The sequence below is a fragment of the Microcoleus sp. B3-D7 genome (genome assembly GCF_036705305.1).
Lineage (GTDB): Bacteria > Cyanobacteriota > Cyanobacteriia > Cyanobacteriales > Microcoleaceae > Microcoleus.
This window is the reverse complement of sequence record NZ_JAUBUE010000033.1, coordinates 1-88033: the sequence shown is the minus strand read 5'-3', so window position 1 is coordinate 88033 and position 88033 is coordinate 1. Positions and strand designations below refer to the sequence as shown.

The window sequence follows — 88033 nt, the reverse complement described above, 5'->3', positions numbered from 1 at the left end:
GCTCTACCATAGGACTGGCAATGCTTTTGGGGTGTGTCACTCCTTATACTACCACGAGAGTGACAAAAGAGGGTTAAGCTGATACCAATATCTTTGCACCTTCCCGCAAACGAAGCTTGCGGACAGTCCTCTATTGTGTTTGTGTATTCTTGATTACTCTAGAAGATAGTTACAGATGAGGATTCAGATGATGACTCACGAGTTGAAGCGTCGAACCGTTTACTCTGCCGGCATTGCGAGTTTAATGCTGAGTATTTCGTTCTGGGTCGCTCCTGTAGCGCTGGCCAAATACACTCCTCCTCAAAACCCTTCTAAACCGAAAGAAACGGGGACGAATACCACTCGCAGCAGCAGTTGTGAAGGTAATTCATCGGCGAGATTGACTGCCTTAGTGCCGTTTAGCCATGTGGGAGTGACGATTTCTGGGCATCCGACCTTTACCTGGTTTGTACCCGATAGCCCTCCTCGTCCGCTGCAATTCCGGCTGTTTACTCGCACGGGACAACTGCTCTACAGAACCGAGATGCAGAGTCAGCCAGGAATAATGTCGGTTGCTTTGCCCTCAAATCTGCCCCAACTGTCGATCGGGCAATCCTATCAGTGGCAAGTGGTGTTGGTCTGCGATCCGGATGATCCTCCGAGCAATGTGGTGGCGGCGGCAGAAATCCAAGTAGTCCAGCCTGCTGCGTCGTTGCAGTCTCAACTTGCAGCAGCCCAAACTCCCCAACGGCGGATCGACTTGTATGCGGAGGCGGGGCTGTGGTATGACGCGATCGCAGAAGCGCGTAAAGCCTCTGAGACTTCTCAAAGCCAAGCGGCGGTGCTGGAACTGCTAGATTCTCTCGCTAGTTCGGAAGCTGAACCTTTGAAAGATTGGAGCGATCGATTGCGACAAATTAGGGCGATCGAACAACAGCGCCAAGGACAGCGCTAACCTTCGCAATCCAAAGACTAAATCCTATGAAATCTTTCTCGCTAAAACTGCTTAAATCCAGTAATTGTAAAGTGCGATCGGGCTTCCTTTTTCCCCTCGCCTTTTGCCTTTTGTCTGTTGCCTTTTACATTCCTCGGCACTCTCAACTCCCGGTTGTTGCTCAGGCGATCGATGCCCGTCAAGCAGAGGGCGATCGGCTGTTTCAACAGGGTAAGCAACAGTATCAAACTGGCCAATTAAGAGGAGCGCTAAATTCTTGGCAACAAGCACTGCAAATTTATCGCGCCCTCAAAAACCGTCCAGGAGAGGGTGGGGCACTGCACAGTTTGGGACTCGCTTACCTGTCTTTGGGCAACTATGCCAAAGCCATTGAGTATTGGGAGCAAAGTTTAGTCATCGCCCGCGAAATTAAAAATCGCCAATTGGAAGGGGCAGCACTGGGCAATTTGGGAGCCGTTTACGTCGATCTGGGCAACTCTGCCAAAGGCATTGAGTATACACAGCAACATTTAGCCATCGCCCGCGAAATTAAAAACCGCCCCTCGGAAGGGGCAGCACTGGGCAATTTGGGAGCCGCTTACAGTTATCTGGGCAACTATGCCAAAGCCATTGAGTATACACAGCAAAAGTTAGCCATCGCCCGCGAAATTAAAGACCGCCGAGGGGAGGGTGTAGCACTGGCAAATTTGGGACTAGCTTACAGCTATCTGGGCAACTCGGCCAAAGCCATTGAGTATACACAGCAGGGTTTAGCCATCGCCCGCGAAATTAAAGACCGCCGAGGGGAGGGTGTAGCACTGGGCAATTTGGGAGTAGCTTACAGCTATCTGGGCAACTGGGCCAAAGCCATTGAGTATTCACAGCAAAAGTTAGCCATCGCCCGCTCCATTAAAGACCGCAAAGGGCAGGGTGCGGCGCTCAACAACCTCGGATTGGCGTTCTTGAAAGCTGGCAACCCAACAGAAGCTGAGAAAATGCTGATTGATGGGATTCAAGTTTGGGAATCGATGCGTCAAATGCTCGGCTCCAACGACGCGAATAAAGTCTCCATCTTTGAAGGACAAGCTCGCACCTATCGGACTTTACAACAAGTTCGGGTGACTCAGAATGACCCCAATGCAGCCTTAGAAATTGCCGAACGGGGACGTGCTCGTGCCTTTGTCGATCTACTCACACAACGCTTATCAACTGGTGATGCCAATCCGGTCATCGCCTCTGCTCCCAACCAGGATCAAATCCGCCAAATCGCCAAAGCACAGAACGCCACTTTGGTGCAGTATTCCATCATCTACGACGGCTTCCAGATTCAGGGCAAACAAGTATGGCGAGAATCCGCGCTTTACATTTGGGTGATTCAACCCACGGGCGAGATCGCGTTTCGCGAGGTAGACCTCAAACCCCTGTGGCAGAATCACACCGCCTCTCTAGACAGCTTAATCGTTGGCAATCAAGAATTCCTGGCTGTCCGCAGTCGCAGCAGCACGGGTTTTACCCAACCCCAACCCGACTTACCGACACTACATCAACTGCTGATCGATCCCATTGCCAGCCTCCTACCCAAAGACCCTAATGCCCACGTCATTTTCATTCCCCAAGACTCCCTGTTCCAGGTGCCTTTTCCCGCCCTGCAAGATGCCAACGGCACTTACTTAATAGAAAAACACACGATTCTCACCGCCCCTTCGATTCAAGTATTGGATTTGACTCGACAACAGAAGTTAGCACAGAAGCAACCTAACAGCGGCAGGGCTCTAGTCTTGGGCAATCCCACGATGCCAAGTGTGTCTCTTTCTCTGGGAGAACCCAAACGCCAATTATCTCCTCTACCTGGAGCCGAAGCCGAAGCTAGAGCGATCGCCCCTCTGCTCAATACCCAAGCCATCACAGGCGCACAAGGGACAAAAGCCCATATCGTCCAAAAAATGCCCCAAGCATCAATTATTCACCTGGCAACCCACGGATTGCTCGACGATCTGCGAGGATTGGGAAGTGCGATCGCCCTGGCTCCTTCTGGTAGCGATGACGGCTTATTAACCGCAGAAGAGATTTTCGGTATGAAACTGCAAGCAAATTTAGTCGTTTTGAGTGCTTGCAACACTGGAGAAGGCAGAATTACCGGGGATGGGGTGATTGGTTTGTCGCGCGCTTTGATTTCGGCAGGAGTGCCGAGTGTGATTGTTTCTTTATGGGCGGTTCCCGATGCGCCGACATCGGAATTGATGCAGGCATTTTATCAAAACTTGCAAAATAATCCCGACAAAGCACAGGCATTGCGGCAAGCAATGTTAACCACGATGAAAACTCATCCCCAGCCGCGAAATTGGGCGGCATTTACTTTGATTGGGGAGGCAGAGTAAGTTTTTAGGAATAGTGAATTGGCTCAATGTTTTTTTCCTAAATTTTATCCTAAATTATATCAATTCCGGTTGTACCGGAATCATAGAGCAGACGGCAGTGCGGTTTCCCTACCCAAAATAACATTCTAGGGAAACCGCACTGCCGTCTCCTTTTCGGATACTAATAATTCCCCTGCAATCGGAAACGAGCTTTATTCTTTAGTCGGCGCAGGCCGACTTTGTTTGTGTAGACGGGGTTTCAACCGCCGAGTTATCTCAATCTCAAAACTGATGGAAGTGAACCATCTACTCTACATATTCACCTACATTGCACTTTCCCGCAATCTCTTTTGCACCCCGTACTTCATCAAGTCTGTGGGTAGAACGAATGATTTCCCCATCTGGGTTGCTTAAGATTTAAGTCAAGTGTTAAGAGGATTTTTTTATGGCTTTACAACCCGCTCCGTCAGAATCTCGACTATTAATTGGCGACAATACATCCGAAGTTGTTACTTTGTCGATCGCAGATGCAACTAATTTTCCTTTGGGAGTTTGGATGCTTGCAGGTGACGATGTAGTCACTGGGTCAACAGCTAATGATTTGGTTTATGGCAACGATGGAGAAGATTTTATCAGCGGGGATTTGGGCAACGATTCTTTATTCGGAGGCAAAAGTAAAGACTTCCTGACTGGAGAAGAGGGAAATGACTCTCTCAGTGGCGGTCAAGATGCAGATTTTCTAATAGGTGATCCAGGAAACGATATTCTCTTGGGCGGCAGAGGCAATGATTTGTTAATCAGCGGTAGCGGAAATGACACTCTGGTGGGAGGTTTGGGTCAGGATATTTTAGCAGGTTTGGATGATAATTATTCACTCAAAATCGGGGGCAGTAACTTGTACGTCATCCAAGCAGAACCCGGAGTTACAGATGTCAATAATGCCGATTTTATTCTAGGTTTCAGAGTTGGCGTCGATCGAATTGGATTGGCAGGTGGTTTGAATGCTACTGATGTAGACTTGCAATACGTGACAAACATCACAGTTTTATTGGACTTTGATGCACCAGAAATTTTCAACCTATTGACCCCGCTCGGTACATTAGATGCTCAACCGGTACAGACTCAAGGCACTCTAATTAAAGTTAGGAATTCCGGCGAGATAGTAGGCTTTGTGGAAAATGCAAGAGTGGCAGATCTTCAAGGTAGTATTATCTCTGCTCCGGGATTTTGATCGCTTTTTACAGCTTCGTAGCGAGGAATAAATTCCTCATCAATGGCTATTGAAAACTTCAGTGCCTAAAAGCGACATTTATATCTAAAAGAGGACTATTGAGTTATATTCTTCAGTCCTCTTTTAGAGGACTTGCGCTATGAGACAGGGAATTAATTCCCTGGCGGACTGGGGAATTAATCTTTGTTCGCGATCGCGTCTCAATAATCTTAACACTGATGGAAGTGAACCATCTACTCTACATATTCACCTACATTGCACTTTCCCGCAATCTATTTTGCACCCCGTACTCGATCAAGTCTGTGGGTAGAACGGATGATTTTTCGATCTGTGCTGCGTAAGATTTAAATCAAGAATGAATCTAAATATCTGAGGTTTTAAATTATGTTAGACATCACAACTAATTCTAACGAGCGCCTTTATTTCAATCAACAGTCAAACGATCTCGCCCAATCAACATTTCCGGCTAACAGCGACTTGCTCAACCCAGCGATCAATCCATTGAATATTCCTGGTTATAGTCCTGAATCTAGCTTGACTAATTCCACAGCATCCAGCTTCGACCCACAGACACAGATAGCAGATTTTATTGTAGCTAATGCAGGCGCTGACTTCAGTTACTCTGCGAGCGATCGAGTTAGTGGCGATGTCCCCGATTCTCAACTCAAACCGCAGTCACAATCAACGATCGCCAACGCAGATCCGCTAACAGGAACGATATCTGCTTCCCAGTTGAATTTCGCCGATCCAGGGAACTCTCTGTCGATAGCTCGTAATATTGTTGGTGTTGAAAATGGTAGCATCAACTTAACTGATTTTGTCGGAGTTGGAACTTCCAACCATTTCTATCGATTCGATATCAACACTAAGAGCAATTTTAGCCTGCGTCTAGACGGTTTGAGAGCGGATGCTGACGTAAAGCTAATTCAAGATAGAAACCGCAACGGTGTAGTTGATTTTGGGGAAACTATTGACTACTCTCTTGAGAGTGGCATCGTCCCCGATGTCATTAATGTATCGAATCTGGCTCCAGGAACATACTATGTCCAAGTCTCTAGCTTCTTAGGCAACTCTACTAATTACAACCTGAATCTTTCTGCCACCTCTATTCCTGAACTAAATATTCCCACACCTAGCGGCACTTTTAATAGTAATTACGGCTACGGTTTGGTGAATGCAAATGCCGCAGTTTCCAGCACCTTAAACCGCTCAAATCCTTTCCCTGATATTCCCGATTTGGGCGGGAATAATTGGGCGCTAGATGTCATAAATACACCGGAAGTCTGGAATCAGAACATTACAGGAAATGGGATTGTTGTAGCTGTGGTGGATAGTGGTGTTGACTACACCCATCCTGACTTGGATGACAATATTTGGCAGAACCCTGGTGAAATTGCTGCAAACGGCATTGATGACGATCGCAACGGATACATTGATGATATTCGGGGTTGGGATTTTGTGGCTAGCGACGACAACCCAATGGATCTGGATTTATACGGTCACGGGACTCACATAGCAGGTGCGATCGCGGCGGAAGGAAATGATTTTGGCATCACAGGAGTTGCGCCCAATGCTAAGATTATGCCTGTCAGAGTGTTGGACGCCTCCCTTTACGGCGAGTTGAATAATATTGCTGCTGGAATCCGCTATGCTGCTGATAATGGAGCAAATGTAATTAACCTCAGCTTGGGAAATGAGTTTTCCCCGTCCACCCAGGTGCATGACGCAATTGAGTATGCAAATAACAAAGGCTCTGTTGTGGTTATGGCAGCCGGAAATTTGGGTCACATCCAACCAGCTTATCCAGCTCGTAATGCCGATCGCTTGGGAATTGCAGTGGGCAGCATTGATATAAACGGCAGGATGGCTGACACCTCGAACCGTGCGGGTTCCACACCTTTAGATTACCTAGTTGCTCCCGGAGTAGACATTTATTCTACAACTCCCTATAGCACCTATGACACCCTAACTGGCACATCTATGGCAACGCCACAGGTAGCGGGTGTAGCGGCTTTAGTTTTGAATGCTAATCCGACTTTAACTCCAGCTCAAGTTGAGTACATTTTGACGACAACAGCTAATCGGAATGGGTTGATAGGATAGCATTGCAAATTTCCACTTAAGTCCTGCGGATATTAATCGAGCATTAGAGCAGACGGCTCTGGATATGGACGATCTAAACACGCCAGGTTTTGATTTTGGATTTGACTAGGCCAGTGGGTAATGGTTTGATTCAAACCGATCGGGCGATCGCTAAAATTGTCGTCTAATTCAGATTAGAGTTCTCATCCCTGCCGCGAGATCGGGGAGGCAGAGTAAGCTTCTATGAAGGTCGATCGCCTGTGGCAGATGGAGGCGATCACACCACGACGGCAGAAAGAGCGATCAACCTAATTCTCTAAATTCCAACTCAAGAATCCTATGCTGTATTCCCCATTTAAGCGACTCAAATCAACCCACTCTAGGCTCACTAAAGTTTTCCTAGCTTCCATTTCCCTATTCCTGGTTGCCACTATGTCTCCATTAACTAATTCTGACTCTCAATTTCCAGCGATCGCTCAAACTACCTATGATCGTGAAGCAGAGGCCGATCGGCTCTTGCAGCAGGGCAACCAACAGTATCAGACCGGGCAATTAAGAGCAGCGCTGAATTCCTGGCAACAGGCACTGCAAATTTATCGCGCCCTCAAAAACCGCCAAGGGGAGAGTGGGGCACTGGCCTTTTTAGGATTCACTTACTACTCTCTGGGCAACTATGCCAAAGCCATTGAGTATTTACAGCAGAGTTTACCCATCGCCCGCGAAATTAAAGACCGCAATAGGGAGGGTGTAGAATTGCGCATTTTGGGAAATGCTTACTACTATCTGGGCGACTATGCCAAAGCTATTGAGTATGGGCAGCAGAGTTTAGCCATCGCCCGCGAAACTAAATACCGCCAAGGAGAAGGGAATGCACTGACCCTTTTGGGAGTCGTTTACCGCTCTGGGGGCAACTATGCCGAAGCTATCGAGTATTTACAGCAGAGTTTACCCATCGCCCGCGAAATTAAAGACCGCGAAGGGGAAGGTAGGGTACTAGTCAATTTGGGAAATGCTTACAACTCTCTGGGCGACTCGGCCAAAGCTATTGAGTATGGGCAGCAGAGTTTAGCCATCGCCCGCGACCTTAAAGACCGCGAAGGGGAGGGTGTAGCATTGGGCATTTTGGGAAATGCTTACTACTCTCTGGGCAACTATGGTAAAGCCATTGAGTATTCACAGCAACTGTTAGCCATCGCCCGCTCCATTCAAGACCGCGAAGGGGAGCGAGCAGCACTAGGCACTTTGGTATTCGCTTACCGCTCTGTGGGCAACTATGGTAAAGCCATTGAGTATGCACAGCAATTTTTAGTTATCGCCCGCGACCTTAAAGACCGCAAAGGAGAGGGAGCAGCACTGGGCAATTTGGCAGCCGCTTACGAGGATATGGGCGACTATACCAAAGCTATTGAGTATGGGCAGCAGAGTTTAGTCATCGCCCGCGAAACTAAAAACCGCCTTGGGGAAGGTAGGGCACTGGGCAATTTGGGATCTGCTTACCACTCTCTGGAGAACTATGGCAAAGCCATTGAGTATGCACAGCAACAGTTAGTCATCGCCCGCGAAATTAAAGACCACAAAAGTGAAGGTGCAGCACTGGGGAATTTGGGAAATGCTTACAACTCTCTGGACAACTATGGCAAAGCCATTGAGTATGCACAGCAACACTTAGTCATCGCCCGCTCCATTAAAGACCGCCAAGGAGAAGGTTATGCACTGAGCACTTTGGGAATTGCTTACATCAATCTGGGCAACTATGCCAAAGCCATTGAGTATGCACAGCAGAGTTTAGCCATCGCCCGCGAAACTAAAAACCGCAAAAGTGAAGGTAGGGAACTGGGCAGTTTGGGAACTGCTTACACCTGGGTGGGTAACTATGCCAAAGCCATTGAGTATGCACAGCAACAGTTAGTCATCGCCCGCGAAACTAAAAACCGCAAAAGTGAAGCTTCAGCACTGGGGGGTTTGGAAGCTGCTTACATCTATCTGGGCAACTATGCCAAAGCCATTGAGTATGCACAGCAACACTTAGTCATCGCACGCGAAATTAAAAACCGTCGCAGTGAGGGTAATGCACTGAACAATTTGGGAACTGCTTACACCCATATGGGCAACTATGCCAAAGCCATTGAGTATATACAGCAGAGTTTAGTCATCGCACGCGAAACTAAAAACCGCTCAAGTGAAGGTTTGGCGTTCAACAACCTCGGAACAGCATTCTTGGAGGCTGGCAATCTAACAGAAGCTGAGAAAATGCTCGTGAACGGGATTCAAGTTTGGGAATCGATGCGTCAAATGCTCGGCTCCAACGACGCGAATAAAGTCTCCATCTTTGAAGAACAAGATCGCACCTATCGGACTTTACAACGAGTCCGGGTGGCTCAGAATAACCCGATCGCAGCGTTAGAAATTGCCGAACGGGGACGCGCTCGTGCCTTTGTCGAGCTCCTGACAGAGCGCTTATCATCTGATTCTGCCAATCCGATTATCGCCTCTGCTCCCAACCAGGAGCAAATTCGCCAAATCGCGAAAGCACAGAATGCGACTTTGGTGCAGTATTCGATCGTCTACAAGGACTTTCAGATTGAGGGAAAAAGCAAACCGCGAGAATCCGCGCTCTACATCTGGGTGATTAAACCCACGGGCGAAATCACCTTCCGCCAAGTTGACCTCAAACCCCTTTGGCAAAAACACAGCGCCTCTCTAGCCAGCTTAATCGTTGGCAACCAAGAATTCCTCGCTGTCCGCAGTCGCAGCAGTTTTGGCTCCACCCAACCTCAACCCGACTTACCGACACTGCATCAACTGCTGATTGATCCCATTGCCAGCCTCCTACCCAAAGACCCCAATGCCCACGTCATCTTCATTCCCCAAGGTTCCCTGTTCCAGGTGCCCTTTCCCGCCCTGCAAGATGCCAGCGGCACTTACTTAATCGAAAAACACACGATTCTCACCGCCCCTTCGATTCAAGTATTGGATTTGACTCGACAACAACGACAGAAGCAATCCCACAGCGGCAGGGCTCTAGTATTGGGCAATCCCACGATGCCGAGTGTGTCTCTCTCTCCCGGAGAACCCAAACAGCAATTGTCTCCTCTACCTGGGGCCGAAGCCGAAGCGATCGCGATCGCGCCTCTGCTCAATACCCAAGCCATCATAGGCGCTCAAGGGACAAAAGCCCAGATCGTCCAAAAAATGCCCCAAGCATCGATTATTCACTTAGCAACGCATGGATTGCTGGATGATGTGCGCGGATTGGGAAGTGCGATCGCCCTGGCTCCCTCGGGCACCGATGACGGCTTATTGACCGCAGAAGAGATTTTTGACATGAAACTGCAAGCAAATTTAGTCGTTTTGAGTGCCTGCAACACTGGATTCGGCAGAATTACCGGGGATGGGGTGATTGGCTTGTCGCGCGCTTTGATTTCGGCAGGAGTGCCGAGTGTAATTGTTTCTTTATGGGCGGTTCCCGATGCGCCGACATCGGAATTGATGCAGGAATTTTATCAAAACTTGCAAAATAATCCCGACAAAGCACAGGCATTGCGGCAAGCAATGTTAACCACGATGAAAACTCATTCCCAGCCGCGAAATTGGGCGGCGTTCACCTTAATTGGGGAGGCAGAGTAAGGACGATCGCGACAAGCAGATTACAGAGTACGATCGAGGATACTGCTCCTACCGCGAAACAGGCGGCTGCAAAACTTTAGCATCCTTTGCTATTTCCGCTGACTCCAAAACCGGCTCTAACATCGGAGAAGGAATCGGCACTTCTTCAACTACCTGATGCTTTTCCAAAGTCAAGCGAGACTGCGACGAACCAGACAATCTTTTCAACAATTTCGGTGTCGGATCGTACAGCAAATAAATAATTCGATCGCCTGCTTGCCAAATCTGAGTCGCCGACACTACTTGCAAGTATCCTTGCCTTTCCAGCAGCAGCGGCACCAACTCCCCGGCTTTAACCAAAGCTTGTAAGTGAGCAATCTGAAACTGCAATCCCTCACTTTTTAACTCAGTTTCCCCCAATTTCACTTCGCTGTCATTCAAATATTCGTTCCAATCCTTCAGCGACAAATCCGAGACAAAAGCTTGATTGATTTTAGTCTGATTTGCAGGCGTATTTGCTTGCGGATCTTTGGGGAATATTGCCAAAACCCTCGGCGGTGCAAACTCTTCGGCCGCTCGCTGAGCTAACACTAAGTTTACCTCGCCGTTGTTAGTCATTGCCAGAAAAGTTCCCATCGATTCTAGTCCGGCTTCTTCTAACACGCTGTGGTCGAGCGCACTGCTCAAAAACACCCGCAAACCCTCTCGTTCTGCTTGTGCACAAGCTTCCGGGTTCGTGTCGATAATTGCCACAGATTCTCCGCGTTCTTGAAACAAGCGAGCAATTAATCTGCTTAAAGGATTTGACCCGACAATTGCTGCACCGGTTGCCGATTTTGAGGTGATGCCCAAAAGTTGAGCCATCCGTCCGGCCGTTAGTCCCTGGACGAAAACTGTCATAATAATTGTTAGGAAAACTAAGGCTTTAATCGAGTCGCCGCCGTTGATTCCCCGCTGGGTGAGCAAAATTGCAAATAAAGATGCGATCGACGCTGAGACAATTCCCCTCGGTGCTACCCAACAAACAAATAATTTCTGCCGCCAATTCAGTCCGCTGTTCCAAGTACACAGCCAAACGTTGATCGGCCGCACTACCCACATTAAAGCTAAAACTGTAAACAAACTTCCCCAACCGAGGGCGACCACACTAGCGAGGGATAAATCGGCCGCCAGCAGCACGAACAGCATGGAAATAGCCAGGACTGTGAGCTGACCTTTAAACCTCCTCAGCAGCCTTTCTTCCGGTACAGCAGCGGCTCTGAGGACGATGCCGGAGAGGACTGTTGCCATCAGTCCCGATTCGCTGCGGATTTCTTCTGCTAAGCCGAAAAATCCCCACAAACCGGCTAAAACTACTAAGTTTTTGAGGTCTTCTGAGAGAAATTGCGATCGCTTGAGAATGAATCCCAGCAGCCAACCTCCCGCAACCCCGATGACTGCACCAACGAAAAGTCGGACAATTAAATCTCGGAACACAATCAGCAAATCAGCATTGCCATTCAAAATAATATTCAGCACCAATACTGCCAGAATTGCCCCGACAGGATCGATTAAAACGCCTTCTGCTTCTAGCAAGGCGGCAACTTGTTTGTCAACGGATACTTGTTTGAGCAAAGGGCCGATTACCGTCGGGCCTGTGACGACTACTAGAGAAGCATACAGAAATGCGATCGGCCAGGGAAATTCCCCCAACCAGTGTGCGGCCATTCCGCCGCCAATTAGCGTAATTAAAGTGCCTACAGTAACTAAATTGCGGATGCTGCCGGAAACTTTGCCCAAATCTCGCAATTCCAAATTCAAGCCGCCTTCAAACAGAATTAACGCTACGCAAAGCGATACCATAACTTCCAAACCGCTGCCCAGCAGATTGGGGTGCAGCACTCCGAAGCAGTCTGGGCCGGCTAAAATGCCAAACAACAGCAAAAAGACGATCGCCGGAACTTTCAGATAAGCGGCGAGAACTTGAGCGCTGATGCCACAGATGACGGTCATGACCATCAACTGGGTGATGTTAAAGGGAATTTCCATAGATACAATTGTTACAGGCTGCCCGCTTAGTTTTAAAGGTTGGATCGCGGGTAATTGGAGTGCAGGCGCTATTTTCGGCGCAGCTTACAAACTCGGCACGTCCCTGGATTTTTGCGAATAAGATTAAAAAACCTTGATATTGGCTCTAACTTTATCAGATAATTCTGTTGGCGTCAAAGATGGGAGTAAGCTGTAGCTAAGCGAGAGATTGTCTGTTATGTTCGAGAGTCCGATGGGCTGCGGGCACAGAGGGAGAGGATTTGACTAATTTTGATGGGGAGTCAATTTCAAATCTCAAATAGCAAGATTTGCCAGCTTTTCTATTATAGAGCCTTTCAACTTCGAGATTGATCTGTGGAGTCAATCTCCAATCAAAAAGCTCACCTCTCAAATCGATCGCCCTCAGACTCATCTTTAGAGTAGAGTTCTCATCTAAAATCTCAAATCGCAAGATTCATCTGTAGAGTCAATCTAACATTTAAGATCTATAATCTATAATCGACTGGCATTCTGCCACCTGCGCAAAAACTCCGATAGAATGGTCGGCGAAATTCGCCCTTCCAGCCAATCTAAAGACTGGTTTTGGTTTGGTGCAGCCCGATAAAATTTGCACGCATCTATCAGCCGAATCGGAGAATTAGTGACAATAGATTGAGAGCGCCATTTTTGTGCAAACTCGGCAATAATAGCCGGAGAAATTTGTTTTTGCAGCCAATCTAAAGCTTGGTCTTGTTCTGCTAAACCGCGATAAAATTTGCCCACATCTATCAATCGCAAATTACTGTCTGGAGGTAAGGTAGTTGCCCGCCATTTTTGAGCAAATTCCCCTAAAACAGAGGTAGAAACTTGACTTTGCAGCCAAATTAAGGCAGTATCTTGGCTAGCCTTAGCTTGATAAGACGAGAATACCTGAGTCAGCCGCACGTCTGATATGGGAGTGGGAGTCGGAGCAGGAGTCGGCTGCGGGACGGGTGTCGGGGCTGGAGGGGGAACAATTACTTTGGGAGATTTTCGCATCAAAGCGGCCCAGGTTTTGAGGCTGGCAATGCCGTCTGGATTGAGACCCTGAGATTTCTGAAACGAGATGAGCGCCGCTGTGGTGGTAGCTCCAAATTTACCGTCCATTGCGCCTTGATAGAAACCTTTAATTCTTAATTCCCTCTGGATGTCTGCAACTTTATAACTTACGGCGCCTTCTCGGACGCTTTCAAAAATATTGGTGTCTACATTGCCCGAGACGCCTGACACAGTGCCTGTGTCGCTGTATTGCCAAAAAGTCCAAGTTTTCCAGCCGCCGGGAACCCAAGGTTCCTCAGCAGTGGTATAGTGAGCAATCCACAGTGGGTAATCGGCAAACCGTTTTGTCCCCAGGTTGTCCCAGAAACCGGGGTAAGTGTAGATAATCGGCCGCATCAACGTGGCTTTTTCGACTGCTTCTAACCAAATTGCGGCTCGATCGCACAATTGATCCGCACTCAAACCGCCTGTAGTTTCCACATCCAAGACTGGCGGCAAATCCCCCGCTTCGAGTTTGACAGTTTTCAAGAACAAATCTATTTGTCCTTGAATGCTGCTTGCAGGTTGAAAAAAGTGGTAAGCACCGCGTTGAATCCCCGCCGCTTTCATCGCCGCCCAATTGCGAGCGAAACTTTGGGCAACGAACGTTGCACCCTCCGTCGATTTGACAAAACTGAAGGTAATACCATCCCGGGCAACTGCTTGCCAATTGACATTGGGCTGGTAGTCGGAAACATCTATACCGCGAATACTCATATTACCAAGAGTGGAGAAAAGCTGGTTTGCTCTGAAGCAGCGACTCGATTAAGGGTACATTAAATTGTAATGCTAAGTCGCTAAGTGTTTTTTTTGCAGGAGAGATGGTGCAAATGAACTTCGATCGAATAGATCCCGGCCCTGGTCAAGAGTCTGTTTGGGATTACCCGCGTCCCCCTCGGCTTGAGGCATCGACCAAACACGTACAGATAATTTTTAATGGAGTGACGATCGCCGACACGCGCCGTCCTCAGCGGGTATTGGAGACAAGTCACCCTCCTGCCTACTATATCTGCCCCGATGACATCAAAATGGAATATTTGCACAAAACTTTACGGGGTTCTTGGTGCGAGTGGAAGGGACAAGCCGGTTATTACACTGTGACGGTGGGAGAAAAGGAAGTAGTAAATGCTGCTTGGTTTTATCCCAATCCCACCCAAGTCTTTGAGGCTATTAAAGATTATGTAGCTTTTTATCCGAGCAAGATGGATGCCTGTTATGTGGACGGGGAATTAGTGCAATCTCAACCAGGGGATTTTTACGGCGGCTGGATTACCAAAGATATTGTCGGCCCGTTTAAGGGAGGGCCAGGAACTTGGGGGTGGTGAGGGAATGTTGAGTGTTGAGTTTTGAGTTGAAAACAGCGGCAGAGACTACGTTTTTTTTATGCAAAACCTCGTTACAGCCTCGACCCCGGTTTAAAAACCAGGTTTTTTGAGTTTTTGTGCGCCGCGAATGAGTTGAGGACTGGTGCAGAAACTGGTTTTTTTTACGGCGCAAAAAACCAAGAGTCAAAAATTGAGTAATAATTCAATAAATCTATAATTGAGTGAGGATGAATCAATGCAATGCAGGCACGGCAGAAACTAACGCAGCAGCTTATCCCCTTAAATAAATAGTGTAGTAAAGAATACAGCCACTGGTAATAAATACATAATTATATAATTTAATAGCTGACACTAGCTTTGTTGCTGGTTTATTGTTTATTCGGATCTGCGCTGTGTCTGTTGAATTTATTGAGCCGTCTAACTCGCCAGAAAACTCACCCCAAAATTTATCTTTAGAGTCTACTCTTAAGGATCTGGCTCTCTTCAATTTTCAGGTTGACTCCTCATATCTCGCCAAAGAAGTAGCTCGGTTGTTTCAATCTCACCCGCTGCTTCCGGGAGTTATCTTGACTGTAAATGGCGAATTTTTAGGGATGATATCGCGTCGGCGATTTATGGAACGCATGAGCCGCCCTTACGGAGTAGATATATTTGCTTGCAGGCCGATTATAGCCTTGTATCAAATAGCTCAAACCGATATTTTGATTTTACCAGGAGTAGCCTTAATTGTAATGGCAGCTCAGCGCTCCGTGCAGCGACCACCTGAACTGCTTTACGAGCCGATTGTTGTGCAGTTAGAGCCTCAAGTTTACCGATTGTTAGACGTGCATCAACTGTGGGTAGCTTTATCCCAAATTCACCAACAAGCTACTTGGTCTATGAGCAAACTTTATTACAATTTATCGCTCACGCAATCCGAGTTAGAAGCAGCTAATTCTCAATTAAAAGCAGCTAATTCGGAATTGTATCGCCTTGCCAACTTAGATGGCTTAACTCAGATTGCCAACCGCCACTGTTTTAACGAATACTTAGAGAAAGAATGGCAGAAATTGGGACAAGAAGCAGCAGAACTATCTTTAATTTTATGCGATATTGACTTTTTTAAGAAATACAACGATACTTACGGACATCAGGCAGGAGATGCTTGCTTGCAGCAGGTAGCCCAAACTATTGTGGCAGCGGTAAATTATTCAGCAGGCGCAGTTTCGGGGGAGACTCTGGTAGCTCGTTACGGAGGCGAAGAATTTGCAGTGATTTTGCCTCGGACTTCACCTGAAATAGCTGTCTGGATTGCAGAGCAAATTCGAGTTTGGATAAAAGAACTAGACATCGAACACATTAATTCGGAGGTGTGTTCTCTCGTGACGCTGAGTTTGGGAGTAGCAAGTACGGTTCCTCGATCGTCCACTGCACAAAAAAATTTGATTGCAGCGGCCGACCGCGCGCTTTATCAAGCTAAAAACCGAGGGCGCGATCGAGTGATATTAGATTTTAGATTTTAAATTTTAGATTGGAAAAGTGATCCACGGATTTATCCGTAGGCTTGTTTAATGGTTTCGATCACAGATTATCTGGCAAATCGCCGATCAACCTGCCGATGCTAGCCAGCAATTTCTCCAAAGCTTTCATCTTCTTTACGGTGAACGTGGGTACGTTCTTCCCCAATTCCCAGCGACTGATTGTTTGTGACGAAACGCCAAGCTCTCGCGCCAAATCTTCCTGACTCATCTCCAGTTCTTCCCTGAGCTTCTTCAAATGCGACTCTTCATTTTCTGGTCGCGGAACGGGCTTTTTCGGCATAACCTCGATCGCACATTTTTTATATAAGATGCTTAAGCATCTTGAGTAAACAATAAATTGATTAGACAATTTTGGAAAGGAGTATGAATCGATGATGCCTGACAAACAGCCTCTGAATTCCTAGATTATTGTTCGCCTGCTTCCCAATTGACAATAAAAGCGTCCTGGGTCGATTTCGCAGTTGGTCGGATTTGGGCAAGTATTTAGCTTAAAGGTGTGCAATACTGCGTATAAAATTTTATCGGGCGATCGTCCCGTGCTACAAAGACTCGCACCAAGCACGCTCCGCCGTCCAGTGTCTGTCTGAAGATTCATAAATCCTCAACCCATCCAACCCGGCATTTTGGATCATCTCCTCAACTTCATCCAGCGTAAATGCTGCTTGCAACGAATCGCTGAATAACTGTTTCTGATGCGCGTTGCAATCTCCCGCATACAGATTGACTAAATTATCCCTGATTTCCGCTTTTTCCGGCCGCAGCAAATCCCGCAAAAAAATTGCTCCCTGTGGCTTCAACACCCGTTTGACTTCCTGCAAAAACGGCAGTGGATCGGGCAAATGGTGGATAATGCTGTTGGAAATCACCATGTCAAAATAACTGTCTGGATACGGCATGGCTTTAGCATCGATTAATTCGAGACTAATTTGCGATCGCACGTCCGCCTTTTCCACATTTTGGGCCCCGACTTTCAGCATATTTGCCGACAAATCAATGCAAGTCAATTTCCATGCTGGCCGCAGTTGACAAAGGGCGAGCGGAATTCTCGCCGTACCCGTCCCGGCATCTAAAACGTTTCCAAAAACCGGCCCCAACGCCGCCGCACTCTGAGCAAAAGCAGCATTAACCTCAGTAAAGTCCATCGAATCGTATTCGATCGCCTCTTCCAAGGAATCCATCACTTCCGGTTCCAAAACTCGCTGCATAAAATTTATCTCGTTATCTGGCATTTCCATATAGGGGCTGAGTTTTGCCTCCAAGAGCTCAACTAACTCCGGTTCCATATATTGGTAATTGTCCGGGATTTGCAGGCAAATAACTTTCTTGCCTTCGAGACTTTCGGGAAATTTGCTGCGAAGTCGATCGCCATGCTTCTTTTCCATGACAAATATCACATCAGCCCAACCGACCAGACCCTCAGTGACTCTAATTCTTGCACCTTTTTCCGTTCCAGCCGATCGCACGCTGTAGCCGCTAACTTTCTGGCATATTTTCTCGGCAGTCAAACTTCTCCACTTATTCTGACTGCACACAAACAATATCTTGATTTTCTCCATCTAGACACAATTATAAAATTCTATGTTAATCGTGGCACGGGCGTCCCGCCTGTGCTTCCGAAGCGGTTAAAAATTTCCTTCTAATTTCCCCCCGCTTGCACCTTGCATACCACAAATACTGTATTTTGTCAAACTTGGCAAAATCTCCGTTACAATTCTTAAACCATAAAATGCGGACTTTGCATAAATTATTGTACTTATTACATTTGAAGAGTTTGCTAATTTTATGAATTAAGTAGGTTTCAGCGTCAAAAAGTCAAATTAGTCATAATGCCCCTGGATTGTGAAAATCCTACCACAAGCCTCAAAGCAAGTAAATAGGTAAAATAATTGAGAATGAAGTCAATAAATTTCGTCATCTTTAGATTTTCTTAAGATTTCAGCCGTCAATATAGATCGAACATTTAAAACTAAATCGACTTTTAGATTGTTTTTGCTTATTAAAGTAGCTGGAATTGCCCCGAAGACCGATCAACCCTCAACAATAGATACAGATGCTCGATCGCACAATGGCATCAAACCAAACTCTATTGAACTCTGCTAGAATCAGTAAAACGAAGTCGTTATGAGTTTAAGTAAATAGCTATGACCAACGAAACCGTAGAAAACCTAGTAATTATCGGCTCAGGCCCTGCAGGCTACACCGCAGCAATATACGCAGGTCGGGCAAACCTGAAACCCGTAGTCTTTGAAGGCTACCAAGCCGGAGGCGTCCCCGGCGGTCAACTGATGACCACCACAGAAGTAGAAAACTTCCCCGGCTTTCCCGAAGGCATCACCGGGCCGGAACTCATGGATCGGATGAAAGCTCAAGCAGCGCGCTGGGGTGCAGAATTATACACCGAAGATGTAACTTACGTAGATTTGAGCCAGCGGCCGTTTACAGTGCGATCGGAAGACAGAGAAATCAAAACCCACACGATAGTAATAGCTACAGGCGCGACGGCGAAAAGGCTGGGGCTGCCTAGCGAACACGTATTTTGGAGTCACGGCATTTCTGCCTGTGCCATTTGCGACGGCGCTACCCCAATTTTTAAAGGAGTAGACTTAGCTGTCATCGGCGCGGGAGACACCGCAGCGGAAGAATCTATTTATTTGACAAAATACGGCTCTCACGTACATATGCTGGTGCGGCGCGATCAAATGCGTGCCAGCAAAGCCATGCAAGACCGAGTGCTGAGCAATCCCAAAATTACCGTGCACTGGAACACCGAAGCAGTGGATATCTTGGGCGAACCGGGCGGGAAAATGGACGGGGTGAGAATTAGAAATATCGTGACAGGCGCTGAGAGCGATTTGCTGGTGAAAGGATTGTTTTACGCGATCGGTCACACTCCCAACACTCAACTATTCCAAGGTCAGTTAGAACTCGACGAAGTAGGCTATATCGTTACCAAACACGGTTCGGTAGAAACCAGCGTCGAGGGAGTTTACGCCGTCGGCGACGTGCAAGACCACGAGTTCCGCCAAGCCATTACCGCCGCCGGTAGCGGTTGTATGGGGGCGATGCTGGCAGAAAGGTGGCTGTCGTCCAATGGTTTAGCTCAGGAATTCCGCCAAACCGAGGAATCCGAGCAACCCGTCGCAGCGCCGGAAGCTCAAAAAGTACGCAAAACCAGCGCGAACTTTGATATCCAAGACACGCGCCACGAAGGAGGTTATGCTTTGCGGAAGTTGTTCCACGATAGCGATCGACTGATTGTGGTTAAATATGCCTCTCCCAGTTGTGGGCCTTGCCACAGCCTCAAGCCGATTTTGAGCAAAGTAGTAGATGAGTTCGAGGGCAAAATCCACTACGTGGAAATTGACATCGAAGAAGATCCAGAAATTGCTGAAAATGCTGGCGTGATTGGTACGCCGACGATTCAGTATTTTAAAGACAAAGATTTGGTAGCTGAGCTCAAAGGAGTTAAGCCGAAAAGCCAGTACCGCGAGTTAATTGCCAGTAATTTGTAGGAATTCGATCGATTTTAGATTTGAGATTCGCCAAGGGAGATTTAACCTAAACTCGACTTGCGTCCCGCCTGCCAAAAACCCGGTTTCTTTCCTGCACGCCAGTCCCGTGCAGGGGAGAAACCGGGTTTTTTTAGCCCCATCGCGCGAAAAAACCCGGTTTGTCGCGAGTGTTTGGCGAATGAGAAAGAGGATTTTTGACTGTTCCGGGTTTTTTCGCCTGAGTGCTACTAAAATCTAAAAGTCTTATATAGGTCGATCGTCATTATGGCTCAAAGCCGCCTCCGACTGCCGCGATTTCTCAACAACATTGCCTCACCGTCAAGCCTGTCAATGAAAATGATGTGGGCAGGTTTGACAATAACTGCCGTGTTTATATTGGTAGCCACCTTGTCTCCAGCTATGCAAGCTTGGGGATGGCTGCAAAATCCTACCGAGGCTTTGATTAACCCCATCCACGAACCGCCGTCGGCGAATTATTGGTTTGGTACTAGCCGCAGCGGCTACGATGTGTTTTCCCGCACGCTGTTTGCTTCTCGGGCTGCTTGGCAAGTGGTAATTTTAGCCACTGCTTTGAGTTTGTTTATCGGTGTGCCGCTGGGTTTGGTTAGCGGTTATTTGGGCGGTAAGCTCGATCGAGTGTTGTTATTTTTAATGGATACAATTTATACTTTGCCGGGGCTGCTGCTTTCTTTGACGCTAGCGTTTGTAGTGGGAAAAGGAGTTTTGAATGCTGCGATCGCTCTGAGCATTTCCTACATCCCTCAATACTACCGCGTCGTCAGGAATCACACCGTCAGCGTCAAAACCGAATTGTTTGTCGAAGCCGCGCGAGCAATGGGTGCTGACACTTGGACAGTGCTTTCGCGCTACCTGTTTCTAAATGTGATTCAGAGCGTACCTGTGCTGTTTGCGCTCAACGCTGCCGATGCAATTTTAACATTAGGAGGTTTGGGATTTCTCGGATTAGGACTTCCCGAAGCAACTCCCGAATGGGGACACGACTTGCGTTTAGCTTTAGATGCGCTACCTACTGGCATTTGGTGGACAGCTTTGTTTCCCGGTTTGGCGATGACTTTAATGGTGGTGGGACTGTCTTTGGTGGGGGAAGGATTAAACGAGTTTGTTAACCCTCGCCTGCGGAATCAGCAGTAATCTGTCTCGCGGTTACATTAAGTTCGCAGTCAGGACTTTAGTGCTTACTCACAAATATAAAAAAAACTGAAGTCCTGACTAGAACAGGCCCTATAAAGAGATGGTAATCTCGGCCCGATTAATTACTAAATCTTTCTCTCAAGAAGGTGAATTATTTCTAGTAAACCTTCATTGGGTTGTCAATATAGACACGGATCTGAAATTTTTCTTGATAGCTTCATTTCCTACAGGTCAAGCCACATAATTTAAACCTGACTAGAGGATAAAGCAAGGCTCTGTGCTTTCTGATGACACGCTGTAAATAATAAGAAAATTTTGAGCATCGCACTAGCGTCCTACCGTTCGATTGCTTTAAGTATCCTGGAGTTTAGGCCTTCTCTAACCATAGCAAGCACATCGCTAACTGGGTAAATTTTTCTTCCTTGGCGGAGTTATTATCTGCCGGCAGTTGCATCAACATCGGCTGGAGATTTTTTTTCGTCTGCTTGAAATTATCAAGACAATTCGGGAATGCTACCTAAAATTGATTGAGAGGCTTTATGGAATCTTCACACGGTCACGATATATTTAAAGGAATCGTGAAGTTATACTTCCGGAAGATGGCGAATTGTGTTGTTTGTGAGAATGTGCGATCGCGCAAGTGCGAACCGAAAGCAAAAAAAAATTAGAGAAATCCGCAGCCGAGAGTTGCGCGGCGGGTTAACTCTCAGTAGAATTTATCCTGGTGGTTTTTGCCATTGACGCGACAAACTCGTGTCGAACTGCTTAAATAAGAATGTGACGTTAAGAACTTAATGTGATTTAACGTGAAAATTAAACCCAATTTCTGAGATTTGAGCTAACTTAACAATGAAAGCCCCTGTTGCATTACTCAACCCGCAACGCTTCATTGGGGGTCAGAGTCGGTCTCTAATCCAGAGTTACCGACTTAAAACTAAAGCTACGAGCTTTATTCAATCGCAGATTGCGTATGATTCAATTCAGGGAAACAGGGTAATGATGGGTGTATCTACACGGATTGTATTGGTTCCAATTTGGGCAACTCAAAAATTGTCTGCTAACTGTCTGGCCAACTACGCCGCAGCCGTTCACCCAGATATACGCAGAAAACAGCGCCGTTTGATCGTGCCAAAGTTTTTGCGGGCCGTTCTCAGGATTTAGCAGAGCCGGACATGAGTTAGTATTGTCAAGCTAAGCTGACAGAGTTTCCTAGTTCTTGACCAACAATGGAAAACAACTTCCATTTTTTGTGAGAAAGGCTACAATCGGAAAGGTCTTTGCAAGATCCAATTCTCCCCGTTTGGTGCTTCAACCCTCTGCTGTTGCATTTGAGGCAGCAGACGGACATCCAAGGTGGCGAAAATTTCCCGTCCAACTGTCATGTCTGACAACCAGAGTGAAAGCAAGGCAAATCAAAAGTTCGACACCTCGAATACAAAAGTTAGACGGTTCCGTGCAGGAAAACTTGTACGGGTAAAAGCTCGAAGTACCGAGTAAAAAAGCCAGTATTTTTGGAAGTGCGATCGATCGTACTTCATGGTTTGCTTCTCTGGGGCAGGTATCGCAGATGATGTGGTAGCTCGCTCCGAAAGAAAAAGCCTCAAGCTCAATTCAAGGTCGCGATGTTAAAATCTGCGATCGATTGAATGCGCTGACTGCTTCAAACCAGAACTCGAACCGTAACTCATAAAACAGGTGCAGTTTCGGTAACAAATTCAGCTAGCAGACCAAAAATCCCACTATTTTTTCCTGCGGGAATGTCAATACTGGCTAACTTGTCTAAACTACAAACAGACACTATTCCACTGTTATTTATTCTTTAATTCAGGAGCATGAGGAAGACGGCATGATCCCAGCTAACACCGTACTCGAAACCACAATTACACCGGAAATGGAAACAATCGAGTTGCTTCGCAGCGCCGAAAGCGTTCTACCTGAGAGCGAGTTAGAACTCTTTATCGACGAAGAAGACGATCGAGAAGAATTCTTAGACTCTCAATCTGAGGAAGACCCTAAATCTGGCAAAGGCGCCAAAGCCCGCCGTCGGGCACAGGCAAAGAAAAAGCATTATACTGAAGACTCTATTCGTCTTTACCTGCAAGAAATCGGTCGGATTCGACTGCTGCGAGCTGACGAAGAGATTGAACTAGCGCGCAAGATTGCAGATTTGCTGGAATTAGAGCGAGTTCGAGAACAACTGCTCGAAGAGTATAACCGCGAACCCAAAGACAGCGAATGGGCCAATGCTGTAGATATGGCACTTCCTGCATTCCGTCACCGACTCCACGTCGGCCGTCGGGCAAAGGAAAAAATGGTGCAATCAAACCTGCGTTTGGTGGTGTCGATCGCCAAAAAATATATGAATCGCGGTTTGTCTTTCCAAGATTTGATTCAGGAAGGCTCTTTGGGCCTGATCCGCGCCGCTGAAAAATTCGATCACGAAAAAGGCTACAAGTTTTCTACCTACGCAACTTGGTGGATACGTCAAGCCATTACCAGGGCAATCGCCGACCAATCGCGCACTATCCGCCTGCCGGTTCACCTTTACGAAACCATTTCGCGGATCAAAAAAACTACCAAACTCCTGTCTCAGGAAATGGGTCGCAAGCCTACGGAAGAAGAAATTGCTACCCGCATGGAGATGACGATCGAGAAGTTGCGGTTCATTGCTAAGTCCGCACAGTTGCCTATCTCTTTAGAAACTCCGATCGGTAAAGAGGAAGACTCACGTCTGGGAGACTTTATTGAATCTGACGGGGAAACGCCAGAAGATCAAGTCTCGAAAAACTTGCTCAGGGAAGACTTGGAAAGCGTTTTGGATACTCTCAGCCCCCGAGAACGGGATGTACTGCGGCTGCGTTACGGCTTAGATGACGGACGGATGAAGACCTTGGAGGAAATTGGTCAAATCTTTAACGTCACTCGTGAGCGGATTCGCCAAATCGAGGCTAAAGCCCTGCGGAAGTTGCGCCATCCCAACCGCAACAGCATCTTAAAGGAATATATCCGCTAGAGTAATTTGCTAGCATCACCCAAAAGAGTGATTCGCACTCTTTTTTTTGGGGGGGAGACCCCCCGCCCCGGTTTGAGTTATAGCGGTTAAATTTTGTGCTGCTAATAACCCAGAGCAAGTGGCTATTTGCTGCCGAAATCGGGTTGCAAAAATTTTGGGAGTCCGTTACGGAACTCCCAAGCTTTGCATTGTCACAAAATTCTTAACTAGAAAATTACATCAGACCCCAAAAGTGAAGCAGGCCTTGACCGGAAACCAATTCGATGATGACAGCGGCAGAGAAACCAATCATCGCCAAACGACCGTTCCAATTTTCGGCTCCTTCGCTGAAGCCCCAGTTCCAAGCGTTGCGTTTTTGTTCTTGCATAGTGCGAACTCCTTTCGTTAACTTGTGTAAGGCTTATGTAAATAAATATAACATTCCTCGATAAAAATGCAAGCTTGTGATTACTGATATCGGTCATAACGGTCGATCGACCTTGATGATTTTACCTAACAGGAAAAATAGCCAACTCGGTATCAGGGTCGAACAAGTGAATTTTGTCATGGGCGATTGCCAACCAAAGCTCCTCGCCAACTCGGATCGATCGCTCAGGAGGAACCCGCACTTGCATCCGCACCGCTGGAGCATCCGTCAAACAAACCCCCAAATAAGTTTCGTGTCCCAAAGCCTCTACAATTTCCACTTGTACCGAAAGATTTTTGGTAGCCGGAGGGTTAATGCTCAGATGTTCCGGCCGAATGCCCAAAATTAGCCCTCGCCCGTCATATTGTTGTAGACTTTTTGCCCAAATATCGGGTAAAGTAAAGCGAAATTGCGGGTGAGAAATCAACAGCGGAGCACTAAATTCCACCGCCAAAAAATTCATCGGCGGAGAACCGATAAACTCAGCAACAAACAGATTAGCCGGCTTGTTGTAAAGCTCTAGAGGTCGAGCTACTTGCTGAAGCTGACCTCTATTCATAATAGCAATTCGATCGCCCATGGTCATCGCCTCAGTTTGGTCGTGAGTCACATAAATAGTTGTAGTTCGCAATTGTCGCTGCAACTGCACAATTTGCGATCGAGTTTCTGCCCTCAATTTCGCATCCAGATTCGATAACGGTTCGTCCATCAAAAAAACTTCAGGATTTCGAGCCATAGCCCTACCCAAAGCTACCCGCTGCTTTTGCCCTCCCGAAAGTTGTTTTGGCAAGCGATTTAAAAGAGATTCTATTTGCAATAATTCAGCTACCTCTCGCACTCGTTTTCCTACAGCCTTTTCCCGTTCCGACAAATAGCGCAAACCCGGAGGCAACTTGCGAGTCGCTCCTCCTAAAAAATCCTCAAACAAAGGATAACTTAGAGGATTTTTTAAATAATTAGAAGCTAAATCATTAATAACCTCTTCTATTTTCTTCCTAATTTTTTCTATCTTCTGGAGGCGTCCTTCTTCTCCTTGTATCTTCCCCCTTCCTTCTTCTTTCTTCCCTCTTCCTTCTTCCTTCTTTCTTCTTCCTTCTTCTTTCTCCCTTTCCGAGCGGCGCAATCCAAAGGCGAGATTATCGTAAACTGTTAAGTGAGGATAGAGAGCATAATTTTGAAATACCATAGCGATATCTCGGTCTTTAGGAGGCAAATCGTTAACCAGCCGATCGCCAACCCAAATATTGCCGGCAGTCAAAACTTCCAAACCGGCGATTGATCGCAGCAAAGTGCTTTTTCCGCAGCCAGAAGGCCCCACCAGCACCATGAATTCCCCATCTTCGACCGTTAGGTTAATGCGTCGCAAAACGCTGTTAGACGAAGGGCGATCGGCAAGAGGCGAGACACTTTCTGCCACGGTGTTTGCTTCTTTTTCCTGTTCTCCTTGGCGGAGCGGAAAACTTTTGTAGATATTTTCTAATACAACTTGCGCCATTAAACAATGTTAGATTTTAGATTGGAGAATTGGAGAATTGGAGGCAGATCCTATGGGTATTTATTCCCAGGCTCTGCCTGGGAACAAGGCTGAATGGGGAATGGAATTGGACGTATACGCTCGAAGGCAAAAAAGGCAAGCTTTAATTGACTCACAGCGAATAATGACACAATGAATGACCCATGACTAATGACTATTGACTGCTGATAACCTTGATAATTTTTTCCCCCGGATTGAGGTCAAAAACTCGATCGCCCGCAGCATCTTTCCCCCAAAAAGCTATAGCATCAATACCCGATCGCAGCAGGCGGCCTGAATTAGTAAAAAGTTTGACATCCGTACCCGGAACAGCCTGCAGCAAGCCAACTAAAGCATCTTTAGGCTCTGAGAAACGAAAAGCTTGAGTGCCAATTTCGCCCCGGTTAGTAAGTCTGACAGAACCTGCAGGCATTCGTTTTGCCCAACCCAACTCGGAAAATAGCACCAGACTGTCGTTCGGGTCGAGAGTGATGCAACCCACCAACTCTTCCTGCTTCCGCAACCTGGTTACTTGAGAACCCTGGGCCGCGCGGCCCATTGGTGGCAATTGTTCATCATCAATCTCAAACCGGAGGACTCGGCCTCCTGAAGTTGCGATCGCCACTTGCTCGCCGACTTTACCCAGACTCGCACAGCGCAGCCGATCGTCCTCCTTGAGTTTAACAACAGTAACGCCGCGATTAGTCAAATCAGCAAATTCCTGCATCGGCAAGCGCTTAATTTTCCCTTGCTGAGTCAGAGTTACTAAATCTGCCGCTTCCGAATTTTCCGGCAAAATAAAGTGTGCAACTGTGATTTCCGACAAAGCGCGACCGGCACTATCTTTAGTAGCACTCGGCGACAACAAACTAACGATCGGCGTTCCCCGGTCTTTGGCGCTACTACTAGGAATATCGGCCACTTTCAGCGGGTAAGCTTTGCCGTTAGGAGTTAAGACGACCAAAGTGCGATCTGTTTTCGTCAGATTTGCCGTCACAATAAAATCTTCATTTTTTTCTAAAGCTGAAACCGATTTTTCGCGACTTTTCGAGCGTGGCTTTTCCCCTGTCGGCAAGCGTCGCACGTACTGCTTGTGCGAAAATTCAACAATAGTTTCCTCTGCCTCTACAACGGGCAATAAGTTAGGCTGAATCGTTGCAGGCGACAACTGCTTCACCGCAGAATTTTTCTTACCCGAAAATTGTGGTTCGGCGTTTGCTGCGCGTCCGGTTCCATTGGCGAATTTAGTGCGGCGGGGGTCAGCGTACTTGCGTTTTAGCGAGCGAAATTCCTTCTTTAAAGCCTTCAAAAGTTCGCGCCTGTCGCTCAACAACCGCTGCAATTCTTGAATATTAGCCATCAATTCATCAAACTCAGACTGCAAATTTTGCCTTTCCAAACCAGTCAGCCTCCGCATAGGCATCGCCAAAATCGCATCAGCTTGACTTTCGCTCAAGTTGAGGCGAACTTGCAAAGTTTGCTTAGCAGTAGACCCGTCAGGAGAATTTCTGAGAATATCGATCGCGGTATCGAGATTTGTCAAAGCCAACATTAAGCCTTGGACAATATGACAGCGGCGTTCAGCAGCTTGCAACTCGTAATTGTAGCGGCGGGTAAGAGTCACTTCCCGGAAATCCAGAAATTCCTGTAACAATTGTCTCAGCGTCAACTGTCGCGGTTGACCGTTGACAATTGCCAGCAAAATCGCCCCAAAATTTGTTTGCAGGTCAGTTTGTTGGTAAAGGCGAGCGAGAACCGCTTCTGGGGTAAATTCCCGCTTGAGTTCAATCACCACTCGAATGCCTTCGCGATCGCTCTCGTCACGCAAATCAGAAATACCGTCGAGGCGGCCAGCATTGACCAACTCCGCCACCTTTTCAATCCAAGCCGCCTTATTTACCTGAAACGGAAACTCCGTCACCACGATCGCCGTTTTAGTACGCACCTTGCGATTACCTGGCACCTCTTCCACCCCGGCCACACCCCTGACCGCAATGCTGCCTCGACCCTTAGTGTAGGCGTCAACAATGCCCTCTGTAGCGACGATTTCCCCTCCGGTTGGAAAATCTGGGCCCGGAATCAGTTCTATCAACTTCTCGTCGGATAGTTCCGGGTTTTCAATCAAAGCAATTAAACCGTCTACCACCTCCCCCAAATTGTGCGGCGGGATATTAGTTGCCATCCCCACAGCAATGCCCGTACAGCCGTTGAGTAACAGAAACGGCAACTGAGCAGGCAGTGCCGTCGGTTCCTGCTGCGAATTGTCAAAGTTACCAGTAAAATCAACAGTTGCCTCGCCGACTTGGGTTAGCATAGCTTCGTGGGCGATCGGCGCTAGCCTCGTTTCCGTATAGCGCATAGCAGCCGCCGGATCATTGTCCACCGACCCGAAATTGCCGTGACCCGCCAGTAAAGGATAGCGGCTCGAAAACTCTTGAACCATGCGTACCAGAGCGTCGTAAACCGATTGGTCACCGTGGGGATGATATTTTCCCAAAACATCTCCAACTACCCGGGCGCACTTACGGTAAGGTCGGTCTGGCGTCAGACCGAGTTCGTGCATCGCATATAAAATTCGACGGTGAACTGGTTTTAAACCGTCGCGGACATCAGGCAAAGCTCGCCCGACGATCACACTCATGGCATATTCGAGGTACGATTGCTGCATCTCGGCGTGCAGAGGCGTAGAAATTACTTGCCCGGAAAGTAGGTTGAGTTGTTTAGCCATGAGTCCTTGTGTCCGTTAATTCCTGAGTGAAAACAGCCTCTGTCAATAATGCCGAGGTTCCCTGTCTCGATTTAAAAGCCTTTGCCGCAGGCGAACCGAAAGTTCGATCCAACCGCCCAGTTGAAGAATAAAAATAAACTTAACTTGTGAAAGCAGAATCAGAGTCCCGAAGACGGGCAACACTTGCCTCTTACTCTCCACTCTTACCCTAACCTCTATGTTGCCTTCATTTGCGCCTACCTGTCTATTTACCTTCTGCCGTGAGAAGGTTGATTCACAGGAGAACACGGAATGCCAGAAACTCAGAACGTAGTGAGGCTGTAGCTCTTCCTAGGAAAGCATCACGAGGGACTTGAGTCCCCGTCAATCTATGATAGAATTTAATTGCAATTAGGAATAACCTTCTACACGAAGAAATATTTTATTCAGGAGAAACCCCAGATTGATCTTGTCTCAGTACAGTCGTAGCGTGGATCAAGCAGCAATGGTAGACGATCGAGCTTACCGTATTTTGCCAAGCGTGATGGACTCAGAAAGTCTTAAAAAAGAAAAGTAAGCGGAATTGGAATACCTCTGGTACTGGTACTTGTTCTGAGCGTGTAGAGGCGTCTGGACTATGAATGAAGTCCAAGTTTTGGTCTTATTCAACCATAGAGCGTGGCCGTGACTCGCTGAGAGTGTCAAAAATGCCGATATTGATGAATTCATCAGTCAAAAGCTCTCCTGGCGATATCTCTTAGTCTGACATCCCCTTGATGAACGGAAGCGTCAATATTTTAAGCCGTTTTGAGGGGTTAAAACTGAGAATTAGGAATCTCCAACAATCCCCGCCAATCCCCGCTCAATTCGCTACTCCGAATGCTGTGGCGACGGGATTATGTGAATAAACATGGCTTGATTCTAATGAGGAAGAAGGAAAATAATTATCACACATTCCAGAATCTAATATCAGTTCAAAAAATAATGCAACTGTAGGCCCGTGATCCAAACTGATATCCAGTCAATCAGTTCCCATCTAAAATCTAAAATCTAAAATCTAAAATGGTAGAAGCCGGAGGCTTGACCGAAAGAGAGGATACTATAAGTCCAGGACGCACGGGTAGTCAGAAACCGGGTTTTTTCATAACAATAGTTCGTTATAGCCCGCCGAAACGAGCAAAAACCTGGTTGCGAGGCGTCGTCCATGCGTCCTGGATTGTACTAGAAACCTGCTACCTGAGAATCTTGAGACTCTCACCACTGTCAGGTCTAGTTATAAAAAAAAACTAAACTGTCTGTGTGTAGTAGTCTAAATGATGGTACTGGATGCTTCTAGGCATCTGTAAACCCTCTCACAGCTAGTGGCTCAAGGATATACATACGGGTTTTGCAGGGTTCCCGGCTGATGGCGCTAAAAACTCTGCATTTTTGACGGGGAATGTAGTCCCCGTCTCGTGTTCCTCTTTGGACTAAAGTCACAAAGTTTCTATACTTCCCATATTTATTTATGAAAACCGTTCTGATTGTAGAGGACGATTTGGTTAATGCTCGGGTTTTTTCCAAAATTCTGACTAAGCGGGGGGGCTTAGCCGTGAAGCACACGGAAAATGTTGAAGAGGTGATGCAGATTGCTGCCAACGGCGAAGCTGATTTGATTTTAATGGATGTGTCTCTTTCGCGCAGCGTGTACCAGGGCAAATCTGTTGACGGCATTAAGATTACTCAACTGCTCAAAGCTGACCCGCAAACGGCATCGCTGCCGATTATTTTGGTGACTGCTCACGCGATGGCTGGTGATAAAGAAACATTTCTGGATCAAAGCGGTGCTGACGGTTATATCTCTAAACCTGTGGTAGACCATCAAGAGTTTGTTAATCAAATCAAGGCTTTGCTGCCTGATTGAGTGAACCATATATGCAGAAGGAATAAGAAGGAAGAAGGAAAAAGGAAGAAGGAAGAAAGAATTGTTTGTTTGAACCAACAAACAATTAAAACTCTAGAATTACAAAGTTTGCTTAAACTCTGAATCTTCCTTCTTCCTTCTTCCTTTCGATGTCCCATCGCACCATGCGATGAGTTCGGACTTGTAATTTGTGAGGAAAAATTTGAGTTTTTTCAACTCATGAAATCGGAGTGTGCGGCGCCCGTGGAACCAAATTATCCTCAGCGAGCGCAACGCTGTTCACTCATTCATGCAATCTCAAAACTATGATTAGTCTTCGTCCTCATCGAAGTCAAAACCGATATCATCATCATCGTCAACATCAGGTCCCAAGGCGTCATCATCAGTCTCAGCGACAAACTCGTCCTCATCAACCTCAACTTCCTCAAAATCCTCATCAGCCTCAAGATCAGACCCGCGCCCGAGCTCAAAACCGCTCTCGATCGTATACGCGCGACGCGCAGTACGGTCATCAAGTACCACATCCTCCTGTAAATCGTGGATGTCGTCATCAAACACAGCACCATCAAAACCCGCATCCTGAACCCCAGCATCCTCATAGGCATTGAACCCAGTACCCGCAGGAATCAGGCGGCCGATAATCACATTTTCCTTCAGCCCGCGCAGCCAGTCAGACTTACCTTCGATCGCAGCCTCAGTCAATACCCGCGTAGTCTCCTGGAACGAAGCAGCGGAAATAAAGCTATCAGTATTCAGCGAAGCCTTAGTAATCCCCAGCAACACCGGAGTATAATCCGCCGGCGCTCCACCAGTAATTGACATCGCCTCATTCACCTGCTCAACCTGTCGCAATTCTACCAACTCACCGGGGAGCATAGTAGTATCGCCGCCATCTTCCATCCTGACTTTGTTGGTCATCTGGCGAACAATCACCTCGATGTGCTTGTCGGAAATATCCACGCCCTGAGACTGATAAACCGACTGCACCTCATTCACCAAAAACGTCTGCACCTGTTGGAAACTCTCCAAGGCAGCCTCAAAAGTAGACTGCCGCTCCTTGAGCACGTGGAAGAACACCTCCAGAATTTCGTGAGGGTTAGCAGGCCCGTCGGTCAAAGCTTCGGCGACGCCTACGCGCTGTCCGTCGGAAACGATCGGGTTTTGACCAGGCAACAAAGGATACTCCTCAATCCGGCCATCATCCTCAATCACCGCAAGTTCCACAACATCATCATCCGTAACCACGCGAGCCGTCCCCGGCCGCTTGGCTAAAATACAAGCTTCCTTCGGCTTCCGCCCTTCAAGAAGTTCCTCAATCCGTGGCAAACCCTGAATGATATCCCCAGTCTTTGCCCGCTCAAACACCAGAATCACCAAATTATCACCCCGCTGCACCAAGTCGCCGTCGTCTACGTGCAGCACAGCACCGGCCGAAACCCGGTAAGGGCGAGCCACCCTGAGCAAGAGTTTCGCCGATTCTGTCTCCGACGCAGGTACAACCTTCACAACTTGGCCGGACTCTTCGAGAACAACCCCCGGAGCTATTTCGGTACCAGCAACCAGCAGTTGACCCGGACTCACATCCGGCGTACCCGCCACAGAGATCGAAATAGAATCCGCATCTCGCATCACCAACAGTCGGCGCACTGGTTCGCCATGCCCCTCACGGATGCCTCGAACGATACCCGCTTCTTTGCAGAGAATCTCCGTGCGGGCGACTACTGCCCCGGGCGCGATCGACTGCCCATCTTCGACCAACAGCCGCGTGTGAGTGCTGCCCTGAGTCGGATCTGCAGACACATCCCGCCGAATCACCAGCGATTCCAAAATCACTAACTGCAAGCGGAAAGTCTTTGAAGCTCGATCGCCCCCATCGCTGACAGCCATCGCCAACTCTTGCGACGCACTACCGTCTTCAGGCGAACCCCAAGCCGGCCCCGAACCGTCCGCCCCAAAAGCCGTAGCATCTTCCTCATCCGGCAACAGCTCGATATCCGCCGCCAGTTGCGGAGCTCCCGAACCAATTTCCAAGATAAGCTGAGTCCGCAGCAGTTCCAATCCCTCGACAGACTTGACGCGCTCCCCATCCTTATAAGGAAGTCGCTGCACCGCTTTCAAAGAGATCGACTCATTCAGCGCCGTCTGAGAAGGCACAGGTGGCTTATCCGGCACCGGAAACTCCACCACAGGCCGCAGCAGCAAAGCCGGGCCTTCGGGAGTTTCGATATACTCCGCATAGCCCAACTCTTCGGCAACCAAGCCTGGGAAAATTTCTTCACCGGCGTTGACGATTTGACCTTCCCCAAATGTTAGTGGCGGGCGGTCAACTACATGGAGTGTGCCCGGTTTGATCACAATTTCCCGGAGGATGTCATTTTTCTGAGTGATTTCCACTGCCCCGCTGGTTTGGCAGAAAATATCCTTAACGACTTCTGTACCGGCCTCAACGTACTGGCCATCTTCCACCAGCAGCAATGAAATATCCTTATTGACCTCGTGGCACTCTTCCGGTATCCAGAGCAGAGTCCCGCCTTTAACGACTTCGTAGCCAAGTTTAGCTTTGCCGCGCTTGTGGACTTCCACCCCGCCGTACTTGACAATTCCCCCTGTAGCTGTCCGGTAGCTGTCGTCGAGCAGTTCGGCGACGACTTCCCCGTTAATCACTTTGCTCCCAGGAGCCGTCTTCAGGGAAAACCGCTGCTTAGAAGATGTTTCGATCGTGTAGTGGTCGCGGCCGCCTGCGCTTTCTGCCCGCACGACTGCTTGGTCGAGCAGGACTTGGGCGGTGATAATTTCGATTTCTCTGGGGTCAGCGATGCGGACTACGCCACCGTGTTCGGAGACGAGTTTAGTTTCGGCAATCACGCTTTCGGCCGGAATGCGATCGCCATTTTTCACTGCCGGTTCGGCGCCTGGGGGCAAGTTGTAGACCTCTCCTGAGAGAATCCAAATCAGCCCGCCTTTGCTGGCTGTGCGGGTGGTGTTCCCTTGGCGGTCGGTTTTTTCTTCAGGCACCAAATCAGCAAATTTGGCTTCTCCGGCTAAGTCGGAAGCCACGTCTGTAGTCACTTTTTCAGTGGTTTTGCGGGCGGCGCGACCGAGGATCGGCACTTCTGCCAAAACTTGACCGGGAATGGCGCGCTGTCCGTCTTTGACCATCAGAGTAGAGCCCTGGACGATCGCCAATTCGATTTTCAGTTTTTGATTTTTGGCACCGGATTTCCCTTCTTCAAATCCGTCGCCCTCAAATACAAGTTTGCCGTTGTTTTCTGCCACCAGTGCTTCTTCGCCGTGTCTGGTGCGGAACGAGCGAGTACGCAAGTTCTTGAATTTCACTACACCGGGGAACGGTGCGCGTTCTTGTTTCGCGACTTCTCCAGTGAATACGCCGCCGGTGTGGAAGGTACGCATGGTGAGCTGGGTTCCCGGTTCCCCGATCGACTGAGCTGCAATAATCCCGATCGCTTCTCCCATGTCCACCATTTTCAAGTGGGCGAGACTCCAGCCGTAGCAGTGCTGACAAACCGATCGGGTAGATTCACAAGTCAGGGGCGATCGTAAATACACCTCTGCGACCCCTGAATTACCAATTTCCGTCGCCAACTCCTCCGTAATTGGCTGATTTCGCACGGCTTTTTCGCTGCCGTAAGACACGATTTCCCCGGTTTTGGGGTGCACCACATCTTTGGCGAACACGCGCCCTAGGAGCCTGTCCTTGAGGGGAATCAGCACTGTTGCTCCGTCCGTCATCGGCCGTACTCGAATTCCCCGCTGGGTGCCACAGTCCACTTCCCGCACAATTACGTCTTGGGATACGTCCACCAAACGGCGGGTGAGATAACCCGAGTCCGCCGTCCGCAAGGCTGTATCTACCAAGCCTTTGCGCGCGCCGTAGGAAGAGATGATGTATTCGGTGACGGTGAGTCCTTCGCGGAAGTTGGTTTTAATTGGCAAGTCGATGATTTCGCCTTGGGGGTCAGCCATCAATCCCCGCATTCCGACTAGCTGCCGCACTTGAGAAATGTTTCCCCGCGCCCCGGAGAATGCCATCATGTAGACCGAGTTTAGGGGGTCTGTGGCTCGGAAGTTTTTGACTACTTCGTCTTTGAGGTCTTCTGATGTGCTGTTCCAGGTATCGATTACTTTTTGGAAGCGTTCGACTTCGGTGATTTCGCCTCTGGTGTATTTTTGTTCGGTGATGCGGATTTCTTCTTCGGCAGCATCGAGGAGCGATCGTTTTGACGGGGGCACTTGCAGGTCGTCTACGCTAATCGAAACTCCCGCTCGTGTCGCAAAGCGGAAACCCAAGTCTTTGAGTTTATCGGCCATTTGCGCTGTACGGGCCGTTCCGTAGTGCATGAAAGACCAAGAGATTAATTTTTTGAGCTGACCTTTGTCAACAACTCGATTGCGAAAAACAATTTCCTTATTTTCTGTCATTTTTCTGAGTAGTGGTAATTGGTAATTGGTAACTTTTACTGCCCTTCGACTTCGGTTCTCTTGAGCGAACCCCAATGGTTCAGGAACCGCGTAGCCGAAGTATTGGTAATTGGTAATTGGTAATTGATAAGTAGAGCGGCGGGAAAAAACAACAAGCATTTTGTTTGTAGGGGCGGGTTTAGCGTATAAGGAAGAGAGCTAAGCTAGGGGATGAATGGACTCACCTGCCCTTCCCATAATAAAGTTTATTTGCACCTACCTACTTAATTGGTAATTGGTAACTTTTACTGCCCTTAGACTTTGCTCACTAACCGCGTCGCTGAAAGTATTTGTAAGTAGTAATGGGTAAAATTTCTGGTTTCAATCACTATTATTTGTTAGCGATTATTTGTCAGTTATTACCCATTACCCCTTACCCGTTACCTCTTATCCCTTACCTCTTACCCTTTACCCATTTCTAATTGTTAATTACCGATTCGATGGTTTGGTGATAGATAATCCTGCCCGGAGTAGTGCGAATGAATTGATTGATCACCTTGCCGTCTCCGTCTTCCCGAACCCGGCGGAACTTGTATTCTTTCGTCACGATACCGTCGGTAGAGCGTTCCACCTTCAGCGGTTCTCCTTCGGGTTCAGTGTTTTCTATGGCGCCTTGAAATCTCACCCACACATAAGAGTGCAAGTCAACGATTCCTTGTTCGTAAGCTACAACCGCGTCGGTAAGGTTGGAAAAATAGTGACCGGCTCCTTTTTGAGCGTCAGGATTTTCGGCTGTCAAGTAATAGCAACCGAGCACCATATCTTGAGAAGGAGTAACGATCGGTCTTCCGGTTGCTGGCGACATAATGTTGTTAGAAGCCAGCATCAGCAAGCGCGCTTCCGCCTGAGATTCCAGAGACAACGGCACGTGCACGGCCATTTGGTCGCCGTCAAAGTCAGCGTTAAAAGCAGGACAGACTAGCGGGTGAAGCTGAATCGCCCTCCCGTCCACCAAAATCGGCTCAAAGGCTTGAATCCCCAAACGGTGGAGAGTGGGCGCCCGGTTTAGCATTACCGGGTGTCCTTCAATCACCTCCTGAAGCACGTCCCAAACACTGGGATCGTTGCGCTGGATCAGTTTTTTGGCAGCTTTGATGTTGTTGACCAATCCTTGGCGGATCAAGCGGTGGATGACGAAAGGCTGGAAAAGCTCGATCGCCATTTCCCTCGGCAAACCGCACTGATGAATTTTCAGTTTTGGCCCCACCACAATCACCGAACGCCCGGAGTAGTCAACCCGTTTCCCCAGCAAGTTTTGCCGGAAGCGACCTTGTTTCCCTTCAATGATGTCCGACAGCGACTTCAGCGGGCGGTTGTTTGCCCCCACCACTGTCCGGCCCCGGCGACCGTTGTCAATCAGCGCATCCACAGCTTCTTGCAGCATCCGCTTTTCGTTGCGGATGATAATCTCCGGCGCCAGAATTTCTTGGAGTCTCGCCAAGCGGTTGTTGCGGTTGATTACTCTCCGATAAAGATCGTTGAGGTCGCTCGTTGCAAAACGCCCGCCGTCTAGCTGCACCATCGGCCGCAAGTCGGGGGGAATCACCGGAATCACATTGAGCACCATCCAATCGGGTTGAGATCCCGTAGCGATGAAGTTGTCAATTACCCGCAAACGTTTAATTAACTTCGCCCGTTTTTGACCTTTAGCATTAGCAATATCTTCCCGCAACTTTTCCGCTTCGCTTTCTAGCGGAATATTTTGCAGCAAAACTTGCAAAGCTTCAGCACCAATCCCAACTTCTACGCCAGTCAGCGTGGAATCTTCGCTGTAAAGTTCGTCTTCTATTTCCAGCCAAGCATCTTCGGTTAGCAATTGCTTGTATTGAAGTTTTTCGGCATTACCGGGATTGAGGACAACATAGGCGTTGAAATAGACGATTTGTTCGACATCTCGCAGGGGCATATCTAACAGAATTGCCATGTAACTCGGGATGCCTTTGAGATACCAAACGTGAGCTACTGGAGCTGCTAATTTGATAAATCCCATCCGGTGACGGCGAACGCGAGATTCAGTGACTTCAACACCGCATCTTTCGCAAACAATGCCTCTATGGCGAACTCGTTTGTACTTCCCACAATGACATTCCCAATCTTTTGCAGGCCCAAAAATGCGCTCGCAAAACAAGCCATCCATTTCAGGTTTTAACGTGCGATAATTTATGGTTTCCGGTTTTGTCACCTCTCCAGTAATCTGACCGTTGGGTAAAGTTCTTTCTCCCCACTGTCGAATTCTTTCTGGTGAAGCTAACCCGATCTTGACGTAATCAAAGCGTTGTTCTATTTTAGCCATTCTTGACTCCAATTGATAATTTACAGTCGATTATTTGGGGTTGTTTATCTTTTTTGTTGGCTTTTTTCACGGCTTAAATCAATGTTATACTCCTCTATATGTGACGTGATTTTTAATATCAGAGATGACACTTGAGGATACTCCAAAGTCACCAGCGATTTTAGAGATTGATTCTCTAGATCTAATTCTTTTTCGTACCTCAAGAGCTTGCTCGAAAGTCAATTTGCGATCGAGATATCCACCCCTGCGAGGAACTGGAACCTCTTCGCCTGCTTCCTTCCAAGTTATGTGATACTTAATATCGTGTATGGTTTTGCGACCTACACTGTATTCTTGAGCTACATCCTTCACTCTCTCTCCTGCTGCTAGCTTTTGTCGAATTTCTCGCACCTTTTCCCAGTCTAATTTGGCATTGGAAAGGGGATGACTTTTGCCTTGAGTGCGTCCTTTCTTAGAAGCATCTAATAAATTTTGAGTGCGCGTTCCACCCCAAAGGTGTTCTGGATTAATACAACTGGGAGTATCGCAGATATGACAAGCATCTATTGAAGTCGAAACTGCACATCCTAATTTCTCTGCTAAAACAGCACGAGTAACTGATTGGGATTTTCCATTTTTAAAGTACCTGCCATAACCACCTTGACCATCCTTTGCACCTTGAAAAATTATGCAGCCGCTGTCTTGAATTTCTCCTACAAAACCGGGGGGAACTGTAGTGAAGTTATGGGGAATTTTTGCCTGAAGTATCTTAGTAATAGTGTCATACTGTACGCCATACTCTTTTATTAGGTGGCTTTTGGTGGTTCCAGCTAAATATTGACGCTGAATTTCCCGCAGTTGTTCGATCGATAGTTTACCAATACCGGGAATACTTTTGCGTCTAGGAGTTTTGCGATCGCGGCCCATCATATGCTGCGTATTCTCAGCCGCAGTTCCAGCTACGAGATGTGCTGGGTTGATGCAGCTTGGATTGTCGCAGATGTGGCAAGCAAAATAACCGGAATCTATAAATCCTGGTATTTTTAATTCGAGCACTAATCGGTGGACTAATACCGTTTTGCCTTCGATCCACTTGCGCCCATAACCATTTTTCAGCTTGCTCCCTTGCCAGTTAATACAGCCTGTCGCCCGGTCAAATTCTCCTTCTATTCCTGGGACAACTGTTACAATAGTCATGTCAGCGTCTCTCCTCTTAAGAGCGTTGATTCGCCTCAACAGTGTTCGTACCACTGCTGAGGCATTTTAATTGGCACTTCTCGATTTTAGATGTGAGATGTAAGATTGAATGCTGTCAAACAATTCTTCAATCTAAAATCTAAAATCTAAAATCTAAAATCCCTAATCCTCGTCGAGTTCGTCACGAGAAAGCGATTCGTAAGTAGGCCGGGAGGGCGATCGCTTGCCCCCAGCATCTGCCATCAAATCCACCTCAACGTGCTCGCTGCCCTCGTCGGACGTATTCACCTTGTGCACGGCAATATCCAAGCACAAAGACTGCAACTCCCGCATCAGCACCTTGAAAGATTCCGGCGTACCGGGGCGCGGAATAGCTTTGCCTTTGACGATCGCATTCAGCGCTTCATTCCGTCCCTGCATATCGTCCGACTTGACAGTAAGCAACTCTTGCAAAGTATAAGCTGCGCCGAACGCTTCCAGAGCCCAGACTTCCATTTCTCCGAACCGCTGACCCCCCTGCTGCGCTTTGCCGCCCAAAGGCTGCTGCGTTACAAGCGAGTAAGGGCCTGTGCTGCGGGCGTGGATCTTATCGTCTACCAAGTGAACCAGCTTCAGCATATAGGCGATGCCGACTGTGATCGGGCGATCGAACGGTTCACCAGTTCGACCATCGTAGACAATAGTCTTGCCGGGGTGCTTTTCATTAAACACCCAAGGCTTACCGGTTTTTTCGCGCGCCTCCTGTAACTTGCCGTGTACGGTTTCCCGCGACTTTTCAGCGCCGTGCATTTCATCAAAAGGCACCATCTTGAACCGCATCGACAGATTTTCGCCCGCCCATCCCAGCAAGCACTCAAAAATCTGACCTACGTTCATCCGCGACGGTACGCCCAAGGGATTGAGCACTATGTCAACCGGAGTCCCGTCGGGCAAATAAGGCATATCCTCCATCGGCAGAATCCGGGACACAATACCCTTATTCCCGTGGCGGCCGGCCATTTTGTCGCCGACTTGAATCTTCCGCTTTTGAGCTACGTAGACGCGGACGACCATGTTGGCGCCAGGAGGCAGTTCGTCGCCCTGTTCGCGGGTAAACACCCGCACGTCAACCACGCGACCTTTTTCGCCGTTAGGGACGCGGAGGGAATTGTCGCGCACGTCGCGGGCTTTTTCGCCGAAGATTGCCCTCAGCAGTTTTTCTTCCGGCGGTTGGTCGGATTCGCCTTTGGGGGTGACTTTGCCGACTAGGATGTCGCTGGCTTCTACCCAGGCACCTTTGCGGATAATGCCCTGTTCGTCTAGCTGGCGCAGCGCGTCTTCGCCGACGTTAGGAATTTCGCGAGTGATTTCTTCTGGGCCGAGTTTGGTTTGGCGGGCTTCGATTTCGTATTTTTCAATGTGGATCGAAGTGTAGACATCTTCGTACACCAAACGCTCGCTAATTAGCATCGCGTCTTCGTAGTTGTAGCCTTCCCAAGGCATATAAGCTACGAGGATATTGTGACCCAGAGCGAGTTCTGCCCCTTCGGTGGAGGAACCGTCGGCGAGCACTTGACCTGCTACGACTCGATCGCCCTCATAAATCAGGGGACGCTGGTTTAAACAAGTATCCTGGTTAGAACGCTGATATTTTTGCAGTTCGTGTTCGATACAGCCAGCATATTTTTGCTTCCAAACCGAGGGCTGTTTGACTTTGAGATCGTCGTATTCCTTAATCAGGAAATGTTCTTCGCTGGAATTCGATTCGGCATCTACAGCCAGGGGTTTGACAATAATCCGGGTAGCGTCGATGTAAATCACCTCGCCGTCGATCCGGGAAACCACCACCATCCCGGAATCTCGGGCTGCCTGAGCTTCCAAGCCCGTACCGACGAGGGGTCGTTCTGGTTTCAGTAGCGGCACAGCTTGCCGCTGCATATTCGAGCCCATCAGAGCTCGGTTGGCGTCGTCGTGTTCCAAGAACGGAATCAGCGATGTCGCTACGGAGACGATTTGCACGGGCGAAATCGCCATGTAGTCCACCTGCATCGGCGTGGTGGTAGTAAATTCTTGGCGGTAGCGGACGGCTACGGTTTCGCCCAAGAGGTTGTTGTTTTCGTCGAGGCTGATGTCTCCGGGGGCGACGCGCAAATCGTCTTCTTCGTCGGCTGTCATGTAAACAGGGGCTTTGTCGCGCAGCACCCGTCCTTTTTCTACTGGATAAAAAGGAGTTTCAATGAAGCCGTAGGGGTTGACGCGGGCGTGGGTTGCTAAGGAACCGATCAGACCGGCGTTGGGGCCTTCTGGTGTTTCGATCGGGCAAATCCGGCCGTAGTGGGACGGGTGAATGTCCCGCACTGCAAACCCGGCGCGTTCGCGAGTCAGACCTCCAGGGCCCAAGGCGGAAAGCCGACGTTTGTGCGTCAGTTCTGCCAGAGGGTTGGTTTGATCCATAAACTGCGATAGCTGGGAGGAACCGAAGAATTCCTTGATTGCTGCTACCAGCGGTTTGGGGTTGACCAGAGAAGCGGGGCTGAGGGAGTCGGCGTCGGAGACGGTCATTCTTTCGCGGATAATCCGTTCTAAGCGGTTGAGGCCGACACGCACTTGGTTTTGCAGCAGTTCTCCGACACTGCGGACGCGACGGTTGCCTAAGTGGTCGATGTCGTCGGTGGAGCCGATGTCGAATTCGAGGTTGATTAAGTAGTCGATCGCCGTCAAGATATCTTGGGATGTCAGCACCCGCATCGTATCGGGGACTGTCAAGCGCAATTTCTTGTTGAGTTTGTAGCGGCCGACTCTGCCCAAATCGTAGCGTTTGGGGTCGAAAAAGCGCGAGTTGAGGAGCTGTTCGCCGCCCGCCACGGTGGGGGGTTCGCCGGGACGGAGTTTGCGGTAGAGCTCCATCAAAGCTTCTTCTTCGCCGAATTGTCCTTCTTTCTCGATCGTTTTTTGGAAGTATTCCGGGTGGCGCAGGGAGTCGTAGATTTCGCCGTCTGTGAGTCCGAGGGCTTTGAGCAGCACCTGAGCCGATAGTTTGCGCGTTTTGTCGATTCTGACCCAGACTAAATCGTTTTTGTCTGTTTCAAATTTCAGCCAAGCGCCGCGGTTGGGGATGAGCGAGGCGTTGTAGGAACGGCGACCGTTTTTGTCGGTTTCCGATTTGTAGTAGACGCCTGGGGAACGCACGATTTGGTTGACAATCACCCGTTCCGCGCCGTTGATGATGAAAGTGCCGCGCTCGGTCATCAAGGGCAAGTCGCCGATGAAGACTTCTTGTTCTTTGATTTCCCCTGTTTCTTTGTTAATCAGGCGGGTGGGTACATACATTTGCACCGAGTAGGTGCTGTCCCTGCGCTTGGCTTCGTCCACGTCGTATTTTGGGCGCTTGAGTTTGAAGTCTTTGCCCATGAAGTGGAGTTCCAGCTTGCCCGTGTAGTCTGTAATCGGGGAGAAGCTGTCGAGTTCTTCGATCAGTCCGGCTTCTAGGAACCAGCGGAAACTTGCCCGCTGGATTTCGATCAAATCGGGCAAGGTGAAGGCGAATTCTGTGTAATCTTTAGTGGTCATGGGGATCCTTTTTCCGCAGTGGCTCTAGCTTTTTACATGGCGCCAAGGCTGGGCTTTTTTACCTTGTTGCGTTTTTTTGATTGATTGTGTGAGAGAATTTATATGATGTTTTCGATCGCCTACCAACTGCTGCAACGGTTATTTTTGCGGGTTGCTCGCAGTATTTTTGTGCGGATTTTGGTTTCGATCGAGATGCTTTTAGCTCCGATCTCGTGGTTTTCCTGGGTAAATCCCCTACACTTTTTACTCCTAAAATTGACTTGACAGCTATTGCCAAATTGCTGAGGTTCCAAGTTTCTTCTGATGTGTAAGTTTGAGTGTGTAAGTTTGAGGTATTGCGTGAAGTTGTGACCGATCCCGAAGGTTAGCGTACTCGCGTTGTGTTGGCCTCAAGCGGGCGACATCGCAGGATCGGATACTAAGCCAACGCCCGATCGGTCGGTTCTTTTTATTATAGGACGCAAATCCAATCGCAGCAGGCAACGCCAAAAGAATCTCCAATAAAGGATGAATCCGGTTTTTCCGGCAGGATAGAAATGGGATTGTCCCTATGGCTTGCCCCTAAATCGACCTGTTTTCCTCGTTTCTCTGTTCTGAATAAGCTAAACTGAAAAGCCGAATAGCTGACAGGCATTTTCGGTTGTCTGCTGGGACAAAGTTAAGAGAGAAACTCCTCTCAATTTAGCAACTTGCTCGGCTACGTAGTAGACGTAGGCTGGTTCGTTGCGTTTTCCCCGCTGGGGTACGGGGGCGAGAAAAGGGCAATCAGTCTCGACTAGGATGCGATCGCTATTTACCATACAAGCTGATTCTTGTATTTGCAAGGCTTTTTTAAAGGTGACTGTTCCGCTAAAACTGATGTAGAAACCTAGGTCTAAAAACCACTGGGTTTCTTCGGGCGTGCCTCCCCAGCAGTGCATGACCCCGCGCACTGGCCCGCGTGTTTGCCAAAAGTTCCTCAGCATTTCGGCCATTGGGGCGGCGGCGTCGCGACAGTGGATAATGACTGGTTTGTCAAGTTCCTGGGCGATTTCAAGCTGTGCTTCAAACACTTTAAACTGATGTTCTCGATCGTCAGCTTTATAAAAGTCCAGTCCGGTTTCGCCGATCGCCACTACCCTAGAGTCCGAATTCGCTAATTCCTTAATCTGGCTCGCCGTCTCGTCTGTCCACTTCTCGGCATCTAGGGGGTGGAGTCCAACCGCAAACGAGACTTCGGCAAACTGATTGGCGATTGCTTGAATGCCGGCAAATTCTTCTGGCTCTACACAAGAATGAACCAGCCGAACTACACCAGCTTCGCGCCAGCGTTCTCGAATGGCTTCTAACTCAGATTTGTAGGTCTCAAAGTTGATATGAACGTGAGTGTCGATGAGCTGCATGGGGGAAGCAGATTAGAGGTGATACGGGAGAGTCCTGGTGGGATAGGGCGAGGGGGGAGTGAGAGAGTCGGGGAGTGGGAGTGGCAGAGAGTGTGTGGGAAAAATCTTCCGTCTTCTTTCTTCCTTCTTCCTTCTTCCTGCTTCACGCTTGACTGCTTCACGCTTGACTTCTTCCCTCAACATCCATCCCTTCAATCTTGTACACTGCTTCGTTGCCGAACTTTCTGCTTCCTTAAGATGCTACCGATGATACTTCGTGTGGCTTGAGAGTTCTTGCCAAGCGGGACTTTTTGCGAGCGCCGTTGTTGCGGTGGAGTACACCTTTTTTGACAGCTTTGTCGATTTTGCTGTATGCCTCAGACATTCGCTGCTGGACTTCTTGCATTAATTCCGGGCTCGGAGCTGCGGCGTATTTGTCAACGGCAGCGAAATACTTCTTCATCAAAGTTTTGACCGCTGACTTGTAAGATTTGTTGTACAAGCGGTTGCGTTCGGCGATTTTGACTCGTTTGACGGCGGACTTAATATTTGCCATAGTTCAGTTGCTGGAAGTAGGTATTCATTGATACACCCTAGTCTCAAGACAGTCTCAAGACACGGGGATTTTGAAGGACAACCTTTTCGGGAGCGATCCCCAAAAAGCTTGAATTTTAAGGGCTGAGTCAGACAGCCATTCTCCTTGGGCTCAGATTGAGCTGAGTCTGCGGGTACTTTTTGGCAACGCCCGCGCAATAATTTTTTATTGACTCATTTAACGGCCTGTTTTTTACCCCTGACGATACCCAAAGGTATGACACTGGTCTTTCGGAGGCGTTTTGCGGTGTTTCCACCGTCACCAGTTAAAGTCACGGTTTCTTACGCGCAATTTTCAAGTATACAATAATTTGGCGTTTTATAAAAAAATTATCAGGTGTTGGAAAAACTAATATAGCACCTATTCTGCTTAAAATCCAATTCTCTGAAAAATCCAAGTTAAGCTATAACAAAGAATACGGGTGATTTGGGCTTCGGCAAGAAGCACTTACCGAAGGTAGAAGGTAAAAAGCTGAAGGTAGAAGGTAGAAGGTAGAAGACAGCACGGATCTGAAGGTAGAAAGTAGAAGGCAGAATCAAAATTCTTCCGATCGAACACTCTCCCTCTCGGATATTATCGGGGTCGGACACTCTCCCCTTCTGCGTTCCAACCCTCTCCCCGGGCACCCGGTTCTCTGGCGGGCAATTCCTAGAGAAGGTTGTGACTTGTCCTCAGTGTTGCAAAATCCTCGACAGAGATTTAAACGCTGCACTGAAGCCTGGGAAAATGCCGCGACTCTCGCGGTTTAAGCTTGTGGACTGGTGGTGGCCTACTTCTCTAGGAGAACGCCACAAAAATCCCCAATTGTCAAGCAAATGTTAGTGAAGTTATAGACGGCATTCCTAATCTCCATGCTGCGAATCATTACTCAGTGGGTTGAGGCACAAGCTGAACTGCGACGGATCTGCGATCGCACCCATGACGAACTTGTCGTTCACAAAGAAGCCACCGTGCGGGAGGTGCTGCAAGCTGTAAGGCGCAGAGGCGATCAGGCTGTGCTGCACTACACTGCTGAATTTGACCGCATGACCCTAAATGTGGAAGATTTACGGGTCAGCGGCGCCGAATTGGATGCTGCTTACCAGCAGGTGTCGAAAGAATTATTAAATGCCATCCGGCTGGCTTGCAAACAGGTAGAGGCGTTTCACCGACAGCGCGTACCCAAGTCTTGGGTGCAGTTTGGCGATGACGAGATTGTTTTGGGCAAGCGCTACACGCCGGTCGATCGAGCGGGAATCTACATTCCTGGGGGTCAGGCGTCCTATCCGAGCTCGGTGATCATGAATGCGGTTCCTGCGAAGGTCGCCAAGGTGCCGAGACTGGTGATGTGTACTCCCCCCGGACAGGAGAAGAAAATGAATCCTGCGGTGCTGGTAGCGGCTCAGGAAGCGGGAGTTGATGAGATTTATCGGGTCGGCGGGGCGCAGGCGATCGCGGCTTTGGCCTACGGTACGGAAACTATTCCGAAGGTGGATTTAATTACGGGGCCGGGGAATATTTACGTCACCCTTGCCAAAAAGCTGGTTTACGGGACTGTGGGGATCGATTCTCTGGCTGGCCCGTCGGAGGTGCTGATTATTGCGGATGGTTCGGCGAATCCCGTGCACGTGGCTGCGGATATGTTGGCTCAAGCTGAGCACGATTCGATGGCGTCGGCAATTTTGCTGACGGCGGATTCGGTGCTGGCTAGGAAGGTGGTGGCTGAGGTAGACAGACAGTTGGCAAATCACCCCCGCCGAACTTTAACAGAAAAGGCGATCGCCAACTACGGTTTAGTCGTGGTAGTTGACTCGCTCAAAGCGGCGGCGGAACTCTCTAACGAGTTTGCGCCCGAACACTTGGAGTTGCAAGTTTCAGATCCCTGGGCTTTGCTCGAGCAAATTCGCCACGCTGGGGCGATTTTCTTGGGCTGCTCGACGCCGGAAGCTGTAGGTGATTATTTGGCTGGCCCGAATCACACTTTGCCGACTTCTGGGGCTCCGCGCTATGCTTCGCCGCTGGGTGTCGAAACTTTTATGAAGCATTCGAGTTTGATTCAATATTCGCCGGCTGCACTTAAGAAGGTGAGTAGGGCGATTAATGTTTTGGCGGAAGCAGAGGGGCTTCCTTCTCACGCTGATTCAGTGCGGCTGCGGACTGAAAATGAGGGAAAGGGTGACTTTTAGATGGTAGATTTAAGTAGATGATCGGCAAAATACAGAGGTAGTCAAAAGCGAGTGAAATGCAATGAAAGGAAGCAATTCTCTTGCGATTATGGTAGCTTTACATTCTGTGCCAAGCGGTCCAGTTTATTTGCACTTACCTACTTACGCACTGCGGGCTTAAGAAACCCGGTTTCTTCAAGTATCTTGCTTAAATGACGCAATTATGTTAAGAAACCGGGTTTCTGGGTAGGTAATAATGATGTGGGTGGGAAGCGCGAAAATTGGGGAAAGTAGGCGACAATCAACGAAATATTTAAAGTCTAAATATCTCAGATTTAAAGGTGCATGGTATTGAATACTGTTTTGGTAGCGATCGACAATTCAGAGCTTGCAGAACGGGTTGTGCAAGTTGTAGGACAATTTCAGCTAGAACCGACGGCAAAGGTGATTCTAGTTCATGTTGTCAGTTCTGGTATGTCGGATTTTGACGCGGTTGTCGATCGACCTCACGCTCAGGGAGATGAGATTGCTTACCGAGAGGTGGAGAAGTTACTGCAATCTTATCAGGAAAAGTTGCCTTGCCAGAGCGAATTGGAGATTGTTTCGGGACAACCAGCAGAAGAAATTGTGCGTTTGGCTAATATTTATAAGGCGGATTTAATTGCGATCGGCTGTCGGGGTTTGACTGGTTTAAAGCGCATTTTGGAGGGATCGGTGAGTGCGGAGGTTGTCGCTGAGGCTCCTTGTTCGGTGTTGGTTGTGCGGGCTAAGTAAGGGGAATTGAACCGCAGAGATTGACAGGCGAGACGCCTGTTCCACGGAGATTGATAGTAGCTAAAACTTTTAGGGTGCGTCAGCCAAGAGTTATTTAATCGGCCGATAATTATAATGCGCTCTGACGCACGGATACAACTTTTTGTTTATTTATCATGTTAATTGTTGTAAAAATTTGAGAGTCCGTTTCAAACAGTAGTTAGACTGTCAGCAGGATAAATTTTGATTGGACTGTGACCTGAGTCTCTCGTCGGTTATATATGTCTCGCCCAATCCGCCTTTTCCCAATAAAAGGATAAGGATGTGTAATCTCCAGCAATAGTGGGTTTTACAGTGACTTTAAAGTCACAATATTTTTCTAATTATCACACACTCCGATACAATTCGGCGTGTTTATGAAACCGTTTAAAAAGCAGTTTTATTAAAACTTACTAACTGCCAAGGCTATGACTAAAAAACCGCATCGCTTGATTCCGCAAATTCTGGCTGCTGCTTTGACTCTGTTTGGGGTGGCACTTTGTTCGACGCCATCTTCTACCTACAACAATATGGGTAATGTCAAGTCAGTCCTAGGGAAATATGAAGAGGCGATCGTAGATTATTCTAAGGCGATCGTGCTGAATCCTAAAGATGCTGATGCCTACAAAAATCGGGGTTTAGCCAAGTTGCGGCTAGGGAAATATGAACAGGCGCTCTCCGATTATACTAAGGCGCTTGACCTGAATCCCAAAAATGCTGATGCCCATAACCATCGCGGTTATGCCAAGTTGGAACTAGGGAAATATGAAGAGGCGATTGCCGATTTCAATAAGGCGCTCGAGCTGAATCCCAAATATGCTTCCGCCTACAAAAATCGGGGTTTAGCCAAGTCTATGCTAGGGAAACAAGAAGAAATGAATGCAGATTTTAATCAGGCGTTCGAGCTGAATCCCAAAGAGGCTAATGGCTACAAAATTCGGGGTTTATTAAATTTTATCCTAGACAAAAAAGCCGAGGCGATCGCAGATTTTAATCAGGTTATATACTTGCATCCCAAAGATGCTTCCGCTTACAATCGTCGAGGTGATGCCAAGTTTGCCCTAGGGAAAAAAGCAGAGGCGCTCGCAGATTATAATAAGGCGATCGAGCTAAATCCAAAAGATGCTGATGCCTACAACGATCGCGGTTATGCCAAGTCAGACCTAGGGAAAAAAGCAGAGGCGCTCGCCGATTATAATAAGGCGATCGACCTGAACCCCAACGATGGTTTCTTCTACTTTGTTCGGGCTAATGCCAAGTCAGACCTAGGGAAAAAAGAAGACGCGATCTCGGATTATAGTAAGGCTATAGACCAGGGTTTAAGGGTGGGTGATGCCGTCGCCTACTACAATCGAGGTAATGCCAAGTCTGCCCTAGGGAAAAAAGCAGAGGCGATGGCAGATTATCAAAAAGCCGCTGACTTGTACAAGCAACAAGGAAAAACCAGTCACTATCAAGATGCTGTTAATAAAATTAAAAAATTTTCAGCAAAGTAGCGACTTAGAGATTGTTTGGAGAAACCGACCGAGGAGATTTTGCCTTTGGGGAATATTTATTAAGCCGATTTAATTGAACCCCATAACCGCTGCAATGGGTAGAGTAGATATCAACCAAATTGCTGCAATCCCTTACTGTGCAAATTCTCCTCGATGTGCTGCATTTCCTTCATATCCTCACCCGCAACTATCCCGTAAATTTCCGTGTAGATTTTTCCGTATTTAACCTTCTCTAAAGCCGACAGGATGATCAAGTCCTTGCGAGCGAGTTCTGATTTCAGCGTCACAAGAATCGATTCCAAAGTCCCATCCATTCGCCAGTTACTGGAATATTGAGCCACCTCCTTTCCCAGCGCCAGTAAGGTATGGCGCTGCACACAAAGCGGAGTCGAGCCATTAACTCGGAAATTGGCATCAATGGCATACAACTGTCCCTCAGAGTCTTCCAGCACGTCGAAGCCAATAACGCCGAAATAACCCTGTTGGTGAGCATATTTACCAATAGCGCCAATCATCTCAAAAAACCGACTCATGTCGGTTTCGCGGTAGTGAATTAGTCCCCCTAAATAGCTACCCTCTGGGGTGACAAGTTGGCTGGTAGTGCCGATAAGCGTGATATTTCCGGTTTTGCTTACATAGAACTGCACGCAGTAGTTCTGCACTTCATTCTTGACGAATTCCGAGACAATAATCGTTTCCAGCAACTTGATATCAAGATATTTCCTCACTTCCTGCAAGCAGTAATTCAGATCGCTGGCGCTTTTGATAATATAAGTGCCTTCTCCAGAAAGTCCGTGGGATGTTTTAATCAAGTAGGGGAATTGCTCTGGTAATTGAATGCTTTCGAGATTGACTTCGTGCAGATTGTAGGTTTGGTATTTCGGACACTGCACGCCTAATTCTGCTAGGGTTGCTTTGCTGAGCAAGTGGTAGTGGATGTCGGGATGGACGGCGTGTTTTTCGGGTTTGAGATTGTCGAAGGGAAATAGAGTCAGGAGTTTGTCAAAGCGATCGCTTACGCTGAGATCTTCGAGATAAGTTGAGCAGTCTATCATCTCCATACTGCTGTAGCTGAAGCCAAAATGCTCCCGCCAATAATCCATCAGCGAGTTCGGCGGCGAATTAATCACAATCCCTGGGATGGCATCGCCTAACACAGCCAGATTTTTCCAAGGTTCCTTCTGACCAATCTTGTCGAAAGAAGTTTTGGTGGCTTCACTGCTGCCGTCTTGAATAAAGTATTTTTTTCTGTTGGGGTAAGCAGCCCAACTGGCAGTTGCAGGGTAATTGAGGATGAACGCATAACGTGCATCTGTGATGTCTGCAGCAAATAAATCGGAAAGAGAATTCCCCTGAAAGTAAGGAAAGTCGTATGTTGAGTTCATAATAAACCTTCAAGTCGAGTTTGAATTGAACTGTTTGGCCGGCCACTAAGTAGCTCGACATAATTAAAAGTAGGGTGGGCAATGCCCGCCCTACAAATTGAAAAAGTGTTTATTGATGCCCAGCTACTTAATACCTAGGAAACAAGGTATTAGTTGCGGAATTTTAACACTCTCCAACTAGGGAGAATGCAACCTCAATAATTTCAATGACGGACGAGTTGTTTTTTCTTAGTGAACACAGCCACCTTGTCCATTCCTGAGGTTCTATAAGCACAAGCCATGTCCGTTGAATTATGCGCCCAGCCAACCCGCCCTTGAGGGTCTATGAGGATGCACCCAGCTTCTCCTGCCACCTTAGATGCCAGAGTCTCAATAGCCATCTGCGCTGCATCGTCTGGGTGCTTGCCGGACGCGAGAATGTCGATCGCCGTCTTAGCTAGAACTACTGGTATAATCGACTCGCCATCGCCTGTGGTCGAGCAAGCGCCCTGTTCATTTTCAGCAAACAAGCCCGATCCGATAATGGCGCTGTCGCCGACGCGACCGGCGGGCTTATTCATAGTGCCGCCTGTTGAGGTACCGGCAACTAAAATGCCGCTGCTGTCCAAAGCTACACAACCAACGGTATTGGGGCGGTCAATAACTTCTTTTTCCTCCTCCCACTCTTCCTGTTGCTCATCAGCGATTAAGTCTTCTTTTTTACACATCTCGGCTCCATTTTCGGCCGCAAAATGTTCTGCGTGATCCGCTACTAAGAACATGGGTTTTTTATCCATAATCTTTCGCGCCACGGAGATGGGATGGCGCACCCCTTTAACATTTGCGAGGGCTCCCCAAGCTAATGAACCGCCTTCCATCATCGCTGCGTCTAGCTCTACCTCTCCCTTACTGTTGAGAACCGATCCAAAGCCTGCGTTAAATGTCTGGTCAGCTTCCAGAACCCGGATAGCTGCCTCAACAGCTTCTGCTGCTGTACCCCCGCTTGTGAGCACTGCCCAACCAGCTTCTGCTGCTGCGGTACAGCCTGCATTGTTGGCTGCAACCTTGTCTTGTGTGATGGTTTTTGCTCCACCGTGAACAATAATACTCAGTACCATAAATTTCCTTTTTTTTATCTTAAGCTCTACTTAAAAATTCCTTATATCATTCGTTATATTAATCAATTTATTATAAGCAATTTTCAAGTAGTTTATTTGATGCTAGTTATATAGCCTAGCTATGTTGAATTTAGGATTCGTCTATCTTCAGATATAATTATTTTTGTCGAGATTTGTATTCCTCCCGACCTAGCTATTTACGAATTATTAATATATATGTTGCTAAAGTTATGTCAATAGTTTGATCGCATTTAGCTTCCAGTTAGTTAAGGAAATTGAAAGAGTTAGGGAGTAAAGATGAGGTAAAACTTAAGAGGATGCACTACACCTTAACAGGCAAAATTGCTAAACGTGAAGAATGAGACTTTGAGAGAAAAGAGGTGCGATCGACTTTCACGTCACTCTGAGCCTTTCTGCTGACCCGCCAAAAACCCGCGCAGCCGCAACAAACTAGCCGTTTGACCCAAATTCAGCCTTAGCAGCGGCACTCCCGTGCGATCGCTAATTCGGCGGTACTGTTATTGCTGTGCGAAAATCGCTACTTTTACTGGTAACAAAAGTTGCAATAGTTTTTTATTAAAACCGCAATTAAAGACCGATAAACGCATATGCGAATTACAAATTACCCTTAATTAATTTAGATTACTTTCCTGAAAGTAAGGTTAATTCTTGGTTCAGTAACTTTGGCTGCTTTCGGGATTTGGTGTTGCCAAAAATGCTGGGTTGCTCCTTTCATCAGCAGGAAGCTTCCAGGAGTTAATTGAATTTCTAATTTCGTTTCTCTTTGGTATTTGTGCCTGAGCATAAAACGACGAGTAGCCCCAAAACTTACAGAACCGATCGCTGGGTTTTCACCAAGTTCTGATTCATCATCACTGTGCCAAGCTACACTATCTTTGCCGTCGCGATATAGATTAAGCAACACGCTGTTAAACACGGTACCTGCTATTGCTTCTATTTTAGATTTGATTGTTATAAGTGTAGGTGTCCATAGATTAGGCTCCATTTTTATTTTGGAGTAAGTGTAAGATTTACCTGCATCTCCGTACCAGGCGCTAAGTCGCGGTATAGCGACTTGCTTGCCAAAAAGCAGAGCCACCTCTTGCTTCCAATTAATAGTGCCGTACAATTCCGCAAATATCTGGTTGCTCTCATGGTTATTGAAGAAGTCGCGGTACATGATTATTTCGGCATCAGGTAGAGATAATTGCTGACCGTGCTTCTGGCTTTCTGCTTTTGGCTCTTCCCACAATGAAAGTTGAGTATACATAAATCTGCTCGCTGATTACGTTTTACTGAAATTTATAAATCTACAGTTGTTGACACAAGCACTGCCCAGCTTTACCATTAATCATCTAAAGCTAATTTTAGCATTTTAACAAGACAAGGATAATTACTTTTCCCAAACTTACAGCTAATGTTGCATACCGAATTGGGCGAAAAGTATAGGATATGTTTTGGTATGTTTTTACACAGGGATATAAGTTTAGATAATGCCAGAAAAATTCGGTTACTCTTGCTTTTGCCTTCCTTGCCCGCGATCGCTGCTGTGATGGATCTTGACCTAATCCTAGTCCTCAATGAAGCGATCGGCCTTCACATCACTCTGAGGCTTTCTGCTTACCCGCCAAAAACTCCCGCAGCGGCAAAAAACTAGCTGTTTGCCGCAAATTCAGTGGCAGCAGCCACACTCCCTCCAACCGAGACTGCACCCAACCGTCGCCCCAATACCACTCGTGAAAAATGAAAATGATCTCCCCTTCCAACAATGTAGCGATCGAGCTTTGGACTTTTATGATTAATCTAAATTGTGTGGCCGCTCTTTGATTTTTGTGCGATTTCTTAGAGTAGACTGACAGCGTTCCCAGTAAATTTTAGAGACGCGATCGCCCGGATTCTGACGCCAACACTCGGCAAACAGCCCAGCCGCCTCAGCTAACTTCCCTTGCAAGTAATTTGCCCTCGCTTCTGCAAACAATTCCAGCGTAGCTAACTTGCCCGCTTTGATTTCTGGTGTGTCAGCATCAAAAACTTCATAAACCGTCACCGCTTCAGATTTTCCCTTAACTTTTACCGTATCGAGGGTGCGGATTGCGTACTGGGATGGATTTTCTAAACGCGAGTAAGTTTCCTGGGTGATTAATATCGACACCCCATAATTTTTCGTCAAACTTTCCACCCGAGAAGCTAAATTCACCGCATCGCTGATTACTGTCCCGTCCATGCGATTTGGTCCGCCCACCGTTCCCAGCATCAAAGTTCCAGTATTGATGCCAATCCCAATCTGAATCCGTGGATAACCACAATTGGCGCGATTTTGATTGTATTCAACGAGGCAGTGCAGCATGGCAATTCCCGCTTTCACAGCATTATCAGCTTCCCCACTAAACAGCGCCATAATCGCATCGCCAATATATTTATCAATAAACCCCTTATTTTCATTAATAACAGGTTCCATACGAGAAAGATAGGAATTGATAAATTTGAAATTATCCTCCGGCGTCATAGTTTCCGAAAGCGTAGTAAAGTCGCGAATATCGGAAAATAGCACCGACATTTCTAACTGAACTTGGTCGCCCAATTCCACCTCAATGATGCTTGATTTTTCTAGAAAATGGAGGAATTGATTGGGGACAAAACGCTCGTAAGCTTTGTTGATTTGGAACAATTTATCGGTAAATCTGATTCGCTCTCTTTCAGCTTTTTTGCGCTCCGTTATATCTTGAAATGCTGCTAGGCCGTAGGCAATATTGCTCTGATTATCATAGATAGGGGTTCCCCAAACTTCGATGGGTACAACCTTGTCATTCTGGTAGATTTCTACATCATTAACAGTGGAACTTTCACCATTTAATGCCCGTAGTCCAGGCATTTTTTCAACAGGATAGGGTTTGGAAGTGTCAGCGGTATAGACTTGATAAACCTCTGCCAATTGTTCGCGCGTGGCATCAGGTGCAACTCCTTTTCCCAGAAGCTGCTGCGCCCTCTGATTAACGTAGTAAGGTGTACCACTGGGTTTGAGTACAAGTATCCCTACTGGCATCGCTTCTAGGAATTGAGTCAACCTCGTTTCATTTTCGCGGACTTCGGTATAAAGCTTAGAATTTTGAATCGAGATCGCCGCCTGTCCAGATAACACTTTTAATAGTTCCACTCTTTCTGGCGTAAAAGCTCCCGCTGTGAGATTGTTTTCTAGGTAAACAATACTAATGATTTGAGCTTGGTTAATCAGCGGCACACATAAAATTGATTTAGGCTGATTTTTTTGGATGTAGGGGTCGTTAGTAAATTGTCCCTCTCGGACAGCATCATCTAGTACGACGCTTTCTTGAGTGCGGGTCACATAATTAACAATTGCTTCAGAAAGTTTTTTACAATTTTCAACGGGGATTGACTGCAACACGGTAACGGGATTGTTCTCTATTTTCCCTTCAGCTTCAATTAACAGTTTTCCCTGACTTGATAAAATTAGATACCCTCTTTCCGCTCCTGCACTTTCCATCAAAATTTTCATGAGGCTAGACATTAGGTTATCGAGCATAATTTCACAGGAAATCGCCTGATAAGCTTTCATGACTGTGGTGATATCTAGATAGCTACCCGAACCAGCAGTCGTCACTGTTGCGGTATTTTTAATGTTTTTATTTGCAGATTGAATAGGTATTAATAGCGGGGAATATCGGGTTTCTAAATCTTTTACCTTAGCAGTGGCTCCCCATTGGACATAACAATAGTACGCCTCAATCATGTAGGTTTGAGCAATTTTTTCTTTACCCCATTCTAGGTAAAATTTGGCTGCTAGTTCATTAGCTAGGGCTTCTTCGTTGAGAAATTGATTTTCTTTAGCTCCAGCAATGGCGCGATCGTACATTTCAATCGCCTCGGCTTTATTACCCAACACCCGTTGCCGTTCTGCCTCAACCAAATACCATTTATGTAGATAATTCATCGGAGCATTTTGCGCCCATTGGTGCAGAGTGGTTTGATGGGTTTCCACAGAGGCGAGAAGATCAGCTTGCTCGGTTTCTGGCTGTGTAGGGAAAAGTGCCAAGTTCGTCAGGGCGGCATAGAAATGGAAAATGGGAACAAACAACATTCCCGATAGTGCCATTAAATACTGTTTGGCTTTGGTAATGTAGTCTACAGCAGCGGTGTAGTTTGCCCATAAGTAGGCAAGCAGCAGTTTGGAGATATATACATCAGCGAGCGCCGAAAGTTGATTATCCTGCTGGTGCTTGGGAATCATCACCGTTTCATCGTAGGTCTTGCCTATTAAGTAATCCGACCGAATACCGATTTCCCTCAAGTTCTGCACCGTCTGCTGAATCATATCCAAATAAATCTGAGCCGAATATTGTTTCAACTGCGCCATGACAGCCCTGTAATCTGCTATTTCTGCTTCCCAAGTGTCTAGTTCTACCCCAGCGAATAAATGGCTATAAAAATACATATATATGTTGGAGCCAGCCTCTACAAAGTCGCCTGTTTCCATGCCAGCCGTAAAGCCATCTTTCAGCGTCGGTATCGTTGCCAAGATATCTTCTTGACGATGCTGAATCCAACCACCCAACAAAAGCAGAATTATAGACTTGAATTCCCGTACATTGAACCGATCGAGCAAAGAGAGTGCCAATTGCCCAAAGCCATAGCCGGTTTCCACCTCTCCCAAAAAGGCACACAACGCCAACCCGTGCATCGCATACCCCACCGTCGATGCGGGTGCATTCCCAAATTGGAGCGATAAACTCACCATCGTGGAGCTAACTAGGGGCATTAAACTCGGCATTCCTTGATAAATGGGTGAACCTAACATTCCTAACAGTTGTATGGTTGCCTGAGCCTTGGCATCAGTCATCATCGGCAGATTAGCTAGTTCTTCAATCCGTTTATCCTGGAGTTGGCGGGCAAGGGCTTGTAGCGCTTTACTAATCAAGGCTTCGTCAGGTTCGCTGGGGAGATCGATTCCCAGTAGTCGCAGGGCATCTCTACCCACTGCGATCGCTTCTAACATCTTGTTTTGGGCTGTCTGGGCGGCAATTTGAATTTCGTAAATTTTAACTTTGTCTAAAATTGTTTGGGCTTTTTGCAAAACCTGTGCTGCCATCTGTTCCATACCATCAAGGTCAGCATTCAAATAGGCGACTTCGGCAGCAGCAATATAGAGATTCAGGGTCAACTCATACTGACTTTGCCAGCAGTTGGCCCTCAGTAGCTCAATCCCTGTTTGCAGATAGATATTTGCCGCAACGTAGGCGGTAGAATTTCTGGCTTTACGTCCGGCTCTTAAGTTGAATTGGGCTAAGACTTCCCGTTCATTCGATCTAGCGATTAACTCAATTCCTAGATTCAAATGCCCGACAATATCAAACAGTTTTTCCTCTATTTCGGCCTCTGAGGAACTTTGTAGGAGCAATTGTCCAATTTTGAGATGTGTGGCTTGTTTGTGGTCGTCGGGAATCAATGAATAAGCCGCTTGCTGAACGCGATCGTGCCGGAACTTATAAGTTGGATTAGCAACAGATCCAGGAGGGGATTGAGCATTTGCTTGAATGAAGTTATAGCCTTCTGCACTCACTAAAATGATTCCTTCAAGCAAAGCTTTCCATAGCACTGATGCCGTTGGTTCGGGTACTTCTTCGCTGACTACTGCTAATGTATCTAAATCAAACTGCGCCCCAATGCAAGCCGCCAATTTTAGAACATTCTGAGTTTCTTTCGGCAACTTCTGCAATTGCACCGCCATAAACTCCACCACATCCGAGGCGTCGGCAAATGTAACTTGAGTAATATCGCACTGCCACGCCCCTTGACTTCTCCCCTTAGTAAGGGGGGACACAGGGCGATCAAAAATAATCAGCCCATCTTCATATAAAGACTTGAGGAATTGAATCGAGAAAAAGGGATTACCTTTAGTTTTTTCATAAATCAATTCTGTCAAAGGTTGAGCTAAGGATAAATCGCAAATCAGCGTATCTGCTACCAACTGATTGAGATCTGCTAAACTCAACGGTTGCAGGGTAATAGTATTCACCACTGCCCCAGACTTCACAATCTCATCCACCGTCAACATAAACGGATGAGTAGGTGACACCTCATTATCCCGATAAGCACCCAACACTAACAGATGCCCCGTATCCTGCATTAACAGTTGTAGCAACTTCAGGGATGCTGAATCCGCCCACTGCAAATCATCCAAAAACATCACTAAGGGATGTTCGGCGGTGGTAAATACTTGCACAAACTTTTGCATCAGCAAATTGAAGCGATTTTGGGCAGCACTCCCTGACAGTTCTAGTGCAGGACTTTGAGCGCCAATGATGCGTTCTAATTCAGGAATTACGTCAATTAGCACTTGCCCGCTATCACCGACTGCTGTCAGAATATTGGTTTTCCATGTGTGTAACTGAGCATCACTTTCTGATAGCAATTGCCCCATCAATTCCCGAAATGCTTGCACAAATGCACTGAAGGGAATATTGCGCTGGAATTGGTCGTATTTGCCTTTAATAAAATAGCCCCGCTGTCTGGCTATAGGCTTATGCACTTCGTTCACGACTGCGGTTTTACCAATGCCAGAAAAGCCAGCTACCAACATCATTTCGGCGCTACCTGTAGTGACTCGTTCAAATGTGGCTAATAGATGAGAAATTTCAGTTTCCCTACCGTATAACTTTTCGGGAATCAGGAAATGGTCTGTAATATCCTGCGTTCCCAAGTCAAATTCTGCTATGCTATCCGTTTCGTGTAATTGAACCAGACACATTTCTAAATCGTGCTTTATTCCCAAGGCAGTTTGATAGCGGTTTTCGGCGTTCTTCGCCATCAGTTTACTGACAATTTGAGACACAATTAGGGGAATTTCTGGCTCGATTTCGTGCGGACGAACTGGTTGTCTGGCAATATGGCAGTGAACCAACTCTAAAGCATCTTCTGTCTCAAAAGGCAGTTTTCCTGTCAGCAATTCGTAGAAGGTGACACCAAGCGAGTAAAAATCAGCTCGATAATCGAGAGAGCGATTCATCCTGCCAGTTTGTTCCGGCGATATGTAAGCGAGAGTTCCTTCAAGAAGGCCGGGGTTTTTCAGGCTCGGTGTTTCTCGCGTTAGCTGAGTAGAAATGCCAAAATCAATAATTTTTAATTGTTTCGTTTCCGGGTTGTAAACAATATTAGAAGGGTTAATATCTTTGTGGATGATGTTTGCCCTGTGAATTTGCCCTAAAATTTCAGTTGTGGCGATCGCAAGAAGCAAAAATTCCTCCAGAGTAAACTTTCGCTGCTGCATCCAAATTGTCAAGGATTCGCCGCCAAAGTCCTCCACAAACATCACGAGGCTGTTTTGGTATTTTTGCAAGTCATAAACCTGCACGACTCCCGGCTCTTTCAACTCTTGGGTGATGCGGTATTCGGTGCGGTAGCGCACCAATTCTTGAGGTGTGGGGTAGCTCTCTTTGAGCAGTTTGAGGATAATCGGCTGGTTATCTGCTTCCCGAATCGCCCGGTAAACCAGAGAGTTGGCGCTTTCATAGAGAAGTGTCTGGACGGCAACGCCTGCAATAGAGAGCATATTGATTTTTATGGTAAACATTAACGCGCAGTCAAAACGCACCAGCTTTGTGTAGAGAATAGCGCGTTATAAAGGCAAAAAAAAGGTTTGTTAACAAATGTTTAGTTTTTCCGGTAGCAGCCTGCAAATACTTTCTGGTTGCCCCGAGTGCGATCGCCTAATTTGTATGGTGCACCAACAGTCGATCGCACTTTTGCTGTGATTTTCAGCCCACATTACGCTGCTTGGGGTGTAACACAGCATAATTACGCAGAAAACTCTATTTTTAAAATAATAAATTAGGTCTTTAAAAAGTTTTTTATCAGTCAATGTACGGTTTAAAGCTATAAATTGTAGCTTTATTGCTGGATAAAAATAAGTAAAAACCGATCGTGAGAGTTGAGAGTGCAGAATGTGATTTTCAGGTAAAGCAACCGCCCTGATGGTGACGAGGTTCTTAATCGCTAAGTTTACGCCGCAGTTGACCGCACTGAGCAACTAATACCTTAAAGTTATAATTGTCCGATACGTGCTCTGCCAGCTCAAACCTAATGAAACTAGCCTTCTTTTCTATACAGGGTGCTGCAATGCTAGCGATCGCAGCCACTATTTTGAGTACAGCGGCGGTAGAAGGACAACCCATTGTTCCCGCACCCGATCGCACTGGCACTACTGTCACGCCTGACAACGGCGAGCGCTTGAATATCACAGGTGGCAAAACTTCTAGAGATGGAGCGAATCTTTTCCACAGTTTTCAACAGTTTGGGCTTAGCGAAGGGCAGATTGCTAATTTTATTTCTACTCCCGCTATTCGCAACATCTTAGGACGGGTAGTAGGCGGCAATCCTTCTATTATTAAGGGTTTAATTCAAGTAAGTGGCGGCAATTCCAACCTGTTTTTAATAAATCCTTCGGGCATTATCTTTGGCCCTAATGCTAGCTTGAATCTTCCGGCTGCTTTTACAGCTACTACTGCTACTAACATCGGTTTTGATTCGGGTTTGTTCAATGTTGCCGGAGCGAACGATTACAGTACGCTGATAGGAACTCCGAACACTTTTTACTTTAATCTCAGCCAACCGGGAAGTATCCTCAATGCAGGTACTTTAGCAGTCAGGCCGGGGCAAAGTATAAGTTTAATTGGCGGCACAGTTGTCAACACAGGTTTCCTCAAGGCTCCCCAAGGTAATATTATTGTCGCTGCTGTTCCCGGTGAGAATGCTGTTCTGATTAGTCAAGAAGGGCATTTATTAAGTTTAGAAATAGGAGTTATTGACGGGGGATTGTTGGCAGAGAATGGGCAATTATCTCTGCCTTTGTCTCTTCCGCAATTGCTTGCGGGCGCAGGTAGGAACTCTGCTACTGGTATCTCGGTTAACGGTGCAGGAGAAGTGGTTTTGACGGCGGGTTTGAGGGTGGAAAGCGGGGATGTGGCGATCGCTAGTTCTACTGTTAATAGTCAGAATGCTACACTCTCGGCAGCACGTAATCTCACTTTGGTAGAAAGCCAGCTACTTACTGAGAACAACTTGTATCTGTTGGCAGGAAATACGGTGCGGGTGCGGGATGGAAATAACGCTTTCAGGGCGATCGCGGGCGGCAATCTTACTATACAAGGTAATCAAAATATTGATATCTTCGCGCTAAATTACCCTAACCCTGCATTCCAATCCGCAGGGGATATCACATTATTGAGCAATGGCAATGTTTCCGGTGATGCTCACTTCGCTGCGGGAGGTAATGTAAGTATTCTCACATTGTCTGGCAGCGGTGGCAGTTTTTTGAGTTTGTACGACCCGATTATTAGCTCTGATGGAGATGTGAGATTTGGTGATTATACTGGAACCTCACTTAAGGTAGAAGCAAAAGGCGCGATCGCAGCGGGAGATATTACTATCACTGGGCCAGATACTACTTTGTCGGGTTCCGCCGATCCAGATGCGGCGGTGCTTTCAGGTAGTGCAGCTTTAATTCTGCGATCGGGCGTTTCGACTCTGGCGAATGCTGCCAATGTGCCGCCGAATACGACAGCAGGGGAGACATTTTTTGCTTCTGGGGGTGTTGCTTCGGGCAATAGCATTGGAGTGGGAGCGATTTCGACAGCAGGCGGGCCTGTGATTTTGGAATCAGCAGGGGACATTGCGCTGGATGCGATCGCCACTTCTGGGGGTAATATTACTCTCAAAGCTGCCAGCGACATCGCCGTTACAGGCACTCTTCAGTCTACTGGCGGCAGTATTGACCTCACGGCTGGCAATCTTCTCACAGTTAGCGGCACTTTTACAGATAGTAACGGTGTAAATGCGAGCATTTCCAGCGCTAATGACACCGGTGGAGGCGCGATCGCGATTAGTCACGCGGGGGGCACGACTACACCTTTTATTGTCGGCGATGCGACAACCAATGGGACGACAGGAGCGATCGCATCAGGTTCGGAGACAATTTCGCCACAGTTCGCGGTGCCAGTGCCACCTAGCACTTACACTCAGGGCAATATTACTATCATTACTTCCGCGCCATCTCCAACGCCGGAACCAACACCATCTCCAACGCCGGAACCTACACCGGAACCAACGCCGGAACCTACACCGGAACCAACACCATCTCCAACACCATCACCTACGCCGGAACCGACACCATCTCCAACGCCGGAAGCAACACCATCTCCAACGCCGGAACCGACACCATCTCCTACACCATCACCTACGCCGGAACCGACACCATCTCCTACACCATCACCTACGCCGGAACCGACACCATCTCCAACTGCACAAGCAACACCGGAACCGACACCATCTCCAACTGCACAAGCAACACCGGAACCGACACCATCTCCAACCCCACAGCCAACGGCATCCCCATCACCTGCGCCATCTTTAATACCAGAACCAACGCCATCACCCGCACCATCTTTAATACCAGAACCAACGCCATCACCCGCGCCATCTTTAATACCAGAACCAACGCCCTCACCTGCGCCAATTCCACAAGCAATACCGTCTCCGATATTGCTTGGGCCCTCCATTGCGCCTGAAATGCTAGCGCCGATGCCATTACCTACTCCGACACCAACTTTATCTCCGTCTCTTGATGCCACCTTCCCTTTACCGGATATTTCAATTACCAACGCGATCGCGCAATCAGCTAACAGCAACAGCAACAGCAACAGCAATAGCAACAGCAACGCGGCAGTTTCCGACTCAAGATCCCCTCTAGAAAGCAAAACGAACCAAGGCGGAATCATTCTAAATACGGTTAGTCTTAGCGATATCACACAACAGATTGATAAAGGCGATATCCCTCAAGCCAGTTTATTTGTCGATATCTTCTATAGCGAACAAGTAGGGTCATACGTCAACCAGCAAGTCAGGGGCGATTTGCAATCTTTTACGGCTATACAGCAAATAACTAGAACGATCGCTAGCCAAACAAATACTAAGCCAGCCATTATCTACGCCTTAGCCCGCCCTGAACAATTAGACTTGATTATCGTTCCCCCTACTGGTTTCCCAATTCATAAAAGCATCCCCGCCGCCCGGCGCGAAACTCTGATGCAAGTCGCCGCCAATTTCAGGCAAGAACTCCTTAATCCTATAAAAGTCAATACTCAGACGTATTTGCCAGCATCCCAGCAACTCTATCAGTGGATAATTGCCCCCTTAGAAGCCGAGTTAAAAGCTCAAGGTATCGACACCCTACTTTTTAGTATGGATGCGGGATTGCGATCGCTCCCCTTAGCTGCCCTCCATGATGGTTCTCAATTTCTAGTAGAAAAATACAGCATGGGACTTATTCCCAGCGTCAACTTGACCGATACTAACTATGAAAGCCTTAAAAATGCTGAAGTTTTAGCAATGGGGGCCTCGCAATTTACCGATAACAAACCTTTGCCAGCAGTGCCCGCAGAACTTGAGGCTATTGCCTCCGAATGGAAAAGCGAATCCTTCCTCAACCAAACCTTTACTCTCAACAATCTGAGGTCGCAAGGCACCACCCAAGCCTTTCGCATTATTCACCTCGCCACTCACGGAGAGTTTAAGTCAGGAGCAGCGAGCAATTCTTACATTCAGTTATCAGACACCAGGCTAACACTCGATCGCGTGCGCGAACTAGGGTGGAATCAGCCGCCTAAAGTTGAGTTATTGGTGTTGAGCGCTTGTAAAACTGCTGTGGGTGATGATGACACCGAATTAGGTTTTGCGGGGTTAGCTGTGCAAGCGGGGGTGAAGTCAGTTTTGGCGAGTCTTTGGTACGTCAGCGATGAAGGTACTTTAGGGTTAATGGCTGAATTTTACCATCACTTAAAGGTCGCGCCTATTAAAGCCGAAGCCTTGCGGCAGGCTCAAATTGCTATGCTCAAAGGTCAAGTTCGCATTGAAAATGGCCGTTTAATTTTGTCAAACTTAAATAAGGAGTTAGAATTGCCGCCAGAATTAGCTGAACTGACTAATGTAAATCTCTCCCATCCTTATTATTGGGCGGGATTTACGATGATTGGGAGTCCTTGGTAATGTTATGATCTCATTTCCCAGTACATGAGAACTATGTAATTTGTGGTGCGGGCCGGAGAGCCCGCGATTCTCTAGGATAGTGCACTTTCCGGCCTGCTTTACTTATAAACTTATAATGCCGATGCCACCGGATTTGATCTGACTCGCCATTAGATGCTAATGAGTGCATAAGTCCTATTTGAATGAGACATATAATACTTAAAGAATAAAGAGGGAGCATAATGACACAGCAAAAAATTCTTTCAATTCTAGTCTTTATTGACTCAAATGTTGAAGATTACCAGAGTTTAATTAGCGGCGTTTCTCCAAAGGGTAAAGTAATTATTCTAGATGAAACGCGGGATGGCATTGAGCAAATTACTCAAAGGCTCGCAATTGAAAAAAATATAGAAGCAATACATATTATCTCTCACGGCAGTCCAGGTGTCGTACAACTCGGCGCAAATACACTCAACAGCAGCAATATAGAAAGTTTCGGTCATCAACTCAAACAGTGGCGCAAAGCATTAACAAATGGTGCTGATATTCTCCTTTATGGCTGTAATATCGCCGCCGATGTATCGGTGAAAATTGACAGCCCCGACATCTCCCACATCCCCCACACTCACCACATCCGCCAGGGGTTAAAACCCCTGTCTCATAGCTTAAGTCGGTTGAAACCGACTCAAGACAATCAAGACAATTTATTTATTCAGTCCTCTTCAGAGAACTTTCGCTATCAGACGGGGGTTTTAGCCTTCGACGGGACTGGTGTTAAATCGACTGGTGTTAAGCCCACAAAACCTAACCACTTCCTCCAACGTCTGAGTGAATTAACTGGTGCTGACATCGCCGCCTCTGCCAACCCTACGGGCAATGCCAAACTAGGCGGAGATTGGGAACTGGAAGTACAAATCGGCTCCATCGAAGCAACACCGATTCAGGCTTTAGCCTACAGCCACACCCTAGCAGCCACCGCTAACCCAGACAGCAAAGCCATTACAGTCAACTCACCCCAAGTTAGCATTAGCATCGACGTGCTCGCCAACGACACCGGGAGTTCCCGCGTCTCGGTGAATAGCATCACTACCGCCCCCACCAACGGCACCGCCATCATCAACGACTGGATATATGCGGGCGGCAATTTCACCACCATCGGGGGACAAGCCCGCAACAGAATCGCTCGGTTGAATAGCGATGGGAGTGTGGATGCTACCTTCAACCCGAATGCGAATAGTACAGTCAGAGCGATCGCCCTAGACAGCAGCGGCAACCCCATAGTGGTCGGCGAGTTCATCAACATCGGCGGACAACCCCGCAGCGGAATCGCCAAATTAAACCCCACAACAGGTGCCGCTGATGCTACCTTCGACCCGAATGCGAATAGTACAGTCAGAGCGATCGCCCTAGACAGCAGCGGCAACCCCATAGTGGTCGGCGAGTTCATCAACATCGGCGGACAACCCCGCAGCGGAATCGCCAAATTAAACCCCACAACAGGTGCCGCTGATGCTACCTTCGACCCGAATGCGGATAGTACAGTCAGAGCCATCGCCCTAGACAGCAGTGGCAACCCCATAGTAGGCGGCGATTTCCACAACATCGGCGCACAACCCCGCATCGCAATCGCCAAATTAAACCCCACAACAGGTGCCGCCGATGCCACCTTCAACCCGAATGCGAATAGTGCAGTCAATGTGATCGCCATAGACAGCAGCGGCAACCCCATAGTGGGCGGCGAGTTCATCAACATCGGCGGACAGCCCCGCAGCGGAATCGCCAAATTAAACCCTACAACAGGTGCCGCCGATGCTACCTTCAACCCGAATGCGAATAGTACAGTCAGAGCGATCGCCATAGACAGCAGCGGCAACCCCATAGTGGGCGGCGAGTTCATCACCATCGGCGGACAACCCCGCAGCGGAATAGCCAAATTAGACCCCACAACAGGTGCCGCCGATGCTACCTTCAACCCGAATGCGAATAATACAGTCAGAGCGATCGCCATAGACAGCAGCGGCAACCCCATAGTGGGCGGCGAGTTCATCAACATCGGCGGACAACCCCGCAGCGGAATCGCCAAATTAAACCCTACAACAGGTGCCGCGGATGCTACCTTCAACCCGAATGCCGATAGTACAGTCGAGGCGATCGCTATTGACAAAGGACGTAGCCTCTACTACACCCCCAACGCCGGATTCAACGGTGTAGACACCTTTCAATACACCGCCACCGACGGCATCGCTTCCACACCCACCACCGTCAGCGTCCTCGTCAACGACTCTCCCACCCTCGATAATTCTGGCATCCCCACTCTCAACGCCCAAAACCAAAACGACAGTGCCAGCACAGGTACACTCATTAGTACCATCATCGCCAACCTCGGCGGCACAAAAATCACCGATCCTAATGCCAGCGCCTTACAAGGTATTGCCATCACCAACCTCGACACGACTAACGGCAGTTGGCAATACACCACCGACGGCACCACCTGGAACACCTTCACCGCCTCTGTTACCTCTGCTAGACTGCTAGCATCCGACGCATCCACCCGCATCCGCTTCGTACCCACAGCTACCTATAGTGGAACCGTTACTAACGCGATCGCCTTCCAAGCGTGGGATCAAATTACTGGCACCAACGGCAGCACAGCAGACGTAACAGCAGACTTAGCGACCAACGGCACATCCAGCGTTTTCAGTAGCGCTACCGAAACCGCCGATATTGCAATTAACCCCGTCCCTAACATTACCAGCGTCAGCGCAGTGACAGCAGACGGAAATTACGGTATCGGTACATCGATTGACATCAGCGTTCAATTCTCTCAAACAGTCAACGTTACGGGTACGCCACAGCTTAGTTTAGCAGGTGTAACTCCCGTTGCGAATTACCTCTCAGGCAGCGGTAGCAACACTTTAACATTTCGGTATACAGTCGCAGCAGGCGATAGCAATCCTGACTTAGACTATGTTTCGACAACTGCTTTATCTTTAAGTAGCGGTACTATTAAGAATGCTGCCAAGGGTGATGCTATTTTAATCTTGCCAACTCCGGGTGTAGTGAATTCTTTGGGTGCTTCCAAAGCAATAGCAATAGATGGAATTATCCCGACTGTCACCATCAATCCTATCGCTGATATTACGACAGCAGGCGCTACAACCCAGACTTTTACTGTTACTCTCAACGACAATACTGGAATAGATGTTAGCAGTTTAGATAGTTCTGACATTCTAGTAAGTTGGTCAGGCGGTACAATTCCTGCTACATTTGTCAGCGTCGATACTAACAGTAATGGTACACCTCGCCTCGCTACTTATTCACTGACTCCACCTGGGGGAAATTGGGATGATACAGATAATGGCAGTTACGCTGTTAATTTGCAAGCATCGCAAGTAAAAGATACTTTTGGTAATCAAGTTGTAGGTAGCAATTTAGGCAGTTTTACTGTTAACATTCCCACGCCAATTCCTACTCCCACGCCGATTCCTACTCCCACGCCGATTCCTACTCCCACGCCGATTCCTACTCCCACGCCGATTCCTACTCCCACGCCAACACCGACTCCCACGCCGATTCCTACTCCCACGCCAACACCGACTCCGACTTCGACAACAACTCCGACTTCGACAACAACTCCGACTTCGACAACAACTCCGACTTCGACAACAACTCCGACTCCAACGCCAACTCCGACTCCGACAACAACTCCGACTCCAACGCCAACTCCGACTCCGACTCCCACCCCAACTCCAGATACTCCCGGTGTCATTATCATTCAACCACTTGGCAGTACCAACGTACTCGAAAGCTTGGGCAGTGATATATACAAAGTGCGGCTAAATACTCAACCAACTGCTAATGTCACCGTCGCCATTACCCCTGAAACTCAAGTTACTGTCAGCCAACCTGCCCTTACTTTTACTCCCGCCAATTGGAATGTCGCTCAAACGGTAACGGTGACTGCTGTTGACGATGCGGTTGTTGAGGGCGATCGTGTCAGCCCAATTAGCCACGCCACTAGCAGCACAGACACATTGTATAATAATCTAGTCGCCTTTCTCACAGTCAATATCAGCGATAACGATAACTTAGGCGATATCAAAACCTTGTTGAAAAAGTCAGTAATCGGTTTGACAGACAAGGACGATCGCGTCATAGGATCGGCATTAAACGACATTATCCACGCACGCCCCGGCAATGACTATCTTCATGGCAAAGCAGGGGATGACTTGCTTTACGGACAAAAAGGGGATGACGGCATCAGCGGCGGTGATGGCAATGACATTATTTTTGGCGGCCAAGGGATTGATTTTATTCAGGGTGACGGCGGTATTGACTTGATTTACGGAGGTAAGGAAAGCGATCGCATTTACGGAGGCGATGGCGACGATATAGTGTTTGGCGACGGGGGCAATGACTACTTATTTGGAGAAATTGGTGCCGACACTCTCACAGGCGGATTGGGTTTTGATGTGTTTGCGATCGCGATCGGCGCTGGTGGAACTGCCTTAGCCGCTGCTGATGTGATTAATGATTTTACCCTCAATCAAGACAAAATTGATTTAATTAGCCCCCTGGCTTTTAGCCAGTTAAATATTTTTCAAGGAACAGGCGCTTTTGTTAGCGATACTATAATTCAGTATCAGGTAACAGGGCAATATTTAGCTGTCTTGAAAGGAGTCACTGCCAGCAGTATAGTTCAGGCACTAACTTTTTAGACTTCGTATGTTGTTGCGCTAAAGCGCTTTAGCGCAACAACATACCTACCCGATTTCGATCGCCTAGTTTGTATGGTGTCTCAGCAGTCGATCGCACTTTTGCTGTGATTTTCAGGTATAGCAACCGCTTAATGTAAATGGTGTAGCCTGTCTTTGATTTTTGTGCGAGTCACCAATGCAGACTCACAGCGTTCCCAGTAAATTTTAGCAACGCGATCGCCCGGATTCTGACGCCAACACTCGGAAAACAGTCGCGCCGCTTCAAATAACTTCCCTTCCGAGTAAAGTGCCCTAGCTTCTGCAAACAATTCCAGCGTAGCTAACTTGACCTGTTTAATTTCTGGCGGATCTGCATCAAACACCTCATAAATCGTCACAGCTTCGGATTTTCCCTTGACTTTTACCGTGTCTAGAGTGCGGATTGTATACTGAGATGGATTTTTCAGGCGCGCATAAGTTGGCTGAGTAATTAACAACGAAACCCCATAATTTTTTGTCAAACTTTCCACGCGAGAAGCTAAATTAACGGCATCACTAATTACTGTCCCGTCCATACGATTTGGTCCTCCCACAGTTCCCAGCATCAAAGAACCCGTATTAATCCCAATCCCAATCTGAATCTGGGCACAGCCAGCGTTGGCGCAGTATTCATTATATTCAACGAGACGGTGCAGCATCGCAATTCCCGCTTTCACCGCATTATCCGCTTCCCCACTAAACAGTGCCATAATCGCATCGCCAATATATTTATCAATAAACCCGTGATTTTGATTAATAACAGGTTCCATACGAGAAAGATAGGAATTGATAAATTTGAAATTATCCTCCGGCGTCATAGTTTCCGAAAGCGTGGTGAAGTCGCGAATGTCGGAAAACAACACCGACATTTCTAACTGAACTTGGTCGCCCAATTCCACATCAATGATGCTTGATTTCTCTAAAAATTGGAGGAATTGATGGGGAACAAATCGCTCGTAAGCTTTGTTGAGTTGAGCCAGCCTGCTTTCATTTTCGCGTACTTCTGTATAAAGCTTAGAATTTTGAATCGAGATCGCCGCCTGTCCAGATAACACTTTTAATAGTTCTACTCTTTCAGGGGTAAAAGCTCCCGCTGTCAGATTATTTTCTAAGTAAACAATACTAATGATTTGAGATTGGTTAATCAGCGGCACACATAAAATTGATTTGGGCTGATGCTTTCGGATGTGGGCGTCGTTGGTAAATTGTTTCGATCGCGCAGCATCATCTAGTACAACGCTTTCTTGAGTGCGACTCACATAATTGACAATTGCGGAGGAAAGGTCTGGACAGGTTTCAACGGGGATTGACTGCAACACGGTGACGAGTTCGTCATCGAGTGTTCCTTCAGCTTCAATTAACAGTTGTCTCTGGCTTAATAAAATCAGATAACCTCGTTGCGCCCCTGCATTTTCAATCAAAATTTTCATCAAGCTAGACAGTAGCTTATCTAGCATAATTTCTCCAGAAATCGCCTGAGAAGCCTTCATCACTGCGCTGATATCTAGGTGATTCCCCGAACCAGTCGTTGTCATTGCTACGGTAGTTTGAGTATTTTTCCTTCCCGGTTGAGTTACAGAGAATAAGTGGGGATATCGAGTTTCTAAATCCGTTACCTTAGCAGTGGCTCCCCATTCAACATAACAATAATACGCCTCAAAGATGTAGGCTTGAGCAACTTTTGTTTTGCCCCATTCCCCATAGAATTTGGCTGCTAGTTCGTTTGCCAGGGCTTCGTCATTAACATATTTGTTTTCTTTGGCTCCAGAAATTGCGCGATCGTACATTTCAATCGCCTCGGCTTTATTGCCCAACACCCGTTGCCGTTCTGCTTCCACTAAATACCATTTATGCAGATAATTCATGGGAGCATTTTGCGCCCACTTTTGCAGCGTGCTTTGATGGGTTTCCACTAAGGCAATAATTTCAGTTTGCTCAATGGCTGGCTGTGCGGGAAAAAGTGCCAGGTGCGTCAGGGCGGCATAAAAATGAAAAATTGGAACAAAAGCTGATCCAGATACTCCCATCAAATACTGTTTGACTTGGGTAATGTGGTCTAGGGCAGCGGTGTAATTGCCATAGCAGTAAGCAAGCAGCAGTTTGAAGATGCAGGCACAGGCGATCGCCGTGAATTCATTATCCTGATAGTGCTTGGGAATCATCACCGTTTCATCGTAGGCAGAACCTATTAACAAATCCGGCCGAATATGGGTTTCCCTCAAGTTTTGTACCGTCTGCTGAATCATATCCAAATAAACCCGAGCAGAATATTGTTTCAACTGCGCCATGACAGCCCTGTAATTTGCTATTTCTGGTTCCCAAGTTTCTAGTTCTACACCAGCGAATAAATAAGTATAAAAGCAAATATATATGTTGTAGCCAGCATTTACAAAGTCGCCTGTTTCCATACCAAATCTATAGCCCTCTTTCAGCGTCGGTATCGTTGCCAAAAGAGCTTCTTGGCGATGCTGAATCCAGCCACCAAACAAAAGTAGAACTGTGGACTTGAATTCTGGCACATTCAACCGATCGAGCAATGAGAGTGCCAATTGCCCAAAGCCATAGCCCGTTTCCACCTCTTGTAAAAAGGCACAGAATACCATCCCGTGCATCGCATAACCCACCGTCGATGCGGGCGCATTCCCAAAGGAGAGCGATAAACTCACCATCGTGGAGCTCAGCAGCGGCAGCAAACCCGGCATTCCCTGGAAAATGGGGGGAAACAACATACCAGACAGTTGCATAGCTGCCTGAGTCTGTGGATTTGTCATCACAGGTAAGTCAACCAATTCCTCAATCTTTCTGCCGCTTAGTTGGGCCGCAAGGGCTTGTAGCGCTTTGCCAATCTTGGCTTCATCAGGTTCGGCAGGGAGTTCAATCCCCAATTGTAAGAGTGCGTCTCTTGCTACTGCGATCGTTTCTAAAACCTTGCTCTGGGCTGTCTGAGCGGCAATTTTAATTTCGTAAATTTTAACTCGATCTAAAATTGTTTGGGCTTCTTGCAAAACCAGTGCTGCCATCTGTTCCATACCATCAAAATCACCATTCAAATAGGCAATTTCAGCAGCACCAACATAAAGATTTAGCGCCAATTCATATTGAGTTTGCCAGCATTGAGGTGTCAGTAGCTCAATTCCCGTTTGTAGATAAATATTTGCCGCAGCGTAAGCGGTAGAATTTCTTGCCTTACGTCCAGCTTCTAAGTTTAGTTGAGCTAAGGCTGAGCGTTCACTTAATTTATGGATTAACTCAATTCCTTGATTTAAATGCCCCACAATATCAAATATTTTTTCTTCTGTTTCTATGTCGGAAGAACTTTGTAGCAGTAACTGTCCTATTTTGAGATGAGTGGCTTGTTTTCGATCGTCGGGAATCAATGAATAAGCCGCTTGCTGGACGCGATCGTGCAGGAACTTATAAGTGGGATTAGCAACAGACTGATTGGGGGATTGAGCATCTGCTTGAATGAAGTTATAGCCTTCTGAAATCACTAAAATGAGTCCTTCTTGCAAGGCTTTCCACAGCGCTGATGCCGTTTGTTCTGGTAATTCTTCCCTGACTATTGCCAATGTCTCTAAATCAAACTGCGCCCCAATGCACGCCGCCAGTTTGAGAACATCCTGAGTTTCGGCCGGCAACTTCTGCAATTGCGCCGCCATAAACTCCACCACATCCGAGGCGTCGGCAAATTTAAGTTCATTAATATCGCACTGCCACCCCCCTTTACTGCCTCCCTTAGTAAGAGGGGATTGAGGGGGGTTAAAAATAATTTGACCATCTTCATACAAGGCTTTGAGGAATTGAGTCGAGAAAAAGGGATTACCTTGGGTTTTTTGATAAACCAATTCTGTCAAAGGTTGAGCAAAAGATAAATCGCAAATCAGCGTATCTGCTACCAACTGATTGAGATCTGCTAAACTCAACGGTTGCAGGGTAATCGTATTCACCACTGCCCCAGACTTCACAATCTCATCCACTGTTAACATAAACGGATGAGCCGGTGATACCTCATTATCCCGATAAGCACCCAATACTAACAGATGCCCCGTATCTTCCATCAATAGTTGTAATAACTTCAAAGATGCTGAATCTGCCCACTGCAAATCGTCCAGAAACATCACCAAGGGATGTTCTGCTTGGGTAAATACTTGCACAAATTTCTGCATCAGCAGATTGAAGCGATTTTGTGCTGCACTCCCCGACAATTCTAGTGCAGGACTTTGAGGGCCAATGATGTGTTCTAATTCAGGAATTACGTCAATCAACACTTGCCCGCTCTCGCCTACTGCGGTGAGAATCAGGGTTTTCCATCTGTGTAACTGAGCGTCACTTTCTGATAACAATTGTCCCATCAGTTCCCGAAATGCTTGCACAAATGCACTGAAAGGAATATTGCGCTGGAATTGGTCGTATTTGCCTTTGATAAAATAGCCGCGCTGTCGGGCGATCGGCTTATGCACTTCATTCACTACTGCGGTTTTACCAATCCCAGAAAAGCCTGCTACTAACATCATTTCGGCGCTAGCATTACGAACTCTTTCAAAAACCGCTAATAGATGATCAACTTCTGTTTCTCTGCCGTATAACTTTTCGGGTATCAGGAAATGGTCTGTAATATCCAGCATTCCCAAGTCAAATTCTTCTATGCTATCGGTTTCTTGTAATTGAACCAGACACATTTCTAAATCCTGCTTGAGACCCAGTGCAGTTTGATAGCGATTTTCCGCATTTTTTGCCATCAGCTTGCTGACAATTTGCGAGACAATTAGGGGAATTTCTGGCTTGATTTCGTGCGCGGGAACTGGTTGTCTGGCAATGTGGCAGTGAACTAGCTCTAAAGCGTCTTCTGTCTCAAAAGGCAGTTTTCCTGTCAGCAATTCGTAGAAGGTGACGCCGAGGGAATAAAAGTCAGTGCGGTAATCGATAGAGCGATTCATCCTGCCAGTTTGTTCCGGGGAGATGTAAGCGAGGGTTCCTTCTAAAACGTTGGGATTTTTCAGGGTCGGCATTTCTCGGGTTAGCTGAGTGGAAATGCCAAAGTCGATAATTTTAAGCTGTCCCGTTTCCGGGTTATAAACAATATTTGAGGGGTTAATATCTTTGTGGATGATATTGGCGCTGTGAATTTGCCCTAAAGTTTCAGTGGCTGCGATCGCCAGGAGAAGAAACTCCTTGAGGCTAAACTTTCGCTGCTGCATCCATATTTTCAAGGATTCCCCGCCAAAGTCCTCCACAAAAATCACGAGGCTATTTTGGTATTTTTGCAAGTCATAAACTTGCACGACTCCCGCCTCTTTCAGCTCTCGGGTGATACGGTATTCGGTGCGGTAGCGTAGCAATTCTTGAGGTGTGGGGTAGCTTTCTTTAAGCAGTTTGAGGATGAGTGGTTGGTGATCCGCTTCCCGGATGGCGCGGTAAACCAGAGAGTTGGCACTTTCATAGAGAAGTGTCTGGACGGCAATGCCTGGAATGGAGAGCATATTTATTTTTTTAATAAAAATTAAAGCGAAGTCAAAACGCACCGGGTTCGTTGTGTCGAGAATAGCGCTTTAAAAAGGAACAAATTATGTTTTTATAACACACTCTTAGTTTTTCGGCAGCGAATTGGCTTTCAGGTGGTCTGGCAGAGTAAGGGTAAGGAGTTATAATGCGACGTATCTAAGCCTTGTCAATTCTCAACTCCATGAATTGTCCCCGTTTCGGTTCTCCAAACATCGTTAAAAATTGTCCCACCTCCAGCGCTAAGCAAAACTTTAAATGTATATAGTGTTATAGGCAGTTTCTTTAAAACCGCAGACATCAAAGGATTTGAGAGATCAGCTTTTATTAGAAAAAATATCTTGAGTCGCGATTATCAAAGTCACGAGGGTTTCCCCCCGCTGCTTCCAATACTATTTGTTTTTCAACAATTAGCATTAGTCCCCCGGAAAGTTCAAGTAAAGTCAAAAAAACAAGCCAAGCTAACGATCCAACATGATGCAATGTAGTCGTTTGTAGGCAATAAGGGGAAGCAGTGGAAAGAGCTGCCAATTGATGCCTTAACCCAAAAAATTTTCGGGGTGTATATAGGAAGTCGAGTTGAAAGGGGTGCTAAAGGTTTTTGGGATTCCCTCCCAGTAGTTGACAGACAATTTGCCGTCTATTATACAGATTTTTGAGCAGGCTCTAAAAAAAAATCCTTCCCCAGCGACACAAATCTCTGGGGAAAGATACTGGCAAAACTTCTGATATAGAAAGAATCAATAACACCCTTGTGCAAAGGATATCTCGTTTGATGAGAAGGAGTCAGAAGACAGGATTCAGAATACCCCATGCCTGAAGTCAGGGGTAACGGTCACGGAAAGAATTTTTTATGCTCCACAATTAAAATTGGGGGCTTTAAAGCTCGATTCTCCATCCTGTCGCAGAGAATCCATTCTGGGTTCTGGCTCATCTATGTATAAACATCTCCAATAATGGGGGTGCCTTCTGGTATTTTATCCATCATTACAAGCCTTCTTTATCCCTAAGAGTGTTTAGGATTTTGCCTTGCTATGCAGGACTACCAAACTTTGTTCTCATGATTTTGGAGAGTCATTTATCTACTTCCCCTTACCCTTCCGGGCTACAAACTCCCGCAGCCGCAGTAAACTAGCCGTTTGCCCCAAATTCAGCGGTAGCAGCGACACTCCCTCCAACCGAGACTGCACCCAACCATCGCCCCAATACCACTCGTGAAATCCGTCAATTCCCTGACTCAATAACAGCCGGAGACAATTGTGCTCAGCAATATCAACGTGATGCTGAACTGCCACGGGGCCCAGCCAACTTGTAAAGGTCAAACCTTGAGCAAATTCTTCCGGCAAACCGCTAGACAACTGCTGCGGCCACAGCCACTGCTGCAATTGACTCGGACGCAACAAGCTGTCTCTAATTGCTGTTTCGGAAGCTTCAAGCTCAATCCGCAGGTTGCTTTGTTGAAAATTACCGAGCATAAGAATTTTAGATATAAGTGCAAGTAACTTTAATGTAACTTATTGGACTGGTTCTAACCTCTTAGGGGCGGGCAAGATGCCCACCCCACAAGCAGAAAATTCATCTGTTGTGGAACAGCCCGAAAGCTTGTTCAGCCTAGAAACCCACCCCACAAGCAGAAAATTCATCTGTTGTGGAACAAGCCCGAAAGCTTGTTCAGCCTAGAAACCCACCCCACAAGCAGAAAATTCATCTGTTGTGGAACAGGCCCGAAAGCTTGTTCTTAGAAGTTCGATCGCACACCAGGGCACACCAGCGCACATCAGGGCACATCCGCGTTCATCTGCCGTTAAAGATTTAAGATCTTCGATCGCACACCTCGCCCCAGACCCGATTTTCGTATCGAACTGTTAAGCTCTGTTTCATTTCATTGAAATCTCCCCTGCTTCACGCCACCGCATCCAAAGTCCGTGATACCATCACACCTGAGTAATGCCTATAGAAAAAAACTGGAGAGAAAAGCTTTGACACTAAGGGTTGCAGTAGTAGGTTCAGGCCCTGCGGGTTCTTCCGCCGCCGAAACATTGGTAAAAGCAGGCATCGAAACATACCTATTCGAGCGTAAATTAGACAACGCCAAACCCTGCGGTGGGGCGATTCCCCTGTGCATGGTCAGCGAATTCGACTTGCCGCAAAATATTATTGACCGCCAAGTCAGAAAAATGAAAATGATCTCCCCCTCCAACGTCGAGGTGGACATCAATATTGAAAACGCACATGAATACATCGGTATGTGCCGCCGCGAAGTGCTCGATGGCTTCCTGCGCGATCGCGCCGCTTCTTTGGGTGCAAAACTGATTAACGGCACCGTTCACAAATTAGAAATTCCCGGCAACAATACAGACCCCTACACTCTCCACTATGCCGACCACTCCGACGGCAGCGCAATGGGAATTCAGAAAACTCTGAAGGTGGATTTGGTAATCGGGGCTGACGGCGCTAACTCCCGCGTAGCAAAGGCGATCGACGCTGGCGACTACAATTATGCGATCGCCTTCCAAGAGCGCATCCGCCTGCCAGAAGATAAAATGGCTTACTACGAAGATTTAGCCGAAATGTACGTCGGCGACGACGTATCTACCGACTTCTACGCTTGGGTGTTCCCCAAATACGACCACGTAGCCGTCGGTACCGGTACGATGAAAGTCAATCAAGCCGATATCAAAAAGCTGCAAGCAGGAGTCCGCGCCCGCGCTGCCAAAAAACTGATGGGCGGTGAGATTATTAAAGTGGAAGCTCACCCCATCCCGGAACATCCGCGTCCCCGCCGGGTTGTCGGCCGAGTTGCTCTCGTAGGCGATGCAGCAGGTTACGTTACCAAGTCTTCCGGCGAAGGTATCTATTTTGCCGCCAAGTCTGGCCGGATGTGCGCCGAAACTATTGTGGAGATTTCCAATAAAGGCGCGCGCATTCCGACTGAAGAGGAAATTAAGATTTACTTGAAGCGGTGGGATAAAGCCTACGGCATTACTTACAAAGTTCTCGACATTTTGCAGCGGGTGTTTTACCGTTCCGACGCTACTCGCGAAGCTTTTGTGGAAATGTGTGCCGATCGCGATGTGCAGAAACTCACATTCGATAGCTACTTGTATAAAACAGTAGTACCGGCTAATCCTTTCGTGCAGATGAAGATTACCGCCAAAACCATTGGTAGCTTGTTGCGCGGCAATGCTTTAGCGCCTTAATTCCCTGCGGACCAAACGCACTTTGTATAAAAAAAGCGGGCAGTTTTGTGACTGCCCGCTTTTTTTTCGATCTAAGATAACGAGCCCCGAAGGCGCGAAGGAAGAGGAAGAAGAAGAATTGTTAGTTCAAGTTCAACTGCACTAAGGTATCGGGGGCGAGGAAGTGAGAAATGTGATAAGCCCGCTCTTCTGTTTTTAGCAGGATTTTTTCGTAGAGGTAGCGCGTAGCTCGATCGCCCAAACTTTCTGCTTGTCCTGCTTGACGCCGCAGCAAACCGAGGATAGCTTGCTCCGCAATTAAATCGTGCTCTAGCATTTGGCGGCAGGAATATACGCCGTCGGCTTCAGGCTCAAAACAGCACAGCTCGGCTAACTTGCTAAAGCTAGCTGCCGGTATGCCGCCCAACCCGTTTAACCGTTCGCCCAACTCGTGGACGCTATCTTGAGCTTCTCCGTAGCTTTCTTCAAAGAATTTGTGCAAGGAGTAAAATTCTGCCCCTTCCACCACAAAATGATGTTTTTGATATTGCAGGTATAGAGCCTGAAAACTGGCCAGCAGCGCGTTCATCCCTTCACAAATCGGTGCTGTGACTGAATGTTCCAGTAGAACTGGGTTTTCGGCTATGTGCCCAAACGGTCTCAATGCACTCTGAGTCTCAGCCATGTGTGTTCTCCTCTCAATAGGCAGTTTTGTTGCCAATAGAGTCAGTCTAGCACCGTAAATTTACCAGTCAAGCAGCGTCTGCCTCGATAGTAGAAGATTTTATAGAGTAGGAAATTTTTTTTGTAAACCTATTGAGAATTATTAGCAGTTGGGTTATGCTTGAACAAGATCCTCGTTCTAAAGGCTTCCTGAAAGTGGGGCGAACCTTCTGAAGGCAGAAGGCAGAGGACAAAAGGCAGAATTTTTCAGGAAGAGCTTTCGATCATCTTTGATGTTCTGCTGAAATCTGGCTTTTAACTTCTACCCGCTACCATTCAGGGTAAAAATTAATGCAAATTATTACTGTTGTTAAAAAATGAATCCAGCAGATCCAGAATTAGAAGTTTGTGACATTGTGCAAGTAAGTTGGCTAGATAGGTGGCAAGTTTACAAACGCTTGCAAGAACTAGAAATTCCCTGCTGGTGTGCGGTTGACCAACCTTTGCGGGCAAAAGTCAACACAGCTAAACAAGCGGCTCAGTTAATGAGCGTGTTGAGGCAAGTCAGTGCCCCTCGGGACGAACTGGTGGAATGGCTGGAGTGCTGCTGGCAAAGGGGCTAAAGGTAGAACGAAGTTCGGCAACGAGCAATGTACAAGATGTAACGGATGTAACGGATTTAAAGGAGTCATAACAATGTATAAATCTGGCAAGCAAGTTTCCGAATTCAGTTTAGAGGGAGAAATCGTCGGCCTAATTATTGAAGATGGCTGCAAACTTAAATATTTGCGAATTAGCAGCGATCGCGGAGTAGAATATCTTGTTAAACTGTGCAAGGAATTGCGGTCATTTCTGTCGCCTATTTTGACACCGGGGTTGAGAGTTCAAGTTGTAGGTGAGAAAGAACTCAATTTGAAAAACGGTAAAATAAAACTTAAAGCTCGCAGCCTCAAGCTGGCTCAGGGTAACAACGATCGATCGCACGAACACCTTGACTCCACCAATGGGCCTGTTGCGGTATTGACATCCGACGATCGCGCGATCGGCAAAAGCGAAGTCAGCTCTCCCACTGCGGCTCAAACGGTAAAAGCTCCGGCAAAAACCCAAACCAAAATATTAGTATGTCAAAAATCAGACTGCCTGAAGCGGGGCGCTGGAGGAGTCTGTAAAGCTTTAGAAAATGCTTTGAATGCGCGCGGTTTAGAAGACAAAGTGACAGTACAGGGAACCGGATGTCTCAAACAGTGTAAAGCGGGCCCAAATATAGTTGTGATGCCGGACAAAACTCGCTACAGCCGCATTGCACCGGCAGAAGTTCCAGCAATCATTGACAAACATTGTGCAGTTGTTAAAGCTTAGGCGATCGCCCGGATGCCGCAACAGTGCGTTAGAGATCGGGAAAAATTATTTTAATAATAGGACTCTGGAGCAAAAACTCACGTCTGTAGGGTGCTCATAGGCGCATCTTACGCCTGAATTTGAGTTCGGGTTGTAGTTCGATCGCGCGAATCGATTCAGAGGTTATTGTCCCAAAAAACCGGAAAAATGCCAAAAACTATCACTTAGGGGCTTCCTTCGGGAGAATATCTAAGGATAGACTGTATCTGAGACCCTGTGAGTATTGGGATAAAAAGCCATGTCAGAAGCTGATCTTCGAGCCCATCAGCACCAACCGTACCCTGCTGTTCCATCCGATACCGAACCATTGCAGTCAGATTTTGCTGCTGCTGGGGGTTTTGAGCCGATCGCCCCCGATGCGACAGACCCTCCCGCAACGGTTCCCCAACAGCCAGAAGAAGACTGGCAAACAGTAGATTTTCCCAACGCCATCAGCGTAGATGCAATTCCCACAACACCTGAAACAAAAAATTCGCAATCTCCGACACAGCCGGCGGAGGCGGGCTCGCCCCCGATTTCAGAGAATCTAAAAAATATGCTTGGGAATGCCGAACAGGCCAAGGGCAAAGGATCAACCCCAGTCACCCTCATGCAAGCGCTGCACGAATGCAACCGCGACCTTTTACAGCGCATCGCCCAGCTAGAAACAGCTCTTGAAGAGTCCCAAAAAACCTTGCAGAATCGCGAAGCTTTGCTAGAACAGCGGACTGCAGAACTCGAAAATACTCAAGAACAATTGACGCGGCTGTTTGGCAAAGTGGAAGTTTCCCATCAAACCCTCCAAAGTCAAGAAATTTTAGTCGAAAATTTAAGAAGTCAGTTGGCAACCAGCCAAGTCAGGCTAGCGACTGTTGAGCGAGAATGTGCGTCTACTGTGCAGCGCTACAACGAACAGTTACACCAGTTAGTAGCCACAGAAAATATTTGCAGGGAATTGCGAGCCCGCTTGCACCGCCAGCAGCGCCACACTCTGCAATTCAAAGCTGCCTTGGAAAGAAGTTTGGACAGGCCGCAGGTAAAGTCGCCGAGGAGCGAGCCGCCTGACAATAATCTGGACACCGCCAGCGCACAATTAGAATCTTTGCTCACGGCGGTCAAAAGCTCTCAGATGCCGGTGCCGCCAGCCTTCAACGCTTCCCCTGTCCAACCTTGGTCGGAACCAGAAGAGGTTCCAGAGGTAGCGGCTGCTGCCGAGGCGATCGAGCCTGAAGCCCCAGCCAATCTGGAACTCAACAAATTAGCCGAAGTATCCGGCATTCAATTGCAGAAGAGCGAAACCTACCAACCTGATGAGCCGACAACAGACTCGGCCGAACCGGTTGCGGAACCTGAACTGCCAATGGCTGAGTCTGAAACCGAAACTGCTACCAAAGTGGACGCCCAAGAATTGGCTAGGGCTTTTCAAATTTTGAATTCAGTTGAAACCTTTGGCATTCAAGAAGTGCGATCGAGTGTGGCAAAACCTACAGCAGTCGCCCAACCAGACTGGCTGAGCTTGATTGCCAGTCCGCTGCGGGCTTCTAAAAAACGCCGATCGCTAGCTGAAATTGAATTGCCGAGTTTTCGATAGCGAACAGAAGTTGCTAGTTTTGAGTCACAACTCAAAACTCAACACTCTTTTCTCCCCTTTCCCATGCCGTAGGTGAGAGCATAGCTGGTAGCCAACAGCCACAGCCAAACAGCCGGGTATCGGGGCTCCAACCAAGGTTGTACCCTGCGGGCGAAGCTGGGAAGCCATCCGAACAGCAAACTGGCCAAAGCCAGCAGAGTAAAATTCACGTAACTTCCCAGCCAGCGCCAAATATCCCTCAAGGTGACAAAATCTAAAATCCACAAGAGGAGAGAAGGGTTTTTTCCGGCTGCTTCGAGCGCCAGTCGATTGAAAGTTAGCCAGTCGATTCTGTCTTTAATAAAAGTTTCGGCTACGGTGAGTTTTTGTGCTGCCAAAATACCGAAAAAGGTATTGAGAATTGAATTAATTCTTTGAGGTGGCAAACTGCTCCCGGTAGGAACCATCATGCCTTTAGAAAATAGCCAAGTTACTGAAACATTGCTCTGGTAGGCGCGAATTTGGTTTAAGTGATTTGCCGTCAACAAATTGTGCTTTAACGCTGTATCCAAAAGGTCTGTTAAGCGGAAAAGATTGCGGACAAGAGAGCCGAAACCTGTGAAAACGAGGGGAGATTGCAAGGATGCTGCGTCGCCGATCGAGACTAGGCGATCGATCGCCACGGAGCGATCGCTGCTGTTGCTGCTAAAATGCCCCGGAATATAACCAAAGGTCGGTTTTTTCCACACCAATTTATCGACATCGCAGCGGCGGTATTCCGGCAAAATTGCGAAAAAATCCTCGTACATTTCCAGCAAAGAACCGGGATTCTCGGGATGTACTTGGTGGTAGTGAAATAGATAAACTGTCAGTTCTGTGCCGGCGCCGGGAAACAACTCCCAAATGAGCTGGCGCCCCCGGGAAATGTCCCCGTGAGTGTAGAGCACATCCCCGTACTCGGAATCCCACACTCCCGGTTCAAATCCTGCGTCGATGACTGCTCCTACTGTCGGACAAACGCTGTCAAAAGTCCGCCCTTCGTTCAATTGCCAAGCGATGGGAGAAGCCGAACCCATTGCATCCACCAGCAGCCGTCCTAATGCAGTGCGATCTGTTTTTGTCGGCAAGTGGCGGCCTTGAACTACTACTTTTTCCGCTTCAACATCTGCTCTGAGAAAGTCAGTTTCGTCCCAGATTTCCCCACCCGCTTCTGTTAGCTTAACTCCCGCTAAATTCAGCAATTTTTCGCCGTCCAAAGCTACATTGAGTACCTTTGGTGTGTGCAGAACTGGCGCTTGAGCAACGGGCGGATTGTTAGCATCAAAAAACTTGTTGTAGCCATCTTGGTATTCTCTGGCAATCAAAGTTTCGATTTCTGCAGCAGTAAATAAACCCAAATCAATTAAGCTTTGAATTTCATCCCGCGAAATATTCCACTCGCGATTCATTCGCCCGAAAGGCATTCGTTCAACTAGCAGCACCCGGTAGCCCAATCTCGCCATGACTGCGGCGTGAATCACTCCCAAGGCCCCGCCAATATAAATTAAGTCATAAAAAGTATCGCCAGAATCAGACACCGAAATTGTGCCTTCTGCCTTCTCCCCTGTTCCCTCTTCCTTCTTCCCCCTTCCCTCTTCCTTCAAAAACACTACTTGTTTTGGCTTTTGAGGATTGCGAGTGCTTTCGCGCCAACGTTGCTCCCACCAGTAAACGCGCTTGAGGTCGTATTCGCCTTCAGGCATTTTTTGGAAGTATTTGACGGTGAGGGGGTAATAGGGAGCAAGAGCCTCAAAAATTGACTGTTTGGAGAGGTCTATGACAGGGGGTTCTGGGTAGCGATCGGGAAACTTGTTTTTCACAGCAAGATTCAGATTTTCCAGGAACTTTTTTTCTCCCGCAGGCGCCTCTTCTAGACGAAAGACTTTTAAATAAGTGGTGCGCTGCAGTGACCAGACAAAGGTGGAAAGTTCTGTCGATCGCCAATTTTGGTTTCCTGAATTGGTGTCAGCCAAGGCGGGTTTTGGAGTGGCCTTTTGAGTTCCAGACTTGAGAACCTCGGCTGCTGTTGCGGGTGAAAGCAGGCGAAAGCCGTCAGCAGTAATAATTTTTTCTCCGATTTCGGGATCGAATTCGTGCTGCAACCAAGTGCAGACGGCTGCTGTATCCGGTGTCGGGACTTCTAGATAAAGAATTTCTTGCATGATTAGGGTGTCAATTCTGAATAAATTAATAAAGATGGGGGAGTTGACAAGGGAGCAAAGTAGGCTATACTCCCGAATACTTATTTAGTTTTAAATAAGTTTACAATGTTCTCAGATTTTTAGGTTTTCGATCGCTCTTGCTCTCGGTGGGGGCGCAACGGCTGAATATCTACTCCTTTCGGTATGCACTCTTATGAATTATCCCATTCCTACGAATCCTCAAGAAATGATTGCTTTGCGACAGCAGCCGCTGAATGAAGAATTGGTGGCGTCGGCGATCGCGGGTGTGATTCAAATAGCTCGATCGCGATCTCAGTCTTTGGATGAATTAAAGGCTGAGGTACTCGCCGACGACAATCTGCTCGATTTTGCTCAGAGGCTATGGCTGAGCGACATTGTGGCTCAAGCTTGGAACAATTTGCCTTAGACTAGACTGCGGCTAAAAGATCTATCTAATTAAAGGTGAAGTTAAAATGGTTAAAACAACATTAAAACCTTTAAATTTAGAAGAGTTTCTCCAACTACCAGAAACCAAACCACCAAGCGAATACATTGATAATCAAATTATTCAGAAACCACTGCCACAAGGAAAACACAGTGCGATTCAATGTGAACTAATTATTTTCATTGACTCTATATTAAAACCAAAAAAAGTTGCACGAGCTTTTCCAGAACTCCGGTGTACCTTTGGCGGAAGGTCAACAGTGCCTGATGTTTCAGTATTTGTCTGGAACAGAATTCCCACAGATGATAACGGCGAAATTGCTAATGTCTTTCCCATAGCTCCTGATTGGACAATAGAGATTTGGTCGCCGGAACAAAGTCAAACTAAAGTTACTAAAAATATTCTCCACTGTTTAAATCATAAAAGTCAGATGGGCTGGTTGATAGATCCCGACGAACAATGCGTTTTTGTTTATGTTCCCCAGCAACAGACAGCACTATTTGATGAACCAGAAATGCTGCTACCAGTGCCGTCCTTCGCTAGCGAACTGCGGTTGAGTGTCGGAGAATTATTTGGGTGGCTGTTGAAATAACCTTCGGAAGGAAGAAGGAAGAGAGTTATTTTGACACGGATACACGAATTAAATGCTGTCAACAGTCAACAGTCAACAGTCAACGGACTAACGCAACTCAACTTCTCGCTTGACTTCTGTTAAAACTCGATCGCCCCGCGTCAACCGATATTCGGCCCGCCAAACTCCCGGAGTCAGAGGAGAGTTTGTGCTGTTTCTTTTGCCGACATAACCCAACCAAGTGCGGCTGGGGGCTTTAATTTCATTCGTCTGGTCAGCGATCGTTGTGCCGTTGGGTGCAAATAATTTGTATTGTTCGCGATCGCCCTTGAGCACTCCGTAACTTTGCACCCAAAACAACAAAGCTGGACTGTTTGCAGGAAGTTGAGTCTCTGAAAATTGTCCTTCCCAGAGAGCGTTAATATCGGGTGGCTTATTGGCAAAACCGGCCCTAATTAAACCTGTGGAAATATAGTCTAGAGGCTTGTCCCAAATAGGATTGCGGGCGATGTTGCAGCCTGCCTTTGCGTCGGGCCCGACAAAGGGATCTACGGGTTTGCCTTGATAGCGAAAAGTTACGTGTACGTGGGGGAAAGATGCCATCCCAGAGTTTCCCACCATGCCCAAAACTGTGCCTTTTTGTACCTGCGTACCCGGTTTGACGGCAACGCTGCCTTTGCGGAGGTGGCAGTATTGGGCTTCCCAACCACCGCCGTGGTCGATTACCATGCCGTTGCCGCATTCTGTGCCTGCGATGCTGGCTTTGTCTGTATCGTTTTGTAAACGCCGATCGACTACACCATCTCGCGATCGCAAAACTTTGCCTGCAGCGGAGGCAATAACTGGAACTCCTTTTGCCATTGCTTTGGCGTCGGGAATGGCAAAATCTGTGCCGTCGTGCCCGTCGTAGGTTTGGCGCCCGCAGCCAAAATCGACGGCGGTGGGGCCGGGTTCTCGATCGAAATACAGCAATACAAAACAGTCTTTGCCTAGGGTACAGTCGATCGGCTGACCGAATTGCGGGTTGTTGGGCTTTTGCGCGACTGCTGAAGAGACGAGACGCTGGGCGATCGTGTTTGCTTCGGCGATCGGCGCATTGACTCCTGTTTGGTTATCACAGCTAGAAAGACTTGTCAACCCCAAGGTCAACAAAATTGCAGAAATGTATTTTGTGGAGAGTATAGTCATTCGCCGATTGGATGTAAAAGCTGAGGTGGGTAGTGAAAAATCAATTAATCATTCAGAATATAGTTGCTCAAGAATCTTGACGATTGGTAAGGGGTTTTCGTTTCCGATAGTTGTGGTATTATTTTGAGTTGGAAATTTTAAAATTTTAATTAATTCAAGAATGGGTTCTAAAATTCGATCGCTCATTTCGATAATTCGGCTAGCCGGGCTTGCTGTTGCGGCTTTGGGGATGTGGGGATTTGCCACCCTTGCCGAAGACGTGTTGGAAAAAGAAAGTTACGCTTTCGATACCTCTATTTTACTAGCTCTGAGGCAATTGCACACTCCCCTGCGCGATCGAGTAATGCTGGGCTTTACCTTTTTGGGCGAGCCGAATTTGCTGCTAGTGATTTGTCTGACGTTGGGTATTGTTTTGCTAGCGCGCAATCACCGATCGGAAGCCGCAACTATTGCGATCACGGGTGGGGGGGCGATCGGTTTAAATTTACTCTTAAAAAAACTTTTTGCCCGCGCTCGACCTCAACTTTGGGAGCGCGTTGTTGACGTTCGCTTTTACAGTTTTCCTAGCGGACACGCGATGATTTCAATGGTTATTTACGGTTTGCTAGGATATTTCTTGGGTGAACGCTTTCCCAAGCAGCGCTGGTCGATTTACAGCTTGACAGTGGTATTAATTGCTGCTATTGGTTTGAGCCGGCTTTACCTAGGAGTTCACTGGCCTACCGATGTTATTGCTGGTTATACGGCTGGTTTGGTGTGGCTGATTACCTGTATCATCACTTTGGAAATATGGAAAGAATTGCGTTCTTTGACTACGGCTTCTAAAGAGGAGTTTTTGTCACCTGAGAATTCTCAAGAATAATTTTTAAATTTCTAGTCAAGACTGACTATTTGTTTTTGAGTAAAACACATGGCAATTCCTTTTTCGTAGTAAGCAGCCTCGTTAATGAAAATGGGATAAACGGTGGATTTACCTTCATACAATACCGACTCACTATCAAAGGTCAAAAACATCGGATCGCCGGGATTTAGGGCTTCATAATCTCTGAATTGCAGATGAGGATGAATCATTGCCTGAATTTCTCTGTTCTCGTTTCTGGGATAGTCGATCGCCCCAATGGTGTGATAAATAGTCAGGGGATTCTTTGCAGCAGGCATGGTGCCTTGATTGTAGGCTTCTACGCCGTCTAATATTGTGCCTAAAACTTGCTCAGTTTGCTGAAATAAAGACGCATCTAATACCCCTTGCGGGACTGCACCCACTTCCAGGGTACCGCCTAATTCGGAAAGCGATCGCAGCAAAGGACTATCATGATTCTTGGTTGTAGAAGTGAGTACCTTGAGGTGGGGATAGACAGAGGTTAAATAAGCTGCTAGTTGCAGGTTAAATGGATGATGGCTGGCGAGAATAAAAGTTAGCCGCATGTTGGACGTGGTGCTGTGCAAATCGATAATTAAGTTGGGCAGATGAGTATTTTTTGAGCTAAAAATGCGGTAGATTTCTTTCGCCCGCTGCGCTTCATAGCTGGAGAGATGGGGATTTTCTAAATCTTGCTTTCTAAAGCAGCGGTTGAGGTCGATATCGATGTAGCGTGTCCCGATTTCGCAAGCTTTGGGATTGGCTAGCAGGGTGATAGTTTCAAAAGTCGATCGCCCAATTAACTCTGGCGCGCGATCGAATTTCTTCACCAGGTAAATTCCTGTGAGTTCGTTTCCGTGGGTTCCTCCCACTATGGCAACACGTTTAATTTGGTTCATAAACAAATAACTTCCTATCCCAAGGGCAGCAATATCTCTCGCAGTCTGTTGACTTGAGATTAATAATGTCTTACTATCCAGATTAGCTAAGGTCTTAGTATATGTCCAATATTGGATTAAGTAGTAAGGTATATTTAAAAGATATAGTAGTAGCTAATTAATGGAACTTCGACATTTGCGGTATTTCCTTGCAGTAGCAGAAGAGTTGAACTTCAGTCGCGCTGCGAAGCGTTTGCACATGGCGCAGCCTCCTCTCAGCCAGCAAATTCGGGCGCTGGAAGACGAGATTGAGGTGCAGTTGTTCGATCGTACCAAGCAACCCATTCAGTTAACGTGGGCAGGACAGGTTTTTTTAGAAGAAACTCGTTTGGTACTCGCGCAGGTGGACAATGCGGTCAAAACCGCAAAACGCGCCAGTCGGGGAGAAATCGGGCGTTTGATTGTGGGTTTTAACAGTTCTATGGCAAACTGTTTGTTGCCTGATATTTTGCGAGTTTATCGCGATCGATTTCCCAAAGTGGAACTGACTTGGCGGGAGTTAGCAACATCGCTGCAATTGCAAGCATTGCGCGATCGGCATTTGGATGTTGGGTTTTTCCATTTAATGTCATCAATGGTTGAAGAATCAGATTTATGTTCAGTGACGATTTGGCAAGAACCTTTGATTGCGGCACTACCAGAAAATCATCGGTTAGTTAATGAAATTCAAGTTTCTTTAAAAGAACTTGCACAGGAAGCCTTTATTCTTCCCTCTCGTCAATTCGCCCCCGGTTTGTCAGAACAAATAGAACATTTGTGCCAACAGTTTGATTTTTCTCCTAATGTTATTCAAGAAGGAACAATGATGCTGACCATACTCGGCTTAGTCGCGGGCGACGTGGGAATTGCTTTGCTGCCGGCCAATGCTCAAAATATTCAACGGAAGGGCGTTATTTATAAAAGTATTGCGGAATCTACGCCAACTGTTCCGATGGCAGCGGTATGGAGGGCCGACGATAATTCGCCGATTTTGCGGGAGTTTTTGGAAGTGACAAGGGCGATGGCACAATAGGTGGGATACAGCCGATAAATTACAAAGATAAATTACAAATTATCAAAATGTACCTCTCGACCACTGAAAGCCCCTATAGTATTATAAAGTATCTGTAGAGCATTTATCTAGGTGTTGCCATGCGGAAAATTGTACTATTCATTGCATCTAGTTTGGACGGTTATATTGCCCGCTCAAATGGCGATATTGACTGGCTGTTTACAGACCAAAATTACGGTTATAATAAATTCTTAGATAGCATCGATACGGTTCTCATGGGTCGAAAGACTTACGAACAAGTTCTAACTTTTGGCGAGTATCCGTACCAGGAAAAAAAGAGTTATGTTTTTACGAAAAATCTAGATTTTCAAGCCACTCCTGATGTCGAAGTGGTAACAGATTTAGAGAATTTTGTCAATGATTTGCGCTTGCTTGAGGGCAAGAATATTTGGTTGGTGGGAGGTGCTCTGCTGATTCGCGATTTCCTGAATCAAAACTTTGTCAACGAAGTGATTCTCTCGGTTCATCCGCTTATTTTAGGCGAGGGAATTCCTTTATTTGTTAATCCCATAAATACTACAGCTTTGCAGTTAACTGGATGTCAGACATATAGTTCTGGTATGGTTCAGCTATCTTATGATGTCGCCACTTGAGGGCGATCGATCGCAGCAGCTTGCGCGCTTTGGCTGCTATAAGATAGATATATAAGCTGTATGAGGGAGAAATGGCTGCTAGAGATTTATTTGACGATGCTGTAAAAAAAGCGCTTCAGAAGGAGCAGTGGGAAATCACCGCAGATCCGCTGGTCGTCAAAATTTAGGGTGTTAAGTTTGAGATTGATTTAGCCGCAGAGAAGATTTTGGTGGCGGAAAAATTAGGGCAAAAAATTGCTGTTGAAATTATAGTCATTTCAAATAAATGTGAGACAGAGGTAAGATCATGATAAGAGCGATAAAAATAGTTAATTATAAAAAAATGGCTTACAGTCTAGACTATCGACAAAAAGTAGTCAATTATGTGGAAAATGGAGGGAGTATAACGAAAGCTGCCGCCATATTTAAGGTAGGAAGAGCAACAATTTATAGATCGCGC

Annotated in this window: 50 protein-coding genes and 1 pseudogene; 28 read left to right on the top strand and 23 right to left on the bottom strand. The window is 47.3% G+C overall.

Annotated features, from left to right (window positions below; translation table 11 throughout):
• Window positions 1–175 precede the first annotated feature (175 nt).
• The 5 genes from QUB25_RS20660 (at window position 176) to QUB25_RS20640 (ending at window position 10210) form a co-directional block, all read left to right on the top strand.
• Window positions 176–934, top strand: coding sequence for a DUF928 domain-containing protein (locus tag QUB25_RS20660; RefSeq protein ID WP_333185570.1), 759 nt, complete (start codon window positions 176–178; stop codon window positions 932–934).
• Window positions 935–960: 26 nt separating this feature from the next.
• Complete coding sequence (locus QUB25_RS20655; protein WP_333185568.1) at window positions 961–3291, top strand: CHAT domain-containing tetratricopeptide repeat protein; 2331 nt, start codon at window positions 961–963, stop codon at window positions 3289–3291.
• 424 nt (window positions 3292–3715) lie between these two features.
• Window positions 3716–4501, top strand: coding sequence for a calcium-binding protein (locus QUB25_RS20650; protein ID WP_333185566.1), 786 nt, complete (start codon window positions 3716–3718; stop codon window positions 4499–4501).
• A gap of 384 nt (window positions 4502–4885) precedes the next feature.
• Window positions 4886–6604, top strand: coding sequence for a S8 family serine peptidase (locus tag QUB25_RS20645; protein WP_333185564.1), 1719 nt, complete (start codon window positions 4886–4888; stop codon window positions 6602–6604).
• 411 nt (window positions 6605–7015) lie between these two features.
• The gene (locus QUB25_RS20640) at window positions 7016–10210 is read left to right on the top strand and encodes a CHAT domain-containing tetratricopeptide repeat protein (RefSeq protein ID WP_333185562.1); all 3195 of its coding nucleotides are present in this window, start codon (window positions 7016–7018) and stop codon (window positions 10208–10210) included.
• 48 nt (window positions 10211–10258) lie between these two features.
• Here QUB25_RS20640 and QUB25_RS20635 read toward each other — a convergent pair whose 3' ends face one another.
• Window positions 10259–12217, bottom strand: coding sequence for a cation:proton antiporter domain-containing protein (locus QUB25_RS20635; RefSeq protein ID WP_333185560.1), 1959 nt, complete (start codon window positions 12215–12217; stop codon window positions 10259–10261).
• A gap of 492 nt (window positions 12218–12709) precedes the next feature.
• Window positions 12710–13990, bottom strand: a complete 1281-nt coding sequence (locus QUB25_RS20630) for a GH25 family lysozyme (protein WP_333185559.1) — start codon at window positions 13988–13990, stop codon at window positions 12710–12712.
• 113 nt (window positions 13991–14103) lie between these two features.
• Here QUB25_RS20630 and QUB25_RS20625 point away from each other — a divergent pair, with 113 nt between their 5' ends.
• Together QUB25_RS20625 and QUB25_RS20620 are read left to right on the top strand one after the other, a co-directional pair.
• A complete protein-coding gene (locus tag QUB25_RS20625) occupies window positions 14104–14598 on the top strand; it encodes a DUF427 domain-containing protein (protein ID WP_333185574.1) in 495 nt (164 codons plus the stop codon).
• A gap of 392 nt (window positions 14599–14990) precedes the next feature.
• Window positions 14991–16100, top strand: a complete 1110-nt coding sequence (locus tag QUB25_RS20620) for a diguanylate cyclase (RefSeq protein ID WP_333185558.1) — start codon at window positions 14991–14993, stop codon at window positions 16098–16100.
• Between the two features lie 58 nt (window positions 16101–16158).
• Here QUB25_RS20620 and QUB25_RS20615 read toward each other — a convergent pair whose 3' ends face one another.
• Together QUB25_RS20615 and QUB25_RS20610 are read right to left on the bottom strand one after the other, a co-directional pair.
• Window positions 16159–16398 carry a helix-turn-helix transcriptional regulator gene (locus tag QUB25_RS20615; RefSeq protein WP_333185556.1) on the bottom strand — a complete coding sequence of 80 codons (240 nt, stop codon included), beginning with the start codon at window positions 16396–16398 and terminating at the stop codon, window positions 16159–16161.
• A 259-nt stretch (window positions 16399–16657) separates the two neighbouring features.
• The gene (locus QUB25_RS20610) at window positions 16658–17674 is read right to left on the bottom strand and encodes a methyltransferase domain-containing protein (RefSeq protein ID WP_333185554.1); all 1017 of its coding nucleotides are present in this window, start codon (window positions 17672–17674) and stop codon (window positions 16658–16660) included.
• A 585-nt stretch (window positions 17675–18259) separates the two neighbouring features.
• Here QUB25_RS20610 and trxB point away from each other — a divergent pair.
• From trxB to rpoD, 3 genes are all read left to right on the top strand, one after another.
• A complete protein-coding gene (gene trxB, locus QUB25_RS20605; protein WP_333185552.1) occupies window positions 18260–19630 on the top strand; it encodes a thioredoxin-disulfide reductase in 1371 nt (456 codons plus the stop codon).
• 264 nt (window positions 19631–19894) lie between these two features.
• Window positions 19895–20782 carry an ABC transporter permease gene (locus QUB25_RS20600; protein ID WP_333041561.1) on the top strand — a complete coding sequence of 296 codons (888 nt, stop codon included), beginning with the start codon at window positions 19895–19897 and terminating at the stop codon, window positions 20780–20782.
• A gap of 1846 nt (window positions 20783–22628) precedes the next feature.
• Window positions 22629–23795 carry an RNA polymerase sigma factor RpoD gene (gene rpoD / locus QUB25_RS20595; protein WP_190660470.1) on the top strand — a complete coding sequence of 389 codons (1167 nt, stop codon included), beginning with the start codon at window positions 22629–22631 and terminating at the stop codon, window positions 23793–23795.
• Window positions 23796–24009: 214 nt separating this feature from the next.
• Here the strand turns inward: rpoD and QUB25_RS20590 are convergent, their stop codons facing one another.
• The 3 genes from QUB25_RS20590 to QUB25_RS20580 form a co-directional block, all read right to left on the bottom strand.
• Window positions 24010–24162, bottom strand: a complete 153-nt coding sequence (locus QUB25_RS20590) for a chlorophyll A-B binding protein (protein WP_172186457.1) — start codon at window positions 24160–24162, stop codon at window positions 24010–24012.
• Between the two features lie 121 nt (window positions 24163–24283).
• Window positions 24284–25696, bottom strand: a complete 1413-nt coding sequence (locus tag QUB25_RS20585) for an ABC transporter ATP-binding protein (protein ID WP_333185549.1) — start codon at window positions 25694–25696, stop codon at window positions 24284–24286.
• A gap of 193 nt (window positions 25697–25889) precedes the next feature.
• Window positions 25890–28442, bottom strand: a complete 2553-nt coding sequence (locus QUB25_RS20580; RefSeq protein ID WP_333185547.1) for a DNA topoisomerase (ATP-hydrolyzing) — start codon at window positions 28440–28442, stop codon at window positions 25890–25892.
• 1486 nt (window positions 28443–29928) lie between these two features.
• Between QUB25_RS20580 and QUB25_RS20575 the strand changes: the two genes are divergently transcribed.
• Entirely contained in the window at window positions 29929–30324 is a 396-nt protein-coding gene (locus QUB25_RS20575) for a response regulator (protein WP_006632892.1), read from the top strand.
• A 309-nt stretch (window positions 30325–30633) separates the two neighbouring features.
• On the opposite strand, the gene QUB25_RS20570 is transcribed toward QUB25_RS20575, so the two are convergent.
• The 6 genes from QUB25_RS20570 to rpsT all read right to left on the bottom strand — a co-directional run bounded on the left by QUB25_RS20570 (window position 30634) and on the right by rpsT (window position 43738).
• On the bottom strand, window positions 30634–34764 hold the full coding sequence (locus QUB25_RS20570) for a DNA-directed RNA polymerase subunit beta'' (protein WP_333063487.1): 4131 nt from the start codon (window positions 34762–34764) through the stop codon (window positions 30634–30636).
• A gap of 457 nt (window positions 34765–35221) precedes the next feature.
• Complete coding sequence (locus QUB25_RS20565) at window positions 35222–37096, bottom strand: DNA-directed RNA polymerase subunit gamma (RefSeq protein ID WP_333041549.1); 1875 nt, start codon at window positions 37094–37096, stop codon at window positions 35222–35224.
• A gap of 84 nt (window positions 37097–37180) precedes the next feature.
• The gene (locus tag QUB25_RS20560) at window positions 37181–38272 is read right to left on the bottom strand and encodes an HNH endonuclease (protein WP_333185544.1); all 1092 of its coding nucleotides are present in this window, start codon (window positions 38270–38272) and stop codon (window positions 37181–37183) included.
• Window positions 38273–38434: 162 nt separating this feature from the next.
• Window positions 38435–41821 (bottom strand): DNA-directed RNA polymerase subunit beta, encoded by a 3387-nt coding sequence (rpoB, locus tag QUB25_RS20555; RefSeq protein ID WP_333041547.1) that lies wholly within the window; start codon window positions 41819–41821, stop codon window positions 38435–38437.
• 602 nt (window positions 41822–42423) lie between these two features.
• Entirely contained in the window at window positions 42424–43203 is a 780-nt protein-coding gene (locus QUB25_RS20550) for a TatD family hydrolase (protein WP_333185542.1), read from the bottom strand.
• A 232-nt stretch (window positions 43204–43435) separates the two neighbouring features.
• The gene (gene rpsT, locus QUB25_RS20545; protein ID WP_332954892.1) at window positions 43436–43738 is read right to left on the bottom strand and encodes a 30S ribosomal protein S20; all 303 of its coding nucleotides are present in this window, start codon (window positions 43736–43738) and stop codon (window positions 43436–43438) included.
• 890 nt (window positions 43739–44628) lie between these two features.
• Here rpsT and hisD point away from each other — a divergent pair.
• From hisD to QUB25_RS20530, 3 genes are all read left to right on the top strand, one after another.
• Window positions 44629–45942: a histidinol dehydrogenase gene (gene hisD, locus QUB25_RS20540; protein WP_333185539.1), complete on the top strand. Its 1314-nt coding sequence runs from the start codon at window positions 44629–44631 to the stop codon at window positions 45940–45942.
• A gap of 324 nt (window positions 45943–46266) precedes the next feature.
• On the top strand, window positions 46267–46695 hold the full coding sequence (locus QUB25_RS20535) for a universal stress protein (protein ID WP_333185537.1): 429 nt from the start codon (window positions 46267–46269) through the stop codon (window positions 46693–46695).
• Between the two features lie 446 nt (window positions 46696–47141).
• On the top strand, window positions 47142–48209 hold the full coding sequence (locus QUB25_RS20530; protein ID WP_333185535.1) for a tetratricopeptide repeat protein: 1068 nt from the start codon (window positions 47142–47144) through the stop codon (window positions 48207–48209).
• Between the two features lie 110 nt (window positions 48210–48319).
• Here the strand turns inward: QUB25_RS20530 and QUB25_RS20525 are convergent, their stop codons facing one another.
• The 3 genes from QUB25_RS20525 to QUB25_RS20515 form a co-directional block, all read right to left on the bottom strand.
• Window positions 48320–49594, bottom strand: a complete 1275-nt coding sequence (locus tag QUB25_RS20525) for a carbamoylphosphate synthase large subunit (RefSeq protein WP_333185533.1) — start codon at window positions 49592–49594, stop codon at window positions 48320–48322.
• Window positions 49595–49797: 203 nt separating this feature from the next.
• On the bottom strand, window positions 49798–50691 hold the full coding sequence (locus tag QUB25_RS20520) for an isoaspartyl peptidase/L-asparaginase family protein (RefSeq protein WP_333185531.1): 894 nt from the start codon (window positions 50689–50691) through the stop codon (window positions 49798–49800).
• A gap of 637 nt (window positions 50692–51328) precedes the next feature.
• Window positions 51329–51961 (bottom strand): alpha-ketoglutarate-dependent dioxygenase AlkB, encoded by a 633-nt coding sequence (locus tag QUB25_RS20515; RefSeq protein WP_333185529.1) that lies wholly within the window; start codon window positions 51959–51961, stop codon window positions 51329–51331.
• A gap of 192 nt (window positions 51962–52153) precedes the next feature.
• Here QUB25_RS20515 and QUB25_RS20510 point away from each other — a divergent pair, with 192 nt between their 5' ends.
• Window positions 52154–52348, top strand: coding sequence for a hypothetical protein (locus tag QUB25_RS20510; protein ID WP_333185576.1), 195 nt, complete (start codon window positions 52154–52156; stop codon window positions 52346–52348).
• Between the two features lie 141 nt (window positions 52349–52489).
• Here the strand turns inward: QUB25_RS20510 and QUB25_RS20505 are convergent, their stop codons facing one another.
• Window positions 52490–58255, bottom strand: coding sequence for an AAA family ATPase (locus QUB25_RS20505; RefSeq protein ID WP_333185528.1), 5766 nt, complete (start codon window positions 58253–58255; stop codon window positions 52490–52492).
• Window positions 58256–58821: 566 nt separating this feature from the next.
• Here QUB25_RS20505 and QUB25_RS20500 point away from each other — a divergent pair.
• Window positions 58822–62745, top strand: a complete 3924-nt coding sequence (locus QUB25_RS20500) for a CHAT domain-containing protein (RefSeq protein ID WP_445251970.1) — start codon at window positions 58822–58824, stop codon at window positions 62743–62745.
• A 221-nt stretch (window positions 62746–62966) separates the two neighbouring features.
• On the top strand, window positions 62967–67442 hold the full coding sequence (locus tag QUB25_RS20495; RefSeq protein WP_333185524.1) for a DUF4347 domain-containing protein: 4476 nt from the start codon (window positions 62967–62969) through the stop codon (window positions 67440–67442).
• 128 nt (window positions 67443–67570) lie between these two features.
• Here the strand turns inward: QUB25_RS20495 and QUB25_RS20490 are convergent, their stop codons facing one another.
• Together QUB25_RS20490 and QUB25_RS20485 are read right to left on the bottom strand one after the other, a co-directional pair.
• A complete protein-coding gene (locus QUB25_RS20490; RefSeq protein ID WP_333185523.1) occupies window positions 67571–72940 on the bottom strand; it encodes an AAA family ATPase in 5370 nt (1789 codons plus the stop codon).
• A gap of 1101 nt (window positions 72941–74041) precedes the next feature.
• Entirely contained in the window at window positions 74042–74434 is a 393-nt protein-coding gene (locus QUB25_RS20485; protein ID WP_333063735.1) for a hypothetical protein, read from the bottom strand.
• A gap of 504 nt (window positions 74435–74938) precedes the next feature.
• On the opposite strand from QUB25_RS20485, the gene chlP reads away from it, so the two are divergent.
• Window positions 74939–76159 (top strand): geranylgeranyl reductase, encoded by a 1221-nt coding sequence (gene chlP, locus QUB25_RS20480; RefSeq protein ID WP_333185521.1) that lies wholly within the window; start codon window positions 74939–74941, stop codon window positions 76157–76159.
• 121 nt (window positions 76160–76280) lie between these two features.
• Here the strand turns inward: chlP and QUB25_RS20475 are convergent, their stop codons facing one another.
• Window positions 76281–76823 (bottom strand): Dps family protein, encoded by a 543-nt coding sequence (locus tag QUB25_RS20475; protein ID WP_006632871.1) that lies wholly within the window; start codon window positions 76821–76823, stop codon window positions 76281–76283.
• A 355-nt stretch (window positions 76824–77178) separates the two neighbouring features.
• Between QUB25_RS20475 and QUB25_RS20470 the strand changes: the two genes are divergently transcribed.
• From QUB25_RS20470 to QUB25_RS20460, 3 genes are all read left to right on the top strand, one after another.
• A complete protein-coding gene (locus QUB25_RS20470; protein ID WP_333138614.1) occupies window positions 77179–77424 on the top strand; it encodes an Asr1405/Asl0597 family protein in 246 nt (81 codons plus the stop codon).
• Between the two features lie 73 nt (window positions 77425–77497).
• Window positions 77498–78160, top strand: a complete 663-nt coding sequence (locus tag QUB25_RS20465) for a (2Fe-2S) ferredoxin domain-containing protein (protein WP_333185518.1) — start codon at window positions 77498–77500, stop codon at window positions 78158–78160.
• Between the two features lie 277 nt (window positions 78161–78437).
• The gene (locus QUB25_RS20460; RefSeq protein WP_333185516.1) at window positions 78438–79769 is read left to right on the top strand and encodes a hypothetical protein; all 1332 of its coding nucleotides are present in this window, start codon (window positions 78438–78440) and stop codon (window positions 79767–79769) included.
• Window positions 79770–79807: 38 nt separating this feature from the next.
• Here the strand turns inward: QUB25_RS20460 and QUB25_RS20455 are convergent, their stop codons facing one another.
• Window positions 79808–81949: a flavin-dependent dehydrogenase gene (locus QUB25_RS20455; RefSeq protein ID WP_333185515.1), complete on the bottom strand. Its 2142-nt coding sequence runs from the start codon at window positions 81947–81949 to the stop codon at window positions 79808–79810.
• A 193-nt stretch (window positions 81950–82142) separates the two neighbouring features.
• On the opposite strand from QUB25_RS20455, the gene QUB25_RS20450 reads away from it, so the two are divergent.
• Complete coding sequence (locus tag QUB25_RS20450; RefSeq protein WP_190662685.1) at window positions 82143–82376, top strand: hypothetical protein; 234 nt, start codon at window positions 82143–82145, stop codon at window positions 82374–82376.
• Window positions 82377–82422: 46 nt separating this feature from the next.
• Entirely contained in the window at window positions 82423–82986 is a 564-nt protein-coding gene (locus QUB25_RS20445; RefSeq protein WP_333185513.1) for a Uma2 family endonuclease, read from the top strand.
• A gap of 87 nt (window positions 82987–83073) precedes the next feature.
• Here QUB25_RS20445 and QUB25_RS20440 read toward each other — a convergent pair whose 3' ends face one another.
• A complete protein-coding gene (locus QUB25_RS20440; protein WP_333185511.1) occupies window positions 83074–84153 on the bottom strand; it encodes a M23 family metallopeptidase in 1080 nt (359 codons plus the stop codon).
• 160 nt (window positions 84154–84313) lie between these two features.
• On the opposite strand from QUB25_RS20440, the gene QUB25_RS20435 reads away from it, so the two are divergent.
• On the top strand, window positions 84314–85015 hold the full coding sequence (locus QUB25_RS20435) for a phosphatase PAP2 family protein (protein ID WP_333185508.1): 702 nt from the start codon (window positions 84314–84316) through the stop codon (window positions 85013–85015).
• Between the two features lie 11 nt (window positions 85016–85026).
• Here the strand turns inward: QUB25_RS20435 and QUB25_RS20430 are convergent, their stop codons facing one another.
• Window positions 85027–85911 carry an aspartoacylase gene (locus tag QUB25_RS20430; RefSeq protein ID WP_333185506.1) on the bottom strand — a complete coding sequence of 295 codons (885 nt, stop codon included), beginning with the start codon at window positions 85909–85911 and terminating at the stop codon, window positions 85027–85029.
• Window positions 85912–86071: 160 nt separating this feature from the next.
• Here QUB25_RS20430 and QUB25_RS20425 point away from each other — a divergent pair, with 160 nt between their 5' ends.
• From QUB25_RS20425 to QUB25_RS20410, 4 genes and pseudogenes are all read left to right on the top strand, one after another.
• Window positions 86072–86962, top strand: a complete 891-nt coding sequence (locus QUB25_RS20425; RefSeq protein ID WP_333185504.1) for a LysR substrate-binding domain-containing protein — start codon at window positions 86072–86074, stop codon at window positions 86960–86962.
• A 119-nt stretch (window positions 86963–87081) separates the two neighbouring features.
• Complete coding sequence (locus tag QUB25_RS20420; RefSeq protein ID WP_333064918.1) at window positions 87082–87594, top strand: dihydrofolate reductase family protein; 513 nt, start codon at window positions 87082–87084, stop codon at window positions 87592–87594.
• A 71-nt stretch (window positions 87595–87665) separates the two neighbouring features.
• Window positions 87666–87884 (top strand): annotated as a pseudogene (locus QUB25_RS20415) (element excision factor XisH family protein).
• Between the two features lie 32 nt (window positions 87885–87916).
• Window positions 87917–88033, top strand: a 117-nt coding sequence (locus QUB25_RS20410; RefSeq protein WP_333185572.1) for an IS630 transposase-related protein, incomplete at its 3' end; no start/stop codon positions are given.

Bases quoted from the DNA above. Each gene is read 5' to 3' on its own strand.
- QUB25_RS20660 (WP_333185570.1), top strand. From the start codon at position 176: ATGAGGATTCAGATGATGACTCACGAGTTGAAGCGTCGAACCGTTTAC.
- QUB25_RS20655 (WP_333185568.1), top strand. From the start codon at position 961: ATGAAATCTTTCTCGCTAAAACTGCTTAAATCCAGTAATTGTAAAGTG.
- QUB25_RS20650 (WP_333185566.1), top strand. From the start codon at position 3,716: ATGGCTTTACAACCCGCTCCGTCAGAATCTCGACTATTAATTGGCGAC.
- QUB25_RS20645 (WP_333185564.1), top strand. From the start codon at position 4,886: ATGTTAGACATCACAACTAATTCTAACGAGCGCCTTTATTTCAATCAA.
- QUB25_RS20640 (WP_333185562.1), top strand. From the start codon at position 7,016: ATGTCTCCATTAACTAATTCTGACTCTCAATTTCCAGCGATCGCTCAA.
- QUB25_RS20635 (WP_333185560.1), bottom strand. From the start codon at position 12,217: ATGGAAATTCCCTTTAACATCACCCAGTTGATGGTCATGACCGTCATC.
- QUB25_RS20630 (WP_333185559.1), bottom strand. From the start codon at position 13,990: ATGAGTATTCGCGGTATAGATGTTTCCGACTACCAGCCCAATGTCAAT.
- QUB25_RS20625 (WP_333185574.1), top strand. From the start codon at position 14,104: ATGAACTTCGATCGAATAGATCCCGGCCCTGGTCAAGAGTCTGTTTGG.
- QUB25_RS20615 (WP_333185556.1), bottom strand. From the start codon at position 16,398: ATGCCGAAAAAGCCCGTTCCGCGACCAGAAAATGAAGAGTCGCATTTG.
- QUB25_RS20610 (WP_333185554.1), bottom strand. From the start codon at position 17,674: ATGGAGAAAATCAAGATATTGTTTGTGTGCAGTCAGAATAAGTGGAGA.
- trxB (WP_333185552.1), top strand. From the start codon at position 18,260: ATGACCAACGAAACCGTAGAAAACCTAGTAATTATCGGCTCAGGCCCT.
- QUB25_RS20600 (WP_333041561.1), top strand. From the start codon at position 19,895: ATGGCTCAAAGCCGCCTCCGACTGCCGCGATTTCTCAACAACATTGCC.
- rpoD (WP_190660470.1), top strand. From the start codon at position 22,629: ATGATCCCAGCTAACACCGTACTCGAAACCACAATTACACCGGAAATG.
- QUB25_RS20590 (WP_172186457.1), bottom strand. From the start codon at position 24,162: ATGCAAGAACAAAAACGCAACGCTTGGAACTGGGGCTTCAGCGAAGGA.
- QUB25_RS20585 (WP_333185549.1), bottom strand. From the start codon at position 25,696: ATGGCGCAAGTTGTATTAGAAAATATCTACAAAAGTTTTCCGCTCCGC.
- QUB25_RS20580 (WP_333185547.1), bottom strand. From the start codon at position 28,442: ATGGCTAAACAACTCAACCTACTTTCCGGGCAAGTAATTTCTACGCCT.
- QUB25_RS20575 (WP_006632892.1), top strand. From the start codon at position 29,929: ATGAAAACCGTTCTGATTGTAGAGGACGATTTGGTTAATGCTCGGGTT.
- QUB25_RS20570 (WP_333063487.1), bottom strand. From the start codon at position 34,764: ATGACAGAAAATAAGGAAATTGTTTTTCGCAATCGAGTTGTTGACAAA.
- QUB25_RS20565 (WP_333041549.1), bottom strand. From the start codon at position 37,096: ATGGCTAAAATAGAACAACGCTTTGATTACGTCAAGATCGGGTTAGCT.
- QUB25_RS20560 (WP_333185544.1), bottom strand. From the start codon at position 38,272: ATGACTATTGTAACAGTTGTCCCAGGAATAGAAGGAGAATTTGACCGG.
- rpoB (WP_333041547.1), bottom strand. From the start codon at position 41,821: ATGACCACTAAAGATTACACAGAATTCGCCTTCACCTTGCCCGATTTG.
- QUB25_RS20550 (WP_333185542.1), bottom strand. From the start codon at position 43,203: ATGCAGCTCATCGACACTCACGTTCATATCAACTTTGAGACCTACAAA.
- rpsT (WP_332954892.1), bottom strand. From the start codon at position 43,738: ATGGCAAATATTAAGTCCGCCGTCAAACGAGTCAAAATCGCCGAACGC.
- hisD (WP_333185539.1), top strand. From the start codon at position 44,629: ATGCTGCGAATCATTACTCAGTGGGTTGAGGCACAAGCTGAACTGCGA.
- QUB25_RS20535 (WP_333185537.1), top strand. From the start codon at position 46,267: ATGGTATTGAATACTGTTTTGGTAGCGATCGACAATTCAGAGCTTGCA.
- QUB25_RS20530 (WP_333185535.1), top strand. From the start codon at position 47,142: ATGACTAAAAAACCGCATCGCTTGATTCCGCAAATTCTGGCTGCTGCT.
- QUB25_RS20525 (WP_333185533.1), bottom strand. From the start codon at position 49,594: ATGAACTCAACATACGACTTTCCTTACTTTCAGGGGAATTCTCTTTCC.
- QUB25_RS20520 (WP_333185531.1), bottom strand. From the start codon at position 50,691: ATGGTACTGAGTATTATTGTTCACGGTGGAGCAAAAACCATCACACAA.
- QUB25_RS20515 (WP_333185529.1), bottom strand. From the start codon at position 51,961: ATGTATACTCAACTTTCATTGTGGGAAGAGCCAAAAGCAGAAAGCCAG.
- QUB25_RS20510 (WP_333185576.1), top strand. From the start codon at position 52,154: ATGTTTTTACACAGGGATATAAGTTTAGATAATGCCAGAAAAATTCGG.
- QUB25_RS20505 (WP_333185528.1), bottom strand. From the start codon at position 58,255: ATGCTCTCTATTGCAGGCGTTGCCGTCCAGACACTTCTCTATGAAAGC.
- QUB25_RS20500 (WP_445251970.1), top strand. From the start codon at position 58,822: ATGCTAGCGATCGCAGCCACTATTTTGAGTACAGCGGCGGTAGAAGGA.
- QUB25_RS20495 (WP_333185524.1), top strand. From the start codon at position 62,967: ATGACACAGCAAAAAATTCTTTCAATTCTAGTCTTTATTGACTCAAAT.
- QUB25_RS20490 (WP_333185523.1), bottom strand. From the start codon at position 72,940: ATGCTCTCCATTCCAGGCATTGCCGTCCAGACACTTCTCTATGAAAGT.
- QUB25_RS20485 (WP_333063735.1), bottom strand. From the start codon at position 74,434: ATGCTCGGTAATTTTCAACAAAGCAACCTGCGGATTGAGCTTGAAGCT.
- QUB25_RS20475 (WP_006632871.1), bottom strand. From the start codon at position 76,823: ATGGCTGAGACTCAGAGTGCATTGAGACCGTTTGGGCACATAGCCGAA.
- QUB25_RS20470 (WP_333138614.1), top strand. From the start codon at position 77,179: ATGAATCCAGCAGATCCAGAATTAGAAGTTTGTGACATTGTGCAAGTA.
- QUB25_RS20465 (WP_333185518.1), top strand. From the start codon at position 77,498: ATGTATAAATCTGGCAAGCAAGTTTCCGAATTCAGTTTAGAGGGAGAA.
- QUB25_RS20460 (WP_333185516.1), top strand. From the start codon at position 78,438: ATGTCAGAAGCTGATCTTCGAGCCCATCAGCACCAACCGTACCCTGCT.
- QUB25_RS20455 (WP_333185515.1), bottom strand. From the start codon at position 81,949: ATGCAAGAAATTCTTTATCTAGAAGTCCCGACACCGGATACAGCAGCC.
- QUB25_RS20450 (WP_190662685.1), top strand. From the start codon at position 82,143: ATGAATTATCCCATTCCTACGAATCCTCAAGAAATGATTGCTTTGCGA.
- QUB25_RS20445 (WP_333185513.1), top strand. From the start codon at position 82,423: ATGGTTAAAACAACATTAAAACCTTTAAATTTAGAAGAGTTTCTCCAA.
- QUB25_RS20440 (WP_333185511.1), bottom strand. From the start codon at position 84,153: ATGACTATACTCTCCACAAAATACATTTCTGCAATTTTGTTGACCTTG.
- QUB25_RS20435 (WP_333185508.1), top strand. From the start codon at position 84,314: ATGGGTTCTAAAATTCGATCGCTCATTTCGATAATTCGGCTAGCCGGG.
- QUB25_RS20430 (WP_333185506.1), bottom strand. From the start codon at position 85,911: ATGAACCAAATTAAACGTGTTGCCATAGTGGGAGGAACCCACGGAAAC.
- QUB25_RS20425 (WP_333185504.1), top strand. From the start codon at position 86,072: ATGGAACTTCGACATTTGCGGTATTTCCTTGCAGTAGCAGAAGAGTTG.
- QUB25_RS20420 (WP_333064918.1), top strand. From the start codon at position 87,082: ATGCGGAAAATTGTACTATTCATTGCATCTAGTTTGGACGGTTATATT.